The 114,012-nt window shown below is 63.7% G+C and carries 100 protein-coding genes, 2 tRNA genes and 1 other RNA gene (1 of these 103 only partly in view); 58 read left to right on the forward strand and 45 right to left on the reverse strand.

Annotated features, from left to right (window positions below):
- Positions 1-246, reverse strand: a complete 246-nt coding sequence (infA, locus tag CJO11_RS11875; protein ID WP_057883479.1) for a translation initiation factor IF-1 — start codon at positions 244-246, stop codon at positions 1-3.
- A gap of 241 nt (positions 247-487) precedes the next feature.
- On the opposite strand from infA, the gene CJO11_RS11880 reads away from it, so the two are divergent.
- A complete protein-coding gene (locus tag CJO11_RS11880) occupies positions 488-3,466 on the forward strand; it encodes a TonB-dependent receptor plug domain-containing protein (protein ID WP_240504486.1) in 2,979 nt (992 codons plus the stop codon).
- A 168-nt stretch (positions 3,467-3,634) separates the two neighbouring features.
- On the opposite strand, the gene CJO11_RS11885 is transcribed toward CJO11_RS11880, so the two are convergent.
- The 4 genes from CJO11_RS11885 to CJO11_RS11900 all read right to left on the reverse strand — a co-directional run bounded on the left by CJO11_RS11885 (position 3,635) and on the right by CJO11_RS11900 (position 8,611).
- Positions 3,635-4,639 carry a division plane positioning ATPase MipZ gene (locus CJO11_RS11885; protein WP_095012897.1) on the reverse strand — a complete coding sequence of 335 codons (1,005 nt, stop codon included), beginning with the start codon at positions 4,637-4,639 and terminating at the stop codon, positions 3,635-3,637.
- A gap of 230 nt (positions 4,640-4,869) precedes the next feature.
- Positions 4,870-5,655: an esterase/lipase family protein gene (locus CJO11_RS11890; protein ID WP_095012898.1), complete on the reverse strand. Its 786-nt coding sequence runs from the start codon at positions 5,653-5,655 to the stop codon at positions 4,870-4,872.
- Positions 5,652-7,184, reverse strand: coding sequence for a WS/DGAT/MGAT family O-acyltransferase (locus CJO11_RS11895; protein ID WP_095012899.1), 1,533 nt, complete (start codon positions 7,182-7,184; stop codon positions 5,652-5,654). The genes CJO11_RS11890 and CJO11_RS11895 overlap by 4 nt, the downstream gene beginning before the upstream one ends.
- Positions 7,185-7,348: 164 nt before the next feature.
- Positions 7,349-8,611 carry an APC family permease gene (locus CJO11_RS11900; RefSeq protein ID WP_095012900.1) on the reverse strand — a complete coding sequence of 421 codons (1,263 nt, stop codon included), beginning with the start codon at positions 8,609-8,611 and terminating at the stop codon, positions 7,349-7,351.
- A 91-nt stretch (positions 8,612-8,702) separates the two neighbouring features.
- Here CJO11_RS11900 and uvrC point away from each other — a divergent pair, with 91 nt between their 5' ends.
- From uvrC to CJO11_RS11915, 3 genes are all read left to right on the forward strand, one after another.
- Entirely contained in the window at positions 8,703-10,658 is a 1,956-nt protein-coding gene (uvrC, locus tag CJO11_RS11905; RefSeq protein WP_095012901.1) for an excinuclease ABC subunit UvrC, read from the forward strand.
- 87 nt (positions 10,659-10,745) lie between these two features.
- Positions 10,746-11,231, forward strand: coding sequence for a (2Fe-2S)-binding protein (locus CJO11_RS11910; protein WP_095012902.1), 486 nt, complete (start codon positions 10,746-10,748; stop codon positions 11,229-11,231).
- A gap of 3 nt (positions 11,232-11,234) precedes the next feature.
- Positions 11,235-13,448 (forward strand): xanthine dehydrogenase family protein molybdopterin-binding subunit, encoded by a 2,214-nt coding sequence (locus tag CJO11_RS11915; protein WP_095012903.1) that lies wholly within the window; start codon positions 11,235-11,237, stop codon positions 13,446-13,448.
- A 78-nt stretch (positions 13,449-13,526) separates the two neighbouring features.
- On the opposite strand, the gene CJO11_RS11920 is transcribed toward CJO11_RS11915, so the two are convergent.
- Together CJO11_RS11920 and CJO11_RS11925 are read right to left on the reverse strand one after the other, a co-directional pair.
- Positions 13,527-14,003 carry a hypothetical protein gene (locus CJO11_RS11920; protein WP_095012904.1) on the reverse strand — a complete coding sequence of 159 codons (477 nt, stop codon included), beginning with the start codon at positions 14,001-14,003 and terminating at the stop codon, positions 13,527-13,529.
- A 174-nt stretch (positions 14,004-14,177) separates the two neighbouring features.
- Entirely contained in the window at positions 14,178-14,870 is a 693-nt protein-coding gene (locus tag CJO11_RS11925; RefSeq protein WP_095012905.1) for a Crp/Fnr family transcriptional regulator, read from the reverse strand.
- An 86-nt stretch (positions 14,871-14,956) separates the two neighbouring features.
- Between CJO11_RS11925 and CJO11_RS11930 the strand changes: the two genes are divergently transcribed.
- A complete protein-coding gene (locus CJO11_RS11930; protein ID WP_150125024.1) occupies positions 14,957-16,324 on the forward strand; it encodes a hypothetical protein in 1,368 nt (455 codons plus the stop codon).
- Between the two features lie 148 nt (positions 16,325-16,472).
- Positions 16,473-17,765, forward strand: coding sequence for a SulP family inorganic anion transporter (locus CJO11_RS11935; protein WP_095012907.1), 1,293 nt, complete (start codon positions 16,473-16,475; stop codon positions 17,763-17,765).
- A gap of 3 nt (positions 17,766-17,768) precedes the next feature.
- On the opposite strand, the gene rimO is transcribed toward CJO11_RS11935, so the two are convergent.
- Positions 17,769-19,145: a 30S ribosomal protein S12 methylthiotransferase RimO gene (gene rimO / locus CJO11_RS11940; protein ID WP_095012908.1), complete on the reverse strand. Its 1,377-nt coding sequence runs from the start codon at positions 19,143-19,145 to the stop codon at positions 17,769-17,771.
- A gap of 81 nt (positions 19,146-19,226) precedes the next feature.
- Between rimO and CJO11_RS11945 the strand changes: the two genes are divergently transcribed.
- Positions 19,227-19,637 carry a DUF1761 domain-containing protein gene (locus tag CJO11_RS11945; RefSeq protein WP_240504487.1) on the forward strand — a complete coding sequence of 137 codons (411 nt, stop codon included), beginning with the start codon at positions 19,227-19,229 and terminating at the stop codon, positions 19,635-19,637.
- A 17-nt stretch (positions 19,638-19,654) separates the two neighbouring features.
- Here the strand turns inward: CJO11_RS11945 and CJO11_RS11950 are convergent, their stop codons facing one another.
- From CJO11_RS11950 to serS, 3 genes are all read right to left on the reverse strand, one after another.
- Positions 19,655-20,671 (reverse strand): potassium channel family protein, encoded by a 1,017-nt coding sequence (locus CJO11_RS11950; protein WP_095013391.1) that lies wholly within the window; start codon positions 20,669-20,671, stop codon positions 19,655-19,657.
- Between the two features lie 121 nt (positions 20,672-20,792).
- A complete protein-coding gene (gene surE / locus CJO11_RS11955; protein WP_095012909.1) occupies positions 20,793-21,557 on the reverse strand; it encodes a 5'/3'-nucleotidase SurE in 765 nt (254 codons plus the stop codon).
- The gene (gene serS / locus CJO11_RS11960) at positions 21,557-22,837 is read right to left on the reverse strand and encodes a serine--tRNA ligase (RefSeq protein ID WP_095012910.1); all 1,281 of its coding nucleotides are present in this window, start codon (positions 22,835-22,837) and stop codon (positions 21,557-21,559) included. Before serS ends, surE begins: the two co-directional genes overlap by 1 nt.
- A gap of 143 nt (positions 22,838-22,980) precedes the next feature.
- Between serS and CJO11_RS11965 the strand changes: the two genes are divergently transcribed.
- From CJO11_RS11965 to CJO11_RS12020, 12 genes are all read left to right on the forward strand, one after another.
- Positions 22,981-25,365, forward strand: coding sequence for a chemotaxis protein CheA (locus CJO11_RS11965; RefSeq protein WP_095012911.1), 2,385 nt, complete (start codon positions 22,981-22,983; stop codon positions 25,363-25,365).
- Positions 25,362-25,802, forward strand: coding sequence for a chemotaxis protein CheW (locus CJO11_RS11970; protein ID WP_095012912.1), 441 nt, complete (start codon positions 25,362-25,364; stop codon positions 25,800-25,802). Before CJO11_RS11965 ends, CJO11_RS11970 begins: the two co-directional genes overlap by 4 nt.
- Positions 25,803-25,845: 43 nt before the next feature.
- Positions 25,846-26,211: a response regulator gene (locus CJO11_RS11975; RefSeq protein ID WP_095012913.1), complete on the forward strand. Its 366-nt coding sequence runs from the start codon at positions 25,846-25,848 to the stop codon at positions 26,209-26,211.
- A gap of 11 nt (positions 26,212-26,222) precedes the next feature.
- A complete protein-coding gene (gene cheB, locus CJO11_RS11980) occupies positions 26,223-27,314 on the forward strand; it encodes a chemotaxis-specific protein-glutamate methyltransferase CheB (protein ID WP_240504488.1) in 1,092 nt (363 codons plus the stop codon).
- Positions 27,314-28,147, forward strand: coding sequence for a CheR family methyltransferase (locus CJO11_RS11985; protein WP_095012915.1), 834 nt, complete (start codon positions 27,314-27,316; stop codon positions 28,145-28,147). Before cheB ends, CJO11_RS11985 begins: the two co-directional genes overlap by 1 nt.
- 131 nt (positions 28,148-28,278) lie before the next feature.
- Complete coding sequence (locus CJO11_RS11990) at positions 28,279-29,808, forward strand: putative bifunctional diguanylate cyclase/phosphodiesterase (protein WP_240504489.1); 1,530 nt, start codon at positions 28,279-28,281, stop codon at positions 29,806-29,808.
- A 5-nt stretch (positions 29,809-29,813) separates the two neighbouring features.
- The gene (locus CJO11_RS11995; RefSeq protein WP_240504490.1) at positions 29,814-31,520 is read left to right on the forward strand and encodes a methyl-accepting chemotaxis protein; all 1,707 of its coding nucleotides are present in this window, start codon (positions 29,814-29,816) and stop codon (positions 31,518-31,520) included.
- Positions 31,521-32,320: 800 nt separating this feature from the next.
- Positions 32,321-32,929, forward strand: coding sequence for a tyrosine-type recombinase/integrase (locus tag CJO11_RS13495; RefSeq protein ID WP_420823154.1), 609 nt, complete (start codon positions 32,321-32,323; stop codon positions 32,927-32,929).
- A gap of 149 nt (positions 32,930-33,078) precedes the next feature.
- The gene (locus tag CJO11_RS12005; RefSeq protein ID WP_150125025.1) at positions 33,079-34,314 is read left to right on the forward strand and encodes a hypothetical protein; all 1,236 of its coding nucleotides are present in this window, start codon (positions 33,079-33,081) and stop codon (positions 34,312-34,314) included.
- A 109-nt stretch (positions 34,315-34,423) separates the two neighbouring features.
- Positions 34,424-34,591 carry a helix-turn-helix domain-containing protein gene (locus tag CJO11_RS12010; RefSeq protein WP_095013394.1) on the forward strand — a complete coding sequence of 56 codons (168 nt, stop codon included), beginning with the start codon at positions 34,424-34,426 and terminating at the stop codon, positions 34,589-34,591.
- 11 nt (positions 34,592-34,602) lie between these two features.
- On the forward strand, positions 34,603-35,076 hold the full coding sequence (locus CJO11_RS12015; RefSeq protein ID WP_095012918.1) for a helix-turn-helix domain-containing protein: 474 nt from the start codon (positions 34,603-34,605) through the stop codon (positions 35,074-35,076).
- A gap of 3 nt (positions 35,077-35,079) precedes the next feature.
- Entirely contained in the window at positions 35,080-36,186 is a 1,107-nt protein-coding gene (locus tag CJO11_RS12020) for a tyrosine-type recombinase/integrase (protein WP_095012919.1), read from the forward strand.
- Between the two features lie 9 nt (positions 36,187-36,195).
- Here the strand turns inward: CJO11_RS12020 and CJO11_RS13205 are convergent, their stop codons facing one another.
- Complete coding sequence (locus tag CJO11_RS13205; RefSeq protein WP_150125026.1) at positions 36,196-36,975, reverse strand: hypothetical protein; 780 nt, start codon at positions 36,973-36,975, stop codon at positions 36,196-36,198.
- Positions 36,976-37,139: 164 nt separating this feature from the next.
- On the opposite strand from CJO11_RS13205, the gene CJO11_RS12030 reads away from it, so the two are divergent.
- Both CJO11_RS12030 and CJO11_RS12035 read left to right on the forward strand, forming a co-directional pair.
- The gene (locus tag CJO11_RS12030) at positions 37,140-37,928 is read left to right on the forward strand and encodes a hypothetical protein (protein WP_095012920.1); all 789 of its coding nucleotides are present in this window, start codon (positions 37,140-37,142) and stop codon (positions 37,926-37,928) included.
- Positions 37,929-38,069: 141 nt separating this feature from the next.
- Positions 38,070-41,789 carry an N-6 DNA methylase gene (locus tag CJO11_RS12035; RefSeq protein ID WP_150125027.1) on the forward strand — a complete coding sequence of 1,240 codons (3,720 nt, stop codon included), beginning with the start codon at positions 38,070-38,072 and terminating at the stop codon, positions 41,787-41,789.
- A 139-nt stretch (positions 41,790-41,928) separates the two neighbouring features.
- On the opposite strand, the gene CJO11_RS12040 is transcribed toward CJO11_RS12035, so the two are convergent.
- A tRNA-Val gene (locus CJO11_RS12040) sits at positions 41,929-42,003 on the reverse strand.
- A 56-nt stretch (positions 42,004-42,059) separates the two neighbouring features.
- Entirely contained in the window at positions 42,060-43,946 is a 1,887-nt protein-coding gene (gene sppA / locus CJO11_RS12045) for a signal peptide peptidase SppA (RefSeq protein WP_095012922.1), read from the reverse strand.
- Between the two features lie 104 nt (positions 43,947-44,050).
- Between sppA and CJO11_RS12050 the strand changes: the two genes are divergently transcribed.
- Complete coding sequence (locus CJO11_RS12050; RefSeq protein WP_205651074.1) at positions 44,051-45,097, forward strand: aspartate carbamoyltransferase catalytic subunit; 1,047 nt, start codon at positions 44,051-44,053, stop codon at positions 45,095-45,097.
- Positions 45,094-46,317: a dihydroorotase gene (locus tag CJO11_RS12055; RefSeq protein WP_095012923.1), complete on the forward strand. Its 1,224-nt coding sequence runs from the start codon at positions 45,094-45,096 to the stop codon at positions 46,315-46,317. The genes CJO11_RS12050 and CJO11_RS12055 overlap by 4 nt, the downstream gene beginning before the upstream one ends.
- A 69-nt stretch (positions 46,318-46,386) precedes the next feature.
- Here CJO11_RS12055 and CJO11_RS12060 read toward each other — a convergent pair whose 3' ends face one another.
- The 3 genes from CJO11_RS12060 to CJO11_RS12070 are packed head-to-tail and all read right to left on the reverse strand — an operon-like array spanning position 46,387 to position 49,135.
- Positions 46,387-47,757: an SPOR domain-containing protein gene (locus CJO11_RS12060; RefSeq protein ID WP_095012924.1), complete on the reverse strand. Its 1,371-nt coding sequence runs from the start codon at positions 47,755-47,757 to the stop codon at positions 46,387-46,389.
- A gap of 28 nt (positions 47,758-47,785) precedes the next feature.
- Complete coding sequence (locus CJO11_RS12065; RefSeq protein WP_095012925.1) at positions 47,786-48,388, reverse strand: hypothetical protein; 603 nt, start codon at positions 48,386-48,388, stop codon at positions 47,786-47,788.
- Positions 48,389-48,412: 24 nt separating this feature from the next.
- A complete protein-coding gene (locus CJO11_RS12070; protein ID WP_095012926.1) occupies positions 48,413-49,135 on the reverse strand; it encodes a ParA family protein in 723 nt (240 codons plus the stop codon).
- A gap of 222 nt (positions 49,136-49,357) precedes the next feature.
- Between CJO11_RS12070 and CJO11_RS12075 the strand changes: the two genes are divergently transcribed.
- Together CJO11_RS12075 and CJO11_RS12080 are read left to right on the forward strand one after the other, a co-directional pair.
- Complete coding sequence (locus CJO11_RS12075) at positions 49,358-50,491, forward strand: SPOR domain-containing protein (RefSeq protein WP_095013396.1); 1,134 nt, start codon at positions 49,358-49,360, stop codon at positions 50,489-50,491.
- A gap of 59 nt (positions 50,492-50,550) precedes the next feature.
- On the forward strand, positions 50,551-51,873 hold the full coding sequence (locus CJO11_RS12080; protein ID WP_240504491.1) for a DUF418 domain-containing protein: 1,323 nt from the start codon (positions 50,551-50,553) through the stop codon (positions 51,871-51,873).
- Here the strand turns inward: CJO11_RS12080 and der are convergent.
- On the reverse strand, positions 51,858-53,246 hold the full coding sequence (gene der / locus CJO11_RS12085) for a ribosome biogenesis GTPase Der (RefSeq protein ID WP_095012927.1): 1,389 nt from the start codon (positions 53,244-53,246) through the stop codon (positions 51,858-51,860). The genes CJO11_RS12080 and der overlap by 16 nt on opposite strands.
- Positions 53,247-53,373: 127 nt before the next feature.
- On the opposite strand from der, the gene CJO11_RS12090 reads away from it, so the two are divergent.
- The gene (locus CJO11_RS12090) at positions 53,374-54,174 is read left to right on the forward strand and encodes a CHAP domain-containing protein (protein WP_095012928.1); all 801 of its coding nucleotides are present in this window, start codon (positions 53,374-53,376) and stop codon (positions 54,172-54,174) included.
- A gap of 3 nt (positions 54,175-54,177) precedes the next feature.
- Here CJO11_RS12090 and CJO11_RS12095 read toward each other — a convergent pair whose 3' ends face one another.
- Complete coding sequence (locus tag CJO11_RS12095) at positions 54,178-54,456, reverse strand: DUF3297 family protein (RefSeq protein WP_095012929.1); 279 nt, start codon at positions 54,454-54,456, stop codon at positions 54,178-54,180.
- 183 nt (positions 54,457-54,639) lie between these two features.
- On the opposite strand from CJO11_RS12095, the gene CJO11_RS12100 reads away from it, so the two are divergent.
- The 3 genes from CJO11_RS12100 to CJO11_RS12110 all read left to right on the forward strand — a co-directional run bounded on the left by CJO11_RS12100 (position 54,640) and on the right by CJO11_RS12110 (position 57,224).
- Positions 54,640-54,724, forward strand: a tRNA-Leu gene (locus tag CJO11_RS12100).
- Positions 54,725-54,785: 61 nt separating this feature from the next.
- Entirely contained in the window at positions 54,786-56,363 is a 1,578-nt protein-coding gene (gene tig, locus CJO11_RS12105) for a trigger factor (protein WP_095012930.1), read from the forward strand.
- 189 nt (positions 56,364-56,552) lie between these two features.
- Complete coding sequence (locus CJO11_RS12110) at positions 56,553-57,224, forward strand: CHAP domain-containing protein (RefSeq protein WP_420823139.1); 672 nt, start codon at positions 56,553-56,555, stop codon at positions 57,222-57,224.
- Between the two features lie 13 nt (positions 57,225-57,237).
- On the opposite strand, the gene CJO11_RS12115 is transcribed toward CJO11_RS12110, so the two are convergent.
- Entirely contained in the window at positions 57,238-58,719 is a 1,482-nt protein-coding gene (locus CJO11_RS12115) for an amidase (RefSeq protein ID WP_240504492.1), read from the reverse strand.
- A 322-nt stretch (positions 58,720-59,041) separates the two neighbouring features.
- Complete coding sequence (locus CJO11_RS12120; RefSeq protein WP_095012933.1) at positions 59,042-61,123, reverse strand: TonB-dependent receptor plug domain-containing protein; 2,082 nt, start codon at positions 61,121-61,123, stop codon at positions 59,042-59,044.
- 219 nt (positions 61,124-61,342) lie between these two features.
- On the opposite strand from CJO11_RS12120, the gene CJO11_RS12125 reads away from it, so the two are divergent.
- The 3 genes from CJO11_RS12125 (at position 61,343) to CJO11_RS12135 (ending at position 64,243) form a co-directional block, all read left to right on the forward strand.
- On the forward strand, positions 61,343-62,047 hold the full coding sequence (locus CJO11_RS12125; RefSeq protein WP_095012934.1) for an ATP-dependent Clp protease proteolytic subunit: 705 nt from the start codon (positions 61,343-61,345) through the stop codon (positions 62,045-62,047).
- Positions 62,048-62,231: 184 nt separating this feature from the next.
- Positions 62,232-63,497, forward strand: coding sequence for an ATP-dependent Clp protease ATP-binding subunit ClpX (gene clpX / locus CJO11_RS12130; protein ID WP_095012935.1), 1,266 nt, complete (start codon positions 62,232-62,234; stop codon positions 63,495-63,497).
- Positions 63,498-63,523: 26 nt separating this feature from the next.
- Positions 63,524-64,243, forward strand: coding sequence for a class I SAM-dependent methyltransferase (locus CJO11_RS12135; protein WP_095012936.1), 720 nt, complete (start codon positions 63,524-63,526; stop codon positions 64,241-64,243).
- A gap of 10 nt (positions 64,244-64,253) precedes the next feature.
- On the opposite strand, the gene CJO11_RS12140 is transcribed toward CJO11_RS12135, so the two are convergent.
- On the reverse strand, positions 64,254-65,168 hold the full coding sequence (locus tag CJO11_RS12140; protein WP_095012937.1) for a cation diffusion facilitator family transporter: 915 nt from the start codon (positions 65,166-65,168) through the stop codon (positions 64,254-64,256).
- 231 nt (positions 65,169-65,399) lie between these two features.
- The gene (mtgA, locus tag CJO11_RS12145; protein ID WP_420823155.1) at positions 65,400-66,083 is read right to left on the reverse strand and encodes a monofunctional biosynthetic peptidoglycan transglycosylase; all 684 of its coding nucleotides are present in this window, start codon (positions 66,081-66,083) and stop codon (positions 65,400-65,402) included.
- A gap of 155 nt (positions 66,084-66,238) precedes the next feature.
- Here mtgA and CJO11_RS12150 point away from each other — a divergent pair, with 155 nt between their 5' ends.
- A complete protein-coding gene (locus CJO11_RS12150) occupies positions 66,239-66,511 on the forward strand; it encodes a DUF4242 domain-containing protein (protein WP_095012939.1) in 273 nt (90 codons plus the stop codon).
- A 17-nt stretch (positions 66,512-66,528) separates the two neighbouring features.
- On the opposite strand, the gene CJO11_RS12155 is transcribed toward CJO11_RS12150, so the two are convergent.
- The 3 genes from CJO11_RS12155 to CJO11_RS12165 all read right to left on the reverse strand — a co-directional run bounded on the left by CJO11_RS12155 (position 66,529) and on the right by CJO11_RS12165 (position 69,871).
- The gene (locus CJO11_RS12155) at positions 66,529-67,800 is read right to left on the reverse strand and encodes an MFS transporter (RefSeq protein WP_095012940.1); all 1,272 of its coding nucleotides are present in this window, start codon (positions 67,798-67,800) and stop codon (positions 66,529-66,531) included.
- A gap of 87 nt (positions 67,801-67,887) precedes the next feature.
- Positions 67,888-68,802, reverse strand: a complete 915-nt coding sequence (rpoH, locus tag CJO11_RS12160; RefSeq protein WP_205651075.1) for an RNA polymerase sigma factor RpoH — start codon at positions 68,800-68,802, stop codon at positions 67,888-67,890.
- Between the two features lie 124 nt (positions 68,803-68,926).
- Complete coding sequence (locus CJO11_RS12165; RefSeq protein WP_095012941.1) at positions 68,927-69,871, reverse strand: RluA family pseudouridine synthase; 945 nt, start codon at positions 69,869-69,871, stop codon at positions 68,927-68,929.
- 16 nt (positions 69,872-69,887) lie between these two features.
- Here CJO11_RS12165 and CJO11_RS12170 point away from each other — a divergent pair, with 16 nt between their 5' ends.
- Positions 69,888-70,280, forward strand: a complete 393-nt coding sequence (locus CJO11_RS12170; RefSeq protein WP_095013399.1) for a M67 family metallopeptidase — start codon at positions 69,888-69,890, stop codon at positions 70,278-70,280.
- Positions 70,281-70,298: 18 nt separating this feature from the next.
- Here CJO11_RS12170 and purU read toward each other — a convergent pair whose 3' ends face one another.
- A complete protein-coding gene (purU, locus tag CJO11_RS12175; RefSeq protein ID WP_095012942.1) occupies positions 70,299-71,174 on the reverse strand; it encodes a formyltetrahydrofolate deformylase in 876 nt (291 codons plus the stop codon).
- A 259-nt stretch (positions 71,175-71,433) separates the two neighbouring features.
- Here purU and CJO11_RS12180 point away from each other — a divergent pair, with 259 nt between their 5' ends.
- From CJO11_RS12180 to rnpB, 4 genes are all read left to right on the forward strand, one after another.
- Complete coding sequence (locus CJO11_RS12180; RefSeq protein ID WP_095012943.1) at positions 71,434-72,078, forward strand: histidine phosphotransferase family protein; 645 nt, start codon at positions 71,434-71,436, stop codon at positions 72,076-72,078.
- The gene (locus CJO11_RS12185) at positions 72,078-72,785 is read left to right on the forward strand and encodes an N-acetylmuramoyl-L-alanine amidase (RefSeq protein WP_095012944.1); all 708 of its coding nucleotides are present in this window, start codon (positions 72,078-72,080) and stop codon (positions 72,783-72,785) included. Before CJO11_RS12180 ends, CJO11_RS12185 begins: the two co-directional genes overlap by 1 nt.
- Before the next feature lie 77 nt (positions 72,786-72,862).
- Entirely contained in the window at positions 72,863-73,228 is a 366-nt protein-coding gene (locus CJO11_RS12190; RefSeq protein WP_095012945.1) for a carboxymuconolactone decarboxylase family protein, read from the forward strand.
- Between the two features lie 50 nt (positions 73,229-73,278).
- Positions 73,279-73,700, forward strand: an RNA gene (rnpB, locus tag CJO11_RS12195) — RNase P RNA component class A.
- 9 nt (positions 73,701-73,709) lie between these two features.
- On the opposite strand, the gene CJO11_RS12200 is transcribed toward rnpB, so the two are convergent.
- The gene (locus CJO11_RS12200; RefSeq protein ID WP_338064643.1) at positions 73,710-74,465 is read right to left on the reverse strand and encodes a metallophosphoesterase family protein; all 756 of its coding nucleotides are present in this window, start codon (positions 74,463-74,465) and stop codon (positions 73,710-73,712) included.
- Positions 74,466-74,798: 333 nt separating this feature from the next.
- Here CJO11_RS12200 and CJO11_RS12205 point away from each other — a divergent pair, with 333 nt between their 5' ends.
- The 3 genes from CJO11_RS12205 to nhaD all read left to right on the forward strand — a co-directional run bounded on the left by CJO11_RS12205 (position 74,799) and on the right by nhaD (position 77,694).
- Positions 74,799-75,761: a TorF family putative porin gene (locus tag CJO11_RS12205; protein WP_240504493.1), complete on the forward strand. Its 963-nt coding sequence runs from the start codon at positions 74,799-74,801 to the stop codon at positions 75,759-75,761.
- Positions 75,762-75,881: 120 nt separating this feature from the next.
- Positions 75,882-76,319 carry a VOC family protein gene (locus CJO11_RS12210; RefSeq protein ID WP_095012947.1) on the forward strand — a complete coding sequence of 146 codons (438 nt, stop codon included), beginning with the start codon at positions 75,882-75,884 and terminating at the stop codon, positions 76,317-76,319.
- Positions 76,320-76,383: 64 nt separating this feature from the next.
- Complete coding sequence (gene nhaD, locus CJO11_RS12215; RefSeq protein ID WP_095012948.1) at positions 76,384-77,694, forward strand: sodium:proton antiporter NhaD; 1,311 nt, start codon at positions 76,384-76,386, stop codon at positions 77,692-77,694.
- A gap of 15 nt (positions 77,695-77,709) precedes the next feature.
- On the opposite strand, the gene CJO11_RS12220 is transcribed toward nhaD, so the two are convergent.
- Positions 77,710-78,984, reverse strand: a complete 1,275-nt coding sequence (locus CJO11_RS12220) for a phospholipid carrier-dependent glycosyltransferase (protein WP_095013401.1) — start codon at positions 78,982-78,984, stop codon at positions 77,710-77,712.
- A gap of 174 nt (positions 78,985-79,158) precedes the next feature.
- On the opposite strand from CJO11_RS12220, the gene CJO11_RS12225 reads away from it, so the two are divergent.
- The 4 genes from CJO11_RS12225 to apaG all read left to right on the forward strand — a co-directional run bounded on the left by CJO11_RS12225 (position 79,159) and on the right by apaG (position 81,626).
- A complete protein-coding gene (locus tag CJO11_RS12225; RefSeq protein WP_095012949.1) occupies positions 79,159-79,380 on the forward strand; it encodes a hypothetical protein in 222 nt (73 codons plus the stop codon).
- Between the two features lie 175 nt (positions 79,381-79,555).
- Positions 79,556-79,774 (forward strand): hypothetical protein, encoded by a 219-nt coding sequence (locus CJO11_RS12230; protein WP_150125029.1) that lies wholly within the window; start codon positions 79,556-79,558, stop codon positions 79,772-79,774.
- A gap of 171 nt (positions 79,775-79,945) precedes the next feature.
- Complete coding sequence (locus tag CJO11_RS12235) at positions 79,946-81,154, forward strand: trans-sulfuration enzyme family protein (RefSeq protein ID WP_095012951.1); 1,209 nt, start codon at positions 79,946-79,948, stop codon at positions 81,152-81,154.
- 73 nt (positions 81,155-81,227) lie between these two features.
- Positions 81,228-81,626 carry a Co2+/Mg2+ efflux protein ApaG gene (gene apaG / locus CJO11_RS12240; protein WP_095012952.1) on the forward strand — a complete coding sequence of 133 codons (399 nt, stop codon included), beginning with the start codon at positions 81,228-81,230 and terminating at the stop codon, positions 81,624-81,626.
- 4 nt (positions 81,627-81,630) lie between these two features.
- Here the strand turns inward: apaG and CJO11_RS12245 are convergent, their stop codons facing one another.
- Both CJO11_RS12245 and CJO11_RS12250 read right to left on the reverse strand, forming a co-directional pair.
- The gene (locus CJO11_RS12245; protein WP_169829196.1) at positions 81,631-83,124 is read right to left on the reverse strand and encodes a Ppx/GppA family phosphatase; all 1,494 of its coding nucleotides are present in this window, start codon (positions 83,122-83,124) and stop codon (positions 81,631-81,633) included.
- Positions 83,121-85,298, reverse strand: coding sequence for an RNA degradosome polyphosphate kinase (locus CJO11_RS12250; RefSeq protein ID WP_095012954.1), 2,178 nt, complete (start codon positions 85,296-85,298; stop codon positions 83,121-83,123). The genes CJO11_RS12245 and CJO11_RS12250 overlap by 4 nt, the downstream gene beginning before the upstream one ends.
- A 134-nt stretch (positions 85,299-85,432) precedes the next feature.
- Here CJO11_RS12250 and CJO11_RS12255 point away from each other — a divergent pair, with 134 nt between their 5' ends.
- Positions 85,433-86,224 carry a LysR family transcriptional regulator gene (locus CJO11_RS12255; protein WP_095012955.1) on the forward strand — a complete coding sequence of 264 codons (792 nt, stop codon included), beginning with the start codon at positions 85,433-85,435 and terminating at the stop codon, positions 86,222-86,224.
- A gap of 9 nt (positions 86,225-86,233) precedes the next feature.
- On the opposite strand, the gene CJO11_RS12260 is transcribed toward CJO11_RS12255, so the two are convergent.
- From CJO11_RS12260 to CJO11_RS12275, 4 genes are all read right to left on the reverse strand, one after another.
- Positions 86,234-89,656 (reverse strand): AAA family ATPase, encoded by a 3,423-nt coding sequence (locus CJO11_RS12260; protein WP_095012956.1) that lies wholly within the window; start codon positions 89,654-89,656, stop codon positions 86,234-86,236.
- A gap of 30 nt (positions 89,657-89,686) precedes the next feature.
- Positions 89,687-90,466: a thioredoxin domain-containing protein gene (locus CJO11_RS12265; protein WP_095012957.1), complete on the reverse strand. Its 780-nt coding sequence runs from the start codon at positions 90,464-90,466 to the stop codon at positions 89,687-89,689.
- A 125-nt stretch (positions 90,467-90,591) separates the two neighbouring features.
- Positions 90,592-91,272 carry a DsbA family protein gene (locus tag CJO11_RS12270; protein WP_095012958.1) on the reverse strand — a complete coding sequence of 227 codons (681 nt, stop codon included), beginning with the start codon at positions 91,270-91,272 and terminating at the stop codon, positions 90,592-90,594.
- Positions 91,269-91,814, reverse strand: coding sequence for a DUF721 domain-containing protein (locus CJO11_RS12275; RefSeq protein ID WP_420823140.1), 546 nt, complete (start codon positions 91,812-91,814; stop codon positions 91,269-91,271). The genes CJO11_RS12270 and CJO11_RS12275 overlap by 4 nt, the downstream gene beginning before the upstream one ends.
- Before the next feature lie 14 nt (positions 91,815-91,828).
- On the opposite strand from CJO11_RS12275, the gene CJO11_RS12280 reads away from it, so the two are divergent.
- Positions 91,829-92,860 (forward strand): A/G-specific adenine glycosylase, encoded by a 1,032-nt coding sequence (locus CJO11_RS12280; protein WP_095012959.1) that lies wholly within the window; start codon positions 91,829-91,831, stop codon positions 92,858-92,860.
- On the opposite strand, the gene CJO11_RS12285 is transcribed toward CJO11_RS12280, so the two are convergent.
- The gene (locus tag CJO11_RS12285; RefSeq protein WP_095012960.1) at positions 92,857-93,078 is read right to left on the reverse strand and encodes a hypothetical protein; all 222 of its coding nucleotides are present in this window, start codon (positions 93,076-93,078) and stop codon (positions 92,857-92,859) included. The two genes, CJO11_RS12280 and CJO11_RS12285, sit on opposite strands and share 4 nt — an antisense overlap.
- A 107-nt stretch (positions 93,079-93,185) precedes the next feature.
- Between CJO11_RS12285 and CJO11_RS12290 the strand changes: the two genes are divergently transcribed.
- The 4 genes from CJO11_RS12290 to CJO11_RS12305 are packed head-to-tail and all read left to right on the forward strand — an operon-like array spanning position 93,186 to position 96,859.
- Entirely contained in the window at positions 93,186-94,499 is a 1,314-nt protein-coding gene (locus CJO11_RS12290; protein WP_095012961.1) for a serine hydrolase domain-containing protein, read from the forward strand.
- On the forward strand, positions 94,496-95,368 hold the full coding sequence (gene nudC, locus CJO11_RS12295) for an NAD(+) diphosphatase (protein ID WP_240504494.1): 873 nt from the start codon (positions 94,496-94,498) through the stop codon (positions 95,366-95,368). Before CJO11_RS12290 ends, nudC begins: the two co-directional genes overlap by 4 nt.
- Complete coding sequence (locus CJO11_RS12300) at positions 95,365-96,045, forward strand: DsbA family oxidoreductase (RefSeq protein WP_095012962.1); 681 nt, start codon at positions 95,365-95,367, stop codon at positions 96,043-96,045. Before nudC ends, CJO11_RS12300 begins: the two co-directional genes overlap by 4 nt.
- Entirely contained in the window at positions 96,038-96,859 is an 822-nt protein-coding gene (locus tag CJO11_RS12305; protein WP_095012963.1) for an SDR family NAD(P)-dependent oxidoreductase, read from the forward strand. Before CJO11_RS12300 ends, CJO11_RS12305 begins: the two co-directional genes overlap by 8 nt.
- On the opposite strand, the gene CJO11_RS12310 is transcribed toward CJO11_RS12305, so the two are convergent.
- The 3 genes from CJO11_RS12310 to mgtE form a co-directional block, all read right to left on the reverse strand.
- Positions 96,856-98,220, reverse strand: coding sequence for an FAD-binding oxidoreductase (locus CJO11_RS12310; protein WP_169829197.1), 1,365 nt, complete (start codon positions 98,218-98,220; stop codon positions 96,856-96,858). The two genes, CJO11_RS12305 and CJO11_RS12310, sit on opposite strands and share 4 nt — an antisense overlap.
- A 126-nt stretch (positions 98,221-98,346) precedes the next feature.
- On the reverse strand, positions 98,347-98,739 hold the full coding sequence (locus CJO11_RS12315) for a DUF1489 family protein (RefSeq protein WP_095012965.1): 393 nt from the start codon (positions 98,737-98,739) through the stop codon (positions 98,347-98,349).
- A gap of 37 nt (positions 98,740-98,776) precedes the next feature.
- Positions 98,777-100,249 carry a magnesium transporter gene (gene mgtE / locus CJO11_RS12320; protein WP_095012966.1) on the reverse strand — a complete coding sequence of 491 codons (1,473 nt, stop codon included), beginning with the start codon at positions 100,247-100,249 and terminating at the stop codon, positions 98,777-98,779.
- 99 nt (positions 100,250-100,348) lie between these two features.
- Here mgtE and CJO11_RS12325 point away from each other — a divergent pair, with 99 nt between their 5' ends.
- The gene (locus CJO11_RS12325; RefSeq protein WP_095012967.1) at positions 100,349-100,813 is read left to right on the forward strand and encodes a peptidylprolyl isomerase; all 465 of its coding nucleotides are present in this window, start codon (positions 100,349-100,351) and stop codon (positions 100,811-100,813) included.
- A 26-nt stretch (positions 100,814-100,839) separates the two neighbouring features.
- Here CJO11_RS12325 and CJO11_RS12330 read toward each other — a convergent pair whose 3' ends face one another.
- The 5 genes from CJO11_RS12330 to CJO11_RS12350 all read right to left on the reverse strand — a co-directional run bounded on the left by CJO11_RS12330 (position 100,840) and on the right by CJO11_RS12350 (position 106,487).
- On the reverse strand, positions 100,840-101,721 hold the full coding sequence (locus tag CJO11_RS12330) for a LysR substrate-binding domain-containing protein (RefSeq protein ID WP_095012968.1): 882 nt from the start codon (positions 101,719-101,721) through the stop codon (positions 100,840-100,842).
- Between the two features lie 76 nt (positions 101,722-101,797).
- Positions 101,798-102,718: a hemolysin family protein gene (locus CJO11_RS12335; protein WP_095012969.1), complete on the reverse strand. Its 921-nt coding sequence runs from the start codon at positions 102,716-102,718 to the stop codon at positions 101,798-101,800.
- 5 nt (positions 102,719-102,723) lie between these two features.
- Entirely contained in the window at positions 102,724-103,227 is a 504-nt protein-coding gene (gene ybeY, locus CJO11_RS12340) for an rRNA maturation RNase YbeY (RefSeq protein WP_095012970.1), read from the reverse strand.
- Positions 103,228-103,487: 260 nt separating this feature from the next.
- The gene (locus CJO11_RS12345; protein WP_095012971.1) at positions 103,488-105,299 is read right to left on the reverse strand and encodes a GAF domain-containing protein; all 1,812 of its coding nucleotides are present in this window, start codon (positions 105,297-105,299) and stop codon (positions 103,488-103,490) included.
- Positions 105,300-105,455: 156 nt separating this feature from the next.
- Positions 105,456-106,487 carry a PhoH family protein gene (locus CJO11_RS12350; RefSeq protein ID WP_095012972.1) on the reverse strand — a complete coding sequence of 344 codons (1,032 nt, stop codon included), beginning with the start codon at positions 106,485-106,487 and terminating at the stop codon, positions 105,456-105,458.
- A 140-nt stretch (positions 106,488-106,627) separates the two neighbouring features.
- Between CJO11_RS12350 and CJO11_RS12355 the strand changes: the two genes are divergently transcribed.
- Positions 106,628-107,167: a hypothetical protein gene (locus CJO11_RS12355; RefSeq protein ID WP_095012973.1), complete on the forward strand. Its 540-nt coding sequence runs from the start codon at positions 106,628-106,630 to the stop codon at positions 107,165-107,167.
- A 21-nt stretch (positions 107,168-107,188) separates the two neighbouring features.
- Here CJO11_RS12355 and astD read toward each other — a convergent pair whose 3' ends face one another.
- Positions 107,189-108,709, reverse strand: a complete 1,521-nt coding sequence (gene astD / locus CJO11_RS12360) for a succinylglutamate-semialdehyde dehydrogenase (RefSeq protein ID WP_095012974.1) — start codon at positions 108,707-108,709, stop codon at positions 107,189-107,191.
- A 247-nt stretch (positions 108,710-108,956) separates the two neighbouring features.
- Here astD and CJO11_RS12365 point away from each other — a divergent pair, with 247 nt between their 5' ends.
- The 5 genes from CJO11_RS12365 to CJO11_RS12385 form a co-directional block, all read left to right on the forward strand.
- Positions 108,957-109,874, forward strand: coding sequence for an alpha/beta fold hydrolase (locus tag CJO11_RS12365; protein ID WP_095012975.1), 918 nt, complete (start codon positions 108,957-108,959; stop codon positions 109,872-109,874).
- Entirely contained in the window at positions 109,871-111,028 is a 1,158-nt protein-coding gene (locus tag CJO11_RS12370) for a glycosyltransferase family 4 protein (RefSeq protein ID WP_095012976.1), read from the forward strand. Before CJO11_RS12365 ends, CJO11_RS12370 begins: the two co-directional genes overlap by 4 nt.
- Positions 111,029-111,157: 129 nt before the next feature.
- Complete coding sequence (locus tag CJO11_RS12375; protein WP_095012977.1) at positions 111,158-111,943, forward strand: tetratricopeptide repeat protein; 786 nt, start codon at positions 111,158-111,160, stop codon at positions 111,941-111,943.
- A 38-nt stretch (positions 111,944-111,981) separates the two neighbouring features.
- Positions 111,982-113,325, forward strand: coding sequence for an outer membrane protein assembly factor BamB family protein (locus CJO11_RS12380; protein WP_095013404.1), 1,344 nt, complete (start codon positions 111,982-111,984; stop codon positions 113,323-113,325).
- A gap of 83 nt (positions 113,326-113,408) precedes the next feature.
- A protein-coding gene (locus CJO11_RS12385; RefSeq protein WP_095012978.1) for a methyltransferase family protein crosses the window boundary here: on the forward strand, positions 113,409-114,012 show its beginning. Its footprint extends 764 nt past the window's final position; the window shows 604 of its 1,368 coding nt (coding positions 1-604); its start codon is at positions 113,409-113,411; its stop codon lies off the right edge, out of view.

Here is a 114,012-nt window from a genome sequence, read left to right on the forward strand (position 1 = left end):
TTACTGCGGCCCCGGGCCGCCGCGTCCCGGCATGAAGCGGTAAGTGATGCGGCCCTTGGTCAGGTCGTAAGGGGTAAGCTCGACCAGCACTTCATCGCCAGTGAGCACGCGTATGCGGTTCTTTCGCATCTTGCCGGCGGTGTGGCCGAGGATCTCATGGCCATTTTCGAGCTCTACCCGGAACATCGCGTTGGGCAGCAGTTCGACCACCTTGCCGCGCATTTCGAGGAGTTCTTCTTTTGCCATCTAGCCGTACGGCTCCTTCGGTTCGCAGTTGGGGTTCGGTTTCGTATTGGTCGCGGCCCATAGCCGTGCACTGCGCAAAAGGAAAGCGTTTGCCGCTGCGGCGAAATTGGCCCTGTTCAGCGCCGGGAAACAACCATGCGACAAAAAGTTACGCTTTGACCACTTGCCTCGAAGCGCTCGGATAGCCAGTTGCGCGATCAGGCGGAGACCACGCTCTATCATCGATGGAGGCTACGGCCACTTGCGAATTCCAGCTACCTGCATTTCGCTGCTTGCGCTTGCTGCTGCCGGTGCGCCGGCTGCGGCCCAGGAAGCTGCGCCCTTGGCCGGCACCTCAGCCGCAGCTGCAGCGCCGAACCAGGCACCGGTCGATCCGGTCGATGAGATCATCGTTACTGCAACCCGAATTCCTGGCGAAGTAGTGACCGACGTTCCGCCGGTGGTCGAGCTCAACGAGCAGGATATCGCCGCCTACGGAGCTTCGTCGATCGACGACTTGATCGGCCAACTCTCCGCCGAAACCAGCTCGGGCAGGGGCCGTGGCGGGCAACCGATCATCCTCATCAATGGCCAGCGGATTGCCAATTTCCGCGAGTTTCGCCGCTATCCGCCCGAAGCAATCCGCAAGGTGCAGGTCCTGCCCGAAGAAGTCGCACTCAAGTATGGCTATCCGCCCGACGCGCGAGTGATCAACATCATCCTCAAGCCCGATTTCGCCAGCAAGGATGTCGAGCTCGAATTCGGGATGCCTCCGCGCGGCGGGACCAGCACGACCCAGCTGCAGGGATCGATGCTCAAGATCGCCGGACCGAACCGGTTCAATGCCAGCGGCGAGTACACCACCACCAGCCCGCTGACCGAGGCCGAGCGCGGAGTGGTTCAGTCGCCGGACAGCGTGCCGACCGTCGCGACCGACCCGAACCCGGCGGATTTCCGCACACTGGTGGCAAACGACAAGAAGCTCGAGGGCAACCTCACCTGGACCAAGGGCCTTGGGCAGGACGGGCTGGGCGGGCAGTTCACACTCAACGGGCAGGTCCTGCACGACATCACGCGCTCGCTGTCGGGCCTCGATACCGTCCTGCTGACCGATCCGTCAGGCAAGACCGCGCTGCGTACGCTCGATGCCAATCCGATCATGCGGCGTACCCGGTCCGATACCTATTCGCTCGGCGCATCGTTCAACAAGGCGTTTGGCGGCTGGCAGTTTCAATCGACACTCGATGCTGTCAAGGGCGTGAGCGAGAGCGCTATCGACCGGCGGCGCGACACCAGCGCACTGGTCGCCGATGCCGCTGCAGGGACGCTGGCGATCGACGGACCGCTCCCTGCCGTCGCGGGCGCAGGCATCGATACCGCGACGAGCAATACCTACAGTATCGACTCGCAAACGACATTGATCGGCCATCCCGTTTCGCTTCCGGCAGGCGATATCGGCGTGACGCTGAAGGGTGGTTACAAGCTCAACGGGATCGAAAGCAGCGATACCCGAAGCGTTGGCGCGGATGTGTCGCTCGATCGCCGCAGGACAAGCGGAGAGCTTACGTTCGCCGTCCCGATCACCAGCAGGCGCAACGGATTCGGCGATGCCATCGGCGATGTCACGCTCAATCTCGCGGGCGGGGTCGACAAGGTCTCCGACTTCGGCACGCTGTGGAATTACACGGCGGGTTTGGTGTGGAACCCGACCGATCGACTGGGGTTGCAGGCGACGCGGATCATGCAGGAAATCGCGCCCGGCCTGTCCCAGCTCGGCAATCCGGCGATCACCACCTATAACGTTCCGATCTACGATTTCACCTCCGGACAAACTGTGCTGGCGACCGTGACCAGCGGCGGCAATCCGGACCTCAAGGCCGAAACCCAGCGCGACTGGAAGCTTTCGGCCAACTACGATCTCGACATAGCCGAACGCGCAAGCTTCCGGATCGAGTACTTCCATAACCACTCGACCAATACGACCAACTCCTTCCCTTTGTTGACGCCTGCGATCGAAGCGGCGTTTCCGGGGCGTGTGACCCGGGCGAACGACGGCACATTGCTGGCGATCGACCAGCGTCCGGTGACATTTGCCGACGAGAGCAGTTCGCGGATTCGCTATGGTTTCAATATCTTCGGGCGTTTCGGCAAGGCGAACGCACAGGGGCAGGGCCGGGGCGGCTCCGATGACCGCCCGGCTCCCCCACCGCCGCCTCCTGCCGCAGCTGGCGGCCCGCCGGCGGCAGCACCTCCTGTCGGCGGCGCGTTCGATCCCGCGCGGTTCGAGGCGATGCGGGCGAAGTTCTGCGCCACTCCGGTGGGCCAGACCCCGGACATTTCGCAACTGCCCGACCGCATGCAGCAGCGCCTGAAAGGCGAGGACGGCCAGGTCGATCCGGCCAAAGTCGCTGAAATGCGCCAGCGGTTCTGTGCGGCCGATGGCGCGAACGGTCGTCCAAGGTTCGATCCCGAGCGGTTCGCCAAGGTGCGGGCAGCGCTGTGCCCCGATCCGGGCAAGGAGCCGGACCTGAGCATCCTACCGCCTGAAGCACTCGACCGGCTCAAGGGGTCCGATGGCAAGATCGATCCCGCGAGGCTCAAGGCGTTGCAGGCGCGGCTTTGCTCGATGCCGATGCCAGGCGCACAGGGCGGAGCCGGGCAGTCCGGTCCACGTAGCGAAGGCTCGGCCAATAGCGATGGGAACGGTCGCGGCGGCGGCATGCTCCCGTTCGGGCGGCGCGGGAACGGCCAGGGACGCTGGATGCTTTCGCTCTATCATACGGTGGAGCTGACCAACCGGATCCTTGTCGCGCCCGGCGGTCCGGAACTCGACCAGCTCAATGGCGATGCCACCGGCAGCGGCGGCGTGCCGCGTCACAAGATCGAACTCGAGGGCGGCTTGTTCAAGAGCGGCATCGGTGGGCGCGTATCGGCAAACTGGCAAAGTGCGACGACTGTGAACGGGAGCGGCCTTCCCGGTTCGAGCGACCTGCATTTCGGTAGCCTGGCAACCTTCAATTTGCGCATGTTCGTCGACCTCTCGCAGCAGCGCTGGCTGACCGGAGGCGGCGACGATGCAGGATTCTGGAAGGGTGCGCGGTTCTCGTTAAGGGTCAACAACCTGTTCGACGCGCGCCAACGAGTGACCGACGGCAGCGGAGCAGTTCCGCTAAGCTACCAGCCTGCCTTGATCGACCCAGTGGGCCGGTTCGTCGAGGTCGAATTCCGCAAGATGTTCTGATCCGGAGGGCGCAGTGGACCGGGCGAGGTGCCCGGTCCGTGCACTGACGGGTCTTCGATGGCCGTTGGCCCCCGTCGGCGTGTGCGGTCGTGGGTTTGCCACGCCAAGGCAATGCACGACTTGCATTGGCAGGTCCGGTCTTTGGGATGGAACGGGCAGTAAGCGCGATCAGCCGACCGCGGCCGCCTTCCTGGGAGCTTCGACCCGCTGCGGAGTGAGGAATTCCTGCAATGCCTTCACATAGTTGGCGCGGGTCCGGCCTTGTATCCGCACGCGACGCTCCGCTGCCGCCTCGACAGGGTGACCGGGCTTATGGGGGAGGTCGAAACTGTCGACCAGGCGCGCGATTTCCCTGCTGTCGCCGGTGCGCGTGTTGCTGAGCTGCGGCAAGTGCTTGAGGTCGGTCGTCGCGAGCCCGAACTGCAGCAAGCCGCGATAGGCGACTCGTTCGCGCAAGCCGTCAACCACTCGAATCCCATATGCACCTGACAATTGGGCGATTGCGGCATCGATGCGCGCGAGTTGGGCGGTCTCGGCGGTTCTGACCCGGTTCTTGGCAACGACCCAATCTGCCAGCGCAATGTCTCGGCGGGCCTGCTCTTCGCGCAAGTCGATGACCGTGCGGGTGAACGCGCTCGGTTCGCGCAAGCGGCGCGTCACCGGGTCGAAGTGACCCAATCCGTCGAGGTCGAAGTACGACGCGTTGATCGGCGTCACCAGCGTATCGGCGATAGCGATCGCGCGGCGCACGATCGGCAAGTCGCGGCCGGGGGCATCGATCACGATCACGTCGCAGCCGCTCCCGAGCCGGGCGATTTCCTGCTGGACGATCGCGCTGCAATTGCTTTCGATCCGGCACGCGCGGACTTCGGGTAACCGGGTGCCGAGGCACCGGGCAGTCGCCTGCCGTGTCTCCAGCGTCCGCGCGAGGCTGCCCTGGCGCGCGTCTAGGTCGATTGCGAGGACCGACATCCCGCGCGAGGCGAGCGCGACGCAGGTATGGAAGGCCATCGTGGTCTTGCCCACGCCGCCCTTTTCGTTGGCGAAGGTCACTACGTGGCCGTGCGGATTGCGGTGGCGATCGATCTCGTCGAGAACCCGCGAAGGGGATTCCCCGTTGGTGTACGGTTCGCGGCCAATTCCCGCGCGCTCGGCAAAATCGTCTGGTTTCATTGCGACCCACCCCGGTATGCGAATCACTTCACAATGGACACATTCTTCCGCGAAAGTGACTTATCCACAAGTTATTCACCTTGCCAAACACAGGCAACCGGACGTTAACCATACTAGGGTTTTGAATTCGTTAACGAAGAATATCGCCGCGAAGGCCCGCCGACCCGAACTGGGCACTGGAGCCTTGCGGCCAGTCCAGAGGGCTACCCGCCTTTCTTGCGCAGTGATCGCTAGTGGAGCCGTGTCTTCGGGAACGCAAAGGCGCACAGGCCTTTCGCTTCGAACGGATGCCAGTCTCCGTCAGCCTGGGCCAGCCGGTCGGCCAGCGCGAACATCACCGAGGGGTTTACGCCGAGGCCGATATGGCTTGCATAGACTTCGATATTCTCGGTCTGCGCATGATCGCCAGGATGCTGGACCGACCCGCGCCAGTGGACCACGCCATCGCCGCGAGTGAGGATCGAGGTCGTCGGTACCGGCGGCGCTTCCGCCAGTTGGCGAAAATCGCCTTTGCGGATCGGCTCGGGTTCGCGCCCATTGAGGTATTCGAATAGCCGCCGCGCGTTGGTGTGATTGCGGTCGTCGCTGATCGGACTACCGAGCGTAATCACCTGGCGGACCTTGTCGGGCATCTTCTTCGCTAATTCGCGCGCAAAGACTCCGCCAAGGCTCCAGCCGACGATCGAAACCTTGCCTCCCGTGCGATCGTAGAGCGCTTCGACGCAGCACATCATCTCTTCGACCCGCGCATCGTCGACTCGCACGTTGCGCCCGAGGTTCCAGCCTTCGACCACGTAACCGAGCTGCCCCAGCAGGCGGCGCATAGGCCCGGTCGAGGTATCGCTGGCGAGGAAACCGGGCAGCACCAGCACGCCGTGGCCATCGCCCTTGGGGAGCGCGCCCATCAGCGGGCGCATCGCGAGGAATGCGGCGAATTCGCCCATTGCGCGGCCCGGCTCGGTAATTGCCAGCAGGCGGCTGGGCGGTCGCGCAGTATCTGCAGCGGCAGTGGTCATCTCTTGTTGCTCCCGGTCTTTTTTGTGCGCGAAGTCGTGCGCTTCGCCTTGGTTGTCTTGGGCGCTGCCTTCTTCGGCGCAGCACGGCGCTTTACGGGCTTTTCAGCCGGTTTCGGTGTATCGCCTGCGGCTCGAGCGGCATCGCGCAATTCCTCGAAACTTTGCTCGATACACTGTGCGTAGAATTCTGGATCGGGCATCAATTCGCGGCAAGCGGTGAAGCTGATCGTGGCCTCGTCGGTATACGACTGGACGACGTGGGCAAGGCCCATCCCGTCGGTCAGGCAAACGAGGCCCATCATGCTTTCAAGCCTCGCCCCGGTCGAATAGATCGGAACCGGCGGGCCTGGCACATTTGTGACGACGGTCGAGAAAATCGGCCCCACGCCGCGGTTGGCGAGGCCGAGGCGGGTATAGAGCTGCGCGCCGAGGCTCATCCACAACGCCGGACTGACCTTGCTCGCTTCGGTCATGTTGCGCGCGCCGATCGCTTCGGTCATCGCCTTCGAATTGGTGGTTTTCGAATGGACGTAGGCCAGCCGCTCGACCGGATCCTCGATATGCGTCCCGAGCGGCGCGACCATCGCCGCGACCTGGTTGCCCATGTCGCCTTTTTCGGACTTCGAGCGGACCGAGATTGGTGCCATCGCGGTCAGCGTCTTGTCGGGCAGGTCGTCCTTGGCCAGCAGATACTTGCGCATCGCCCCGCCAATGATCGCGAGGAACACGTCGTTTACCTTGCATCCGGGCGCAAGCGCACGGATCGCCTTGATATCGGCCAGCGGAACGCTGCGGCCTTCGACCACCCTGTGCGCCGAGATGACCTTGTTGAACCGGGTCTTCGCGCCGAGCATCTCGCCCGAGACCTTGAATTCCTTGGCCACCAGGCCCTTCAGCGCCTTGGCAATCCCCGGCGCCGCCTTGGCCGCGACTTCGAGCTGCTTCATCGGGTTGGTGACCGCGTTGAAGTAGCTTTTGCCGAGCAGTTCGGCGGGGTTGGGCAGCTTGTCCGGCTTCCAGGTATCGGGCTCACTGGGCGGCGGCTCGTTCGGATCGAGCGTGTGCATCGCCTCCATCAGGTCGATACCGCTCATCCCGTCGATCGCCGCGTGGTGGACCTTGGTCACCATCCCGAAGCAGCCCTTTGGCAATCCCTCGATCCCGTCGAGCCCTTCGACGACGGTGAATTCCCACGGCGGGCGGGTGAGGTCGAGCGGGCGGGCGAAGATCCGCGCAGCCTGGATGCACAGCTGCCGCCAGTCGCCCGGTTGCGGCAACGCGACGTGGCGTACGTGGTATTCGAGGTCGAAGTCCGGATCCTCGATCCAGTAGGGATAATCGAGGTCGAACGGTACCCGCACCAGCCGCTGACGGATCGTCCGGCTGAGCTGCATCCGGCTTTCGAAGAAAGCGAGGATATCCTTGAAGCGGACGAAGCCGCCCGGCGCAGTTGCAGGGTTGTAAATCAGGATCGACCCGATGTGCATCGGGGAGTTCTTCGTCTCCAACGCGACGAAGCTCGCATCCATCCCTTGCAATTGGCGCAAAGGCATCCTCCTGTCCCATGTGCACGCAACCGCCGTGTTTGTACGATTGTTGCGCAGGTCGGCCCGCTTTTGCAGGTCCATGACAAGGAGGTAACGTGCGCAGCGGCAAGGTCAACCTGCCGCCTGCGTAAGCGCTTTCCTTTGCGTCAGCGCCGTTGTTGCCGCGCAGCAATAAAGAACAGCAGCGTTCCGACACCGATCAGCACCCCGAACATCGTCCACGCCTCGGCGTTCGCGTGACTGGCAATCCAACCAGAAGCGGCAAAGGCAAGGATTGCAACGAGGAAGTGAAGTGGTGTGAGCGTTCCGTCTCGGCGCTCGACCACGGGCAGCGAAGCAGCGGTTATTAGGTAGGTCAGCATTCGGGCCAGTGTGCTGGCAGCTGCCAGCGCAATGAAGCCTGCCCAAAGCGAAAACAGGATCGCTGCTACGCCATAAAAAACGATTGAATTAGCGGGCGTGAGGTATCGTGGATTGATGCGTTCGAACCACTCGGGGAGCAGGCCTTGCTGCGCCATGCCATAGGCCATGCGGGGAACGGCAATAATGTTGGCAAAGTTGTTCGCGGCGATCGAAACACCCGCACCGGCGACAATGAGCACTGTCGCCCACTGGCCCAACGCGGCCTCCCCCGCATTGGCCAGCGCATTCGGATTTGTCCCTGGGGCCGGTGCAATCGTCAGGTAGGCCCAGATCACCAGCGCATAGATCAGAGTGACCGTCGCCAGCGCCGCGATAAGGACCCGAGGGATGTCTCGCTTTGGTTCGCGCGCCTCCCCCGCAGGGACCACTACCACTTCGAAGCCGATGAATGCATAGAACAACAGCAATACGACCGACTGGACCTGGCTGAACTGAGGCAGTGCGATCGGTTGCCCCTTGAACCCGCCAAATAGCGCTGCACCGACGATCAGTGCCAGCGGCAAGAGCTTGAGTACGGTCATCCCGCCCAGCATGTTTACCGAGCCGCGCATGCTGAAGACATTCGCCAGCGTGAACAGCGCGATACAGAGCACCACCGCGCTCGTCTCTACGATGTTATTGCCGAGCCACGGGAACAATGCGGCGAAATAGGTTACCATTACGTGGGTATTGGCAGCCAGCGCGACGACCCCGGATGCATAGCGACCCCAACCGGCCTGGAAACCGGCAAATGGGCCGTAGGCGTCCATGCCGTAGAGCACAGGGCCCCCGCTGCGATCGTATCGGGCTGCAAACCAAGCGAACACCAGTGCCAGCGGCAGGAACATGATCCCGCCCAGCACCATCAGCCACGGGGCGAAGCTGCCGACGGCGGCAACGAGCACGGCGGGCAGCGCGAAAATGCCCGATCCAATCATGCCGTTGATCTGGAACAGCGAGTTGCCCCAAAAGCCCACGGTGCGCGGCGGCGCTAACTTGTGATCCATCGAATCCCCTGTTTGACCGGCACGCTGCCCGCAAACCGGCATGGGTGCAAGCGATTGAGATTGCGCACGCCGCCGCCTATCACTCGCCCCGATGGCCCGAACCCCTGCCGGATCCCCGCCCGACCCGCGTGGCGCAGAGCGCTTCAACGAGGAGCGCGCGACCTATGTCGTGAAGGGATCGAGCCAGCCCGACCTCAACGCCGGGATCGCAGCGATCCGCGAAACGGTGAAGACGTTGAAGTCGGTGCCGGGGGTCTATCGGATGCTCGATGCCCGCGGCGATGTGCTTTATGTCGGCAAGGCGCGTGCGCTGAAGAACCGGGTGGCGAACTACACGCAGGTGCAGAACCTGACCAACCGGCTGCTGCGAATGGTCAGCCAGACGCGCAGCATGGTGATCGTCACGACCAACAGCGAAGCCGAGGCGCTGCTGCTCGAAGCGCAGCTGATCAAGCGCTATCGCCCGGCCTACAACGTGCTGCTGCGCGACGACAAAAGCTTCCCGTTCATCCTGCTGCGTGCCGATCACGAGTTCCCGCGGATCATGAAGCACCGCGGCGCGCGCAAGGCGAAAGGCAATTACTACGGTCCGTTTGCCAGCGCGGGGAGCGTCAACACCACGATCAACGCGCTGCAGAAGCTGTTCCTGCTGCGCAGCTGCACCGACGGGTTCTTTTCCCGCCGCGACCGGCCGTGCCTGCTCTACCAGATCAAGCGATGCAGCGCGCCGTGCGTCGGGCGGATCGACGAAGCCGGCTATGCCCAGCTGGTGCGGCAGGCGAAGGACTTCCTCGGCGGGAAGTCGGGTGCAGTGCAGGCGCAGATGCAGGCGGAGATGGAGCGAGCTGCGTCCGACCTCGACTTCGAGCGCGCGGCGATGCTGCGCGACAGGCTGCGAGCGGCGACCGCGATCCAGGGGAGCCAGGCGATCAACGCTGCGGGTGTGGGCGATGCCGACGTGTTCTCGCTCGCCAGCAAGGGCGGCCAGATCGGGGTGCAGGCGTTTTTCATTCGCGGCGGGCAGAACTGGGGCCACCGCGCGTTCTTCCCGAGCCACACCGACGGGCTGAGCGAGGAGGAGGTGTTCGCCGCCTTCCTCGCGCAGTTCTACGAGGAAGTGCCGCCTGCGCGCACGATCCTGCTCGACCGCGCACTGCCCGACCGCGAATTGCTGCAGGAAGCGCTCGCCGAAGCGGCTGGCCACAAGGTCGAGATTTCGGTCCCCCAGCGCGGTGATCGGCGGCGGCTGATGGAGCAGGCGCGCCGCAACGCAGCCGAGGCGCTCGATCGGCGGCTCGCGGAAACCGGCACCAAGGCGAAGATCGCCCGCGAACTCGCCGAATTCCTCGAGCTGCCCGAACCGCCGCAGCGGATCGAGATTTATGACAACAGCCATATCCAGGGCGCGAAAGCGGTCGGCGCGATGGTCGTTGCCGGGCCGGACGGTTTCGTGAAGGGCCAGTATCGCAAATTCAACATCAAGACCGCACGCACCGATGACGATTTCGGGATGATGCGCGAAGTGATGCAGCGCCGCTTCGCCCGCGCGCTGGAGGACGATCCCGACCACACCACCAGCGGGGAAGACGGCACCTGGCCAGATCTCGTGCTGATAGACGGCGGCAAGGGTCAGATGAGCGCAGTGCGCGACACTCTGGAGGAAATGGGCATCGAGGACGTGCCGCTGATCGCCATCGCCAAGGGGCCGCACCACGGGCGCGAAGGGCGCGAGGTATTCCATTTCCCCGACGGGCGGGAGAAGACCCTGCCGGTCAATTCGCCGCTGCTGTTCTACCTGCAGACGCTGCGCGACGAAGTTCACCGCTTCGCGATCGGCGCGCACCGGGCAAAGCGCAGCCGTGCGATCACGGCGTCGCCGCTCGACGAGATTCCGGGCATCGGCCCGACCCGCAAGCGCGCACTGCTGCTTCACTTCGGCACCGCCGGGAAGGTGCGGGCCGCTGCGCTCGACGACCTCAAACGCGCGCCCGGCATCAGCGACAATGTGGCGCAGAAGATCTACGACTTTTACCACGCGGGCGGGTAAAAGGTATCGAATAGCCACCTGTTTCGCTTGTCAGAGGCGCTGGGTCGGCTACCCTAGCACCATCGATCAACGAGGCAGGGCGCAGCGATGCAAATCACGATCAACGGCAAAAAGCAGGCGGTCGAGGCCGATCCATCCACCCCGCTCCTGTGGGTGGTGCGCGAGCATTTGGGGATGACGGGCACCAAGTTCGGTTGCGGCGCAGGATTGTGCGGTGCCTGCACTGTGCACCTTGACGGCGAAGCGGTCCGCTCTTGCCAGACGCCGCTGGCAATGGCCGACGGTAAGCAGGTCACCACGATCGAGGGACTGGCCGAGCCTGACGGTACGCTGCACAAGTTGCAGCAAGCGTGGATTGACGCGCAGGTGCCGCAATGCGGCTATTGCCAATCGGGCCAGTTGATGAGTGCGGCGGCGCTGCTGCGCGAAACGCCCAACCCGACCGACGCGGATATTGACGCGGCGATGAGCGGGAACATCTGCCGCTGCGGCGCCTATGGCCGTATCCGCAAGGCAATCAAGGCAGCTGCGGCGGTCAAGACCGCCCCGGTCGCCGCGAAGGCGGAGGGCTGAGCGATGGGCAAGTGGACACGGCGCGGGTTCATCGGTGCGGGCGTCCTGACCGGGGGCGCACTGGTGGTCGGGGTCGCGGTGCGGCCGGACAATCCGATCGGCGAAGTGCGCGAAGATGTCGCGAGCGGGCCGGGCGAGCAGCTGGTCAACGCATGGGTCAAGGTCGACAAGGACAACACCGTCACCGCCATCGTCCCGCATTGCGAGATGGGGCAGGGCGCGCACACCGCGCTAGCGCAGATGCTGGCCGACGAAATGGACGCCGACTGGTCGAAGGTCGCGGTGATGCAGGCTCCGGCCGACGGGTTCTATGTCGTGCCCGACACTGCGCGCGAATTCGTCGCCAAATGGTCGGTCGATGCGCCGAACTGGCTCGAGCCGACCTACAACGGGCTGTTCACCAAGGTTGCGCGGCTGGCCGATGCGATGATCACTGGCGGCAGCTCTTCGGTGCGCACCACCGGGCAGCACACGATGCGGATCGCCGGTGCGGCGGCGCGGCACATGCTGGTCGCGGCGGCGGCTGACGAATGGAATGTGCCCGCAAGCGAGATTGTCGCCAGCAACTCGCTGCTGACCCACCAGCCGAGCGGCAAGACCGCAACTTATGGCGATTTTGCAGAGGCTGCGTCGAAGCAGCACATGCCGCAAACCCCGCCGCTCAAGGATGTTTCGCAGTACAAGCTGATGGGGCGTCCGCTCCAACGGCTCGACATCCCGGCCAAGGTCAACGGCAGCGCGAAGTTCGGGATTGATGCGCAGATCGCCGGGCAGGCTCTCAAGTATGCCGCGATCAGGCAACCTCCGGTTCCCGGGGCCAAGATCGCGTCGGTTAGCTCCGCGGATGCCGAGAAGATGGCGGGCGTCCACAAAGTGCTCAACCTCGACGATTTCGTCGCGGTGGTGGCGGACAGCTACTGGCAGGCGCAGCAAGCGCTCAATGCGGTCGAGACGACCTACTCCAAGACCGACGATGACGGGCTCGACAGCGCGGGGCTCTACGCGCGGTTTTCCAAGACGCTCGATGATGCCGGAGACAGCGGCGGCAAATCGCTGCGCGACGATGGCGATGCCAACGATGCTTTCGCCAAGGCTTCGAAGAAGGTCACGGCCGAGTACCGCGTTCCGTTCCTCGCCCATGCGGCGATGGAGCCGATGAATTGCACCGCCTGGGCGCAGAGTGACAAGTGCGAGGTGTGGACCAGCACGCAGGTGCCGCTGATGGCGCGCACCGCGATCGCCAAGGCGCTCGACCTTTCGAAGGAAGACGTGATCGTCAACCAGCTCTACCTCGGCGGCGCGTTCGGGCGGCGGCTCGAGTCAGACTATCCGGTGCAGGCCGCACGCGTATCCAAGGCGATCGGCGCGCCGGTCAAGCTGATCTGGTCGCGCGAGGAAGACACCCAGCACGATTTCTACCGCCCTGCCGACATCAGCCGCTTCTCTGCCGGGATCGACGCTGCGGGCAAGCCGGTCAGCTGGAACAATGCGTTCACCCAGCTCAACGACCCGCCCGGATCGTGGGACGTGGCGCACTACGACATACCCAACGTGTTGGTCCGCCATGCCAAGGCGGGCCTGCACTTGCGTTTCGGCAGCTTGCGCTCGGTCGATCACAGCCAGCAGGGCTTCTTCATCGAGAGCTTCATCGACGAGCTGGCGCACGCCGCAGGGCAGGACCCGTTCGAATACCGCCGCACTCTCCTCGCCAAGTCGCCGCGCCACAAGGCGGTGCTCGAGCGGGTTGCGCAGATGGCAGGATGGGGCACCGCTCCGGCCAAGGGTACCGCGCGCGGGATCGCGCTGGTCCCGTCATTCGGGACGATCGTGGCCGAAGTCGCCCAAGTGACGCTTGAAAACGGAGTGCCGCGCGTGACGAACGTGTGGTGCTGCGCCGATGCCGGCTACGTGATGAACCCCGACGGCTTCGCCGCGCAAATGGAGGGCGGGATCAACTACGGGCTCAGCGCCGCGCTCCACAGCCAGGTGACGCTGAAGGACGGCGCGGTCGAGCAAGCCAATTTCGATACTTTCCCGGTCCTACGGATGAACGAAGCACCCGATATCGCAGTCGATTTCATCAACGGAAACAGCAGGGTACTGGGCGGAGCGGGGGAGCCGGGCCTGCCTCCGATCGCGCCGGCGGTGACCAACGCGATCTTCGCGCTGACCGGCAAGCGTATCCGCGAGCTGCCGATACTGGCGCATTTGGCATAATCGGCTGCGCCTGATGCGCCAGCGCCGGACCTCCAACTAAGGAGGCCCGGCGGCGCTTGTTCGGTCGATCGTCCCGGCTCAGTCGCCGTCGTGGCCGTAATAGCCGCGATTGCCACGATCGCCGTCGCGCCCGCGATAGTTGCCGCGGTTCTGCCAGCCATCACGGTTCTGGTACTGCCCGCGGCGTTGCCAACTGTCGCGGTCGTAGCGGCGGTAGCCGTCACGATCGTAGAAGTAGCCGTTGTTGTAGCGATAGCCGTCGTACCACCCGCCATTGGTGTAATACCCATTGTAGGCCGGATAGTACTGCCGGTTGTAGGCGGGGTAATAGCCTTGGTCGTAGTAGCGGCGGTCGTAGCGATCGCGGTCGTGATTGTCTGACGATGCAATGATCGCGCCGATCGCCAGGCCGACGATTCCTGCCCCGACAGCGACAGCCGCGGTGTTGTCGTGATGTTCGCGATGGCGATATTCCTGTGCCGTTGCGGGCGTCGCAGTGGCAAGCGCAGTCGCGGCAGCGGCCGAACCGAGCAGGGTCTTCGTGATCAGGTTCATTGTCTGTCTCCGCTGCCCCCTTTGATTGGAGCCGGGCGACTCGATTGTCGCCATGCGGTCCGGGGCATCGCAGTCAGGTTTAGAAGCTCCAAGATGAACGGAGTGAGCACGAGCTCCGCAGATTTCGTTCATATTTGTATCGAGTGGTAACTGTGGCGGTCAGAGCATTCGCGTTCAGTCGCCGCTGCGGGCAAACGCCTGCAACGCCGCCCGATCTGGCAGTGTCACCCGGCTGTATTGCGACTTGGCCAGACCCCGCGCCGCAAGCTTGCCGAAAGTGTCGTGCAACGTCTGGCGCGAACAGCCCATCAACTGCGCGATGCGTTCGCGGGTCAGGAACACCGTCCGGCTGTCGCCGCCGCTGGTGTCTGCAAGCACCAGCAACAAGTGTGCAAGGCGACGTTCGCGATCGGCCAGCGCAGAATTTTCGACCCAGTCGAGCAGCGAGCGGAAGCGGTTGCCTACTTGCCTGATGATCTCCGGATAGCATTCGGGGGTCGTTGCAACTGCATTCCTCACTGCGCGGGTCGGCAGCGCGAACAGGCGGGTTCCGGGTGCCGCGACGATTGCATGGCTGAGCGGGCTATCGTCGTAGATCGCCAGCCAGGTTGCCCAGTTCCCCGGGCCGATCGCTGCGATAGTGACTTCCGACCCGCCAAAGGAGTGCGCGGTCAGCTCGATCTGTCCGGCAGCCACAAGGTAGAGTGAGTCGGGACTGACCTCGTAGCCCGCCAGCACGGTGCGTTCGCGGCAGTGGATGCGCGAAGCGGTTTTGCCAAACGCGGCGCGCTCCTCGGGTGGGAGAAGCCCGAAGATAGGTGACGAAGAGAGCGCGTCGTCGAGGAATTCCGATTCGGATCGAGCCATGCCAAAAGTCTACCAAATGTCCTGAATTGGACAATCTGCTTGTTCGACATCCCCTAGGTGTCCCCTCAATGATCGAGGAGAGGACCATGTTCACGAAGGCATTCATGGCGGCGACAACTGTCGCCGCATTGGCGGTTCCGGCGACCGGCGCGCTCGCGGCCCCTGACAAGGACAGTGTAGAGGCGATCACCGGCATTCCCGGCCCGCGCACATGTTTCTGGTCGCGCGGCCCGGTCAGCGCCGATCCCTATATCAATATCGCCTACCCCGACTCGAACGTGTTCTACTGGTCGGCGACCTTCACTGTACCCGAAGGCGCGAAACTCCAGCTTGAAGGCAATTTCCCGCATTCGCGCTACATGAGCTTCATCAGCTACGACGGCCGGGGAAGGCCGATCGAATCGCTCGCGGATTACCTGATCTCGCCGAACCCGGGCGCGACCAACCCGTTCCGGTCCGGTTCCGATCGCGATGCCATCAAGCGCGGCTATACCGTCGATATTTCCGATGGCGACCCGGTCAACGGGATTAGCGACGGGATCGAACAACCCGGGGCCCAACGGCAAGTGCTGCACGCCCCGAAATATGGCCCGGGACAGCAGCAGGTCCTGTATCGCATCTATGCCAATGACACCGCTCACCCGGTTACCGGCGGCGAAGCTTTGCCTGAACCGGTGCTCACGCTGAAGAACGGTAAGGTACTTCGCGGAGCGGAAGTCTGCGGCGCACTAAATGCCAGCCAGTTTCCGATGCTCGACATCGGCGCGCTGGGCATCCCGGTGGCGCAGTATCGCAAGCTGGTGAACCAGCCGGGCAAGCCCGATACCTGGCCGGCACAGCCGAAGCCCGAATGGCATATCCAGCTCGATCGCCAGAGCTTGATCGGGATCTATACCGGAGAGATCGACCCCAATGCCAAGCGGACGCAGGGCGGGTTCTATCCCAACCCTGACAACAACTACATCCGCACGATCGTCAACCTGCGGTTTGGGCCGGTGATCGTCATGCGCGGCAAGGCGCCGACGACTCCGCGTACGCAGAGTGGGGAGGCCAAGATGGCCAGGGCTCAGCTGCGTTACTGGTCGATCTGCTCGAACCAGAGCTTTGCCAACACTCGCGTTAACGGCTGCCTCGACGACGAGCAGATCCCGGTCGACAAGAACGGCTACTACACGGTCGTGATTTCCAAGGCGAAGGATCGCCCGCGCAATGCCCGCCCCGAATGCGGCATCGGCTGGTTGCCTGTTGCCGACGATGGTGACGGGGTTTCGGATTCCGATGTCGCGGTGGTGCAGATCCGCCATATGCTCGCCGATCCCGGCTTCGCGCAGGCGATCCAGCGGATCCCGACGGACGACCAGATCGACAAGGTCATGGGTCCTTATGCGCCCAAGATGCGTTACTTGATGCCCTCGGTGGTCGAAACGCTGTTTCCCTGCCTGCCTTCGAAGTGAGGGCAAGCAGGCTCAGGCCGCTGCATTCGTCCTGAATGAGCCGCGGTTGTTGGTGGCCTTTATGGCCATCCCGGCGATCGCGGCCGGGGACATCGAAGAGTAAATTCGCGTGTAGATTGTGGCTTTGAATGCCCTACAACGGCGCGCGATGAAGCCGAAGATTCTCACGACACTGCAGGACTATTCGCTCCGCCAGTTCGGTGCCGATGCTCTTGCCGGGGTAACCGTTGCGCTGGTAGCGCTGCCGCTCAGCATTGCTATCGCGATCGCTTCGGGGGCCGAACCTGCCGCAGGACTGATTACCGCGGTCGTGGCCGGGTTCACCATTTCCGCGCTCGGTGGCAGCCGGGTGCAGATCGGCGGACCGACCGGCGCGTTCATCGTCGTCGTTTACGGAGTGATCCACGATCACGGATATGCCGGTTTGTTGCTGGCGACCTTGATGGCGGGCGTGATATTGCTGGTCGCGGGCTTCATGCGCGCCGGCCGGTTGATCCGCCATGTTCCCGAAACGGTGGTTGAAGGCTTCACTATCGGGATCGCCGTGGTCATCGCGATCAGTCAGGTGAAGGACCTTGCGGGGATGACCGGGGCGGCGCTTCCGGCTGATTTCGTTCCCAAGATCGAGGGACTGTGGGCGATGCGCGGATCGATCGATCCGGCGGCGCTGGCCACGGGGGTAGGCACCGTCGCGGCGATCCTTATCCTGCGGCGGTTTGCCCCGCGTATTCCGTGGCTGGTGCTGGTAGTAGCGTTTGCAAGTGTCATTGCGGCCATCGCGCTGCCTTCGGTCGTGACGGTCGCTGGGCGCTACGGTGCGCTGCCCCACGGCTTACCGCCACCCCACCTGCCGCCCATCGGCCTCGAACTGGCGATCGACCTGCTTCCGTCTGCGCTGACGATCGCGTTCCTAGCCGGGATCGAATCCCTGCTTTCGGCGATCGTGGCTGACAGGATGTTCGGCGGTGCACACCGTTCGAACGCGGAACTGATCGCGCAGGGCGCGGCCAATATCGTGTCTCCCCTGTTCGGTGGGCTCCCGGCAACCGGCGCGATTGCCCGCACGGCGACCAACGTCAACGCGGGCGGGCGCACTCCTGTGGCAGGGATGGCACATGCCCTGGTGGTGCTTCTGGCAATGATGCTGATTGCTCCATTGGCGGGCGCGCTGGCGCTCCCCGCGCTGGCCGGCCTGCTGGTGGTCACGGCATGGACCATGAGCGAGCCTTATCGCTGGAAAGAACGCCTCAAGCTCCCGCGCGCCGATCTTGGCTTGTTGCTGCTGACAGCTGCGATGACGGTGCTTGCAAACCTCACTCTCGCGATCGCTGTCGGCACGATGCTGGGGCTTGCGCTGCGGCTGTCGCGCGGGGAGATCGAGGCTCCGCGCTGGCATACCCCGTTTCGATGGGGAGGGCGCGGAAAGTTGGACAAGGAGTAGCCGTCAGGCGATTGCCCCGAACAGGTCGTGCGCGTCGGCGTCTTCGATCGTCACATCGACGATTTCACCCGTCGCAAGCGTAGCGGGCACATTGCGCAGGAACACCTGCCCGTCGATCTCCGGCGCATCCGCCTGGCTGCGTCCGGTCGCGCCGATGTCGCCGTCCTCGTCGGGCTCGCCGACTTCGTCGATGATGACCGGCAGCGTGCGCCCGACCTTGGCGGCGAGCTTGGCAGCGCTGATCCGCTCGGTCACTTCCATCAACCGGGTGTAGCGTTCTTCCTTCACTGCTTCGGGCACCGGATCGGGCAGGGCATTGGCTGCCGCGCCTTCGACCGGTTCGAACCGGAACGCGCCCACGCGGTCGAGCCGGGCTTCCTCGAGCCAGTCGAGGAGGTAAGCGAAGTCTTCCTCGGTCTCTCCCGGAAATCCGACCACGAAGCTCGAGCGGATCGTCAGGTCGGGCGCGATCGCGCGCCATGCCTTGATCCGTTCGAGCACCTTCGCTTCGTTCGCCGGACGCTTCATTGCCTTGAGCACTTTCGGGCTGGCGTGCTGGAACGGGATGTCGAGATAGGGTGTGAGCAGCCCTTCGCCCATCAGCGGGATCACTGCATCGACGTGAGGGTAGGGATAGACGTAGTGCAGCCGCACCCACGGAGTATTACCCTCTGCGGTTCGTAGCTGGCCGAGTTCGCGCGCAAGGTCGGTCATATGGGCGCGGACCTCGCGTCCCTTCCACGTGCGGCTCTCGTGTCGGGTATCGACACCATAGGCGCTGGTATCCTGACTTATGACCAGCAGCTCCTTTGTGCCCGCGGCGACCAGCTTTTCCGCTTCGCGCAGCACCGCATCGACGCGGCGGCTCGCGAGCTTCCCGCGCAGCTGGGGGATGATGCAGAACGCGCACGAGTGGTTACAGCCCTCGCTTATCTTGAGGTAGCTGTAGTGCCTGGGTGTGAGTTTCACGTCCGGTTGAGGAACCAGGTCGACGAAGGGCCCCTGGCTGGGCGGAGCGGCTTCGTGGACGGCTTCGACGACCTGCTCGTACTGGTGTGCACCCGTCACCGCGAGCACTTGCGGGAAGCGCGCGCGGATCGTGTCGGCTTCCTCGCCCATGCATCCGGTCACGATCACGCGGCCGTTTTCGGCGATCGCTTCGCCGATGGCGGAGAGGCTTTCTTCCTTCGCACTGTCGAGGAAACCGCAGGTGTTGACCAGCACCACGTCAGCCCCGGCGTAATCGGGGCTCATCGCGTAACCGTCGGCGCGCAGCTTGGTCAGGATGCGTTCGGAATCGACCAGCGCCTTGGGGCAGCCGAGGCTGACCATGCCGACGCGCTTCTGGTCGGGGATCGATTGATTGCCGGATTCTGACATTTCGCAGCGCCCCCTACACGCGGGCCGCAGATTACGCTACTGCACAAGCCACATAACAACACATAACCCGAAAGGTCGCCCTTGGGTCCCGTCAACTGGATCGCCGTTTTCGCTGCCGCGATAGCCGCAGCCGTTATCGCCATCGCTTGGTGGGGGCCGCTGTTCGGGCTCGCCAAGGCACGGGAAATCAAGCCGGGCAAGATCACCACCAACCGCAATCGCGGGCAACGGATTGTGCTGACCTGCATCCTCCTGCTCGTCACGTCGACGATGATGGGACACATGTTCGCCCGCGTAGGCGAAGCGACACTCAGCGCCAAGCCGTGGCTGTGGTTCATGATGAGCGGTGGGCTGGCGATCGCATTCGTGATCCCGTCGCTGTGGATCAGCTACAGCCACGCGCGCGTTCCGACCCGTATCGCGATGATCGATGCCGGGTATTGGCTCGCCAGCTACCTCGGCATGGGAACGGTGTTTTTCCTGTTTAGCTGAGCACGCTTGCCGCCGCGCTAGTCGACTGTCGGCAGGATCTCGACGACCATATCGCCTTCGCGCAATGACCCGGCTTCGGATTCCCAGAATCCCGCCGCGCCGCCGTTGCGGTAGACTCTGAGGCCGCGCCCGCCAGATACGAGTTCGTTGAGGCTGCGCCCGATTTCCTCGGGCAGGACCGGGCGTTCGACCAGTTGAACCCTGCCGCCGACCGATGCGAGGTCGGCGAGGTAATCGGAGATATGGCTGCCTTGCGCGCTGCCCGCGAGCAGCAGGCCCGTAAAGCGCACCGGGTTGATGACGTTGTCGGCCCCGGCCTGCCGCGCGAGAATTTCGTTGTCCGCCGCGCGTACCACCACGCTGATTGGCACTTTGGGCGCCAAGTGCCGCACGGTCAGGACGATCAGGATCGAGGCGTCGTCGCGCCCTGCGGAAACCAGCACCGCGCTCGCCTTGTGAATCCGCACTGCCACCAGCGTTTCGTCGCGGGTCGCATCGGCGGCCATGACGTTGCAGCCCATCCGCTCGGCCACCGCGAGCCGCTCTTCGCTCGGGTCGATCACGACGATCGTGCGCGGATCCGTGCCGCGTTCGATCAGCTCGCTGACTGCCTCGGAACCGGAAATGCCGAAGCCAAGCACCACGAAGTGATCGGTCAGCTTGTCCTGGATGCGGGCCATGCGCCATTTCTCCCAACTGCGCCTGATGACGAAATCGTAGGCCGCGCCCACGAAAATGAACAGCACCGCCAGCCGGATCGGAGTGACGATGATTGCCTCCACCATCCGCGCGCGGTCTGATACCGGGGTGATGTCACCGAACCCGGTGGTGGTGATCGAGATCATCGTGAAATAGACCACATCGAGGAACGAGACGTGGCCATCGGTGTTGTCGACCAGTCCGGTGCGATCCCACCAGTGGATCATCACCACGATCCCCAGCAGGCCGAATGCCAGCGCCAGCCGGATGCCGAGGTCCGCCCACACCGGCACTTTCAGCGCGCGGCGCAGCGGCTGGAAGCGCTTGCCCTTCAGCGCGACCCGGTCGTCGGCCTCGGCGCTATCGTGGGACGCCTCGCTCACTTGGGCAGCAATGGAGCCCGATCGCCCGCACCAGTCGCCAGCAGCAACACTGCGAGGGGCAGGGCGATGCGCTTCATCCCGAGAAGCGCTCCGCCAGTGCGCCGAGCGAGGAATGGTGGGTGAGGTCGAGCTGCAACGGCGTCACTGCGATATAGCCATCGTCGATTGCCTCCAGGTCGGTCCCGTGATCGAGCGTGTGCTCCATCGCCTCCAGCCCGAACCAGTAATACGGATAGCCGCGAGGGTCACGACCCTCGACCACCGAGCCGCGCGAATAGTCGTGGAAACCCTGGCGCACCACGCGGATGCCCTTGACCTTGTCCGGGTGCAGGGCGGGAAAGTTGACGTTGACCAGCGTGCGCTTGGGCAACGGTACCTCGAGCAGCGGTGCGAGCACCCGCTTGCCCCATGCGCGGGCGGCATCGAACGGCACCGAGTCCGCCATTCCTTCGGTCGAATAGACCTGGCTCAGCGCGATCGACCGGATGCCTGCCAGCGCACCTTCGATCGCTGCCGAAACCGTGCCCGAATAGGTGATGTCGTCGCCCAGGTTGGCGCCGCGATTGACGCCCGAGAGGATCACGTCGGGCGCGCCGTCCATGACCTTGCGCAGGCCCAGCGTGACCGAATCCGTCGGCGTGCCCGAGACCGAGAAGCGCCGCTCGCCATGCTTGCGCAAGCGCACCGGGCGGGTCAGGGTAAGCGAGTGCCCTGCTCCCGATTGCTCCTCGCTCGGCGCGCAGATCCAGATATCGTCGGAGATCGCGCGGGCGATTTCCTCGAGTACGGTCAGGCCCGGGGCGTTGATGCCGTCGTCGTTAGTGAGGAGGATACGCATCAGGCGGCAGGCTCCAATTTCTCGATCCCGCCCATCCACGGCTTGAGCGCTTCGGGCACGGTCACCGAGCCATCCTCCTGTTGGTAGTTCTCCAGCACCGCTACCAGCGTGCGTCCGACCGCGAGGCCGGAGCCGTTGAGGGTATGGACGAAGGCCGGCTTGCCCTTTGGCTCGGGGCGATAGCGGGCGTTCATCCGTCGCGCCTGGAAATCGCCGCACCAGCTGACCGAGCTGATCTCGCGGTACGCGCCCTGGCCGGGCAGCCACACTTCGAGGTCGTAGGTCTTCTTCGCGCCGAAGCCCATGTCGCCGGTGCATAGCAGCATCTTGCGATAGGGCAGCTCAAGCGCTTCGAGCACCATTTCGGCGCTGCGGACCATGTGCTCGTGTTCAGCTTCCCAGTCCTCGGGGCGGCAGACGCAGACCAGCTCGACCTTGTCGAACTGGTGCTGGCGGATGTAGCCGCGGGTGTCCTTGCCTGCCGCACCGGCCTCAGAGCGGAAACACGGGGTGAGTGCGGTCATCCGCATCGGCGCGGACAAGTCCTCGACAATGCTCTCGCGCACGGCGTTGGTCAGGCTGACTTCGGCAGTGGGGATCAACCAGCGGTCATCGGTGGTCCGAAACAGGTCCTCTGCGAACTTCGGCAGCTGCCCGGTGCCGAACATCGCTTCGTCCTTCACCAGCAGCGGCGGAGCGCATTCGGTGTAGCCGCGCTCGCCGGTCTGCAAGTCGAGCATGAACTGCGCGATCGCACGCTGTAGCCGCGCCATCTGCCCGCGCAGGAACGTGAACCGCGCGCCGCTCAAGGCCGCGCCGGTCTCGAAATCCATGCCTAGCGCCGGGCCGATGTCGGCGTGTTCCTGAGGGGTGAACGCGAAGTTGCGCTGGTCGCCCCAGCGTGTGACTTCGACGTTTTCCTCTTCGCCGCCGCCTTGCGGCACATCGTCGGCCGGCAGGTTCGGGAGGCTCGCGAGCAAGTCGTTAAGCTCGCCGGCAAGTGCGCGCTCTTCGTCTTCCAGCGCAGGCAGGTCGGCCTTGATCTGCGCGACTTCGGCCTTGAGCGCTTCGGCCTTGTCCTTGTCGCCCTGGCCCATCGCTGCGCCGATCGCCTTGGAGGCTTCGTTTCGACGGCTCAGCAATTCCTGCGCCTTCGTAGCGGCCGCGCGGCGGCGTTCGTCGAGTGCAAGCAGGTTCGCGGACTGCGGCTCGGCCCCGCGGCGGGCGAGGGCGGCGTCGAAACCTTCGGGATCGTCCCGGATCAGGCGAATATCGTGCATGGGGCGGGCCTATGCCCCAGCCCCCGCGGCGGCGCAATGAGCGATCACGTGCCGAAAGGGCGCGCCCGCCATCGCCGAACATACGTAACGCGACCTTAACCCATTTCCGGCCATATCCCTTCCGGACAGCGGGGTAGGGACGCATGGACGATCTATTGGCCGATTTCGTCGCGGAATCGCGCGAAATGCTTGAAGCGCTGGCCAGCGAAATGGTCGAGTGGGAAGCCAATCCCACTGATCGCGATCGTCTCGACAATATCTTCCGCTTTTTTCATACGGTTAAGGGAAACTGCGGGTTCTTCGACTTCCCGCGCTTAGAAGCCCTGAGCCACGCCGCCGAAGATGCATTGTCCGACCTGCGAACCGGTTCACGCAAGCCCGACCGCGCACTGGTCGATGCCGTGCTGGCAGTGATCGACCGGATTGCGCTGATGGTCGACGCGATCGACGCAGGCAAGGAATTCCCCGATGGCGGTGATGAAACGCTGATCGCCGCGCTGGCCGGAAACGGTACGGCTGCCGATGGCGAGCAAGTGGTCGACCTGCCGCAGACTTCCGGTGAAGGCGCAGGGCAAGGCGGTTCCGCTGCCGAACGAACCAGCGCCAACGCCCGCTCGATCCGCCTGTCGGTCGACCTGCTCGACCGGATCATGAGCGGCATCTCCGATATGACGCTCGCGCGCAACGAACTGGTCCGCCGGCTCGACACCCGCACCGACGACGACATCAATCGCGCATTGTCGCGCCTTTCGACCCTGCTCGACGACGTTCGCGAAGCGATCACCCACACGCGCATGCAGCGGATCGAGACGCTGTTTTCTGCGTTCCCCAGGCTGGTCCGCGACCTGTCGAGCGAACTCGGCCGCCAGGTCATGGTCGAGCTCGAAAGCGGCGACGTCGAGCTCGACCGCGAAATGGTCGAGCTGATCCGCGACCCGCTGGTCCACGTGATCCGCAATGCGATCGACCACGGGATCGAAACCCCCGCCGAGCGCCGCGCGGCAGGCAAGCGCGAGATCGGCATGTTGACGATCTGGGCGCGCCAGGCAGGCAACGAAATCCGTATCGGGATCAACGATGACGGGCGCGGGATCGACACCGACCGGCTGGTGGAAAAGGCCATCGCCGCCGGGGTCGTCACCGCTGACGGGGTTGCCGACATGAGCGAGGCCGCCCGCCTCATGCTGGTGTGCGAGCCGGGTCTTTCGACCAGCGATACGATAACCTCGGTGTCGGGTCGTGGGGTCGGGATGGACGTGGTCCACGCCAACCTCGCGCGGATCGGCGGTTCGCTCGAGATCCAGTCGACCCGGGGTAGCGGCACGCGCATCGTGCTCAAGGTGCCGCTCACGCTCAGCATCGTTCCTTCGCTGACCGTACGTATCGGCGATACCCGGTTCGCGATCCCGCGTTCCTATGTCGATGAAGTCGTGCGCATCCGGAAGGACGATGCAGGTCGCGCGCAGGTTGGTGACCGCCAGCTGGTCACCGTGCGCGATCGCCGCATTCCCTGCCTGCCGCTGAGCGAGGTGCTCGACACGGTGGATACCAGCGAGCGCGTGCCCGAAATCATGATCGTGATCCGCCTCGTCGGCGGCAACAAGTTCGCGCTCGCGGTCGATTCGATCCACGATCACGAGGAACTGGTGATCAAGCCGCTTCCGCCGTTGGTGATGGACTGCGGATATTACGCCGGCACCGCCCAGCTCGACGATGGCGAGATGGTACTGATGCTCGATGTTTCGGGTGTCGCCCGCAATTCGGGGCTCGACGACGATGTCGAGCGCGTCGACGGGATTACGGTCGAGCAGACCGAGCGGGTCGAGACGGCCCGCACCGTTCCCGCGCTGCAGTTCGTGGCGATGGACGGTTGCCGCAAGGTCATGCCGATGTCCGCAGTCCGGCGGCTCGAGACCGTCGGCGAAGGCGCGATCCGCGCCAGCTCTGGCGAAGCGCAGGTCGTGCTCGACGAAAAGATCGTGCCGCTCGTTGGCCTTGCTGACGGGAAGATGCCGGCCGGCAAGGTGCAGATCCTGCGGTTGCTCGACGGCTCGGGTTCGGAAGTCGCCTACGCCTTTGCCGAGATGATCGGCATCACCAGTATCGACGGGGCGCTGGCTCACGGCGGCGATACCAAGGCCGACGTTGCCGGGGTGGCGCTGATCGACGGCAAGCCGGTCGAAGTGGTCGATTGCCACGCGGTCTTCGCGGACCATGCCCGCGATCACGCGTCCGCAACAGCGCCGGTCTGCTTGCTGCCGGGCGACGACGCTTGGTGCCAGGATTTCCTGCGCCCGCTTGTCGAAGCGGCCGGCTACCGCGTGGTCGACAAGGACGACGCGCAGAAGGTTGATCTCGCGATTGCGTTCCACGGTTCCGATACCGAGGTTCCTGCCAACGCGGGCCGCTCGGTGATCCTGCGCCACGCCCGCGAGGCAGGCGAGGACGCTGCCAACACGATCTATCGCTACGACCGCGAGGCGTTGAAGCGCGCACTGCGCGCGGTCGCGGCTGGAGAAGCCGCATGAGCGCCCTTTATCTCATCGTCGTCCTCGGCGGCGAGCAGGTCGCGATTCCCGCGGTTGCAGTGGAATCGGTGATCGAGCTGGAGCGCTTGACCGCTGTTCCCCGATCCGCCGCGCACGTCGCGGGCGTGACCGCGCTACGCAGTCGCCCGCTGACGGTGATCGACTGCGCCCGTTCGCTCGAACTCGAAGGCGTGCAAACCAACCTGAAGGAGGGGCGGGGCGTTGTCGTTACGATCGACGGCCACCTGTTCGCGCTTGCCGTCGATGACGTGCAGGACGTGGTCGATATCGCCGACGATCCGGACAACGTGCCGGTCACGCTTGGCCCGCAGTGGGACCGGGTGGCAGCCGGTATGATCGAAACCGATCGCGGCGCGATCCTGGTGGTCGATCCGCAATCTATTATCACAGGACCCGCCACAGCGCGGGCCGCATGAATTTCGGGAACGCAAACATCATGACGAAGCGGGACAACGAGCGATGAAAAGCTGCCTGATAGTGGATGATTCGCGCGTCATCCGGAAAGTGTCTCGCCACATGGTCGAGACGCTCGGCATGGCTGTCGACGAGGCCGGCAACGGCGTGGAGGCACTCGAGCGGTGCGAGCAGGCCATGCCCGACGTCATCATCCTCGATTGGAACATGCCGGTGATGAGCGGGATCGAATTCATCCAGGTCCTGCGCCAGAAGCCAGGCGGGGCACACCCAAAGGTGGTGTTCTGCACCACCGAGAACGATGTCGCACATATCCGCGAAGCGATCGAAGCCGGCGCGGACGAGTACGTCATGAAGCCGTTCGACCACGACACGCTGCAGGCCAAGCTGCAGCTGGTCGGCTGCGTCTGAGCGGTGGAGGCGTGGCTCTCGACGATCCGATAGACACCGGGCGGTTCGCCGGACCGGGCCCGCGCGGAGGTACTATCCGGGTGATGGTGGTCGACGATTCGGTCACTGCCCGGGCGGTTTTTTCGCGCGTAATCGCACCCGAACCGGACATGGACATTGTCGCCCTCGCGAGCACGGCAGAGGAAGCGTTGGCGACACTGCCGAGTATCCCGGTGGACGTTATCCTGCTCGATCTCGAGATGCCTGGGCGCGGGGGGCTGGATGCGCTGCCCGACATGCTTGCATGCGCGCGAGGGGCGCAAGTCCTGGTGGTCTCGACACTGACCAAGGCAGGCGCCGAAGCGACGCTGAGAGCGCTCTCGCTGGGTGCCGCCGACACGCTTGAAAAGCCGCATCCCGGATGCTTCGACAGCGCCTATCGTGAGGAACTGGTCAAGCGCGTTCGCACTCTCGGCGCGAAGTCGGGCAAGACCGTTCCGCCATCCTCCCTGCCGATAAGGACGGCTGGCGGCCTCGCCCGGAAAAAGCGCCCCAAGATTCTCGCGATCGGTGCATCCACCGGTGGGATCCATGCACTGCGGGCGTTCTTCGACGAGCTTCCGCGCTGCATCGGCATCCCGATCTTGATTACCCAGCACCTGCCTTCCTCGTTCATGGCGCCGTTTGCTGAACAGATCGCCAGCTTCTCGCATCGACCGGCCGCGGTCGCGCAAGATGGTGCGGTGTTGCAGCCCGATGAAGTTTTGGTCGCGCCAGGCCATGCCCACATCACCGTGGTCGAGCGCCGCTCGCGGTTTGAAGTCCGGCTCGACGAGCGCAGCGCAGCCAGCGGCTGCCGTCCATCGGTCGATCCGATGCTTGCTTCGCTGGCAGCCGTTACGGATGGCCATGCGCTGGCAGTGATCCTCTCCGGGATGGGCCGCGACGGGGCAATCGGTGCAAGCGACCTTCATGCCGCCGGCGGTACGCTGATGGTGCAGGACGAAGCCTCGAGCGCAGTCTGGGGAATGCCGGGCGCGATCGCCCGTGCAGGGCTGGCGAGCCAGGTCCTGCCACCCGAACAGCTTGCCCGACAGGTCCCGGTCAGCGTGGACGCCGCCTAATGGAGCACAGCGAATTTTCGGTCCAGGTGATCGCCGACCTGCTGTTTCGGCGCACCGGTCAATCGCTCGGCAAGAACCGTCGCTGGCGGATCGGTACGGCGCTGGCCGGTTTGACGCGCGAGCACGGATTTTCCTCGATCGACCAACTGGTGGTGCAACTTACCCGGCCCGGACAGGCCGGGCTCGAACAGCAAGTGGTCGAGGCGCTGCTCAACAACGAGACTTACTTTTTCCGCGACCGTGCGATGTTCCAGCATCTCGAACGGCAGGTGCTTCCGCAGGTCGCTCGAAATCGCGAAGCGACCCGGAAAATCTCCATCTGGTCGGCAGGTTGTTCGACCGGACAGGAGGTGCTCTCGCTGGCGATGATTTTTGCCGCCGATCCGACGCGTTGGGACGGCTGGAATATCGACATTCTCGGTACCGACGTTTCTGGCGCGGTGATCGATGCCGCGCGCGTCGGGCGCTATGCCCATTTCGAGGTCCAGCGCGGCCTCGGAGTTATGGAGATGCTCAACAACTTCGACGAGACCCAGGACGGCTGGCGGGTCAAAAGCGACCTGCTGCGGCGCGTACGGTTCGAGCGCCACAACCTGCTCGACGGGCCGCCGACAAGCTGCAGGTTCGACCTCGTGCTGTGCCGCAACGTGCTGCTCTACTTCGAAGGGGAGACGCGCAGGAAGGGCGTTTCGCAGCTGACAGCAGCGCTCGCGGACGACGGTGTGCTGATGGTCGGCGGGGGAGAGACGCTGGTCAGCCTGACCGACTTGGTCGTACCCAGCCCGGACATTTCGGGGGTGTACCGAAGGCCGCCTGCGGCGCGCGCGGCCTGATGAGAGAAACGCGACAAATAAATATCTAATTATCAGAGTATTACGATCACCAATCGTGCTCAACCAATGCTTAATCGCTTGAGTGCATAAGGATCGTTGCAATTGCGCAATTGCGTTGGGGAAGATACGGGATGATGGCTCGCTGGCCAAGCGAACAGGTGAGGACGAAGGCGCTGGTGATCGCACCGGTCGTCGTGCTGAGCCTGTTGTTTACCGGCCTCGTGGCTGGCATCCTCATAAAGACAGACGCGGTCACCCGCGTTTCGCACGGCGAGTTGCTCGCCGCCGCGATGGTCTATGCCCTGGCGGTCTATGTTGTCCTCCGCGTGGGACATGCGGCAGTCCAGAGCCTTGAAAAAATCGGCCTGACCGACAGCCTTGCCGGGGTTCCCAACCGCCGGGCGCTGCACATCGACGCAGCGCGTCCGCACGCCCAGTCGCGCGAGATGGCGCTCGCGCTGATCGACCTCGACGGCTTCAAGATGGTCAACGACCATTATGGCCACAGCGTCGGCGACCGCGTGATCAAGGAATGCGGCCGCATCCTGGCGGAACTGTGCGGCAAAGAAGCGACTTCGTATCGCCTCGGCGGCGATGAGTTTGCGGTGATGGTCAGGGGGCCGATCGCCAAGAACATCCTCGAGAGCATTTGCCGGAACCTGCTCAACCAGTTGGCATCGCCGATCATGATCGACGATCGCACGATCATTCTTGGTGCGAGCATCGGGCTGTCGCACAGCACCGGCAGCGATGGGCTGAGTTCTTCGGAGCTGCTTCGCCGCGCGGACGTGGCGATGTACGTATCCAAGACTTCCGGCAAGATGCGCTGCACCTGGTTCAGCGCCGAATTCGATTGTCGCCGCGAAGAAGCACGCCAGATCGAATCTGACCTCCGCAAGGCGCTTGATGCCGATCAGTTCCGGGTCAAGTACCAGCCACTGGTCGACGCCAAGAGCGGCGAGATCGTCGTGGTCGAGGCGCTGTTGCGCTGGGAGCGACCCGACGGGATTCCGATCGGGCCGGACGTTTTTATTCCAATCGCGGAGGAGTCGGGGCTGATCGGTGCGATCGGCCTGTGGGTCTTGCGCCAGGCGTGCATCGATGCGCTCGCATGGGAAGGCATCAAGCTTTCGGTTAACGTCTCTGCCGCCCAGCTGCGCGATCCCGATTTCCCGTTCCAGCTCGGCATGATCCTCGAGGAAACCGGATTTCCTGCGAACCGCCTCGAGCTCGAAGTGACCGAGACCTATCTCGTGGTGGATCCGAGTGTCGCGGCGCGCAGCTTCGACATGATCAAGCAGTTCGGCGTCGGCGTAGTGCTCGACGATTTCGGGACCGGCTACGCCTCGATCGGATTCCTCCGCAAGTTCCAGTTCGGCAAGCTCAAGCTCGACCGTTCGCTGATCGTCGAAGCGGCGACCGACGAAAGCTCGCGCGCGATGGTCGTTTCGAGCATCGCGGTGGCCCGGGCAATGAACATGGATGTCACTGCCGAAGGGGTGGAGACCGAAGCACAGCTGGAACTCGTTCGGGTTGCCGGCTGCGACCAGATCCAGGGCTGGTATTTCTACAAGGCGATCGACGCCGCCGAAGTCACCGAACAACTGGCATTGGCCGGGCGTCGGGACGATGACGGAACTATTGCAATTGGAGCTGCATGATGGACATGTCGGGTAAATTCGTTCCTGCTGATGGCGCAGATGCGGCCAGCATCTCGGACAAGCTGATACGGTTTTCCGGCCTTCGTGGCGGGACGATCGAGCAGCGGCTCGGGCGAATTCTCAAGCATTTCTTCATCACCGCGCTGCTGGTGGGGATTACCACCATGGGCTGGCTCGCGTTCTCCGACTACCAGTTCCGTGTCGCGACCGACCTTGCGCACACCGCCGACCAGCTGGTTCAGGTCAACAGCGACATGATGGTTGCCGATCAGCACTACCGCGATTTCGTCAAGACCGGCGACGATACGGCGCTTGCCGATATGACGAGCGCCGTTTCCGCAGCGAGCAAGGACGCGCTCGTCCTCCAGAAGGCAGTTGGTCCGGAGGGGGTCATCCCGGCCGCCGATACGGCAAACCTCGTCGCAGTGACCGGCGATTTCGCGCGCCAGTTGGCTGCCGGCAGGACCGATCCGGCGACGCTCGAAGCCGGGATCGGCAAGACCAGAGAAGCGAGCGTTGCCATCCAGGGCATCGCGCAAACGATGCTCAAGACGCAGGTTGCCAAGGGTCTCGAGGGGATCGGCGCATTCCGCTACCTCGCGATCCCGTTGATCCTGTGGGCGTTGATCGCGATCGCCTACAGCAGGGCGGCGGTCCGTGTTGTCCAGTCGGACATCGTCAAGCCGCTGGCCGAAGTCACACCGATCTGGGCGAAGCTGATCAACCGCGAGCCGGTCGATCATATCCCCTATACCGACTTCGACGACGAGATTGGCGACCAGACCCGGGCGCAGGAGTTCTTCAAGACCGGGGTCGAGGAGTACGACGACATTCGTGCCAAGCGCGGCGAGCAGCGCAAGAAGCACGACGAACAGATCAAGGACCTGTCCGACAAGTTCGAACGCACCGTCGGCGACGTAGTTAGCGGCGTGGCTGCAGCAGCAAGCCAGCTACAGACGACCGCCGCCTCGATGGCGAGCACCGCGGAACAGTCCTCGTTGCAGACCAGCGAAGTCTCGCGCAGCTTGGCCGAAGCATCGGCCGGGGTGACTGCCGCAGCTGCAGCGTGCGACGAGTTCGCGATGTCGATCGGCGAGATCAGCCGCCAGGCAGCGAATTCGGCCGAACTGGCACGCACTGCTACGTCGGCTGCAGCAGACGCCGATTCGACGATTTCGGCACTGTCTGACCTGGCCGCTCAGGTCGGGAGGATCGTCGAGCTGATTTCCACGATCGCCAAGCGTACCAACCTGCTGGCACTCAACGCCTCTATCGAAGCGGCGCGCGGCGGCGAGGCAGGGCGCGGGTTTGCGGTCGTCGCGTCCGAGGTCAAGGACCTTGCGACGCAGACCGGCAAGGCCACCGATGAGGTGTCCGCCCAGATCAAGGCGATCCAGGACACCACCGGGGCGAGCGTCGATGCACTGCGCTCGATCGCCGGACAGATCAAGCAGCTGGAAACCACTGCGGTCTCGATCGCTGCCGCGGTGGATCAGCAGTCGGTCGCCGGACAGGACCTTGCGCGCAGCATCGATCGCGCCGCGCGCAGCACCGAAGACGTATCGGCCAATATCTCGATGGTCCGCGAAACCTCGCTGGCCACCGGCAGCGCGGCGAACCAGGTGTTGACGTCTTCGACCGAGCTCGAACAGCAGGCTGGCACACTGCGCGCGCAGGTTGGCGAATTCCTCGCCCACGTGCGCACTTCCTGACGGACGACAAGCCCGAACCGGGAAACGAAAAGCCCGCCTGCTCAAATCGAGCGGGCGGGCTTTCGAGATGGTGGGCGCGACAGGGATTGAACCTGTGACCCCACCCGTGTGAAGGGTGGGAAAGCGGGCATCAGCGGCTTTACGCGGACGATAAAATCCAATAAAAACAGTTATGGGCGTTCAGACGTGTCCGTCCATGTTTTTCATGTTTTTTTCATGGATTTTGGAGTGCCCCGAAAATGCCCGATCTGAGCCGCATTGGAGAGCGCGAAAAACTGAGGCCAAAGGCGGGGGATGAGCCGCACTGGCAACGCCTGCGCCAAGGGGTCTATCTCGGCTATCGGCCATCGAAGAAGAAGGCAGGCGGCACATGGTTTGCACGCTTTTATGACGGCGAAACCAATCGCAATTCTCGCAAGCGGCTGGGCGATTATGGCACTCTAACGGGGCACGACGTTTTCAAGCAGGCCAAGGCCGACGCGGAAGGCTGGGCCGAGACTGTCGAAAGCGGGGGCGAGCGCGCCTGCGAGATGGTGACGGTCAAGGATGCCTGCGAAGCCTATCTGGAGCAAAAGCCCGGATCGATTGCCGAAGGGGTCTTTCGCCGCCACGTCTATTCCGATCCAATTTCCAAGGTGAAGCTCGACAAATTGAGGCGGCACCAATTGAAGGCGTGGCGTAAACGTCTGGAACAGGCACCGGCCATGCTCACACGGAGCAAGAATGGGGAGAAGCGCTGGAAGGAACGAGCCAAATCGACCGTCAATCGCGACATGGTGCCGCTACGCGCCGCGCTGAGCATGGTCCTAAAGTCCGGTGCGCCAAATACGGATGCGGCATGGCAAGAGGCGCTTCGCCCTTTCAAAGGAGCTGACAAGCGCCGCGAGCTGTATCTCGACCGGGATGAACGCCGCAAGTTGATCGATGCGACTTGCGAGGAAGCGCGGCCTTTTGTGAAGGCGCTCTGCCTTTTGCCGCTTCGCCCCGGCGCTCTGGCGGGTTTGACAGTGCGCGACTTCGATAAACGCACCCGCTCGCTCACAATTGGCAAGGACAAGAATGGCAATCCGCGCCAGATTTCCTTGCCGCAAGTCATTGCCGATTTCTTTGCCGATCAGGTGAAGGACAAACTGCCAGCCGCGCCGATATTCGCGCGCGCTGGCGGTGAGGCATGGAACAAAGACGCTTGGAAATACCCGATCAAGGAAGCGGTGAAGGCGGCTGGTCTGCCCGGTGCTGCGTCAGCCTATACGCTGCGCCATAGCGTTATCACGGATTTGATCCGCGCGCGTCTGCCGATCCTGACTGTGGCGCAGCTATCTGGCACGAGCGTTGCAATGATCGAAAGCCACTACGGCCACCTTGTGCGCGATGATGCAGAAGAGGCACTGGCGAGTATCGCCATCTAGCAGTGGAATACTTTTTCTCCAGTCAAGCAATGAGCTTGAACGCCTTCAGAATTTTTCCATAGTCTCTGCACGGGGATAGGCAGGCCAGCCGAAAAGCGCGTTTCCCGCGTGCTTCCCCAATTCAATCTGGGAACCGCGAGGGAAGCGGGTTGAGCGAAGACGAGCCAAATCGAAATCCGTTATTGATCCCGCGCGAAGGCTCTCTGGCGACCGTGCAGAAAACGCTTTTGCGTTTTCGCGAGCATCTAATTGAGAACGACATTCAAGCTGGGGAGCCACCGCTCCAGCACAGAGATCAAGACCTTCCGGGGCGAGACTGGCTGCCCGAACCTGAATGGATGAGCGGCTGGACAGCGTTCGAGATTTTCCAGTTGCAGGAAGAGCCATATGAGTGGCCACCTGCACTGGCTAGGCTTTGCAAAGTAATCTCGGATTACGCAGACGAAAGCGAGACTGGGCCGAATTTCGCTTTGGCGACACTGCCGCCTAGCCATCCACTGCTTGAGGATTTCCCCACAGGAACACGCGTATGGTTTCGCGCGCTCTATGAGTTGCTCGTCGTCAAGAATGGCGAAGAGATCGAAGGTTGGGAGAACCTAGTCACCGAGATTTACGAGTGGGTTGGTCCTTGGGACAATCTTCGACTTCGCGCCCGAGATGCACTCGAAGAGGCGCTCAGCCATCGTTGGAGCGTTGAGAGGTTTTCGTTACCCGAGACCAAGCAAAACCCCGTTTGGACCTTTCCAATGGCGCTCACATGGATTGCGACAAGGGACTTTCGTGCGATGGCTAGAATGCCTCTCTTCTGCCAACCAATGAATGATGCTGAAGAAGCAGTGGCAGAAGGAGGGGTGTGGCAATACGCTACGAAGTCACTTGGATGGTTGCATACCGAGATTTCGTTTGTGCACTGCAAGTGTGGCGCGCTTTCTGATTATCGATTTGAGTCTTGGCGGCATTGCACCTGCATTTCGGTCGCATGGGAGGAACTTGTCCGTCACATGGGCGGGCTGGGGAGCCACATCCCGGAACTGGTGTTCAATCTTCAAGAGGGTTGGATTTCGATGACTTGGCCAGATGAGGCGGATGACATTCGCTTTCTTCGCAGTGAGATCATGGAGAAGTGGCCAGCCGTTACGCCGCCATCAGAGGCATTGCCAACTGCGCAGCCATCCATTGCTTCCGTCGAGCGCGAGTGTGAGAGGTGGCTTTTGGAAGAGTTTGCCAATGATCCTAAAAAGAAGCGATCAAAGAGCGACTTTAGAAGCGCTGCGATGGCAAGATTTGGCTCCGGCCTTTCAGAGCGTGGCTTCAACCAAAGAGTTTGGCCAAAACTGGCTCAAAAGCATGGGCGCGATAGCGCTGGTGCGAAGCGCAAATCATGACGGCGAATTGAATCGCTGATTTTTTTGCGACCGCTATTCGTTCGATTCTTTCGGACCGATGTTTCCTGCATCCGCTGGCATTCGCTGGCACTTTGCAGGGAAATATCCGATGGAAAAGCTTCTCGTTTCGATCCTTAATGCTGCCGATGCGCTGAGTGTGGGGCGCACCACCGTTTACGAGCTTATGCGCACCGGCCAGCTCGACACCCGGAAGATGGGGCGGCGGCGGCTGATCACGGCGGAGTCGCTCCGGCGGCTGGTCGAAAAGCAGGACTGACGGGCGAAGCGATGGGCCGGATCAATCCGCGCCTTGCCAAGCTGCACCGGTCTTTCAGCGTCTTCGAGCTGGCCGATCTGCTGGGGGTGCATCGCAACACGGTGCGCCAATGGATCAGGGAAGGCCTGCCCGTGCTCGACGGGGCGAAACCCATCCTGATCATTGGCAGCGAATTTCAGGCGTGGTGGGCGAAGCGCACAAACGCCAGGAAGCGCCCGTGCCAGCCGGGGCAGATGTATTGCTTCAAATGCCGGGAGCCGAAAGCAGCTGCGCTGGGCATGGTCGAATACACCCCTGCCAATACCGTCACGGGCAACCTGAAAGCCCTATGCGAGACGTGCGGCACCCTGATGCACCAGAATGCCCGGCAGGCCGATATTGCCGCCAGAATGCCCGGACTGGCCGTGCAAATCACGCAGGCACCTTCAAGCATAGATGCGCGGGCGCATCCTTCCCCAAACTGTGACAATCCGAAGGGAGCTTGAACAATGGCAAGACACAATGCTGCGAACACCCGGATCAAGCGGGAATACTTCCACTATCTGAAGGAAGCGCGGCGGCGCGATGATGCATCGATCGATCCCATCGCAAAGGCGCTTGCCCGCTTCGAAGAGGCGACAGGGTATAAGGACTTCAGGAAGTTCCACCGGGAGCAGGGCGTTGCCTTCAAGCGGCGGCTTGACACTGAAAAGAACGTGCGCACCGGCAAGCCCCTGTCTCGCGCGACGGTTCACTCGACCCTTTCGGCTTTGCGCGAATTCTTCATCTGGCTCGCAGGCCAGCCGGGTTACAAGAGCAAGATTGCCTATGCCGACGCGGACTATTTCAACCTTTCCGACAAGGACGTGAGGATTGCCAAGGCGACTCGCGAAAAGCCGGTGCCAACGATAGAACAGGTGCATCACGTGCTGGCGACCATGCCAGCCGGGACGGATATTGAGCTGCGCAACCGGGCGCTTATGGCGCTGGCGCTGCTTACCGGCGCGCGCGCGGCCGCCTTGGCGACCCTGAAGTTCAAACATATCGAACTGGAGCAGGGCTGCATCCATCAGGACGCGCGTGACGTGCGCACGAAGGCCAGCAAGACCTTCACCACGTGGTTTTACCCCGTGGGCGGCGATGCGCTGCAAATCGTGACTGACTGGTGCGAACACCTGCACACCCGGCTGCATTGGGGCAAAGATGATCCGTTGTTTCCTAAGACCCTGGTGGGACTGGGCGAGCAACGCGGCTTTCAGGCCATCGGCCTCGCCCGCGAACACTGGAGCGGCACCGGGCCGATCCGCGCAATTTACCGGGACGCCTTCGCGGCGGCAGGCCTACCCTACTTTAACCCGCACTGTTTCCGCGACGCGCTGGTGCAGCTTGGCGAGCGACTTTGCACGACACCAGAGCAATTTAAGGCATGGTCGCAGAATATCGGGCACGAGAGGGTGCTCACGACCCTAACGAGCTATGGCAAGGTGCCAGCCGCGCGGCAGGCGGAATTGATAAGTGGGCTGGGACAAGCGCAATCCGGACCGGCTTTCGATCCCGCGCTAATCGCCCAATTGATGGCGGCCTTACAGAAGGTGAACGGAGGCAGTCTGGCCTAATCTGCCAATTCAAAGCAAACCGATCAAATGTTCGGCCCAATGCGCAAGCGTCGAACCTGCTTCTGTCAATTCGCTCCAGAATTTTTCAGGGTCCTTGGCTATTGCCTCGCCCATAACCTTCCCAGCTCCCCCGATAGCGCCGAGAGCAAGCGCGCCCAGACCGGCTTTGATCCAGCCACGGATTTTGTCTGCCAGCCGCTTAAATGCGCTTTCGGCCTTTTGGATTACTTCCGCGTCCGCAGCATTAGCCCTGTCCGGCTTAGCCAACTCACCCCGAACTTCGGCGACGCTTGCTTCTGCTGCGACTAGGTCTTCATCATCAGGATCAAGCCGAAACTCATCGGGCGGGCCGTTGTGCCCCATTTGAGGAGCGCGATCCCGCCAGTAGGCGATGTGCTGTTCTATCCGGTCCAGTTGCTCCCCAAGGGCTTCCAGCCTTTCCTCTAGCGATGGGTGTGGGGCGTCATCATCGGGCAGGTCATCCGGCTGGATTCGAATCCCAGCCGGTGCCCAATCAAACAGCCCGTCAGACTGAATTTCATCTACCGCCCGCTCAATCAGCTCTTCACTCGCATCTGGGAACGCATCCCAAAGCTCTACTTGCGCGTCATAAGGCCCGCCCCAAATGTAAATGTAGCCGCCCTCTGCACTTTCGTATGGCGTCTCCATAGCCGGGTCTTCGAAGTTGGCGAGAAACCATTCGACCATGGCTTCAACTGCCCCGTCTGCATCTTCCCAGTCGATCTCTGACGGTTCTGACGTGGGTTTCAGCTCAAGACCGGAACTCATATTGGACAGCAATCCTTTTCAAGAGTCGTGCTCTACGTGAAGATGATTGTTTTACATTTCAATCCATAACGCGGTTTCAATCATTGCTCTGATTCCCGAAAGTCCTTGTTTCCAGCCGCCCACCGGATATGCCCACAGGCTAGGAGATTGAAACGGGGGCGACCATGAAGCTCAATAGGAGCCAGATCCAAGCCAAGGCGCGAGAAATCCTTGAGGCCGAAACCGGCGGCATTAGATGGGGCGCTCTCATGTCTCGCATTCATGCCGATGCCCCCGAAACACCGCAAAATTCCATACATGGCGCGCTCCAGAACCTTTTCGTGATCTCCAATGACATCGTGAAGGTGGCGCGGGGCACCTATCAGCTCGCCAAGTATGTTGCCGCCGAAGATGCGGATGCCAGCGCGCAACAAGCGGAAGCGGACGGGGTCAAAGTCTTGGCCGCGATCCCTGGAGCGGATGCGCTCACGGAGCAGGTCTTCTACGACAGCTTCGCGGAATGGCTGGAAGAGAACGACGAGGCGACACAGGCGGCGGCGCTGGGCGGTTCAAGCCTTGGCGGCAAGTGGGGCACCCCTGACGTCATTGGCGTGCTCAAGCCCCGCGCGCAGGACATCTTCAAATTCGAACCGCAGATTGTCACCGCCGAAATCAAGGCGGTGCCCAATCAACCTGTGGTCGCCTTTGGACAGGCGGTCGCTTACAGGCTGTTTTCGCACAAGAGCTATATCGTGGTGCCCAATTCCACGAGCAGCGACGATATGAACCGCCTGAAGTCGCTTTGCAGCATCCACGGGGTGGGGCTGGTGACCTTCACCTTGAACAAGGATCAGCCGGACTACGCCGTGGTCGTGCTTCCCGTGAATGCCGCGCCCGATATGTTCTACGTCAATAATATGCTGGAGCGGCTGAAGGCCAGTGAACCGAAGTTGCTCAACAAGCTCTTCTCCTAGTCCAAGCTCACCTCTTGGCGTTGGGCGGCTGGCGCTGCTATGCCAGCCTCATGCGACTGACCACGTTGGCGAAGTCTCTGTGTCGGCGATGTTGTTGTATTAGGCGGCTCCTAGGATTTAGCTGCATCAAAAGGGGGCTAGGTGGCGCAGGCAGTTAAGCAAGCAGTAAGCGCATTTGACGAAGCAATTCGAACGATACGCGAAACTAAGAAAGGTCAGGAAGCGGCCATGTACGGCCCGCTCCGCGACATATTTTGCGATGTTTTGGGTTATCCACGTAGTTCGGTTCACATTGATATTGCCGGAGAGGCCGGAAGGCCGGACGTAACTTGCCGAGCGCCATCCGGCATCATGGACCGTAATGGCAAATCGCTTGATATCGACTGGATGGTTGTCGAGGCGAAGGACGAACACGACGCATTCTCGACGGCTGGCAAGCGAGAAGCGATCTTCGCGCAAAAGGCGAAATACATCCGCCCGGACACGGCATGGTTTGTCATGGCCGACCCGAAGGTCATCGTCGCCCGTCCGGCGATGAATTCCACCCATGACAGCGCGAACGATATCGTTTTTGCACTGGACTCAGCGGCGGACGAAGCTGGGTTCCGGACCACCTTTGCTCGGTTGTCTTATGGCGTGGCTGGCGTACCCCAGCGGTTGAAGGCGTTCCGGGAAGGCGACACCAGCCTGATAGCCACTGAAAAGCTGACGATCCCGGACAAGGCCACCAAGAGGCAGGAAAATCAGGTCACTGTTGCCCGTCGCAACTTCTATGAGACGCTGCGCAGCACCACCGGCCATTTGCAAGAGTCTACCCTTGGAACGCTTCAATCGGTCCTCAGCATGGCGACCGATGTTTCCGAGGCGTGGAAGGTGTTTGCGGGAAAATACCCCGATGCCGTGTTTGACCCCTACACGCTGACCGTGACGGCAAGGCCCGACAACTATGAGTTGGCGATGACCTATGGCGGTGACGTTGCTCGCCTCAATCGCAAGCTGAAAAGGGCTGGTAGCATCGCCCGGCTGGCGCTTGATGGTCTGCCCGAATTCAAGGCGCGGGTGAACGCCAAGGAGAACAACGCCAAGGAGGAAAGAAAGGTCTTGGAGATGTTCGCGACCGAAACCGCGAACCTCATCCTTGCCCGTATTCTGTTGATCCGGTTTTTCGAAGATCATGGATTTTTCGGAGTCAATCGCTTCCTCTGCAACGGCGGCGTGGAGGCGTTCCAGAAGCTGCGGGAGAAGTTTACCTTCGGATACACGCGCCTGCTGAAAATGGCCTATGAGAAGGCTCAGGCGTTGTATGCGGCGGCATTCGATGAAACGGAGCTGGATTGGGTCTTCGCCACCAATGACGGCAACCTTTCCAACGCAATCGAATGGGCGATGTATCAGCTATCGCGCTACGATTTCACAACGGTCAAAGGCGACATTCTGACGGGCGTTTACGACCGCTTCCTTGACCGGGAGCAGCGCAAGAAGTTCGGTGAATATTACACTCCTCCTTCAATCGCCCGCTACATCGTTGACCGGCTGGAACTGAAGCCGGAAGACCGTTTCATGGACCCGGCCTGCGGGAGCGGCACGTTCCTCATCGAACGCTATCAGCAAGTTGTCGGAGAGGATGCCGATCAGGGCCTTGCTACCTATGCCGAAGTTGTCGCCGCGCTGGATCGGCTTGCGGGCAACGACCTCAACACCTTCTCCGCCGTCTTGGCTCAAATCCAAATCCTCTGGCACGTCCTCAGCTTCAAGGATGACTTGATAGTTGCCGAGGAATTCCCGGATATTGCGATCAGCGACAAGGCGAACAGCATCATTCGTCCCGGCGTCGAATTTGCCCAGCATGGGCGCTTTGTTGAACTGGATTGTCCCGAATATGGCGGGATCGGCGGCAACCCGCCCTATGTCCGGCCTGAACGCTCCGGGCCGCTGGACGAAGCGACAACCCAATATTTCGAAAGCGATCACGACGGTTGGAAGGGCATTTCCGCCGAAGCCAATCTCTATGCTCTTTTCATCTACCGCGCTCTCGATGGCTGGTGCCGCCGCCCGAACCAGTGGGGGGAAGGGGCCGGACGGCTAGGCTTCGTGGTTCCGCTCGCCTTGTGCGGGACGAAGGAAAACGGCGAATTGCGTCGCTTGTTCGGTTCAGAAGGTCGGTGGACGATCAAGGAAATTGTCGATTTGGAAGTTATCTGGCGCAACGTGTTTGACGCCGATGTTCTCCCCATCGTCCTGATTGCCGAGGCCCGTGCGCCCAGGTTGCCGCTTGACCCCAAATTTCTGGACAAGTCGGAACCCCTGCCGGATCGGAAGGCCCTGCGTAACCAAGTCCGCGCCGCTCGTTTGCAACCGTGGATTGATGCACGTTTGGCGAAGGCCACCCCTGCCAACGCTGCGTCATGGCAAAGCCTGTCAGATAGGAACCGGACGCGGTGGGAACCGGATCAGGTCATCATCAAGCTGGCGGATAAAAGCTGCATTGATTTCGGTGATGGCACTAAACGCCCCACCTTCGATCTTGCTGGCATCCCCGGCTCGCATCTTGATTATGCCGACCTTTTCACCCCGGATGGTCGCATTGTTACCCGGATCACCCCCGAACGGCGGACGATCATAAACAAGCTGCGGGCCAATCCGCAGATGTCATCGGCCTTTCAGGAATATTGGTACAAAAAGAAGGGCGAGGGGCGCGGATCAGTCAGCCTTGATGCTCCGAAGCTGAACACAATCATGTGGGAAAAGCGGTCCATGTGCGGGGGCGGCCTAGCTTTCCGTGGAAAGAAGGCCACTGCAAAGTCCGGCAATGGGGTGGATGTTTACAAGGGCGAAAACATCATTGCCACGGCGTTGACGGGTTCGCCTCAAGATCAGGATATCGACATTTCCAAAGCCAGCGACATGGGGATTTTCCGACTAGGCAAGATACTTCCCAAACGCTGTTATGCGGTGGCGCAAATCACAACTTGCCCGAATGCTGTCCCGTTCGATCCGGCCAAGCTCGTTTTCACTAACACAGCGACGATCTTTGGCCCGCGCGACGGGTTGGTAGAGGTGCCCTTTGACCTAATGTTCGTATCGCGCATCTACCGCTATTTTTATGCGCTGAACTGCCGAATGTCGTATCTCAACATGAACCGTAGCCACGTCTATCCGACGAACTTGCGGCTGCTTCCTTGGAACGAGGCCATCGTCGGCCAGTCCGAGGCATTGGAGGCGTTGCGCGGCGATCTTGTCAGCGCCTGCGAAAATCATTTCCGCACCGAAGCCGCCATGTTTGCGGCGCTCGATCATTTGCCGCTCCAGCCATTTCGCGAGGTCGTCAAGGACGCGGTGAAAAAGACGGGCAACAAGGTCGAATGGTCCGAGAGCCTTAACAAGGGGACCGAGGCAATCGAACTTGCCCCCGGTTGCAAACCCGCCGTGGAAGGGGATGGCTGGCACCTCCAGATTTCCGAATATCTGATCGATTGGGTCAAGGTGCCGGACGAAGCGGCTGCCCTTGGTTTGGCGACCGCTCTTTCAGCCCGTGCCGGAACGTCAAAGAACATGGTGGACCGGGCAACCATTCTCGATTTGCCCATCCCGCCCGATGCCGAGACGCGTGATAAGTTCGATGCCATCGTGAAGCAATATCGCGAGTCCGATCACGCCAGCGCGATTGATGCGGTGGTGGACAATATCGACGCCCTCATTGGACCCGCCCTTGGCCTAAGTGCGGATGATATCGCCTCTATCCGGTCCGACATGACGGACGATCCTTTCCTTCGGAACATCACGCCCCGCTGGCCCTCTACCGAAACCCGCATTCACGGCTACCGGACGGGGCTGGATAGCTCTGACCGCTACAAGGCCTAGCAATTCAGAGCATCCTTGACGCAGAGACGGTTTAAAAAAGCTGGAGCACAGGGTGAGCCTATGCCCGCCTTCCTCACACCCTCTTTTTCATGTTTTTTTCATGGAAATCGACACCATCCCTTCTAAGTCATTGAAGAGATGGTGGGCGCGACAGGGATTGAACCTGTGACCCCACCCGTGTGAAGGGTGTGCTCTACCGCTGAGCTACGCGCCCATCTCGTTTGCGGAGGCGCGCCTTTGCCATCGCCTCGCCGCCTTGGCAAGCTTCGATCAGTGCACCAGCGCCATTAGCCGGACCAGCCAACCGTTGGCCTTTTGCGTCCCGCGCGACTGCACTGCCGGGACGCATTCGAGGCAATAGGCCTGCATCCCTTCGACGCGCATCATGCGGTCGAGATCGCCCGAAATCTGTCCCAGCTGCAGCTGTTGTTCGCCAGCGAGCCGGGCGAACAGGTCCGGCCCGGTCGAGATCGCCGCATCGCTGCCCGAATCCCGGCTGACAAGTCGGCGGAATATCGAATCGAAGCGGGTGGGGGTCTCACCAAGGTAATCGGCGTGCCATTCGCCGGGCTTGAGCTTGGCCTGCTTGGCGACCCAGTCGAGCGCATCGGGCAGTCCGCCGAACTGGTCGACCAGCCCGATCTGGCGTGCGGTGCCGCCATCCCACACCCGCCCTTGCGCGATCTTGTCGACCGCGTCGGGGGTCATCTTGCGCGATTTGGCGACCCGGTCGAGGAATTGGCGATAGCCTTCCTCGATCGCGGTCTGCATGACCTGTTCGGTCTCGGGAGTTAACCCGCCGAGGATGTCAGGCTGGCCGCTGAGTGGCGTGGTCCGCACGCCGTCCGAATGCACGCCGTAGTCGGCGAGGGTCTTCTCGAAAGTCGGGATGATGCCGAAAATACCGATCGATCCGGTGATCGTGTCGGGCTCAGCGAAGATCCGGTCGCCCGGGGTCGAGACCCAGTAGCCGCCGCTCGCCGCGAGGTTGCCCATCGATACCGCGACCGGAATCCCTTGCGCCTTCACCCGCAGGATCGCGCGGCGGATTTCCTCGCTCGCGAGCACTGAACCGCCCGGCGAATCGACCCGCACGACCAACCCTGCAAGGTGGTCGCCCAGCGCATCGTCGAGCAGTCCGGCGATCCGGTCGCCGCCGGCCTCGCCGGGCCCTGCGTCACCGTCGACGATCTCGCCCGCGATGGTGATTACCCCGATCGGCTTGCCGCTATCCTTCGGCTCGTTGTCGGCAAGCCAGTCGTCGAGCTTGGTGCTGGCGAACGAACCGGGGGTGTCGTCCCACGGATCGGCGCCGACGATGCCCGCAACCGCCTTGCCGAATTGCGCCTTGTCGCCGAGCTTGTCGACCAGCCCGGCGTCGAGCGCGGCCTTGGCGAAATTGCCGTTTGCTGCCTTGACCCATGCCACCGGGTCCGTGGTCACTTCAGCCAGTTTCACCTTGGGTCGTGCCTTTTCGACGCCTGCCTTCCATTCGGACCACAGCGAGCCGTAGAGCTGGGTGTAATTCTCGCGCGCAGGCTCGGACATGTCCGAGCGCGAATAGGGTTCGACCGCGCTCTTGTAGGTGCCGACCCGGAACACGTGCGCTTCGACGTTGAAGCGTTTGAGCAGGTCGCCGTAGTACAGGTGCGTTCCGCCCGGGCCGGTGACGATCGCACCGCCCATCGGATCTGCCCAGACCTGGCTGGCGTGCGATGCCAGCAGCACCGCCGGATCGGTGTAGGCGGTAGCGTAGGCCAATACCGGCTTCTTCGCCGCACGGAACCGGTCGAGCGCCGCACCGACGGTCTCGAGGTTGACCTGTCCGCCGCCGGTAAAGCGCGAGAGATCGAGCGCGATCGCCTTGATCCGGTCGTCCTTCGCGGCAGTGTCGATCGCGTGGACGAGGTCCTGCACATCGTATTCCTGTGCCGGGGCCTCGCGCGACATCAGCACCGAAAGCGGGTCGATCCGCGCCTTTTCTTCCACGATCGAGCCGTTCAGGTCGAGCAGGAGCGCACCGTTCCTGACATGGCCCGGGTTGGGGCGGGCAGAGAGCACCATATAGATCGCGCCGAAGAACAGCAGCAGGAAAACCAGCGCCAACCCGTCCTTGATAGCGACGATGAGGTGCCAGACCTTGCGGGCAAATGACATGCGGGGGAATTCTCCAGGATCGTTGTTTGCCAAGGGTCTAGAGGTTCGAACTGCGCGATGCCACCCGAATCCGCTTGACCCGCCGACGGCACTCGACCAAGGGCATGGCTTCAATGACATCGGCGGAAAAATCTTCGGCGACTGGCACTCCAGCGGGCCGTTATCCGGCGGGCGCGCGCGCCTTTCCGCACCGCGACCTGTTGGCGATCGGGCGGCTCGAACGGCACGAGATCCTGTTCTTGCTCGAAGAGGCGGAACAGTGGGTCGCAATGAACCGTGGCGCCTCGAAGCATATCGACCTGCTGTCGGGCCTGACGGTGATCAACGCGTTCTTCGAAAACTCGACCCGCACGCTGCTGAGCTTCGAGATCGCCGGCAAGCGACTGGGCGCGGACGTGGTCAATATGCACGCCGCGCAGTCGAGCGTGAAGAAGGGCGAGACGCTGATCGATACCGCGATCACGCTCAATGCCATGCGCGCCGATGCCATCGTGATCCGCCATGGCAGTTCGGGCGCGGTCGAGCTGATCGCCGAGCAGGTCGATTGTCCGGTGCTCAATGCCGGTGACGGGCAGCACGAACACCCCACGCAGGCCCTGCTCGATGCGCTCGCGCTACGCCATGCGTTGCGCGGACGGGGGCACTCCGCTGAAGACTTCACCGGGCTGACGGTGACGATTTGCGGCGATATCCTGCACAGCCGCGTGGCGCGCTCGAATATCCTTTGCCTGCAGGCACTGGGAGCCAGCGTGCGGCTGTGCGCGCCTCCGTCGCTGATGCCGGGCCATGTCGAGGCAATGGGTGTCGAGGCGTTCCACGACTTCGATGCCGCGTTGGCCGGGGCGGACGTGGCGATGATGCTCCGGCTCCAGAACGAGCGGATGAGCGGGCAATTCATTCCGTCGCCGCGCGAATACCACCACCTCTACGGGCTGACCAAGGACCGTCTCGAGCGCGCTGCGCCCGATGCGCTGGTGATGCATCCCGGACCGATGAATCGCGGAGTCGAGATCGACAGCGACGTGGCCGACATGCTCGACCGCTCGATCATCACCCGCCAGGTCGAGATGGGCGTAGCGATGCGCATGGCCTGCCTCGACGTGCTGACCCGCCGCCGACGCGGGGTCAAAGGTTGGGGAGAGGGCGCATGAAACAGGCGCGTCCGCTCGCTATCACCGGCGGCAAGCTGGTCACCCCCGCAGGAGTTCGCGAAAGCGCGATCCGGCTGGTCGACGGGGTGATTGCGGGCTTTGCCGGGCCGGAGGACGGCGACGAGATCGTCGATGCCGCCGGTGCGCTGGTCATGCCGGGGCTGGTCGACCTCGGCGTGTTCGCAATCGACAAGGGCGCATTTCACTTCGGCGGGATCACCCGTGCGGCGTTGATGCCCGACCAGAACCCGCCGCTCGACTACCCGGCGCGGATCAACTTCATCGCCAAGAGCGGCAAGCCCGACTTGTGGGTCCACCCGCTGGCTGCCGCGACCGCCGGGCTCGCGGGCACCGAACTGGCCGAGATTGCCCTGATGCGCGATGCCGGGGCGCGGGCGATCGCCACCGGGCGGCGGTGGATTGCGGATTCGGGCGTGATGCTGCGCTTGCTGCAGTATGCCGCGATGCTCGACATGGTGGTGGTCAGCCATGCCGAAGACGGCGGGCTGGCAAAGAACGCAGTGGCGACTGCGGGTGAGATCGCGACCCAGCTCGGACTGCCCGCTGCGCCTGCCGAAGCCGAAGCGCTGGCGGTGGCGCGCGATATCGCGTTGGCCGAACTGGCAGGCGCTCGCTTGCACCTGCGGCAGGTGACGACGCGCACGGCACTCGATCTCGTGCGTGCGGCGAAAGCACGCGGGGTCCAAGTGACAGCGGGCGTGACCCCTGCGCATTTCATGCTTTCCGACCTTGCGACAATGGACTTCCGCACTTTTGCCCGGTTGTCGCCCCCGCTGCGGACCGAGGAAGATCGTCAGGCGGTCGTTGCAGCGTTGGCCGACGGGACGATCGACGTGGTCTCGAGCGGGCACGATCCGCGCGGCCCGGAAGACAAGCGTCTGCCGTTTACCGATGCCGAACCCGGCATGGCGGGAGCCGAAACGCTGCTGGCTATGACGCTGACGCTGGTCCGCGACGAAGTAATCGACCTGCAACGAGCAGTCGAACTTCTCGCCACGAACCCGGCGCGGATCCTCGGGGTCGAAGCAGGTAGCTTGGCCGAGGGGCTCGAAGCGGACATAGCCATCGTCGATCCCGAACGCCCGTGGGTGGTCGATCGACGGAAAATGGAAGCGAGCGCGGGCAATACCCCGTTCGACGGACAGCCCACCCAGGGACGGGTGACCGCGTTGTTCAAGGGCGGGGTGCCGGTCGGGTAATGGGCAAAGCAAAACCCCTCCCGGCGCGAACCGGAAGGGGTCTTGGCGCTAGCGAAATTCGATTGCGGCTTAGCGGCTCGCCATCATGATGCCGCTGTCGACCGCGCCCGGTAGCGGGTGACCTTCGGCCCAGGCGATGCAGCCATAGCCGCGCGCCTTGACGCTCGAGCACATGTTGTCTGCACCGGTGCGGGCAAAGCCACCGGCCGAAACGCGGTAGTAGTGCTTGCCGCGCACGTTGGCTTCGGTGATCACCATGTCGTAGTTCGACAGTTCGGCATAACGCTTGGCGTAGATGCCCCAGGCGCGCCGTGCGCCCTGTTCGCTAAGGAACGAGCCGAGCTGCACCAGGTGGGTGCCGTTGCCCAGGTTCGCCGGACGATTGGCGACCATCGCCTGCTTGGCATCGGGTGAAACCGCGCCGAAGCGGGTCGGGGTCTGCTGGACCACCGGGTCGGACACGAACTTGATCGCCGACTGCATCATCTGCGGTGCGCTGGCACCTTCCGGAGCGGGTGCCTGGAATGCAGCGTCGAAAGTCTGCGGCGCAGCCGGGGCGGCGTCGGCAACCGCTACCGCCGGGCGGGCAGTCGAGGCATTCGGGTCGAGCGGTGCCAGTTCGCCGCTTGCATCGGCAACCTGCGGGGCAGGGCTCGCTTCGGCGTCGGGTGCGGCATAGGCGGCAGCCTGCGCGGCAAGCTGTTCTGCGGTCGGGTTGTTGGCCAGCGCGAGCTGGACCGGCTGGCCCGGATCGCTGCTGTCCACCGTGGTATTAAGCAATGACGCGACGCGCGTCCCGGTGTCTTCCGGGCGGGCCATTGCGGCCCACTTGCTCATGCGATCGCCGAGTTGGTCGCCGGGAACATCCTGCGCGGCCATGATCCGGGCAGCGGCCCAGTTGCCTGCCAGCGCATAGGCATATGCGAGGTTCTGGCGGGTCTTGGGCGTGTTGTCGCCCGAGCGGATCGCGCCTGCCAGGATCTTGACGCCCTGGCCGGTGTTGCCCGCGAGCGCATAGGCGAGGCCCAGATCGGCAGCAGGAATGTCCTTCTTCCAGTCATCGAGCACCGCGAGGGCCTTCTGCTGGTGGCCCGCAGCGGTCGCTGCGAGCGAATAGCTCAGCGCGGTCCGGGCGGAATTGTCGCCCAGCTTCATCGCATCGTCGAACGAAGTCTCGGCCGAGTCGAACCGGCCTGCATCCATATATGCGGCACCGAGCATCGCGCGATACTGCGCGTTGCGCGGATCGGCCAGCACGGCGGCCTCTGCGTGATCGACTGCCTTCGCAGCATTGCCCTTTTGCAGCGCCACTTCGGCCCGGTTGGCCGAGAGGTCGGCGCGCGGAGCCGCTTGCGTCGCGCAGCCGCCGAGTGCGATCGTGGCAAGCGCGGTGCCGGCTACGAGAGCCAGCATGCGGGTGTTGCGAGTGGTGCGGTTCATGGTCGGTTCCCCCTTGGGCAAGACGCTGTCAGCGCCGCTTGACCTGTGCGGCGAGAGTTTCGAGTTCGGGCATCTCGGCGATCAGCGCATCGAGCGCTTCGGTGACGAGTTGCTGGGCGCTGCAATCGCGGATCGTGGTCGCGAGGCGCAGCTTGATGTGGCGTTCCTGGTCGAGCCGCAGCGTAAACGCCGCGCGTTTCGACTGCTTCAACGATGCTCCCCTGGCCGGGCGTTTCGATGCGACTGGCCTGTTCGCCGGCTTGGCGACCGGTGCATCGACATCGTTGCCGGCGACCCGCCGGGCAATTTCATCCTGCTGGAACAGGATCGCCGGGCGGCGCTTCTCGGCGAGCGTTTCGGCCGTCTCACGGTCGTTGGCTTCGCTCTCGGCGTCCGCTTCCGGATTGTGCGGGGAGGGTGTCAGGTGGATCGGCTCGACGGGCGATGCATGTGATTCGTCGCCCATGTCGTTCCACCCGAGGTCCTCGAGCTTGTCGCTGTTGGCGGCAAGGTTCTGGCTGCCACCGGGCATCGCTGCCATCAGCGCATGCTGAGGGCGCATGGCCGGCTTTGCGCCACCCTTGCGGGCCAGCAAAGTCGGGCTGAGAGAGGCGAAATTCGCATCGGCCATCGACCTGGTGCCTCCCGTTCGAGTTTACTGGGCCACCCGGCGGCCGAAGCCACCCTGCGGGCGATGGATGCCGGGAGCCGGCACAGCAGTCGCAGCGCCGGGCGCGGCGAACACGGTGCGCCGGAAATTCTTCTCAAGGCGATCCGAGATGTAGTTCCAAAGTGCCGAAATTTCGGCGGCGGAACGGCCCTCGGGGTCGACTTCCATCACGGTGCGGCCATCGATCATCGAGGCCGCGAAATCGGTCCGGTGGTGAAGTGTGACCGGAGCGACAGTGCCGTGTTGGCTCAAGGCAACTGCGGCTTCGGAAGTGATCTTGGCCTTCGGCGTAGCAGCGTTGACCACGAAAATCAGCGGTTTGCCGGCGCGTTCGCACAGGTCGACCGTAGCACCCACGGCGCGCAGGTCGTGCGGGCTGGGGCGAGTCGGAACGACGATCAGTTCGGCGACCGAGATCACCGACTGGATCGCCATGGTGATCGCCGGCGGCGTATCGATAACCGCGAGCTTGAAGCCCTGCTGGCGCAGGATCTGCAAGTCGTTCGCGAGCCGCGCGACCGTGGTCTGCGCAAAGGCCGGATATTCGGCTTCACGTTCGTTCCACCAGTCGGCGAGCGAGCCTTGCGGGTCGATGTCGATAAGCACGACCGGGCCAGCGCCAGCGCGCTGTGCCTGGACAGCCATGTGTCCGGAGAGAGTGGTCTTTCCAGAGCCACCTTTTTGCGATGCCAATGCCAGAACGCGCAAGGCCGGTCCCCCTGATTCCCGTTTTCAAAGGGCGCACAACACGCCCCGTCGGGCAAAGGGATCGCACTACACCCCTAATATTGGGTTAACGCTGGGGATATTGGGCGAGTGGCCGCCGCTGCCAAAAAAGCCTGTCGCCAGAAACTCTTTGCTAACGCGCCGTTCACTATGACAGTGTTCGAACAGCGTCCGATTGCAGCGGAAGAGGGGAGCGCACCGACCATGAAGCCCTGGGGGCCACTGACGATTGCAGCGGCGTGCGGCTTGTTCGTGGCAACGCCGGCACTGGCCGACGTCAAGGCCGGGGTCGATGCGTGGACCGCGGGCGACTTCGCCAAGGCGGTGGCCGAGTGGCAGGGTCCGGCGGCGAAGGGCGATCCCGATGCGCTGTTCAACATGGCTCAGGCCTATCGCCTCGGTCGCGGGGTCCCCGTCGATATGGCCAAGGCCGAGGAATATTATGCCCGCGCCGCCGCGAAAGGGCACTTGAAGGCCGCCGACAACTATGGATTGCTGCTGTTCCAGGACGGGCGTCGCAAGGAAGCGATGCCTTATATCGAAGCGGCAGCCGGACGCGGCGATCCGCGTGCGCAGTACCTGTTGGGGATCGCCCGGTTCAACGGCGACCTGCTGCCCAAGGATTGGGTCAAGGCCTACGCGCTCCTGACCCTCGCCAACGCTGCGGGGCTCCCCCAGGCCAAGCCCGCGATCCAGCAGATGGACGACTATATCCCGCTTGCCCAGCGCCAGCAGGCGCAGTCGCTCGCCGCACAGATGCGGTCCGATGCCGACACCACACGGGCCAGCCAGATGGCTGCAGCCGACCTCGACGCGGACAGTCCGCAGGTCACCCAGGTTGCTTCAGCGAAGCCTGCCAGTGTCCTTCCACGTGCGCGGATGCCGCAACCGGTGCAGAGCGTTGCCGTGCCGCCGAGTGGACCGGCGATTGCCGACGCGCGGGCTGCGGTCGCCGAAGCGATGCGCGCGACCGGGACCGAGAGCCCGGCGCAGGCCGGGGCGGACTTCGCAACCCGCCCGGTGAACAGGCCCGTAGTCCAAGCCGCTCCGGCTCCGGTGCCGGAACGGCCAGCACGCGCAGCTCCATCGGCACCCCCGACTGCTTCTGCAGGCTGGCCGTGGAAGGTCCAGCTCGGTGCGTTCTCGGTGGCGGGCAATGCGGACAAGCTATGGTCGCAGCTGTCGGGCAAGTCGGTCCTCGCCGGCAAAACCAAGCTCACAGTTCCCGCTGGGCGGTTGACGAAGCTTCTGGCCGGGGGCTGGACGAGCCGCGATGCAGCGCAATCGGCCTGCGATGCGCTCAAGGCTGGCGGCCAGCCCTGTCTCGTTACGCGATAAAGGCTTACCCGCAACGCTTGCCGTGATATTGCTTCCCTCCGGGAGAGAGGGGGAGAGGCATGGCAAGCAGCCATACTCCGCAAAGTGAAGCGCCCGCCGAGGTGCAAACGGGAGGGATCGTGGTTCCGCCGCCTGAGCCGGTGCGGGATCGTCTCGCCAGTCTCGACTTCATCCGCGGGATTGCGGTGATGGGGATCCTGCTCGCCAATATCGTCGGCTTCGGGCAACCGTTCATGGCCTATGCCTGGCCGGACGGGTTTGCCACTGCCCACGGTCCGATCGACGGGTGGCTGTGGATTGCCCAGTTCGTGCTGGTCGACGGCAAGTTTCGCGGGCTGTTCAGTGTGCTGTTCGGGGCCGGGATGGTGCTGTTCATGGACCGGGCGTGGACGCGCGGAGATACCCGCTGGTTGCAGGTCAAGCGCCTGTTATGGCTGCTGGTGTTCGGCCTTTTGCACTATTTCCTGTTGTGGCGCGGCGACATCCTGACGCTTTATGCGGTGTGCGGCATGGTCGCGCTCGCGTGCCTGCGGTGGAAGCCCGAAACGCAGCTGGCGGTGGGCCTGACCGGATTCGTATTCGGCGGTATTCTCAATGCCGCTGGATTGTGGCTGTTCTGGGCATCCGAAGGCGGGCAGGGGGGCGGCGCATACTATCCGGCGGCGATGACAGGACAAGTCGCCCAAACGCTTGCCGAGATGAAGGCAGATGCCGCAATCGAGCTCGCGAACGCACGGCACGGTTCGTATGCCGACCTCGTGGTGCATTCGGTGATGCACCACGGCCTCGAATGGCTCCAGGCGATCGCGATGGTCTGGACCGAGACGATCCCGCTGATGCTGATCGGGATGGCGCTTTACAGGTTCGGCATATTCGATGGTGGTGTGGATCGGCGCGACCAGTTGCACTTCGGCTGGCTCGGGATCGCAGTCGGTTCGGCGCTGACCGTGCTGCTGGCGCTATGGATCAGGGCCACCGGCTTCACCTTCGCCGGGACGATGTTCGCATTCATGGGGGCGGGTGGATTGGCGCGGCTGCCGGTCGTGCTGGGAATGGTGGCGCTGTTGGCCGCGTGGGCCCCTGTGGCAAGCGGTTGGTTGGGGCAGCGGGTAGTCGCAACCGGGCGGATGGCGTTTTCCAACTACATCGGCACGTCGCTGGTCATGCTGTTCGTATTCCAGCCACCGGGGCTGCGGCTGTTCGGCCAGTTGACCCGCCCGGAGCTATATCTCGTCGCGCTGGCGGGGTGCTGCGTGATGCTCGCCTGGTCGAAGCCGTGGCTTGCGCGCTTCGGCTACGGCCCGCTCGAGTGGCTCTGGCGTTGCCTGACCTATCGGCGGCTGTTCGCAATCCGGCGGAAGCCCGCTCAGTCCTTGGCGTAAGGGTTCTTCGGAGTCTTGAGCACCACCCGCACCGGAACCGCGTCGAACCCCAATGATTTCCGGATCCCGTTGACGAGATAGCGTTCGTAACTCTTGGGCAGCATGTCGAGCCGGGTGCCGAATACCACGAACCGCGGTGGGCGGGTGCCCGCCTGGGTGATGTAGCGCAGCTTGATCCGCTTGCCCTTCGGCGCGGGCGGGGGATTGGCTTCCAGCGCATCGTCGAACCAGCGGTTGAGCGCCGATGTCGGTACGCGTTTGGACCATGCCTCGCGGATCTCGAATGCGGCGTGGAGCATCGTGTCGAGCCCCTTGCCGGTCTTCGCGCTGACAGCGAACAGCGGCAGCCCGCGAACCTGTGCCAGCCCTTCGTCTAAAGCAGCTCGGATGCCGTTGAACAGGCGACTGGCGTCTTCGGCGATGTCCCATTTGTTGATCGCGATCATCAGCGCGCGGCCTTCTTCGAGAACCTGGCTGGCAATCTTGAGGTCCTGGTGCTCGAGCCCGCGAGTGGCATCGAGCAGCAGCACGACCACTTCGGCGAAGTCGATCGCCCGGCGGGCATCGGCAACCGAGAGCTTCTCGAGCTTGTCGACTACCTGCGCGCGCTTGCGCATCCCGGCGGTGTCGATCAGGCGGATATCGCGCGTCTCGCCGTCGATCGGATCGGTCCATTGCCAGTCGATCGCGATCGAATCGCGAGTGATCCCCGCTTCCGGCCCGGTCAGCAGGCGGTCTTCGCCGAGCAGGCGGTTGATCAGGGTGGACTTGCCCGCGTTGGGCCGCCCGACGATCGCCAGCTTGAGCGGACCGGTCACGAAATCGTCCGGTTCGGCGGGTTCCCCCGCGCGATTTGCCGCAGCGCGCTCGGCCTCGCCGTCGCCGATCAGCGGCCACAGCGCCCCGAACAGGTCGGCGACGCCTTCGCCGTGTTCGGCAGACAACGCAATCGGCTCGCCGAAGCCGAGCGAGTATGCTTCGAGCACGCCTGCCTCGCCGGTCCTGCCCTCGGCCTTGTTGGCGACCGCGATCACCGGTACCTGCTGGCTGTGCAGCCAACGGGCGATCTCGTTGTCGAGCGGGGTCAGACCGGCACGCGCATCGATCACGAACAACGCCGCGTCTGCGCCTTCCAGGCTGACTTCGGTCTGCTGGCGCATCCGGCCCGGCAGGCTCTCGGCATCTTCGTCTTCCCACCCGGCGGTATCGACGATCGTGAATTCGAGCCCGGCGATCACCGCATCGCCCATCCGCCGGTCGCGCGTGACGCCGGGCTGGTCGTCGACCAGCGCCAGCTTCTTGCCGACGAGCCGGTTGAACAGCGTGGACTTGCCCACGTTGGGGCGCCCGATGATGATGACCTGCGGTTTCATGGCTGTTCGCGCAGGTGGAGCCTCGGCGCGCGATTGGCAAGCGTAGTGGTGATACCGGCAACTCCTAATTGCGCGTTAACCATAGCGGGCAGGCCCGTCCTAACCTTATTTGGGCAGTCCGGCGGGCATGAGGTTTTCCGAATCCTGCATTGTCCTTGCCGTCGCGAGCGCGCTCGCGGTGCCCGCCTTTGCGAATTCGACGGACATCGATTCGGACGGGGATTCGTCCTCCGAGCTGCCCGCCTACATGCAATGTGTGCCCTATGTGCGTGAGCGCACGGGTATCCAGATCTACGGCGATGCGCTGACCTGGTGGGACCAGGCGGAGGGGCGCTACCAGCGTGGTCACCGCCCGAAAAAAGGCGCGGTGATGGCGTTCAGCCCTTATCGCAACATGACGCTGGGCCACATCGCGGTGGTTTCCAGGGTAATCGACAGCCGCACGGTGCTGATCGATCATGCCAACTGGTCGCCGATCGACGGCCAGCGGGGTCAAGTCGAGCGCGGGGTCGAAGCGATCGACGTATCGCCGAACAACGACTGGAGCGAAGTACGGGTGTGGTACGACCCGATTCAGGCGCTCGGGCGGACCGAGTGGCCAGTGGAAGGGTTCATCTATCCCGGCAAGGCACGGGGCAGCGACGATCCTGCGTTCGGCGGACGCACGGTTATTGCGGCGGCCGCGCCTGCAACCGCCAGTCCGCAGCCCGCTCGCGCGACTTCGCGCGAGTTCCTTGCAGCGTTTGCCGATGTCGGCGCTCCGCAATCCCGGTCCGCAATGCCCCACATCGCGGCGAGAACCGCTCCGAGGCAGGCTACTGTCGCGCAATACGAAAGGGTGAGGGTGCGGATCGACCAGCACACACTGCGTACCGAAGTGGCGTCTAACGATCCGATCGACGCAGCGATCGCGCGCTACGACAACTAGCCCTCAGGCTTTCGCGACGGGCGGATTGTCGCCCAGATCCTCGAACCATGCCTCGACCGGGCCGGTGAGCTTTATCGTCAACGGCCGGCCCTTGCGGTCCATCGTCTTTCCAGCCTGCACGCGCACCCAGCCTTCGGAAATGCAGTATTCCTCGATATCGGTGCGTACCCGGTCCTTGAACCGAATGCCGATGCCGCGCTGCAGCACCTCCGCATCGAAGAAATCGCTGCGCGGGTTGACCGCGAGGCGGTCGGGCGGAGTCTGGTTCTGGTCGTCGCTCATGCGCGGCCCGTAGTGCGGCGTTGGTGCTGCTGCAAGACGCTACTTGTGCGGAATTTCACCTGTTTGTCGTATGGAATCGCCGGTCGGTGCCGCGCACGCTTGCCCTTTGCAGCGTAGCGGGCTAACGGCGCACCCCTGTTCGCGGGCAGCCTTGCGGTTGTCCGCACGGCTTCGTTCGGGTTTGCGGGCGTGGCGGAATTGGTAGACGCGCTGGTTTTAGGTACCAGTATCGCAAGATGTGGGGGTTCGAGTCCCTTCGCCCGCACCATCCGCTACGCGCAAGCGCCCGGGCAGACACACCGGAATTCTCTAGAAGGCTTTTCGTTCAGATGCAGATCAAGGAAACCACCAACGAAGGGCTCAAGCGCGCCTATGCCTTGACGATCCCTGCCAGCGAAATCGAGGCTGCGGTGACCGCGGAGATCAAGAAGATCGCCCCGCAGGTTCGCATGCCCGGCTTCCGCCCCGGCAAGGTGCCCGCCAACCTCGTGCGCAAGATGCACGGCGAGGCGCTCCACGCGCAGGTGTTCAACGACACGATCAAGGACGCGGTCGATTCGCTGATGCGCGACAAGGAACTGCGTCCGGCGATGCAGCCGCAGGTCGAGCTGGGCGAAGGCTATGAAGAAGGCAAGGACGCCGAGCTTTCGGTGAGCCTCGAGATCCTGCCCGAAGTCGAAGCGCCCGACACCAGCGGTATCAAGCTCGAGCGCCTGACGGTCGCCGTCAGCGACGACGAGGTCGAGGAATCGCTCAAGACCCTCGCCGGCCAGCAGAAGAGCTGGAAGGACGCCGCGAAGACCAAGAAAGCAGCGGACGGCGACCAGCTGATCATCGATTTCGTCGGCAAGCTCGACGGGGTCGAGTTTGAAGGCGGCACGGCGGAGAACATCCCGCTGGTGATCGGTTCTGGCCAGTTCATCCCCGGCTTCGAGGAACAGCTGGTCGGTGCCAAGACCGGCGATGCCAAGACCATCTCGGTGACTTTCCCGGCCGACTACCAGGCGGAAAACCTGGCCGGCAAGGAAGCGACCTTCGACGTCACCGTGCAGAAGGTGCAAGTGGAGAGCGAGACCAAGATCGACGAGGATTTTGCCAAGTCGCTCGGGCTCGAAAGCCTCGAACAGTTGCGCGGCCTGCTCAAGGGCCAGGTCGAGCAGGAGCTGAACGGCCTCACCCGCACCGCGATGAAGCGCCAGCTGCTCGACCAGCTCGCCGCAGGCCACGATTTCGCGGTCCCGCCGACAATGGTCGATGCCGAATTCGAACAGATCTGGCAGCAGCTCCAGCAGGAAGCTGCGCAGGAAGCCGATCCCAAGGCAGCGATGAAGGAAATCGAGTCCGAGAAGGACGACTATCGCCAGATTGCCGAGCGCCGCGTGCGGCTCGGCCTGCTGCTTTCGGAGATCGGCCAGGCCAACGGCGTGCAGGTGACGCAGCAGGAAATGTCGATGCTGGTCCAGCAGGCGGCCCAGCAGTACCGACCGGAAGACCGCGAGCGGTTCATGGAACTGGTGCAGACCAACGAGATGGCCGCCGCTCAGCTCCGCGCCCCGCTTTACGAAGACAAGGTCGTCGACTTCCTGTTCGACAAGGCCGAGATCACCGATCGTGAAGTAACCCGTGAGGAACTGCAGGCCGCGATCGAGGCCGAAGCCGACTCGAGCGCCAAGCCCGCCGCCAAGAAGAAGGCTCCGGTCAAGAAGCCGGCTGCCAAGAAGGCGCCGGCGAAGAAGGCTGACGCCGAGGCCGAGGCCAAGCCGGCAGCCAAGAAGGCACCGGCCAAGAAGGCGCCCGCGAAGAAGCCTGCTGCGAAGGCCGAAGCCAAGCCCGCTGCGGCGAAGGCTCCGGCGAAGAAGGCGCCCGCCAAGAAGCCTGCTGCGAAGAAGGCTCCGGCCAAGAAGTAATTTCGCGACAGCGCGGCGCGACACCAGATAGGGCGCATCCGGCAGCGGGTGCGCCCTTTCTGTTGTGTTTGGTGGGCGTGTCTCGCCGATCATGCGACGAGTCGTGCGCAAGACGGGACCACGCTGTCCTCGTGCCCTTCAGACTCCGGGGATGGCCCGCTAGGGCAGGTCCTTCGGGTCGGAAAAGCAATGAGGGTCGGTCAAAAGATGGGATCGCAGGTCGAGCACGGCACACGCCGCGCCCACTCCATCGCTACGCGCATTGGTACTTCGTTGATCGCTGCAACGGTGATCTTCGTGCTTCCGGCTACGGCGCAGGCGCATAGCCGCTACCGCCATCACGCCCGCTCGCACCATCTCCAGTGCGTGCCCTACGCGCGCGAGGTTTCAGGTATCGCGATCCACGGCAATGCGCGCACCTGGTGGGACCAGGCCGACGGCGTATATGCGCGTGGCGACGAGCCCCGCGTCGGCGCAGTGCTGGCATTCAAGGGCACCCGCGCGATGCCCTATGGTCACGTCGCGACGGTGAAGATGGTGATCGACGGGCGCCACGTGCTGCTCGACCATGCCAACTGGTCAGGGCCGGGGCGGATTGAGCACGGCGCGCTGGCAGTCGATGTATCCGACGCAGGCGACTGGAGCGAAGTGCGTGTGTGGTACGCGCCGAGCGATGCGCTGGGATCGCGGACCAACCCAACCTACGGCTTTATTTATGACCACGCTCCCGAAGCACCCGATGCCAGTGAGACACCGGCGACGCTTGACAGCGGGCCCGCGCATATGGCCGGCGATGGACTAGCGGACGACGCCAACGGCATTCCGGGCAAGGTCGGCCCGGTGATGCTCGCAGCGCGGTAGGTTACCCTAACTATCAGCTGTCAGGATCAGCCTTCCACGGAGCGAAGGTCGGTTCGGGCAGGACTGCGGTTCTAACCCGCTCGTAGGCCGCACCCGCTTCCAGCAATTTATGGTCGGACCACTTCGCTCCGACGAAGCTCAGCCCGACCGGCAGGCCTTTGACCGCGCCCATCGGCACGGTGAGGTGCGGGTAGCCGGAAACCGCGGGCAGGGTGCCGATGCCGATCGAACCGTTATAGTTCCCGCCGTTGACGAGATCGATCGTCCAAGCCGGACCGACGGTGGGTGCAACGAGGAACGCAACCTTGTTGTCGGCAAGCAATTTGTCGATGCCTTCCGGCCCGGTGATGCGCACGTCGTTGGCGCGAGCGGTTTCGTAAGCGGCCTTGTCGGTCGTCTCTTCGGCCTTTTCGAACAGGTCCTGCCCGAACCAGGGCATTTCCTTGTCTGCGTGCGCCTTGTTGAAGGCGATCGCATCGGCGAGCGAGCGAATCGGGATATCCGCCGGCGACGAAGTGAGATATTTTCCGAGGTCTTCGCGCAGTTCGTAGAGCAGCACGGTCATCTCGTCGAAGCCGCTCGCGTGGCTATCGTCGGGCATGTCGTAATCGATATCGACCAGCACCGCCCCGGCGGCCTTGAGGTTGTCCATCGCCTGCTGGAACAGCGCGGCCACGCGCTTGTCGTTGCCGATCTGCTTGCGCATCACGCCGATCCGCACGCCCTTCAGCGAGTAGGTGCTGAGCCCGGCGGTAAAGTCGGTCTTGTGCGCATCGGCATCGGCGGTAGCTGGATCGGCTGGGTCGGTGCCGGAGATCGCATTGAGCAGCAGGGCCGCGTCGTAGACGCTGCGCGCCATCGGCCCCGGGGTGTCCTGGGAATGGCTGATGGGCACAACGCCGGTACGCGAGACCAGCCCGACGGTGGGCTTGAGCCCGACGATCCCGTTGACCGACGACGGGCAAGTGACCGAGCCATCGGTTTCGGTCCCGATTGCCGCCCACGAAAAGTTCGCGGCCACCGCCGCGCCGCTGCCCGAGGAAGAGCCGCAGGCCGTCCGGTCGGTCGCGTGCGGGTTGCGCGTCAGGCCGCCCACTCCGCTCCACCCGCTGGTCGAATGGCTCGATCGCATGTTGGCCCATTCGGACAGGTTGGTCTTGCCCAGCACGACCCCGCCATCCTTGCGCAGCCGCGCGATCAGCGGCGCGTCACGCTTGGTGAAATTGTCCTTCAGCGCCAGGCTGCCTGCCGTCGTCGCCCATTCGCGGGTTTCGATATTGTCCTTGACTAGCACCGTCCGTCCGCCGAGCGGCAGCCTTGCCTTGGCCGCGGCATCGGCTTCGGCGGGTGCATCGGGGTTGGTCACGATGACCGAGTGTATCGTCCCGTCGAGCGCCTTGATCCGGTCAAGATACGCCTGGGCGTCGGAACCGGGTGATGCAGCAGCGGCTGCGGGGATGGCGAGTGCGGCGAGCGCGATGGGCAGGGTCCTCATGGAGGAGCATCCTGCCATCGCGTGCCGTGCTTGCCTAGGCCGCGTGGACAAATTCCGCACGAGCCACGGTTCGAGACCCATTTGGCTGCTTGCGAGGCGCAAAACCGAAGTCAGAGTGGGCCTCTTGCAAGGTTTTGCAACGAAGCAGGCGGCCAAATGGGCCGAACCCCGCGGGGGCCGGGCCGAAAAGCGCCACTTCTGCGTCGTTCGTCCTCGAATATGCCAGCATGTCCTTCGTCCTCACTCCTGGAACTGACGCTTTTCGCCTCCGGCCGTGACCGTGGGGAATCTGTCCACGCGGCCTAGTGGTTCGTAAGCGTGCTCAGAAACTTCCCCGGACATAGAAATTGAAGATGTTCGAAACGCCGTAGCGCCGGCTCTCGTGGAACAGCACTGGTGAGCGGTCGCGCAGCCCGTCGTAGACGGTCCGGTCGAGGATCGCCTTGCCGCCGGTCAGGTTGAACGCGTTGACGCCGACTGTCAGGCCGAACACGTCTTTGTTCTCGATGAACATGTTCGTGTAGATCGGTCCTTCGTAGTCGCGTCCCACTTCATAGAGCCGAACGTAGGGCTGCACGTGGTTCCACTGAAAACCGCCGCCCAATGCCCAATTGCTGCCGGGGACATCCCACCGCAGGTTGGCCTCTGCGTGCATGTCGTTGTCGTAACTGAAGGCGCGCGACACGCCCGTCAACGGATCCTTGAAGCTCGATTTCTGGGCGGTGAACTTGGCGTCTATCTTGGCACCCTTCCAGCCGATCGGATCGAAATTGATCGTGGTGTTGAATTCCGCGCCGACCAGGCTTGCATGGGGAATGTTGCCCCGCGATTCGCCGCCGGGGACCGGGACGATATCGATGTAGTCCTCGATCGACTGGGCGAACGGCGCAAGCGTAAGCGAGCCCCACTTGCCGAGATTGCGGTTGATCTCGATCCGGGCTTCCCACGCCTGCTGCGGTACCAGTAGGACGTTGCCAGCATTCTGGTTGTTCTGATCGAGGTCCACGCCGGCGAGGAAATCGCCGAACGACAGTTGGCCGACCGTACGCGCGAGCTTGAGCGACATGTCGAGCTTGTCGCTCGCCTTCCACGCCAGCGTCAGCGAGCCCTTGGGCCGCCAGAAGCTGCGAACGAGCCCGCCCGGGCTGCTCTGAGCGAGCGTGGAATATTCGCCGCCGCCGCCGATCGAAAGCGTCAGGCCCTTGGCCAGCGTATGGTTGTGGGTGAGGATCACTTCGTAGCGATCTTCGGTCACCCCGCCGGTGCCTTCGGGGAACGGGATCGGCACGAACACGCCGCTGGGATCGAGATCAGCGAGGGTCGAGACCTGACTGTAGCGGTTGAACGCGCCTTCGCCATCGAGTTCCCAGTCGCCGCCGAACATTGGCCAGCGCAGTTCGGCACGTGCGATGCGTTCACCCGAATCGCGGGTCTGGTCGAACTGCGATCCGGTCGCGGGCGAGCCGTCCGAATAACTCGAGATCGAGGTGGCCGGGCCGGCGTAATGGTCCGAACGGTCGATCCCGATCAACTTGAGCCGGCCGGGCCCGAAGGCGAAATCGATATCGGCGGTGATCTCGTGCGAGTGGCCGTCATCGATATTGTTGAACAGGCGGTGGGTATCGAGCCCACCGGCGGCGTGGCGCATTTCATCGTTGGTGAAGCGCGAAGTGGAGTACTGCAGGTTGCCGCCGAGATTAGCCACCGTCCCGCCGGGCGAAGTCCATTTGAGGCTGCCTGCCAGCGTCGGGCGATCGGCGCGATACTGGATCACGCCGTCGCGGGTTTCGAGTACGTTGCCCGCGCCGTCAGTGATGATGTCGCCTGCTATGCCGCCCGCGCCGCCGCGTCCGAGGCGGTTGGAAAGCGAGGCGTTCCATTCGAGCGAAGAGGTCGAGCCGGAGATCGAGACTTCACCGCCGATATAGCTCGGCGGGGCGTACTGCGGGCGCACGCGCGCGTCGTACTCGAACTGGCCGGAGACGCCGCCTGCCTTGGTGACGATGTTGGCGACTTGTCCCGACAGGCCGGGGATACCCAGCGTCGCACCGTCGACGATATCGATGCGGACTACCTGGTCGGCCGGGATGCGCCCCAGCCGGGTGAGAATGTCGGTCGACTTGCTGGCATAGCGTTCGCCGTTGACGACGATATTGGACTTGGCCTGGCCGAGCCCGCGCTCTTCCTGGCCGATCTGGACGGTGAAGCCGGGCACCTGCTGCAACATGTCGTAGGCGTTGCGCGGCGAATAGCGTGCGAAGAATGCCGCATCATAGGACTGGCGCGTGGCAGATTGCGCAGTCGACTCGACCGCCGCGTCCTTCGCGTCCTTGGCAAAAACAGGCGTTGCGCAGCTCACGAGCAATGTGGCTGCGATCAGGCGCAAAGCGCGCGAAGACGGCATATTTCCTCCCGATAACAATACGTATGCAGTGTATTATGGGAGTGATACGCTGGAGCAGATTGGTGCTCGACGAACGACATCGGCGAATCGATCAATGACAATTGTAGTCGATGAGCGGCTTACTGCGAGCGGTGAGCAGGAAGGTTAAGGCCCTTGAACATCGCCGCCGCACTCGCGACATAGGCTCCCGACAGACATTCCATGGAAGGCTTACCCACAATGATCGACCTGCTCGGCAACTCCGGCGAAACCTTTGGTACCCAAGGCCAGTTCACCCGCGACCCGGTGACCGGCGCGCTGGTGCCGGTGGTGGTCGAGCAGACCAGCCGGGGCGAGCGCAGCTTCGACATCTTCAGCCGACTGCTGCGCGAACGCATCGTGTTCGTGACCGGCCAGGTCGAGGACGGGATGGCCAGCCTCATCACCGCCCAGCTGCTGTTCCTCGAGAGCGAAAACCCCTCGAAGCCGATCAGCATGTACATCAACTCGCCGGGCGGAGTGGTGACCTCCGGCATGGCGATCCACGACACCATGCAGTACATCAAGCCGCGGGTTTCGACCGTCTGCATGGGGCAGGCCGCTTCGATGGGCAGCTTCCTGCTGGCGGCGGGCGAACCGGGGATGCGGATCGCGCTGCCCAACGCACGGATCATGATTCACCAGCCTTCAGGCGGGGCGCAGGGCATGGCATCCGACATCGAGATCCAGGCCAAGGAAATCCTCCGCATTAAGGCGCGGATGAACGACCTTTACGTCAAGTACACCGGTCGATCGCTCGACGAGATCGAGAAAGCGATGGATCGCGACACCTTCCTCGAAGCCGAAGAAGCGATGAAATTCGGCTTGGTCGACAAGGTTTTCGAGACCCGTCCGGAGAATGAAGAATCGTCCGACGCGGAAGGTTCGGGCGGCGCGCCCGAGTAAATCGTAAGGTTTTAGACGCGCGACTGGCCCGTTACCGGACACAAGGTGTAGGAATTGGGCAACCGTGTGCTTTCAGCATACCGCAAGGCGATTTTGCTAGGCACAATATGTTGATTATCGGACTACTGGCCGTAAGGTCGGCGAATCCCTGCGGTAAAAACGCAGGATTCGGGATGAGCAGGAAATGACGAAGTTGACCGGATCGGACTCCAAAAGCACCCTTTACTGCAGCTTCTGCGGGAAGTCGCAGCACGAGGTGCGCAAGCTCATCGCCGGGCCGACGGTGTTCATCTGCGACGAATGCGTCGAGCTGTGCAACGACATCATCCGCGAAGAAGCGAAGGCGGGCCTTTCCGGGCGCAAGGAAGGCGACGTTCCGACCCCGCACGAGATTTTCAGCACGTTGAACGATTATGTGATCGGGCAGGACCGCGCCAAGCGCGTGCTCTCGGTCGCGGTGCACAACCATTACAAGCGCCTCAAGCACAGCGGCAAGGCGGGCGAAGTCGAACTCGCCAAGTCGAACATCCTGCTGGTCGGGCCGACCGGTTCGGGCAAGACGCTGCTGGCGCAGACGCTGGCGCGCACGTTCGACGTGCCGTTCACGATGGCCGACGCGACCACGCTGACCGAAGCAGGCTATGTCGGTGAGGACGTCGAGAACATCATTCTCAAGCTGCTCCAGGCGAGCGACTACAACGTCGACAAGGCGCAGCACGGGATCGTCTATATCGACGAGATCGACAAGATCACCCGCAAGGCGGAAAATCCTTCGATCACCCGCGACGTGTCGGGCGAGGGCGTTCAGCAGGCGCTCCTGAAGCTGATGGAAGGGACCACCGCTTCGGTGCCGCCGCAGGGCGGCCGCAAGCATCCGCAGCAGGAATTCCTGCAGGTCGACACCACCAACATCCTGTTTATCTGCGGTGGCGCGTTCGCCGGGCTGGACAAGATTATCGCGGACCGGCTGCAGAAGCGCAGCATCGGGTTCGGCGCGCACGTTGCCGATCCGGACAAGCGCCGGGTGGGTGAACTGCTGCAGAAGTGCGAGCCGGAAGACCTGCTCAAATTCGGGCTGATTCCCGAATTCGTCGGCCGCCTGCCGGTGATCGCGACGCTCAACGATCTCGACGTCGGCGCGCTGGTGCAGATCCTGACCCAGCCGAAGAACGCGCTGGTCAAGCAGTACCAGAAGCTGTTCGAACTCGAAGATGTCGACCTGACCTTCACCGACGACGCGCTGCAGGCGATCGCCGAGAAGGCCATCGCCCGCAAGACCGGCGCGCGCGGCCTGCGCTCGATCGTCGAAGGCATCCTGCTCGACACCATGTTCGACCTGCCCGACATGGACGACGTGTCGGAAATCGTGATCGACAAGGACGTCGTCGAAGGCCGCAAGGACCCGGTTCGCGTGGTCGGCGGCAAGAAGGACAAGGAAGAGGCGGCCTGATTGCCGTGGCTGGCCGGTAGCACGCGATGCTCCGGCCGCCTCCTGCCATCGCTACATTGCTGAAGCGGGTTCCGGGGCTTCAAGCGCTCGTCCGGCGGATCGAGAACCCCGACCATTTCGCGCTCGAGCAGAGCATCCGCAACGGCAGCAGGCTGGCGGTGCTGCAGCCCTACACGACGAGCGCGGAGGATCGCTATCCGGCGCTGTTCGATCGGCTGGCGCGCGAACTGGGTAGCCTTTCCGAACCGCGCATCCTCTCGTTCGGTTGTGCCGGCGGCGAGGAAGTCCGCGCGCTTCGTAAGCGGTTGCCTCGCGCGCATATCACCGGGATCGACGTCAATCCGCGCGCGGTCGCCCGGGCGCGCCGCATGGACCGCAATCCGCGTTCGCGTTACCTGCTCGCCGACCGGCCGCTGCAGGGCGAGACGTTCGATTCGATCCTCGCGCTGTCGGTGTTCCGCCACGGCACGCTCGAGCGCGAGACGCCGGATAGCTGCGCCGATGTCCTGCCGTTTGCACGCGTTGCCGAAGTCCTCTCGGCGCTCGATGAGGCGCTCCGTCCGGGCGGGTGGCTCGCATTTGGACATGCGCAGTTCCGCCTCGCCGATGTGCCCGCGACAGTGCGATTTACCTGCGAGACCCGGTTTCCCGACGAGCTGGCTGTGTCGACGGTGCTCTATGGCCCGGACGATCGCTTGATCGAAGGCGCGACCGATAGCGGCGGGCTCTACCGCAAACCCGGCTAGGCCGCATGGCCTAGCAGCCGGCCCGGCAGCTCTCGCGGCTGGTTTCAATCTGCACGGTGGTGTGGACGATACGGTGGTGCGCCTCCAGTGCTGTGGCGACCTCGTGCAGGAATCCGTCGCCCGGATGCCCACCTGGCATTTCGAGATGCGCGGTGAGAGCGGTCTCGGTAGTGCTCATCGGCCAGATGTGCAGGTCATGCACTGCGCTGACGCCGGGCAGGGCAGCAAGATAGCCGCGCACCGCGTCCTGGTCGATGTGGGCCGGCACGGCGTTGAGGCCCATTTTTACGCTATCCTTCAGCAAGCCCCACGTACCCCACGCGATCACCCCAAGGATCAGCAGGCTGGTTGCCGGATCGATCCAGCTCTGGCCTGTGAGCAGGATCAGCCCGCCAGCGATCACGACGCCGAGGCTGACCAGCGCGTCGGCTGCCATGTGGAGGAATGCGCCGCGCACGTTGAGGTCGTGCTTGCTGCCGCGCATGAACAGCACGGCGGTTGCGGCGTTGATCACGATTCCGATCCCGGCGACAATCATCATGATGCGCCCTTCGACCGCTGGCGGCTGGGCCATCCGGTCGACGGTCTCGAAGGCGATCCCCGCAATTGCGACCAGCAGCAATCCGGCGTTTGCTAGCGCCGCGAGGATCGTCGAACTCTTGAAGCCGTAGGTAAAGCGCCCGCCCGGTGAACGGGTGGCGAGGACCGCCGCGATCCATGCCAGCGCCAAACTCAGGACGTCGGACAGGTTGTGGCCGGCATCGGCCACCAGCGCCATCGATCCGGCCATGAAGCCATAGGCTGCCTCGACAATGACGAAGGCGGTATTGAGCACGATGCCGATCGCGAATGCACGGCCGAAGCTGGCCGGGGCATGTGCATGGGAATGGTTGTGGGAATGATCGTGCGCGTGCTCGTGCCCCAAAATCTGCCCCTTTCGCCGAACCGTTGCGCGGACGCCCGCAAGTCCCGCCTTCTCTATTGCCCACAAGGCGCATTCTGCAAGAAAAGACTGATAATCAGTATGTTATATAATACCCTCGTCGTAGATATAGTATCTCATAACACATTCGAGTGTGACAGCAAGGAGTTGATAGGTTGGACGTTTTCGGCTGGGCCACTCCGGCGACTGTGGTTGATCGAAAGAACGAGGCGCTCAATCGTAGATACAAGCGTCGAGCGCGTCGCGCCGGACAACGCCCAAACGGCGGGCGAGGGTGTTGCCGTGACGTCGCACGAACCCGCTTGGATCGACCGCTTCGCGCTTTGCCGGGAGTGGCAGCACAGCGGCGATGCGCGCCGCTTCGATCGCGCTCAACCGCGCCGCCGAATGCCCGAAGTAACGCTGTGCTCCTGCTTGCACGCCATACGTGCCGATCCCGGTCTCGGCGACGTTGAGATAGACTTCCATGATCCGCCGCTTGCCCCAAAGGTGCTCGATCAGGAATGTGAACCAGGCTTCGAGGCCCTTCCGGAAATAACCGCCACCCTGCCACAGGAACACGTTCTTGGCGGTCTGTTGGCTGATGGTGGAGCCGCCGCGAATATGGCCGCGTCCGCGCTTGTCGACCCGCTCGTTGTGCGCGATGGCCTTCTCGATCGCATCGGTGTCGAACCCGTTGTGGCTGCAAAACTTGCTGTCTTCCCCTGCGATCGCGGCATCGACCATGCTGCGGTCGATGTTGGAGAGCGGTTCCCAGTCCTTGGTGATTCCGTGCGGGTCGGCCAGCATCGTCGCGGTCACCGGCACCGGCACGAACCGGTAGATCAAGACCCAGATGACGCTGATGGCGATGAACGCCACGATTGCCTTGGCGGTGATCCTGAGGATGCGGGTCATTCGGGTCATGCAAGGCGATTAGCGGCGGTCCCGACAAAAGAAAATGCGCTTCGCATTCGCCAGGGTGTTGGGCCGAAATTTGAAAACCGTTCGCCCGACTCGCCATGGATGGTGTATCCGGCCCGTCTTGCGGTCGCAGACCAAGGAGACTGCCAATGCCTCAGTTCGTTATCGAACGCGAAATGCCCGGTGCGGGGTCGCTCTCGCCGCAGGATCTGCAGGGTGCGTCGCAGCAATCGTGCTCGGTCCTTCGCGACCTCGGACCGGAGATCCAGTGGGTCCATTCGTATGTGACCGACGACAAGATCTACTGCGTCTATCGTGCGCCGAGTGCCGACCTGATCCAGCAACACGCCGATACCGCAGGGTTCCCGGCCAACTCGATCTCGGAAGTGCGCACGATCATCGATCCGACTACCGCCGAATAGGCGCCCCGACCGGCTGGCTAGGCGGCTGCGCGTTTCGGGCGCGTGGCCCCTACGAACGTCCAGAAAAGAACCAGCGCGATCGCCGGGAATGCCAGTTCGCCGGCCAGCATCGCGTTGGTGCCGAAGCTGTCGTGGATCTGCCCGTCGATCATCGACATCATCGCGATCGGGATGTTCGAAAGTGCCGCCATCAGGTTCCAGTTGGTCGCGGCCGACTTCTTGCCGATCGCCTCTAGCACGATCGCGGCGTAGCCGGTGTAGGCCATCCCGACCATCGCCGAATAGGCGAGTACACCGACGGTGAAGACCAGCGGTGTGCGGGGCAGGGCGATCATCGCGACCGCCACCAACCCTACAAAGATACCATACATCGAATAGGCGCGTTTCAGGTCCATCCGGTCGCAGATGAACCCCGCCGCCATAGCCCCGACGATCGAAGCGATGCCGCCCGATACGCCGTTGACCAGCGCGACGGTGTTTGCCCCGGCGTTCCACTCGCCGGCGATCGCAGACCACGGCACGCCGCCAGAGCCGATCGGCAGCAGCATGATGATCAACGCGAGGTATCCCGGCCGCGACTTGGCGACACCCCAGACATTGACTGCCACTTCCTTGAGCTCGGCAAAGTAATTGCGCGCAGCGCTTGCGGTTCGTTCAAGCTTGGGCAGCAGCAGCGTTGCACCCCAGCAGGCGATGCAGATAGCGGCCAGCAGTGCGCCGGAGACCCACGGCTGGGTGAAGTTTTCCGCCACCAGAAGACCGATCCCGCCGCCGATCCCGGCACCGCCGAGGTTGCCGGCTTGCGACCAGCCGCTCGCCCTTCCGCGCGTTTCGGGGGGCACGAAGTTGACCATGAAGATCTCGGTCGCCATCGAAACGAAGGTCGACGTGACCGACGATCCGACGATCAGTGCGATATACAGCGGCACCTCGGCCTGCGTCTTGGGAAGGACGCTCATCGCCAGGATGCTGAGACCCACGGTGAACGTGCCGACGGCGTACCACACCTTGGGATTGCCGATCGTGTCGACGAACGGCGCCCACAGCATCTTGACCGTCTGCGGCCAGACCGACAGCGCGATCAGTGTCGCGATCAGCGCGGTCGAAAGCCCTGCGCGGGAAAGCAGGAAGCCCAACGTGACGGTGACATAGCCGCTCGATATCCCGAACGGAGCGAATAGCGGGGCGAATACCCACGGAGAAACGCTGGCGCCCCCTCCCGTGTGAATCGGATCGGCTGGTGCGTCGGCTTCGATGTGGACGGACAGAACCGGTCTCCCGCGAGCGATAAAAGCTGCGCGAGGCTTAACGGCAAACGAAGGCCGGGCAAGCGGTTTGTCGCTGGCCCGGCCTGCGGATCGTTGTTCTGGAGACGCCTAGGCGGCGGCCATCGGCGCCGGCAGCAGTCGCTCGGTAGCGATGCGCTGCATCGCCTTCTGCAACTTCTCGAACGCGCGCACTTCGATCTGGCGAATGCGCTCGCGGCTGACGTCGTAGACCTGGCTCAATTCCTCCAGCGTCTGCGGGTTGTCCGTCAGGCGCCGTTCGGTGAGGATGTGCTTCTCGCGGTCGTTGAGGCTGTCCATAGCTTCCACCAGCATTTCGTGGCGGACGTGGGCTTCCTCGGCCTCTGCGGTGGTCTCGTCCTGCAGCGGGCGCTCGTCGGCCAGCCAGTCGAGCCATTCGCCCGAACCTTCCTCGCCATTACGCATCGCGACGTTGAGCGAACCGTCGCCGCCCATCATCATCCGCCGGTTCATATTGACCACTTCCTGCTCGGGCACGCCGAGATCGGTCGCGATCTTCGTCACGTCGTCGGGATGCAGGTCGCTGTCCTCGTAAGCGTCGAGGTTCTTCTTCATCCGGCGCAGGTTGAAGAACAGCTTCTTCTGTGCAGCGGTGGTGCCCATCTTCACGAGGCTCCAGCTGCGCAGGATGTATTCCTGGATGCTCGCCTTGATCCACCACATCGCGTAAGTCGCGAGGCGGAAACCGCGATCGGGCTCGAACTTCTTCACGCCCTGCATCAGGCCCACGTTGCCTTCGGAAATGAGGTCGCTCACCGGCAGGCCATAACCGCGATAGCCCATTGCGATCTTCGCCACGAGCCGCAGGTGCGAGGTCACAAGCTGCGCAGCAGCTTCGGGATCCTGGTGCTCCTCGTACCGCTTGGCGAGCATGTATTCCTGCTCGGCGGTGAGGATCGGATATTTCTTGATCTCGGAGAGATAGCGATTGAGGCTCTGCTCACCGCCCAGTGCCGGGACCGTCAATGGTTTGGTCTTGCTCACTCTTTACCCTGACCTTTCTTGCGTCGCCCTCTGGTGTCGGACCCCTGATGGGCATCCGGCGGATGGGGCACACTCTCATCTATATAGGGACGTGCGCCTTGTTTTGCAGCGCATTTCGTCGATTTTAACGACCGAGTTCGTCGATCAGTTCCTGCATATCGGCCGGTAATTCGGCCTCGAACGCGATCCGGTTACTGCTGACCGGGTGGATAAATCCCAGATTCGCCGCGTGGAGTGCCTGGCGCTGGAAGCCCAACTTCTTGAGAACAGGGCGAATCTGCGTTGGTGTCCGGCCATATACAGGATCCCCCAATAGCGCATGGCCGATTGACGCAAGGTGAACCCGCACCTGGTGTGTACGCCCGGTTTCGAGCTTGCATTCGATCAGGGCGCTATTATTCATTTTTTTCAATGTTTTATAGTGCGTTATCGCGTGCTTCCCGCGCGAGGATTCCTTTGGGAGCACGGACATTTTCTTGCGATTGGTGTCCGATCGGCCGAGCCGCCCGGAAATCGTGCCTTCGGCGGGGTTCGGGTGACCCCCGGCGACCGCAAGATAACGCCGTTCGATCGAATGATCGGCGAACTGCTTTGCCAGTCCTTCGTGGGCGATGTCGCTCTTGGCGACAACCAGTAGGCCCGAGGTCTCCTTGTCGATTCTGTGGACGATTCCCGGCCGCGCGACCCCGCCGATGCCCGAAAGTTGCCCCGCACAGTGGTGCAGCAGCGCATTCACCAGCGTCCCGTCGGGATTGCCAGCCGCGGGGTGGACCACCATCCCGGCAGCTTTGTTGACCACCACGAGGTGTTCGTCTTCGAATACGATATCGAGCGGGATATCCTGCGGCTGCGCAGCGAGCGGGGCGGGCGGAGGAACCGCGATCGAGAAATTTGCGCCTGCTGGGACCTTGGCCGAGGCGCTGGCTGCCGGCTGCCCATCGACCACAACTGCGCCGTCGGCGATAAGCGCCTTAACCCGCTCGCGCGAAAGCCCGCTCGATTCGGCCAGCACCTTATCTAGCCGGCCAGCCGAGGCGGTTTTGCCGGAGATGGAATTCGCGTCCCCCATGCTATGGACATGGGCGATGCAGGTGGAACTCTCAAGTGCACTGATCGAAAGCTTGCTGGCCAAAGCCGCCGCGGCGCATCCGCGCGAATGCTGCGGGCTGCTGCTGGGTGAGGGCGAGCGGATCAAGCAGGTGGTGCCTGCCCCCAATGTCCACCCACATCCGGAAAGACATTTCGAGATCGATCCGCAGGCGCTGATCGATGCGCATCGCGCCGAACGCACAGGCGGCGCGAAGGTGATCGGATATTACCACTCGCATCCTTCGGGCCCGCCCGAGCCGTCTGCCACCGATAGCGCGATGGCGGCGCACGACGGGCGGGTGTGGGCGATCGTGGGCGAGGGGCGGGTCGGGTGGTGGCGCGACGAGCCGGATGGTTTCGAACCGATCGACTTTCGCAACGCCGACTGACGCGATCAGACCTGCGGTTTAGCGGAACACGACCGTCCGCACGCCATTAAGGAATACCCGTCGCTCCGCAGTCCAGCTGACCGCACGTGCGAGCACGCGGGCTTCGATATCGCGGCCGATCCGCACGAGATCGCGTTCGGTCGCGCGGTGATCGACCCTTTCGACATCCTGTTCGATAATCGGACCTTCGTCGAGGTCGCTGGTGACGAAGTGCGCGGTCGCGCCGATCAGCTTTACCCCCTGCCGGTGCGCCTGGTGATACGGCTTGGCGCCTTTGAAGCTGGGCAGGAAGCTGTGGTGGATGTTGATGCACCTGCCTGCGAGCTGGTCGACCGTGGCGGGCGACAGCACCTGCATGTAACGGGCGAGCACGAGGTAATCCGCCTTGCATTCGCGGAAGAGCGACAGGACCTGCGCCTCTTGCGCTTCTCTACCTTCCGGGCCGATCGGCAGGTGGTGGAAGGCAATACCGTGCCATTCGGTAAGGTCGCGCAGGTCGGGATGGTTCGACACCACGCCGACGATCTCGACCGGCAGGTTGCCGGTGCGCCAGCGGTGCAGCAGGTCGTTGAGGCAATGGCTGCCCCTCGAAACCGCGATCAGCAGCCGCGGTTTGTCCGCCGCCGGGACAAGCTCCCACGCCATGTCATATTGCTTCGCGACCGGTGCAAAGCCACTGCGCAGGTCTTCGATCGATCCGGGGAAAGCAGCGCCTGCACCGGAAAATTCGACCCGCATGAAGAACCGGCCAAGCGCCAGGTCGGCATATTGCTGGCTGTCGAGGATGAAACCGTCGATGCCCGCCAGGTGCGCGGTCACGGCGGCAACGATGCCTACCTTGTCGCGGCACGACAGCGCGAGGATGTGCGAGGATTCAGCGTGCGGATTGCTCATGGTGGCGGCCTAGTCGCGGTCCGACCCGTCCGCCGCAACCAAGAAATTCTTCGCTGCGGTCTTTTCGCCGCCTCGACTGCCGGGGAGCGACGAGGTTCAGCGCATTTCCTACCTCGCTTCATCGCGCTAGGTTCACCCGCATGACCCCCTTCAGCGCCCGCTCTGTCGTGCTCCAAGCAAACCGCAGGTGGAACCGCTCGTTTTTTGGGCTAAGGACTGTGTTCCATGTGTTCCATCTTTCAGGAAACAGCGGCCTTTCATGAACGATACTGATGCTCTCGACCTTGCCAGCTTGCTTTGTTCACGCCTGTGTCATGACCTGCTTTCGCCGGTCGGGGCGCTGACCAACGGGCTCGAGCTGCTGGCCGACGAGAAAGATCCCGAGATGCGCCAGCGCTGCCTCGAACTGCTCGAGCAGAGCGCGAAGACCAGCGCGGACAAGCTCAAGTTCTTCCGTCTGGCGTTCGGCGCTGCCGGGGGGTTCGGCGAATCGGTCCCGGTCGATGAAGCGAAGGCAGTGATCGATGCGCTGGTGAGCGGCGGCAAGGCGATCGAGGTCCGCTGGGCGCTGGCCGAAAAGGAAATGCCAAAAGGCGCGGTGAAGGTGCTGCTCAATTTCGCGCAGATCGGGATCGATGCGCTGGTGCGCGGAGGAACGCTCGATATCGGGGCGGAAAGTCGCGATGGCGCGAGCGAAATCGTCGTGCGCGCGGCCGGCCAGCGGGTCGCGTTCGACGAAGCGATCGGCAAGGCGTTGTCGGGAGAGCTCGATGGCGGCGAGATCACCAGCCGCACTGCCGCGGCGCATATGCTCGCGCTGCTTGCCGACAAGGCCGGGGGTGGTTTGCAGTACGCACTGCACGACGACGCGCTGGTGCTCGGGGCGGTCCTGCCGGAAGGCTGATGGCCGACGAGCTGGTCCATCGCGAAGAGCCTTCGCCTAACCGCAATCCGCGCAAGGCTCCGATCTCGATGGTCGTGCTGCATTATACCGAGATGGAAAGCGCCGACGCAGCGATGGCGCGGCTATGCGATCCGGCTGCCGAGGTCAGCGCACATTACCTGATCAGCGAAGCGGGCGAAGTGACCCGGCTGGTCCCCGAAGCCGAGCGCGCGTGGCACGCCGGACTTTCCTACTGGCGCGGAGTGCGCGACGTGAATTCCGCGAGCGTCGGCATCGAGCTCGACCATCCGGGGCATGGGCTGGGCTATCGCGACTTCAGCGATGCGCAGATCGATGCGCTGATCCCGCTGCTGGCGCGGATAACCGGGACATACGATATCCCGCGCGCCAATGTCGTCGGCCATTCGGACGTTGCCCCGGCGCGCAAGACCGATCCGGGCGAACTGTTCCCGTGGGATCGCCTCGCCGAATACGGACTTTGCCTGCCGCGCCCCGCAAAGCTCGAAACCGGCGATCCATTCGACAACGATGCCGCGTTCTACCTCGCGCTCGAGCGGTTCGGGTACGACATCACCGATGGGCACAAGGCGGTCGAGGCGTTCCAGCGCCGCTGGCGGCCCGAGCGGATCGACGGGATCGTCGATGGCCAGCTCCGCGCGATCCTGTTCCAGTTGTTGCTTGATCGCGATCGCGGGCTGGCCCGGTAGCAAACCTGACGCAGGTCAATGCCACGGGTCGGCCCGCACGATAGGGCTGGCAAAATATAGAATGCAGAGGTGAACGAATGTCGCATACCGAATTCAAGGATTGGCCCGCGATGGCCGCTAACCTGATCCCCGCGATCAAGGAGCTGCACAAGGGTGCACCGGGGGTGATGAAGGCGTTCCGCGAAATGGGGGCTGCAGCCCACGAAGGCGGTGCTCTCGACGCCAAGACGAAGGAACTGATGGCGCTGGCGATCGCGGTTGCGACCCGCTGCGACCCGTGCATCACCTATCACGTCGAGGGCGCACGCAAGCACGGCGCGAACCGGGCCGAGATCGCCGAAACGATGGGGATGGCGGTCTACATGGGGGCCGGCCCCAGCGCGATGTATGCAGCGCAAGCGCTGGAGGCATACGACCAGTATGCCGACAAGGCCGCTGGCTGAATCGCGCCTATGCTTTCCTAACCGTCGATCAATCCCTATATGCGCCCATGCCAGGGGGCCGGGCAGCCGCGTGCGAGGTAACTCGTTCGAGGAAAGTCCGGGCTCCACGAAGCAAGGGTGGCGGGTAACGCCCGCCGCGCCCCGGACTCGATCCGGGGGCAGGGAAAGTGCCACAGAGAGTATACCGCCGATGGCGCCTAAAGCGCACAGGCAAGGGTGAAAGGGTGCGGTAAAAGCGCACCGGGGGGCCGGTAACGGTCTCCGCATGGCAAACCCCACCCGGAGCAAGGCCGAATAGGGGCGGCGCGCTCCCGCGAAAGCGGGGGCAGGTCTGTTTCGGACCCGACCGCCCGGGTTGGCTGCTTGAGCGCACGGAGCAATCCGTCGCCGAGATGAATGGCTGCCCCCGCGGCGCAGGTCGGCAACGAAACCGGCTGCGGGACAGAACCCGGCTTACAGGCCCCCTGGCACTTTGAACGGATCAGGCAAGCGCGGCAGTCTCGATCGTGATCGCCCCGTCATCACCGGCGACCGCCTGGATCGTGTGGCGGTTCTCGCCTTCGAGAACGAGCGCGGTCAGACGTCCATAGCGGTATGCCCCGGTGTCGACCCCGATCCGGTTGCTGCGCGCATCGACGTCGGGGCTGATCGTGTGGCCGTGAACGACGACGTGTTCGTGTGGAGCATCGTATTCGATGAACTGCTCGCGGATCCACAGCAGGTGGTGACGTTGCTGCTCTTCGAGCGGCACGTTCGGAGCGACCCCTGCGTGGACGAACAGGTAGTCGCCGGCGATGTGGTAGTCCTGGAAGCTTTCGAGGAACGCGCGATCTTCTGCCGGGACCACTTGGTTCATGATTGCTTGCAGTTCGTCCAGCGTCGCTTCGTCGTAAGTCGATCGTTCGACCCCGTAGCTCAGCACCGTGTCGCGCCCGCCGTGTCGCAGGAAATGGCGGAGCATCCCGGTATCCTCGAACGCAGCGAGGAACATCTCCTCGTGGTTGCCCGCGAGAATGGTCGTCTTGCGCTCGGCCTGGAGCTTGCGTGCTCGCGCAACGACTCCGGCGCTGTCCGGGCCGCGGTCGACCAGGTCGCCGAGCAGCACGACCTGGGAGTGCGCCGGCTCGCGCGCCGCATCGTCGGCAGCAATCGCCTCAAGCAGTGCGTCGAACAGCGCCAGTTCGCCGTGGACATCGCCGATCGCATAATAGCGCTCGCCCGCCGGTACCCGCGCCAACGGAGCAGGCGGCGGCTCGGAGCGGAACAGTCGGCGAAGGGGTGCAAGCATTCCAGTCGGCCCAAGATTGATGGCTGCGCAATTTCGCGCGTGGAGCGCGGCATAGGGGACAGGATATTGGCCCGCAATGCCTGAACCCCGGTTGAGCGGACCAACTGATGCTCAAAATCAACACCTATGCCAGCTTTATGACGCAGTATGACATTTATCTTGTGCAATGCAGCACGCGGCGGCACATTCATTGCGCATTTGCCGTAGCGCCGCGCACACAAACGACGCGGAGCACGGTGGATACGCAGGCAGGGACGAGGCACAAACTTAAAGGAGTTTGCCATGCTCACGTCCATTCGCGGCCTAGCCGCAGCTACTATTCTTTCCACTTCCGCATTCCTCGCCACGCCCGCCTTGGCGAACGATGGCGGCCAAGCACTGGTCGACACGACGTCGGCTGATGCCGCGCCGCAAACCGAGGCTTCAATCGTCCCGGTGACCGTTGCGGGCAACACGATCGACATCGCAGCGCTCGATTCGACTCCTGCCGTCGAAGCTCCGGCTGCAACCAGCGGCCCGATCATGCGCACCAGCCAACCGGTCGATGAAGCCAACCTCGCCGGTGGCAGCGGCCTGACCGTGTCGGGCAGCGTTACCCTGGTGACCGACTATCGCTTCCGCGGTGTGTCGCTTTCGGGCGGCGATCCGGCGATCCAGGGCGGCATCACCATCACCCATGACAGCGGCCTGTACATCGGCACGTGGTCGTCCTCGATCGCTGGCGGCGCGGCCTACGGCGAGCAGGAGCTCGACCTGTTCGGCGGTTGGAGCGGCGGCATCACCGATGGCTTCAGCCTCGATGTCGGTCTGCTCTACTACGTCTACCCGACTAACGACACCGGGTTCGACGTCGACTACTGGGAGCCTTATGCGACGGTCAGCACCACGCTTGGTCCGGTCGATTTCTCGCTCGGCGTGAACTACGCGTGGGATCAGAGCTCGCTTGGTAACGACAACAACTTCTACGTCCACGGCGAACTGGGAACTTCGATCCCGAACACACCGATCTCGCTCTCGGCGCACCTCGGTTATACCGACGGCGCGCTGGCTGCCGACTTTGTCAGCGGATTGAGCACCAGTCGCAGCTCGTGGGACTGGTCGGTGGGCGCAAGCGCCACCGTCCTCAGCAAGCTCGAAATCGGTGTGTCGTACATTGGCGTCGAAGCGCCGGCGGTGAAAGCCGCAGGTCTCGACAACGGCTTCACCAACGGAACAGTGGTCGGAACTCTCGGCCTCAGTTTCTGAGTCCGGCCGCACCGTTACAACGGGGGGAACGGGGGGCCATTGCGCCCCCCGTATTTTGTTTGGGGTCTTGTGTTTGACCGCCTCCCGCTGCGATGAGGGCGGCTAATACGGAGACAACCGATGGTCAAATACCTGCATTCGATGATTCGCGTGACCGATCCCGACGCGACGGTGGCGTTCTTCAACCTGATCGGCTTGCAGGAAGTGCGCCGGTTCGAGGTCGAGGCCGGGCGTTTTACCCTCATCTTCCTTGCCGCTCCCGGGCAGGAAGGGGTGGCCGAGGTCGAGTTGACCTACAACTGGCCCCCGGAAGACGGGTCGGGCGGCGAAGACTACGATGGTGGGCGCAACTTCGGGCACCTCGCCTACCGCGTCGATGACATTTACGAGACCTGCCAGCGGCTTGCCGATGCAGGCCACACCATTCACCGGCCGCCGCGTGACGGGCACATGGCGTTCGTGAAATCGCCTGACGGCATTTCGATCGAGCTCCTCCAGGAAGGCAACCTGCCGCCGAAGGAGCCATGGGCGAGCATGGAAAACACCGGAAGCTGGTGACGAAGCGCCGGACGCGCTCCGGTTCCGCTGGCCAAGATCGGGCGAATTTGCGAAGGGCGCGGCCATGATTACCGCGCTCGTCCTGATCTTCATCGTCGCTTACGTGTTCATCGCACTCGAAGAGCCGACCGGCATCAACAAGTCGGCCGCCGCCCTGATCGGGGCAGGGCTACTTTGGACGGTCTACGCCCTCTCGTCGGGCCATCCGGCGCTGGTCGACGAAGAACTGTCCGAATCGCTGGTCAACACCGCACAGATCGCATTCTTCCTGCTCGGGGCGATGACGGTGGTCGAAGTGGTCGATGCACACGACGGATTCACCGTCATTACCTCGCGGCTGAAAGCGCAATCGCTGGCCTCGCTGGTGTGGTTCGTTTCGCTGGTGACGTTCTTCCTCTCGGCTGCGCTCGACAATCTCACGACGACGATCGTGATGGTCTCGCTCGTTCGCAAACTGCTGAGGGAGCGCAACGATCGGTTGATCGTGATCGGGATGGTGGTGATTGCGGCCAACGCCGGCGGAGCATGGTCGCCGATCGGCGATGTAACCACCACGATGCTGTGGATCGGCGGGCAGGTGACCACCACCGCGATCGTGACCAAGCTGATCCTGCCGAGCCTTGCCAACATGCTCGTGCCGCTGGCTATCGTGGGTTATTCGCTCCGCGGCAAGCCGGTGCTCGCGCCCGAAGCGGCACCTGCCGATGCTACGTTCGAGCAGGCGCCTGAGACACCGGCGTTCGAGCGCAATGTGATGTTCGCGCTCGGGCTTGGCACGCTTCTCGCAGTCCCGGTGTTCAAGGCGGTGACCCACCTGCCGCCGTTCCTGGGCATCCTTTTCGGCCTTGGCATTGTGTGGACGGTGGGCGACCTGCTCCATCGCGACAAGCCGTGGCGCGAGAAACAGCACGTCACGATTGCCCACGCGCTGACCCGGATCGACATGAGCGCGATCACCTTCTTCATCGGCATCCTGCTCGCGGTGGCTACGCTCGAACATGCTGGCGTTCTAGCCGACGTGGCGATGTGGCTCGATGCCAAGATCGGTCGACTCGATGTGATCGTGATGGTGTTCGGTGCAGTCAGCGCGATCGTCGACAACGTGCCGATGGTGGCGGCCGCAATGGGCATGTATCCGATGGCGAGCTATCCGCAGGACAGCTTCCTGTGGGAATTCATGGCCTATTGCGCGGGCACTGGCGGCTCGATCCTGATCATCGGTTCGGCGGCTGGCGTCGCGGCGATGGGCATGGAGCGGATCGATTTCATCTGGTACCTGCGCAAGTTCAGCTTGCTGGCGATTGTCGGCTATCTCGCGGGGGCCGCGATCTATCTCGTCGAGACGGAGATGCTCTCGCGGATCTTTGGTGCCTAACGCGCGTCGGAGAGGCTAGCGCCAGCTGTAGAGCCACATCCAGTGAATGTATGACGGGCGCCCATCGTGGAGCCCGGCAGCGCTGATGATCGGGTAGAACCACACGAAAATACCGCACGAAGCTGCAAGGAACAGCACCGGTACCCAACGCCAACCGCGCCGCCACAATTCGTCGAGCGCCAGCGCCAGTCCGGCAAACAGCGCCAGCGACGGTGCGAGGTAGTGGTAGAAGAACTGGATCGGCTTGGGTGCGATGACCCAGAACCCGATCGCGAAAATGTAGAGGATTGCTGCCGCCAGCGCGTCCCATCGCCCGCGTACGCCGGCCCAAAGGCACCAGAAGAAAGCCACCAGGCCTGTGATCATCGTCAGCGGGTTGCCGATCATGATCACGCCGCGCTGCACGCCGTCAATCGGGCGATAGAGATACCAGATCCCGCGCAGGTCGAGCGCCCACTGCCACCAGCGCGTGTTATACGGATGCGGCTTGATGACGCTTTCCTGCAGCGCCAGCATGGTGTGCTGGTAGGCGAAAAAGCCGCCCGGCTTGAGCGGGTTCACGCTGAAGAAATAGGCAGGAGCGAAGGTCGCCCAATAGACCAGCAACGGCAACACGCCGAGCCACAACGCGGCTTCGAGCAGGGTCACTCCGGGCACCGGCGGTCCTCTCCTGCTCCACACGAAACGCCACCCGGTCGCGCGCAGGCGCCAGGCGAAAAACGTGAGGCCAGGCACCAGCGCCAGCGGCACCGCGTTCCACTTGGTGCCCATCGCCACCCCGATGGCGATGCCTCCCGCGATCATGTATCGGCGGCCGTGTTCGGGCTCGCGCACGGCCTTTGCGAACATCCAGAACGATGTCGCCAGCGCGGCGAGCATGTAAGCGTCGAGCATCGCGATCTGCGATTGGACGAACAGCATGAAGCCACTTGCCAGCAGAACGCCATAGGAGATCGTCGCGAAGCGGCTGAGCGAAGCAAACCACAGCGCGCGCATACAGGCGAAGAATGTCAGGGTTCCCGCCAGCGCCGACCCGATTCGCCAGCCAAGCGGGTTGTCGCCCAGCGCCCACATGCCCAGCGCGATCATTTCCTTGCCGAACATCGGGTGCTCGCGATTGATCCATTTGTGCATCGCAAGCAGCTCGCGTGCAGCGGGCAGGTAGTGGATTTCGTCGAAGTAGGTCGTGCTCGGCACCGTCAGTCGGACGAGGCATAACCCGAGGAACGCCGCAGTCATGGCCACGCACCAGGCGATCGGATCGCGGGGCTGCGGTGGCGGATGGTTCATCGGCGCGGCCATTACGTTCGAGCGACAAAACGCGCAAGATGTGGCGGGAATGCGACAGCGCGATTGATGCAGCCATTTTCGGTGGTTGCGATGGCCGGGCAGTTCGCATACCGCAAGCCACAGCTCCGGTGGGTGGCAAGACGCCGCCCGACCATGACCTGAGGGAACAACTGCATGAATTTCCGCAAACTGGCCCTTGCGACTGCTGCGATGACGCTGGTGGTAGCTCCCATTTCGGCACAGGCGGCTTCGCCGCAACGCGCCAGCGCTCCGGCCCCGAAGCCGACCAAGCTGCTCGGCAACAATTCGATGATGCTTGTCTTCCTTACGATCGCGGTCACCGCTGGAGCGATCGTGCTTGCGACAAGCAACAATCTCGATCCTGCCAGCCCTTAGGCGGCAAATCGTTGCGTGATTGCGACAGGTTGGCTGGTTCGCGCGACAAGCGGAGGGTGCGTGGTTGCGCCCCAATTCGCGATATACTACGGCCAATTGGAAACATTATTGTGATTCGTGCATTGTTTACCGGAAGGGCATTTTGTACGAAGCCAATTCGAAAGGGGAATTTTGCATGATCATTCGTAAGCTTGGCCTCGCGTCTGCCGCCGCAGCGCTCGCCATGGTCCCTGTCGCCGCACAGGCTGCCGACACTTCACGCGCTTCGGCTCCGGCCAAGGCCAGCAACAAGATGGCTGGTACGCCTACGGTTGCTCTGGGCGTTGCTTTGGCAATCGCGATCGGCGCTATCGTCATTGCGACGGCCGGTAGCAGCCAGCCGACCAGCCCGTAGTTGCGCCGGTCCGTCAGGACCGCCGATATTGATCACTCGAACGGGGTCCCTCTCGGGGCCCCGTTTGCGTGTGCAAGGTGTAAATTCGCGTATCATCCCGCTTGAGCTTTGCCGATGCAAAGTCCTTTTTGATTGCGCGAACTGCCTGGCTGCGCAATGCGCTGGTCCGCTATGAAGAAGACTACCGGGACCGACCGTTCGATAACCTCCCGCTGGCGCCCGGCGACGCGCGCGGTTCGCGGCGGAACCTGGCGTAGCGAGCACGGCGAGACCAGCGAGTCGTTGTTCCTGACCAGCGGGTATACCTACGACGATGCTGCGACCGTCGCCGCGCGCTTCGCCGGCGAAGCCGACGGAATGACCTATTCACGGCTTCAGAACCCGACCGTGGCGATGCTGGAAGAGCGGATCGCGCTGATGGAGGGGGCTGAAGCGTGCCGTGCGCAGGCCAGCGGGATGGCGGCGATGACGGCTGCCCTGCTGTGCCAGCTTTCGACAGGTGACCATATCGTTGCCGCGCGCGCTGCGTTCGGATCGTGCCGCTGGCTGGTCGATAGCCTGCTGCCGCGTTTCGGGATCGAAGCTACCGTGATCGACAGCGCGGTCGATGATGAGTGGGAGCAGGCGATCCGGCCGAACACCAAGGTGTTTTTCTTCGAGACCCCTGCGAACCCGACGCTCGACGTGGTCAACCTGCAGCACGTCTGCGATCTCGCGCGTTCGCACGGGATCGTCACCGTGGTCGACAACGCGTTTGCGACAAGCGCGCTCCAGCGACCGCTCGATTTCGGTGCCGACGTTGTCGCTTACAGCGCGACAAAGATGATGGATGGGCAGGGACGTGTCCTCGCCGGGGCGGTATGCGGCTCGCAGCAGTGGATTGACGAGGTGCTGCTGCCGTTCCAACGCAACACCGGGCCGAACCTGTCGCCGTTCAGCGCTTGGGTGGTGCTCAAGGGTCTCGAGACGCTCGAGCTTCGCGCGATGCGCCAGAGCGAGAATGCTCTCGAATTGGGCCGTTTCATCGAGCCGCGGGTTGCGGGAATGCGCCACCCCGGACTGCCAAGCCATCCACGCCATGACTTGGCGATGCAGCAGATGACCGCGGCCGGTCCGATTTTTGCGTTCGAGGTGCCCGGTGGACGGGCGCAGGCCTTCGCCTTGCTCGATGCGCTCGAGCTGGTGGATATTTCGAACAATATCGGCGATTCGCGCAGCCTGATGTGTCACCCGGCCAGCACGACCCATGCCAGTATGACCGAAGAGGCCCGTGCAGAGATGGGCGTGACAGAGGGTTTGCTGCGGATCAACGTCGGCCTCGAGGATATCGAGGACGTCAAGGAAGACCTCGACCGGGCACTGACTGCCGCCGGACTTTGATCCCGACCATCCGGCAAACGACCGGGATCGCGGATTGCGCCCGCGCCGTCCGCTCGCTAGGTTAACGCTTGCAATGAAACAGCTGTTCCAGCACGCCGCAAACACCGATGGCATCGCCGTCAGGGTCGCCGTCAACTTCCTTCCCGAGCAATCCCGCCCGCAAGACGGTAAGTGGTTCTGGGTCTATCATATCCGGATCGAGAACCATCGGCACGAGCGGGTGCAGCTGATTTCGCGGCATTGGCGGATCACCGACGCGCGCGGGATGGTCAACATCGTCGACGGTGAGGGCGTGGTTGGGGAAAAGCCGGTTCTCGAACCGGGCCAGAGCCACGACTATGTGTCGGGCTGCCCGCTAACCACTCCGCATGGATCGATGGAAGGATTCTACACCTTCCACCGTGAAGGCGGCGAACCGCTCGAAGTGCGCATTCCGTTCTTCCCGCTTGCAGCCCCCGCGACAGCGGGCTGACCTCTCAGCCGGGCATACGCTCGCTGATTTCCAGCTTCGTCGGACAATCGAACCAGCTGCCGAGCAGTGCCAGGTCCTTGCGCACCGCTTCGCCGGCAATCGGGGCCCGCTCGGGCGTGACGGTGAGCGCGATTCCCTTCTTGCCCCGTTCTACCGAACTGCCGAGCGCTGAACTTGCGTTGCCGATATCCATCCGCCGGGCCAGCCGGATGGCGATGCCCCAGCCGAGTGCTTCGCGCAGTTCAGTTTCGCTCGCGAGGCTCAACAAGTCGTCGGGATAGTCCTTGCGCCCGCAGCTGCCGAGCAGTGCGGCGGCGAGCATCGCCCGTCCTGCCGGATCGACCCCGACCCAGCGCTTGTCGAGTGCCCATTCTCGGGCTTGGTCTTGCCGGCGATTGGGTTCGAGCCGTGCCAGCGCCAGTGCCAACATCGCTGCGGTGAGCCTCAACCGTTCGCTTCCCTTGCCGTTGCCGTTGGCCAGCGGGGCGGTCCATGCAGCGATCCTCGCCGCCTCGGTTATCGTTCCCTCGCGCGGATCGGCAAAAGCGATTGCCCCGGCGATCAACGGGTCCTTTTCTCGCTCGACATCGGACAGGGTGTCGAACAGCAGGCCCTCGCGTAAGCCCCAGCTGGAGAATACCAGCCCGTCGGGCTTGAGCGTTGCCAGCATGATCTTGAGCAAGGCAGCTGCGTCGGGCAGCGCGGCAGCGCGCGTCGAAGCTATCCCCGGGATCGCGGCAAGCTTGTCCGGTGCAGTGCGTGAAACTTTCTTGGCCAGCAGCATGGCCTCGTCTGCGGGCAGCGAAAAGCCGTGCGGGTCGGTCAGTGGGATGCGCGCAGTTCGCATCGCGTAGGCCGCAAAGGCTCGCCAAGTCCCGCCGACGCAATAGAGCGGCCCTTCGTGCTCGGTTGCCCAGTCGGCTTTCTTCAGTGCCTGGCCAACCGCGCGTTTGAACGCGTCTGGCCCCTTTGCGCGCAGATCTGGCAGGCGCAAGGTTCCGAACGGCAGGCTCACGCCGTGGTGGCTCTTGTCGCCCTCGATCGAGATCAGTTCGAGACTACCGCCGCCGAGGTCGGCGACGACGCCATGCGCTCCGGGAAATGCCCCGATCACGCCGTTGGCCGAAATGCGCGCCTCTTCCTCTCCCGATAACAGGCGTGGTTCGAGCCCGATCGCTGCAACCTTCTTGAGGAAATCGCTGCCGTTGCTGGCATCGCGCACTGCCGCGGTCGCAACCGTCTGGACGTCGGTCACTCCGCGGTCGTCGAGCAGCAGGCGAAACCGCTCGAGTGCTGCCAGCGCCTGGTCCATCGACTTGGCGGGCATCGCGCCGGTCTCGCCGATATCGCGGCCGAGCCTTGCGGTTACCTTTTCGTTGTGAAGCACGACCGGGACGCGCGGCGGAGCGCCGTAAATCACCAGTCGGACGGTGTTCGAACCGATATCGATGACCGCGCGTATTTGCGCGCGTTCGCGGTCGCGGCGCTTCCTGCTCACCCGCCACCCCGGCGCAGGCTGAGCTTGGGTACCGAGCCGATGCCCGCTCCACCACGTCCGGAAAGCGACGGATTGCGCATGAAATAGTGGTGCAAGTTGAATCCTTCGTCGCCGCGGCTCGCCACTCGCGTGTAATCGCCCGAAGCATCGAGAGTCCAGCTACGCTCGGTGTCGAGCAGGTTGGCAAGCAGCACCTGGTCGAGCACCTGGCTGTGAACCGTGCGATTGCGCAGCGGAACCATCGCTTCGACGCGGCGATTGAGGTTGCGACTCATCGCGTCGGCGGAAGAAATCCACACCTTCGCGCGCGTGCTCGGAAGGCCATAGCCGTTGGCAAATGCCCAGATGCGCGAGTGTTCGAGAAATCGCCCGATGATCGATTTCACATGGATGTTTTCCGACAGGCCCGGCACACCTGGTTTGAGGCAGCAGATGCCGCGCACAACCAGCTCGATCTCCACCCCGGCCTGGCTGGCGGCGTAGAGCCGGTCGATCACACCCTTCTCGGTAATCGCATTGAGCTTTGCCCAGATCCCGCTCGGGCGACCTGCTTGCGCGTTGGCGATTTCCTTGTCGATCGCTTCGTAGAGCGTTTCACGCATGTCGATCGGCGAAATTGCCAGCGCTTCGGTCTTGCGCGGTTCGACATAGCCGGTGACGAAGTTGAACAGCTTGCCTGCATCGCGCGCGAGCTTGGGATCGGCGGTAAAATACGAAAGGTCGGTGTAGATGTTGGCAGTCACCGGGTGATAGTTGCCGGTCCCGAAATGGCAGTACGTGCGGATTCCGTCGTCTTCGCGGCGCACCACCATCGATACTTTGGCGTGGGTCTTCCATTCGGTGAAGCCATAGATCACCTGCACGCCCGCGCGCTCGAGTTCGGCGGCCCACTTGAGGTTCTGTTCCTCGTCGAAACGCGCCTTGAGTTCGACTACCGCAGTAACCGACTTGCCGTTTTCCGCCGCTGCGATCAGCGCGTTGATCACCGGGCTCTGGTTGCCCGCACGGTAGAGCGTTTGCTTGATCGACACGACCGCCGGATCGCGTGCGGCCTGGCGCAGAAAATCGACCACCACCTCGAAACTCTCGTAGGGGTGCTGGATGATGATGTCCTTCTCGCGGATCGCGGCGAAGCAATCGCCGTCATGCTCGAGAATCCGCTCGGGATAGCGAGGGCTGAAGGCCGCAAACTTGAGGTCCGGCCGGTCTTCCTCGACCACTTGGTCGAGGCCGCGCAAGCCGAGCATCCCGTCGGTCTTGATGACCATCGCTCCGTCGGCCGCCAGTTGCTCGCGCAGCAGGGCCTCGGCCTCCGCATCGCATTGCTGGTCGAGCTCAAGCAGCACCACGCGCCCGCGTCGCCGTCGCTGGATCGCAGTGCGGAAGTATCGGACGAGGTCTTCGGCCTCTTCCTCGATCTCGATGTCCGAATCGCGGATCACCCGGAACACCCCGTCGCCGACGATATCGAACCCGGGGAACAGCAACGTTGCAAAGCGACACACCAGGCTTTCGACCGCCACCCAGGTTGCCTCGTCTTCGCCCGGCAAGCGGACGAACCGGGGTACGCCCGCCGGTATCAGCACCATCTCGACCAGGCCTTCGCCATCGGACTTGCGCGTGAGGTGGAAAATCACCCCGATCCCGAGATTGGCAACGAACGGGAACGGGTGCGCGGGGTCGATCGCCTGCGGGGTCAGCACCGGCAGCAGGTGGTCTGCGAACCACTCGCGCAGCCATTTGATCTGGCTCGCCGCGATGCGTGCTTCATCGGCAATTCGGATACCTTGCGCGGCGAGGCGCGGGCGCAGGTCGGCGAGCGCGGCTTGCTGGCCGGCTTCCAGCTCAAGCACGACTTCGCGGATCGCAGCGAGCTGCTGAAGCGGTGTCTTGCCGTCGATCGAGGTTTTTGTGATGCCGCGCCGCGCTTGTCCCTCGAGCCCGGCAACGCGAATCATCATGAATTCGTCGAGGTTGGACCCGGAGATCGAGAGGAACCGCAAGCGTTCGAGCAGCGGGTAATCGGGATTGCGCGCTTCGGCGAGCACACGGCGATTGAATTCGAGCCAGCTCAGCTCCCGATTGAAGTATCGCGTAGCAGGGTCCACCTCGTCGACCGAATGAGCCTCATCGAACGGCGCTGATTGCAAGGGTGTGTCGGCCGGGCCGTCCATGGGGGTTTCGCAAAGGGTTGGAAATCAGGGTCTGCGCGGATCATGTTGCAACTGCGTTACGCTTAACGCAACCTCCAAGCGCACCGTTGAGATTGCCGGAATGGGCGCGATTGGCTATCGGGCCTCTTCCGACCATGAAGCGCACCCATTTGCCCTTGAACGCCTTGCGCGTATTCGATGCCGCTGCGCGTCACCTTTCGTTTACCCGTGCGGCGGACGAATTGGCGGTGACCCCGGCTGCCGTCGGTCAACAGATTCGTGCGCTCGAAGACCATCTCGGCACGGTTCTATTCCGCCGGACGAGCAAGGGCCTGGAGCTAACGGACGAGGGCGGTGCAGGGCTTGATGCCCTGCGCGAAGGGTTCCTCAAATTCGAGGAATCGGTCCAGGCGATGCAGGCGGGGCAAGCGAGCGATCGGTTCACGATTGCCTGTCCGCGCGAATTCTATGCGACGTGGCTCGCTCCGCGCCTGGCTTCGTATCGAGCGCAGAACGAAGGCGTTCGCTTCCAGCTGATCGCGGACGAAAACGCCGATTTCACCGAGACCAACCTCGATTTCGCGATCCGGCTGGTCGACGGGCCGGGCGATCTCGAAGGGATCGAACTGGCACCGGCGCGGCGCGTGATCGTAGCTGCTCCCGGCGCGCCCGACGAATGGATCGACTGGCCCGGCGCGCCGCTTCCCGATGGGGCAGATGCCAAGGTGCAGGCGGGCAATGCCGGCCAGGCGCTGTCGAGCGCGACTGCGGGGCTGGGCAAGGCGATGCTGCCATTCCTGCTGGTCGAGGAGGCGATTGAAGCGGGTCGATTGGAAGTACTCGAAGGCCCGGACCAGGGGCGACGTGCCTACTGGCTGGTCGCACCGACGCCGCAGTGGCGGCAGAAGAAGGTCAAGGCGCTGATCGCGTTCCTCAGCGGGGAGTAGCTTCAGGGCCTATTCGGCGGCCATCAGTTCGGCTTGCCCGAGATCGACGCTGACCAGGCGGCTGATACCCTTCTCGACCATCGTTACTCCGAACAACCGGTGCATCCGGCTCATCGTCACTGCGTTATGTGTCACGATCAGGTAGCGGGTCTGGGTCTCGGCAACCATCGAATCGAGCAGGTCGCAGAAGCGATCGATGTTGGCATCGTCGAGCGGCGCGTCGACTTCGTCGAGCACGCAGATCGGCGCGGGGTTGGTCAGGAACAGCGCGAAGATCAGCGCAGTTGCCGTCAGGGCCTGTTCGCCGCCCGAGAGCAAAGTGAGCGATTGCAGGCGCTTGCCAGGCGGTTGTGCGAAGATTTCGAGGCCGGCTTCGAGTGGATCGTCGCTGTCGATCAGCGCGAGGTGGGCTTCGCCGCCTTCGAACAGGCGGGTGAACAGGCGGCGGAAGTGGGTGTTCACTTCCTCGAACGCGGCACGCAGCCGCTCGCGCCCTTCGCGATTGAGGCTGCCGATCGATCCGCGCAGGCGAGCGACTGCTTCGGTCAGTTCGGCTTGCTCTTCGGCACTGGCACCATGTTCGGCCTCAATCCGTTCGAGCTCCTCCGCGGCGACGAGATTGACCGGCCCGATCCGTTCGCGGCTGGCGATCATCCGGTCGAGTTCTTCGGATTCGACGGGCGACTGCTTGACCGTTTCGTCATCGAACCCGAGCCGTTCGCCAAGCAGTTGCGGTGGGCACTGGAACCGTTCGCCGGAAACGCGCGCCATTTCCTCGCGGCGTTGCTCTTCGTTCTCGGCCCGGGCGGCGAGCCCGGCGCGGCCTTCACGGGCGGCGGCAAGCGCTTCGGTCGCGTCGGCCAGCGCACGATCAGCGGCTTGCGCGGTCTCGTTCGCTTTCGCGACCGCCTGTTCGGCTTCGGCAAGGTCTTCGGTCAGCCGCGCGCGAACGGTATCGCCTTGTTCGATCTCGCGCATCAACCCTTCGGGCTTGGCAGCAACGACCGCGCGCTCTTCTTCGATCTCTTCAAACCGGCGTGCCATTTCGCTCAGTCGGCGGGCGGCATCGCCCGAACGCGCTTTCCAGCTGGCGATATCGCTGCGCTGCGCGGCGGTGCGTTCGCGCGCGACTGCCAGCGCCTGATCGTGAGCGGCGAGCTCCGCCGTAGCCGCTTGCAGGGTCTCGCGCGCGGCCTCGCTCTTGGCTTGCGCCGCATCGCGCGCTGCCCGTCCGACATCGGGCGAAGGGAGCGCGGCGCGCTTGTCTTGCGCGGTGGCGAGTTCTGCTGCGGCGGTTTCGCGCTGTTCGGCAAGGTCAGTCGCGGCGGCTTCGAGCTCGCTGAGCCGCGCTGCGTGGCGTTCGCATGCCGCTTCTGCCTGGTCGAGCGCACGCAGCGCGTGGCGTTCCGCCTCGGCGGCATCCTGCATTGAACGCTCGTCGGCGACCAGTTCACGCTGGAGCGCGGCGAGTTCGTCTTGCGCGGTAGCGTGCGCCTTCTCCGCCTCCGCCGCGGCTTCACGGCGAGGCGACAGCTGGGCGGACAGCTCGACCAGTCGGTTTTCGGCTTCGAGGCGCGCTGCCTCCGCCGCCCCTTCGCCGCGCGCGACGAATCCGTCCCACCTGCGCAACGCACCGTTGCGTGTGACGAGCCATTCGCCCGGATCGAGCGCACGACCGTCGTCGCTCTCGGCAAAATGGACCAGCGCCAGTCGGGCTGCGAGTTGCGGGGGGCAATCGGTGACGTGTGCTGCAAGGCTGCCCGCAACCGGCGGCGGCGCGTCGGAACCGGTCCAGTAGCGGCCTTCGGCATCGTTCGAGGGAGCGCCGAGCGGAGCCCTCGCATCGCGCCCCAGCACGGCGGCGAGTGCGCGTTCATAGCCTGCCTCTGCGCGAACTTTGTCGAGCGCGGCGGGTAGGCCCTGACGGTTCGCCGCCTGCTTCGCGCGGGCTTGCCGGTCGCGTTCGAGTGCAGTGTGTTCGCGTTCCAGTCCGGCGAGTTCGGCGCGCGCGGAAGATAAAGCGTTTGCGGCCTCGTCGCGAGCGGCCTGTAGCGCTTCCTTGCGGGAGCGCTTGGTATCGAGCGCTTCCCTGAGGCTCTCGAGCCGCTCGCTCGCTTCGGTAGACGCGCGCTGTGCGGCTTCCACCGATGCGGCGGGATCGCCCGACGCGGTGAGCGAGGCACGCATTTCCACCTGTCGCCGCGCTTCGCTGTCGAGGCGCGCGAGACGGCTTTCCGCCTGAGCCACTTCGGCTTCGGCCACCCGCCACTCGGCTTCGACCCCGGCGTGTTGCGCGGTCGCGTTGGCAAGCGCCAGTTCGGCAGCGCGCGCGGCGCGGTCGGTATCTTCCAGCCTTGCGGCAAGCGCCGGGCGACGTTCCTGGTCGACGGCGAGTTTCGCCTCGCTTTCGGCCAGCTCCTTCTCCAACCGTGCGAGCGCTTCCGCGGCATCGCTGGTCAGCCGGTCGGCATCGCCGCGATCGGCCTCGAGCTGGGCCTTCTGCCGGTCGAGATCGGCAAGGCGCTGTTCGGCGGCTTCGAGCTGGCCGGTCAGCGCTGCCATCCGGTGTCCGTGCGCGCTGGCATCGTCGCGCCGGTCGGCGAGTTCATCGCGCACTTCTGCCAGCACACCGGCTGCTGCTGCCTGGGCCCTTTGTGCGGCGGTAACCCCGTCCTGCGCGGTGGCAACCCTGTCGTTGGCTCCTTGTGCTTCCTTGCGGGCGACTTCGGCGGCAGCGGCAGCGTCGCGCCAGCGGGCAAACAGCAGCCGCCCCTCGGCGACGCGAATCTGGTCCGAGAGCAGCTTGTAGCGTTCGGCCTGCTTGGCCTGGCGGCGCAGCGAAGCGATTTGGCTATCGAGCCCCGCCAACAAGTCTTCGAGCCGGGCGAGGTTGGCTTCGGTTTGGCGCAGCTTGCTCTCGGCATCGCGGCGGCGGACGTGAAGCCCAGCGATGCCGGCTGCTTCTTCAAGCATCATCCGCCGTTCGGTCGGCTTGGCGGCGATGACCTGCGCGATCTTGCCCTGGCTTACTAGCGCCGGGCTGTGCGCGCCGGTAGCCGCGTCGGCGAAGGTAAGCGAAACGTCTTTCGCGCGCACATCGCGTCCGTTGACGCGGTAGGCACTGCCCGCGCCGCGTTCGATCCGGCGGACAACCTCGAGTTCCTCGCCTTTGTCATCGAGCGCATCGAGTACGACTTCGGCGAAATCACGGGGCGGACGTTGCGCAGTCCCGGCGAAGATGACGTCGTCCATCCCGCCCGAACGCAAAGATTTGGGCGAATTTTCGCCCATCACCCAGCGGATGGCTTCGAGCAAGTTGGACTTGCCGCAACCGTTGGGGCCGACAACCCCGGTCAGGCCCGGCTCGATACGCAGCTCCGACGGCTCGACAAAGCTCTTGAAACCACTGAGCTTGAGCCGCCTGAACTGCATCGCCGCGTTATCCCCCCTTCAGACGCGCCGTTACCGGGCGCCGGCGCGTTGCAGCGCCGCTTCCAGTTCGGTCCATGGTTCCGCGCCGACGGTCAGCTCGAGATTTGCGCCATTGATCAGCAGCGTCGGTGTCGAATTGACTCCGTCGCTGCTGTACTTGTTCGAATTGTCGGCAACCTTCTGCGCGCGGTCGGTGTCGGCGAGGCACGAATTGGCCTGGTCGACCGAGAGACCGCGCTTGGCGAAGAAGTCGGTGTAGCCGAGCGCCTGGGAGATCGCGACAAACCGCTGTTTGGGCGGCAGGCTGCCCGCCGCCTGTGCCCGGTCTAGCGCGGCCTTGTCGTTGAGCACTTCGTTCATCTTGTCGAAGTTGGCGTAGATCTGCAGCATCAGCGGGAAGAACCGGTCCTTGCCGCCGCATTCTGCCAGAACGGTCAATGGAATGTCCTGCGGGTGGATCGCGAAACTGCGGAATTCCCAGCTGACCCGACCGCTATCGACGTATTTGTGGAGCAACGGATCGTCGCCTTCCTGAGCCAGTCGTGCGCAGTGCGGGCACGACAGCGAGCCGTATTCGACCAGCTTGATCGGCGCGTTCGGATTGCCGATTACGTAACCGCCCTGCGCGGTTTCGGCCACGGTGTCCGACCATTGCTGCCCGGCCGGCGGAGCGATCGGAGCGATCGCGCTCGCGCTCGACGGCGTGGTGGCAGCGGTCGTATCGTCCTTCTTTCCGCATCCAGCGACCGCCAGGGCTAGTGAGGCGGCAGCAAGCGTCAGGGCGGGGCGGCGAAGTGAAGTCAGAATCATACAGGTACTCTCGCGAATCTGCGGGTGGGCCAGGCTAAACCAGCCGTGCGGGACTGCGAAATTGCCGCCTCCGGGTATCCACAGTTGCGGACGGGACCGGAGAAAGCATTTCAGGGACGAAAATCCTAAAGGCGTGCGTCGAGCTGCGGCTGGAGTGTCTCCCAGGTGAAGGTCCCCGTCAGCAGGAGGCCGTCGAGCACGAAGCCCGGCGTTCCAGGAATGCCCAATTTGTCTTCGGCGGCCTGGGTTTGATCGGTCAGCTTCTTCGCTAGCACATCGTCGGACAGGCAGCGATCGACCTGTGCAGGGGTGTAACCGCGTGAATCCATCATGTCGTAGAACCCCATGTCGCTGGCAATCGCCCTCCGGCGCGCAGCATAGTCGCCCGAAAACCAGCGGTTCTGCTGCGCCTTGGTGGCATTGATCGCCTTGGGCAGCCATTTGTCCTGCTCGAGCATGAACATCATGTGGTTGCGCATGAATTTGTCCCTCGGTCCGCAGGCGGCGAGCATCGCGGCAGTCAGGTCGATCGGGTCGCGGATGAAGCTGTGAATCGTCACCTGCACCTTGCCCGAGCCGATATAGGCGAGATCGAGCGCACCTTCGCCGTCTCGGGCGAAGTGCGCGCAGTGCGGGCAGGTGTAGCTGACGTACTCGTCGAGCTTGAGCTTGGCGTCGGGATTGCCGATCGCATGGGCACCCTCGGGAGTCACCGTCACGACGGTGTTCCAGTTGCCGGTTGCGGCAATGGCAAAGGCGGCGGCAAGCGTCACGGCGGCCAGCTTGGCCAAACGGGGCAATTTCATTCGTCCTCCTGCGCCGCAATTGTCCGCGCCAGCGATTCGAGCACTGTTCGCAGCTCCGGATCGCCGATGTCGCGCAGGCTTTCGCCCAGTTCCATCGGGATCGGCTTGAGCGACGGCGGCGCCTTGGGTCGTTCTTCTGCACGCGGTGGATTAACCGCTCCTTGCCGCAGCTTGATCCGGGCCACCGCCTTGTATCCGAAAAAACGGTTCACCCGCTCGATGATTTCCGGGATCACATGCTGGATCAACGGTGCGTGCGCAGGGGTGACGACCAGTTGCAGGATCCCGTCGGCCTTCTCGCCGGGCGGAAAACGGATCGCTTCGGGCGAGCAGACCTTTGCATGAGTGGCGCCGACGATCTCGGGCCAGCGCGTGACGATGCTCGACTGGATGAACCCGAACCGGCGAAATGCCGCCCGCCCGACCTGCGGCGTAAGGTCGGAAATCGCCTTCGCCGGTCCGCCGCGGGGTCGTTCGTACCGGCGCGACCCCGCTTTGCCCGATTTCGGTTTATCGTCGCGTTCCATCGTCGCTGCGGCCATGCCATAGCGCGGGCATGACTGCCAGCGCGCAAACCATCTCCCCCGATCTGCTCGACTGGTACGACAGGAATGCGCGGGCGTTGCCGTGGCGCAGCCCACCGGGAGCGCCGCCTCCCGAACCATATCGCGTGTGGTTGTCCGAAGTGATGTTGCAGCAGACCACGACGGCTGCTGTGGCTCCGTATTTCGCGGAATTCACGCGCCGCTGGCCGAGCGTCGAAGCGTTGGCCGCTGCGCCCGAGGCGGACGTGATGGCTGCGTGGGCGGGGCTGGGATACTATTCGCGGGCGCGCAACCTGGTGGCGACAGCGAGGATAATCGCCGAGCGGGAAGCGTTTCCCGATACTGAGGAGGCTCTGCGCGAGCTTCCCGGCGTGGGGGCCTATATCGCCGCAGCTGTGGCGGCGATCGCCTTCGGGCAGCGGGCGGTCGTGGTCGATGCCAATGTCGAACGGGTGGTTTCGCGGCTGTTTGCGCTTGGCTATCCGCTGCCCGGGGTGCGCAAGGCGATCCGCGAGAAGGCCGACGCGATCACACCGCACGCGCGGGCCGGCGATTTCGCGCAGGCGATGATGGACCTCGGTGCAACGATCTGCACGCCGCGCGAACCGCGCTGCTTGCTCTGTCCGCTCGCCGAAGACTGCGATGCGCGCGCGGGAGGCGATCCGGCACGCTATCCGGTCAAGGCGCCGAAGAAAGCCAAACCGCAACGCACCGGTACAGCGTGGTGGATCGAACGGGAGGGCGCAGTGTGGCTCGTGTGTCGACCTGCCAAGGGGATGCTCGGCGGGATGCGCGCGCTGCCTGACGATGGCTGGTCCGCTCGGGTAGACGGCTCGCGAAAGCCGCCGCTAGCGGGGGATTGGGAACGCGCCGGTACAGTGCGGCATTCGTTCACGCACTTCGACCTCGATTTGGAGGTGCAGGTGTTTCGCGCAGCGGAACCGCAAATGGCGGGCGACGGTGAATGGTGGCCGCTCGACGAAATCGATTCCGCCGGCCTCCCGACAGTGTTCGCCAAGGCGGCGCAGCGCGCGCAGGCCTAGAAAATCCCGCCGCCGAGCGACAGGCGGACAACTGCGATCGCCAGCACCACGAGGCAGAAGTTGCGCCCCTTGTCGCTGCTCGACAGTGCGCCAATGCCAGCGCCGAGCACGGCGATCGGCAGGACCAGCCAGTTGCCCCAGCCAAGCAGCGGGATAGTCGAAGGGATCGCCAGGATAAGCGCGACGAGGCCGATGAGAATCGATATGAGGTTCAGCATGTGTGTTATATGGGTAACGCACCGGCTCGACGCAAGTCCCGTTGACCCGCGCCGGTCGATGCCGCACATCGCGTTGCGAAGAAGAACCGAACTGGAGCTGAGGGTCGATGGCATTCCGCGAGTTTGAAGTGATGCAGGTTTCGCGCCGGACCCTGCTGCGAACGGGTGCGCTTGCTGGCATTGGTGCAGCCGCTGCGACAGTTCCGTTGGGGCGTTTCGCCTTTGCGGCGGACCTGGATCCCTGGACGAATGTGGCGCAGCTCGAGCGGAACTATGTCGACAAGAAAGAGGTCGCGAATATGGTCGCGGCCCTGGGTTGGAGCCAGCAGACTCCCGATTTCCTCTCGCGCGGTACTCTGGCTTTCGGTGCGAGCGCGCCTGCGGGGCCGGACAGCCTCTATCGCATCTATTCGATGACCAAGCCGATCACCGGAATGGCGGCGATGCAGCTGATCGATGCGGGCAAGCTCGGGCTCGACCAGCCAGTCTATGACATTCTGCCCGCCTACAAGTCGATGACGGTCCAGAAGACCTACGACGGTTCATTGACCGACGTCGAACCGGCCACGCGCCCGATCACGATCCGCAACCTGCTGACCCACACCGCGGGATTGGGCTATGCGATCATCCAGAAGGGACCGATCCGTTCCGCCTATATTGCCGACGGGCTGGCTGCCGGGCAGCTTGCCAAGCTGCCCATTCCGGGAGTGAGCACCAATATCCAGGCACCGAGCCTGAAGGCGTTCGCCGACCGGCTTGCAAAGCTGCCGCTGGTATACCAGCCAGGCACCCACTGGTCGTATTCGGTCGGGCTCGACCTGCTCGGGCGGGTTATTGAAGTCGCCAGCGGCCAGCCGTTCGACCGCTACCTCGAAGAGCATATTTTTGAACCATGCGGGATGCACTCGACCTTTTTCGAAGTGCCATCGAATGACGTTTCGCGGCTGACCACCAACTACCTCGTGGCCAATGGCACTTTGATCGCGGGCGACCCTGGGACGGACTCGGTTTATGCGGAGCCGCCACCCTATCCGATGGGCGGGTCCGGGTTGGTCAGTTCCGCGCGTGACTATGACCGGTTCCTTCAGATGCTGCTCGGTTACGGAACGATCGGCGGAAGGCGAGTGATGAGCGAACTTGCGGTGCGCGTTGGGACTTCCAATCTCCTCCCGGACGGTGCCAGCGTTAAGGGCACATGGATCGAAGGCTCGGGTTTTGGCGCGGGCGGTCGGGTCGGACTAGGGGCGAGTGCTAGAACGTTTGGGTGGTCCGGCGCCGCAGGTACGGTCGGATTTGTCGATTTTCGCCATCGGCTTCGTGCTAATCTGATGACGCAATATATGCCATCCAACAGCTATCCGATCTATTCCGATTTCCATGCTGCGGTGGCAAACGATCTCAACGATACGAGCAAGACATGACGCCGCCGGTCGCCTTTGCCGGATCGCCGCTCGACCGGGCCGACCAGGTTCGCGCCGACCCGGAACGGCTGGCGGGCTTGATGAACTGGAAGGCGCGGCTGTTGCGGCTCGACGGGCTTCTTCCCGCGATTGCGGACGACGGCGGTCTGCTCTGGGGTACGCTGGCAGATGCCGCTCCCGAAGTGGAACTGGTGTTCCTCGGCCTCGACGATGGCAAGGCGTGTTTCGCTGCGGTGCCGCTGGAAGGCGACAACCTGCCGGCTTACGCGATCCGCGACATCTGGAACCTGCTCGGCGCGCTCTCGCCACCGGACCTGGCGACGTATGGCGGTGCGCGCAGCCTGGTCGACTGGCATGCGCGGCACCGTTTTTGCGCCAAATGCGGGCAACCGACGGCGCTCGCCAAGGGCGGCTGGCAACGCAATTGCGGGTCGTGCGGCGCGCAACATTTCCCGCGCACCGATCCGGTGACGATCATGCTGGTCGAGCACGACGGAAAACTGATGCTCGGGCGCGGGCTCGGCTGGCCCGAGGGCCGCTATTCGGCGCTGGCCGGCTTTGTCGAACCCGGAGAAACGATCGAGGAAGCTGTCGCGCGTGAAGTGCTCGAGGAGACGGGCGTGATCGCGCACAGCGTGCGCTACGTCGCCAGCCAGCCGTGGCCGTTCCCGAGCCAGCTTATGATGGGCTGTCACGCGATGGCCGATGGCGAGGATATCCAGCTCGACACAACCGAGCTTTCCGAAGCGCGCTGGTTCACTCGCGACGAAGTGGCGCATGCGATGGCGGGAGGGGCCGATCCGGCATTCCTGCCGCCGCCGCCGACCGCGATTGCTCACACCCTGCTAGCATGGTGGCTTGCCCAATGACCGAAATCGTCCCGATCGCCATCTGGTCCGATGTGATGTGCCCGTGGTGCATCATCGGTTACCGCAACCTGCAGCAAGGCCTCGCGATGCTCGAGGGGGAGATTGAGGCGCAGGTCAGCTGGTTGCCGTTCGAACTCAACCCGGACATGCCGCCCCAGGGCGAGGAAAGCCGCGCGCATATCGCCCGCAAGTACGGTCGCACCGGGGAACAGGCGAAGCAGGCTTCCGACATGATGGCCGAGCGTGCGCGGGCGGCAGGCTTCCCGTTCGATTATACCGGCGAAGGCGAGGCGCCGCCGTCGATGTTGTGGAACACCTTTGATGCGCACAAGCTCCTTCGCTGGGCGCTTGCGACTGAAGGTCCGGAGGCGCAGACGCGGCTCAAGCTGGCGCTGTTCGCCGCCCATTTCCAGCAGCGCCGCCGCATTGGCGAACGCGATGTGCTGCTCGACGTAGCTGCTGAACAAGGGTTCGACCGGGAGGCAGTTGCTGCCGCGCTCGACGATGAGCGTCTTGCGCAGGAGGTGCGTGCGGAAGAACGCCATGCGTGGGACATGAACGTTACCGGGGTTCCGGCGATGGTGATCGACGGCAAGTTCCTGGTTCCCGGAGCGCAGGAGCCGGAGACCTACGCCAATGTGCTGCGCCGGATTGTGGAGCGCAGGAACGATGGCTGATTTCTCGGGCAAGGTCGCGGTGATCACCGGCGGGGCCAGCGGAATCGGGCTCGCGATCGCGCGCTATCTGGTGGATGCGGGCGGGGCTGTCGTCCTCGCGGACCTTCCGGGCGAGCGGCTCGATGAGGCGGCGTCCGCGCTGGGCGATGCCGCGCTGGCTGTGCCGACTGACGTGACAAAACCCGAACAGATCGAGTCTCTGGCGGATGTAGCGTTCGGTTGGCGTGGGCGGGTCGACCTGTTGCTCAACAACGCCGGAGTTGGCGGTCCGCGCGGCAAGCAGTGGGAAGTCGATCCCGACGTGGCCCGCCGTCATTTCGACGTCAACTTCTGGAGCGTGTGGGAGGGGTGCCGGGTGTTCGCTCCGCGCATGGCGGCGCAGGATCATCCCTCGGCGATCTACAACACCGCGTCGGAAAACGCGTTCTTTTGCGCCGTGCCGCAGTCCGGAGCCTACATCGCCGCCAAGCACGCCGTGCTGGGGATGACCGAGAGCCTGCGCGAGGACGTGCCCGACCATGTCAGTGTCGGCACGCTAATCCCCGGTTGGGTGGCCACGGCCATCGGGCCGGAGCAGGTGATGAAATACGGCATGGATGCCGACCGGTTCGCGTCGATCGTGGTGCCGCAAATGCTTGCGGGGGAACGGTTCTCGGTCGGCCATGCCTACAACGTTGTCCCCGTCCATGAACGGATCGACGCGCTCGACGCGGCGTTCGCCAAGTTCGCGCCGCGCTACGAAGGCGACGACGAGTATGATGTCCGCACGGTGATCGCCCGTGCAAATGCTGGTCGCGGCGGCGGCGGCAGCTAGCCTGCGCCGCCCAACGCGCCGCCGAACAGGTTGCCCGGATCGTACTTGGCCTTGATCTTGGCCAAGCGAGCGTAGTTCGGCCCGAAGCCTGCCTTAGTGCGCGCCAATTCGTCGCGATCGAGGTAGTTGAGGTAAACCGTCCCGTCGGAAAATGGTTTGAGCTTCTCGTAGCAGGAGCGGGCGACAGCGGTCGCTTCGGCATCGAGCGCCGGATCTTCCCATCCAGCGGAAATGCCGAGATTGTAGCGCGCCGCACGATTGGCGAACGCGGTGTCTTCCGCTCCAACCCGGCCGACCGCACCGCCGAGCGATTCCATGAAGACCAGAGAATATTCCCCTGGTATCGTCCGTACTCCGTCGATCATCACATCGACCAGCTCGTCGCTCAGGTCGTCGACGAAGATCGATTTCCAATAGAACCGCCCGCCGTGGGGTGATGCGCCTGCGAAGGATTGCTGGAATTCGACATAGGGCTGCGTGGCGATGAACCCGGTGATCATGTCGCCAAGTTCGAGCAGCGGCTGCAGTTCTGCGCTCGCAACTTCCTCGCTCCCGACATGACACGCGACCACGGCGGCGCATGGCTGCCCATGCCATTCGGGCGGGAAAGTCTCGTCGGCAGGAATCTTCATGAACACCGGGACCAGCGTCACATCGTCCGAGGCACCGTGCATGAATTCGCGGACATAGCGCATGACCTTGTGGGCGCTTTCGAGAGGGTAGAACGCCCATGCCGTGACGATTTCGGTACCGATCGAATGCAGACGGAAATCGAACCGTGTAACGATCCCGAACTGGCCGCCCCCGCCGCGCAGAGCCCAGAACAGGTCGGGGTGTTCGGCCGTGCTCGCCTCGACGATTTTGCCGTCGGCCAGCACGACTTGCGCGCCGATCAGGTTGTCGATCGTGAGACCAGCCTTGCGCGCGAGGAAACCGATCCCTCCGCCCAGCGTCAGCCCGCCGACGCCCGTGCTCGGCTCGATCCCTGCCGTCACTGCCAGCCCGTGTTCCTGAGTCGCTGCATCGAGCCCGCCCAGCAGGGCACCTCCGCCGACATGGGCGATCTTTGCTTCGGGATCGACAGAGATCGAATCCAGCGACGAAAGATCGATGACCATGCCGCCTTCAGGGAGCGAAGCCCCGGAAACCGAGTGGCCACCGCAGCGGGCGACCGCTTGCATCCCGGCATCCCGCGCCGCTTTCACGGCCAGCGCCACATCGGCTGCAGAACCGCATTGCGCGATCACCGCTGGTCTCGATTCGATCATCCCGTTCCAGATCGCACGGGCCTGTTCATAGCCTTCGTCGACCGGCGTCAGGATCGATCCGCCAAAGCCATCTATCTGGAATTCCGCGCTCATTGCAAAGCCCCCTCGAGTTTTGGGGAGCTGCGAACCTCGTGCATCATGCGCGTTCGCTCTTCCCCCAACCATTGGTTTCGCGACCGCGTCCGTTTGAGGATCAGCCTAGCGAAAAGGCTCGTGGGGTCAAATCAGCCCCAGCTTGCTCAGCTTCCCGGCAAGCCGCCCAGGCATCGCGTCGCCGACCACTTCGCCCTCGGCCAGATCGCGCGGGGCATTCTCTTCCGCAAGGTAGCGCCAACCCTGGTGGGCGCGCTTGGGTGTCGGATAGACGAGGATAAGCTTCGGCTCGAGCCAGATTGTCCAGCGCCCGTCAGGTCGCTGTTCGAACTCGCTGATCGGGCTCCGTGCCTTGATGGTGTGATCGAGGATCCAGTAGAGCGACCCGCCGATCATCTCTTCGTGCCGTTTGGGCAGGTAGCGGGTGGTCATTTCCGCGCGATCGCCGCGTTCGACCCACGCGCGCAGGTTCTCAAGCGAGCCTGAGCGGTAGGCGATCTTGGTCATTGAAAGCGGCATGGATAGCCACATAGCCCTTGCTCGGGCGAGTGCAACGTCAGGCGAGGCCCACCAGCACCGCCAGCCCGAGGAAAGAGAAGAAACCCATCACGTCGGTCGCGGTGGTCACGAACACCGCCGATGACACCGCCGGGTCGACGCGCAGCCGCTCCAGAGTGACCGGAACCACGATCCCGGCAATCCCTGCCGTGAGGTTGTTGATTACCATCGCGGAGCCGATCACCGCGCCCAGCAGGGGGTTGTGGAACAGCAGGAACGTGCCGCCCCCGATCAGCGTGCCGAGTGCGATCCCGTTGGCGCATGCGATCGTCAGCTCGCGACCAATCGCGCGCCACGTGTTGGCGCTGGTCAGCTGGTTGGTAGCAAGCGCGCGGACGGTTACTGCCAACGTCTGCGTACCGGCGTTGCCGCCCATACCCGAGACGATCGGCATCAGCACCGCAAGCAGCGCGAACTTGGCGATTGCGCCCTGGAACAGCCCGACCACCATCGACGCGAGTATTGCGGTGCCGAGGTTGATCACCAGCCAACTGAGCCGCGCGCGCACGGTCAGCGCGATCGGCTCGTTGATGTCGCCGTCGCCGGCACCCGAAAGCAACAGTGCGTCCTCGCCAGCCTCTTCGGAGATAATGTGCACCACGTCGTCGACCGTCATCTGACCGACCAGCCGCCCAGCCTCGTCGACCACGGCGGCCGAGATCAGCGCGTATTTCTGGAACATCAGCGCGACTTCTTCCTGGTCCATCGTCACCGGGATCAGCGTCTGGTCGCGCTTCATCACGTCGCTCAGGCGGATATGGCGCGGCGTCCGCAGCACCCAGCTAAGCTGGCAAGTGCCGACCGGCTTGTGTGCCAGGTCGACTACAAACACTTCCCAGAAATCTGTTGGCAGTGCGTCAGGGTCACCCGCTTCGTCGCGCAGATAATCGATCAGGTCGCCCACGCTGATGTGTTCGGGCACTGCCACGAACTCGCGCTGCATCAGGCGACCGGCGGTTTCCTCCGGATACGACAGCGCGCTTTCGATCGCGGCGCGGTCTTCCGGCTCCATTTCCGCCAGGACTGCCGCCTGTTCGTGCGGATCGAGGTCCTCGATCAGCTGCACCGCGTCGTCGGTTTCGAGCTGTTCGGCGATTTCCGCCACTGCGTGGGCGGGTAGCGCGTCGATCATGTCCTCGCGGACGTAATCGTTCAGCTCGGAGATCACTTCGCTCGAGAGCAGGTCGGATACCGCTTCGGCGAGAGCCGGGCGATCCTCGCGCCCGACAAGCTCGAACAGGTCGGCAACGTCGGCCGGGTGGAGCGGCTCGACGAGGTCGTAGACTTCGCCCTTGTCGCCGGCATCGAGCGCCTCGACTACGCGGCGGACAAATTCCGACTTCAGGCGGTTTTCCTCGTCGTGGCGCTCATCATCGACGCGATCGTCGGGCTTGCCGCCCTCGTCGGGGCGCTCGCTCGCGCCCGCTGCGTCTTCGCGCAGGTCTTCGTCGATGAGTTCATCGCTCGCCATGTCGCCTGCTCTAGGGAGGCGGGGGCGAAACGCAAGCAGCGGGTGACATTGACGCACAGCGCCCTATATCGGCGGCGAACCAACCAGCAGGAGTTCCAGATGGCCGCCGAAAAGCTCACTTTCACTCTCGACACCGGCAACGGGGAAGGCGGCGACGTCGTGATCAAGCTGCGCCCGGACCTTGCCCCCAACCACGTCGCGCGGATCGCCGAGCTGGCGAGCGAGGGCTTTTATGACGGCGTGGTGTTCCACCGCGTGATCCCCGGTTTCATGGCGCAGGGCGGTGATCCGACCGGGACCGGCATGAGCGGTAGCGACAAGCCCAACCTCGCGCAGGAATTCAATGCAGAGCCGCACGTGCGAGGCACTTGCTCGATGGCCCGCACGCAGGACCCGAACAGCGCCAACAGCCAGTTCTTCATTTGCTTCGACGACGCCCGGTTCCTCGACCGGCAGTACACCGTATGGGGCCAGGTCGAGAGCGGGATGGAACACATCGACGCGCTGCCCAAGGGCGAACCGCCGCGCGAACCTGGCAAGATCGTGAAGGCGACCGCCAGCTGACGAAACTACGGCTGGGGCGCGGCGGCCTAGAGCCCTGCGCCAACCAGCCAGTCATGGAATAGCCGCACCGGCCGCTGCTCCAGGTCGCGCGGGCGGCACACGAACCAGTACGAATACGGGCTCTCGACGTCGACGTCGAACAGGCGCGCCAGGCGGCGGTCGCCCGAGCGCTTGAAGTGATCGTCGTGCATGATCGCGATGCCGAGACCTTGCGCGGCCGCTTCGAGCAACAACTGGCCCGAATCGTAGTGATCCACCGCCGCGGGCTCGAAATTCTTCAGCCCCAAAGCGTCGCGCCAGGCCTTGAAGCTGTCGGGCAATTCGTTGTGGATCAGGAACGTGTGCCGCGAGAGCTTCTCTGCGTCCGGCTTCCCGCCCAGTTCTGCGGCGATGTCTTCCGACGCGATCGCATAGACCCGGTTGTGGTCGAGCCGAACCGCGTGGAGCGAAGGATCGGGTTCCTCAAGCAGCACGATCGCAGCATCGAGGGTATCGCCCACCCGGTCGAGCAGGTGCGGGCCGGTATCGATATCGATGTGCAGCCGGGGATGGAGCTTGCGCAGCTCGGCGAGGCGCGGGAACAGCCGCTGCCCGCCGAACAGCGGCAGCACGCCCAGGTGCAGGCGCATCACGCCAAGGTTGTCGGACTGGTTCTCCACCGCAGAAGCGAGCGCCTCGATATGCGGCGCGACCGCATCGAAAAACATCTTGCCATCGTCGGTCAGCTGCATCGCCTGGTGCGCGCGTGTGAACAGCTTCTTGCCGACAAACTCCTCCAGCGTGCCGATCCGCCGCGACAGCGCCGACGGGCTGAGGTTGAGCTCGGCCGCCGCAGCGCGCGCCGAACCGAGGCGCACGACGCGCAGGAAGGCCTCGAGGGCACGCAGGGGCGGAAGACGTCGGGTCACGGGGCGATGATGGGGGTGGGCAAGCCTGTTGTCGAGATGATTGTGAGCAAGCGCAGCATACGGTCACAAAAGCCGGTCAGTCGTCGGCATCTTCCTCCTTGGGCGGGGGATGCAACCGCAGGCGCTTCACATGGGTTTCGTCGCCGTCGGTGACTTCGATCCGCCACCCGCTGGGGTGCTCGACGATCGTCCCGACCGGCGGGACCTGCTCGGCGAGTACGAAGGTCAGCCCGCCCAGCGTGTCGACCGCTTCCTCGACCTCGGCGAGGCGCGGATCGATCGTCTCGGCGACATCGTCGAGCTCGGCGCGGGCGTCACAGTCCCATATCCCGCCTTCGAGCGGCACGATCATCGCTTCGGGCTCGTCGTCGTGCTCGTCCTCGATCTCGCCGACGATCTCCTCGACGAGGTCTTCGATCGTGATGATCCCGTCGGTGCCCGAGTATTCGTCGAGCACGACCGCGAGGTGGGTACGCTGCTGGCGCATGTCGGCGAGCACGTCGAGCGCGTTGCGCGTTTGCGGCACGAACAGCGGCTGGCGCATCAGCGTGGTCCAGTCGAGCGGCGGGTCACGCTTTTCCGCGAGGTAGGGAAACACGTCCTTGATGTGGATCATCCCGATCACGGTATCGAGCGAATCGCGATAGACCGGCAGCCGCGAATGGCCGTGCTCGGCGAAAGCGGCAACCACCTCGTTCCAGCTGCTCGCTGCATCGATCGCGACGATTTCGCCGCGCGGGATCGCCACATCGTCGGCGTCGTGTTCGGAAAAGTGCAGCAGGTTGCGCAGCATCTGCCGCTCGACTTGCGACAGGTCTCCGGTGGCAGAGGCTTCGCCTGCCTCTTCGCCGTGCGCCGCGTCGTGCTCGTCGATCGCTTCCTCGAGCTGTTCGCGCAGCGAACGCTCGTTGTCGTCGAGGTCGAACAGCTTGCGGATCGCGGGCCACAGCCCGCGGCTACTTTCCGCTTCTCCCGGTTGGGAATCGGTATCGGACATGGCCCCTAGTCGTTGCCCTCTTGCAGGTCTCTATCCTCATATGGGTTGCGGATGCCGATCATGGCAAGCGCCTTTGTCTCCAGCGCCTCCATCGCTTCGGCCTGTTCGTCGCTGTCGACATGGTCGTGCCCGGCGAGGTGGAGCAGCCCGTGGACGATCAGGTGCGCGGCGTGATCGTCCAGCGAAATGCCCTTTTCCTCCGCTTCGCGCGCGCAAGTCTCGAAGGCGAGGGCGAGGTCGCCGAGCATTTCCGGCGGGCCTTGGGGGTCGAGATGGACGAGGTCGGCCCGCTCCAGCATCGGGAAGCTGAGCACGTTGGTCGGCTTGTCCTTGCCGCGCCATTCGCGGTTGAGCGCGTGGACTTCGGCGTCGCTGGTGAACAGCAGGCTGGTGGCGAGGCGCGGATTGGCGAGGGCGGGCTCTACCTGCGCCGCAGCACCCGCTGCACGCTCGGCCAGTGCGTCCCAATCGCCCGCAGGCCAGCTTTCGATGTCGATTTCGAGCTCCATCAATCCACTCGGTTCGTCGCAGCTGGGGCACGGATGGAACACATGGAACACGGTCCTAAAGGAGAAAACGCGTTGGAGGGCGCGCCTATTGTTTCGAGCGGGAACGTGGGTGGGAAGGGGACGATTGTCATTGCGCCCCTATAGTGCGGATGCGCCGACGTAGGAAAGTTTGCGGGCGTCGGGATGACCGTTTTGAGGCGAGAAGTCGCTGAGGGATAACGTCCGCAATGGGGCGGAAAGGCGATATCCCAGCCCACCTGTCAGGTTTGAAGAGACAGGCGATCTAACAATCGATCTCTCTCCTCCGAGACAGAGGTTACCGCGCGCCTGAGTTCGGCATTTTCTTTTTCGAGCTCGCGCGCGTGGAGTGCCTGCAGGTCGAGCCCGACCTGGTGCGCGGCCCATTCCAGATTTTCCAGTTCGTCGGGGCGGAAGTGCGAGCCGTCAGGCTTCCCCGCAAGCAAAGCGAAACCGATAAGCACCCCCTGGTCCAGCATTGGCAAGGCAAGAGCTCCCGGGAGCGCCACCTCACCATGTAACAGCTCGATCGGCTCGCGCTCGGACCGCATCAGGGCAAAGGCGGTATTGTCCTCGTACTGCTCGTCTGCACCCGAAAGGCTACCTGCGGTCAGCTGATAGGCGCCGTCTGATTGCCCCATGTAGAGCGCCGCCTCGGCCCCTTCGGTATAATGCGACAGCTCTCGAACAAAGGCTTCGCACAGCACCTGCGCGCTGTTGAAATGCCCGGCGCTGGTAACAAAGCGCTTGAGCTGCATTTCCGCCTGCTGCCAGCTGGAGAAGAACCAGCGCTCGACATAATGCTCGACGAAGTCGCGCACCGGATGGAAGGCGAGGAAGATCGACACGGCCAGGCCGGCGTCGATCAGCGGGCTGCTTTCCTTGCCCTCGATCTCCAGCAGGTGGTGAAGGCCCCATTCGAGCAGGCCGAAGGTCGCCAGCAGGATCAGGCTGACGCTGCCGTATACCAGCGTTCGGTTGACGGTGAAGCCGATGTCGATGACCCGGTGGCGCAGGATCGCATAGGTGAACAGCATGATGCCGATTGCGCGGGTTGCACTGGAAGTGTTGGTGATGAAGCTCGGGTTGGCTTGGCTCTGGACCAATTGGTTATTGAAAGAAAATAGCATATTGCCGATCACGAGCATCCCGACAGCCAGCACAAGCAATGCGGTCCGATGGCGGCTTTGCACGGTGCCGTGCCTCCAGCCGTACATTAGAGTCAGGAGGCTAAGCGTGAATGCGATTGGCCCGCTGAAGTTATGAATCGCCGTGACAAGAGGAGACAGCAACCACGCAGGTGTGAGATCCGGGATCACCGTGAAGAACAGCCATGTGAGGAGCAGATCGGAAAGGCCGATGAGCATCGCTACCTTCAGCCAGCGCGGGACGGATACGCCCATCTCCCTAATGTAGGCCATCGCGAAGCCCAGCAGGATATATGACGATATGCTGCCGCCCATTGTACTCGAAGCAACGTACCAGAAGTGGTAGGCCCCCCGGCTCATCTCGACCCAACCGGTTGGAAACGTCGTCATCCCCATCAGTGCTGTGCCAAGCAGGAAGGAGCTGCGCCGGTTCCAGCCGCGCCAAAGGATCACAATTCCGCCCAGTAGCATGAGGACGCGCACCGAATCGTCGATGGCTCTGTTGATCGGGTCCGGCACTGCCATCGGAGCGGGGTCGGCCCGTGTTGCAACGAGAGTGAAATCCTTGCTCGGGGGTGGGGTCAGGCGGATCAGGCGGATCTTTTCGCCCACCAGCGGCACGTTGCCGGGACCGTTGTGGTAATTTGAAACCAGTCGGTCGCCTGGCCTGATGCCCCGCGCGGCGGCTGCCGAGCCGGCCTCGACCGAAGTCACTACCATGACCTGGTTCGTCTGGTTCTCGAACACATAGCTAATGCCCCACGTGCCCGCCCGGTCATGCGAAATATTGGAGTAATTGATCTCCAGCAGGTTGGTGCCGAATGCTACAAAGGCCGTTAGCGCGGCAACGATCAGCCAGAAGGCCGGCGGCCGCCAACGCTGCTCTACCGCTTCCGCCTGTTGCATCGCTTGCCCCCAAATGCCTGCCAAAAGCCCTGTGAGCGTTCACTTTCATCTAATGCGCAAGCTATTTCAAGTCGCGAAGTCCCTCACGCCGCATCGGTTACCGCTCTGATTCAGATATGTACGCAATCGGGCCGTTAGAGGGCATCTGCGCCGCGGCTACTCTCCCTTGCCCTCATACGCCTCGACGATCCGGCCCACGATCGGGTGGCGCACCACGTCGCTCGCGGTGAAGCGGCTCACGGCGATGCCTTCGATACCTTCGAGCTTGCCGACCGCGTCGGCGAGGCCGCTCATCGCGTCGCCGCCGGGAATGTCGACCTGTTTCGGGTCGCCGCACACCACCATCCGGCTGTTCTGGCCGAAGCGGGTGAGGAACATCTTCATCTGCTCGCGCGTGGTGTTCTGCGCTTCGTCGAGGATCACGAAAGCATCGGCCAGCGTGCGCCCGCGCATGAACGCGATCGGGGCGACTTCGATCACCCCGCTTTCGATGTGCCGTTCGACCTGTTCGGGTGGCATGCAGTCGTAGAGCGCGTCGTAAAGCGGGCGCAGGTAGGGATCGACCTTCTCCTTCATGTCGCCGGGCAGGAAGCCGAGCTTTTCGCCCGCTTCCACCGCCGGGCGCGAGAGGATCATCCGCTGAACGCTGCCGCTGATCAGCTGGCTGACCGCCTGCGCCACCGCGAGGTAAGTCTTGCCGGTCCCCGCCGGGCCCAATGCGAACACGATGTCCTTGCTCGCCAGGTTCTGCATGTAGGGGATCTGCCCCGCGCTGCGCGGGACGATCGTCTTGCGGCGGGTGCGGATCATGATCGGCGGCGCATTGTCCCCGCCGCGCACGATCCCTTCGAGCGTCGGCTCGCTCGACATCGCGATCAGCGATTCGATCGCGCCAGCGTCGAGGTCTTCGCCGGTCGCCAGCCGGTCGTACATCGCGTTGATCGTGTCGCGCGCGCGGGCCACCGCATCGGGGCTGCCTTCGATCTGCACCTTGTCGCCGCGCGCCGAAATGAACACGCCCAAGCGGTTTTCGACCTGCACCAGGTTGGCGTCGAACTGGCCGAACAGCGGGCCGAGCAGCGACTGGTCCTCGAAGGCGAGTTCGGCGCGGGCGCGGCGCGGCGCGTGCAGCGGAGTGGGGGAAGGCGACATCACCGGATTGCCGGTGCGGGCAGGTTTGCGAGCCATGCGCTCCTTTCGGTCTTGCGAGTCGCAATCTAGGCGCGCTGCGCGATACGGCAAGGCGGAGCGACGAAGCGGGCGGTGGAAAAGACGAGCCGTTCCCGCATGGTGCGACAGGCGCGTCATTTCCGCTATGGCCCGCGCCCATGAAGCTAAGGACGATCCTCCCGCTCGCCGCTGCAATTGGCGTTGCAGCATGTTCCCCATCCGCCGACGACAATCCGCCCCCGGCCAAGGCAGCGTTGCCTGCCAGTGAGGACGCGCGGCTCGAATCGTTCCTCATCCAGCAGTTCGTCGCCGATGCACCGGTGAGCTACCGTGCGGGGCGGGTCGATCTCGACGGCGACGGAACCGACGAAGTGCTGGCCTATGTCGGCGGGCCGATGGTGTGTGGATCGGGCGGGTGCCCGTTGCTGGTGCTCAAGGACGACGGCAAGGACTTCAAGGTGCTGACCCAGACCAGCGTGACCCAGCTTCCCGTCGGGGTGCTCGACAGCAGGACCAATGGCATGCGTGACCTGTGGGTGACGATTGGGGGTGGCGGGGCCGAAGGCGGCACCGTCAAGCTGGCGTGGGACGGCAAGAGCTATCCCACAAACCCGACCGTCGATCCGGCCACCAAGATCGCCAAGCCGGGGATCGAAGTGATCGGCAAGGGCGACTTGCGCAAGCTGAGCACCAGCTAGATCCGCACAAGCGAGGGCGAATCAGTCAGACTTCTTGGCGACGGCGGTCTGTTCGTCGTCCTTGGCGGTGCGGCGTTTCCTGCGCCGCTCGGCCCTCAGGCCGACACCGACGCTCGCGCGCGGCTGGTCCATTTCGGTGCTGGCAACCGGGTAGGCGCAATAGTCGGCGGCATAGAATGCGGCCGGGCGGTGGTTGCCCGATAGCCCGATCCCGCCGAACGGTGCCTTGGAACTGGCCCCGTTGGTCGGCCGGTTCCAGTTGACGATACCGGCGCGGATACCGGCCCAGAACTTGTTGTAATCCTGCGGGGTTCCGCCGATCAGCGAAGCCGAGAGGCCGAACCGGGTGTTGTTCGCTTCGGCCAGCGCGGCGTCGAAATCGTCGACCTTCACGACCTGCAGCAGCGGGCCGAACAGTTCGACGTCCGGCTTCTCGTCCAGCGCGGTTACGTCGATCAGGGCAGGACTGACGAACGGCTTGCCCTCGTCCGGCCGGCTCATGTGCTTGATCGCCTTGCCGCCGTGCGACAGCAGGTAAAGGAAGCTTTCGCCCAGCTGGTCGGCGGCTTCGTTGTCGATCACGCAGCCCATGAACGGGGCGGGATCGGCAAACGGTTCGTCGAAGATGATCCGGTCGGCAATGTTTTTCACTTCGTCGACCACGGCATCGTACATGCTGGCCTTGACGATCAGCCGCCGCGCCGCGGTGCAGCGCTGGCCGGCCGAAGTGAACGCGCTTTGCACGATCAGCGCGGCTGCGTCGGTGACCTTGGGGGTGTCGAGCACGATGATCGGGTTGTTGCCGCCCATTTCGAGCGCAACGATCTTGCCCGGGTTGCTCGCCAGCTTGCGGTTGATCGCGATACCCGCCCGCGCGCTGCCGGTGAACAGCACGCCGTCGACGTCTGCATGGGCCACAAGCGCCTGGCCTTCGGTCGGCCCGCCGATCAGCAGCTGGACCACCGCTGCAGGGATCCCGGCGCGGTGGAAGCAACCGACCAGGAACTCGCCCACGGCAGGCGTTTTTTCGCTCGGCTTGAACACGACTGTGTTGCCCGCGATCAGCGCAGGGACGATGTGGCCGTTGGGCAGGTGGGCGGGGAAATTGTACGGCCCGAGCACGACCATGACGCCGTGCGGCTTGTGGCGCACCGCGGCGGTACCCTGGAGAGCGCTGTCGAGCTTCTTCTGCCCGGTCCGCTCGGCATAGGCGGTGACCGAGATATCGACCTTGGCGATCACCGATTCGACTTCGGTACGGGCTTCCCACAGTGGCTTGCCGGTTTCGCGCGCGATCAGTTCGGCCAGCTTGTCCTGGCCCTTGCGCACTTCATTGGCGAAGCGGCGGCACAGCTCGATACGGGTCGCCAGCGGCTGGCTCGCCCAGGCCGGGAACGCACGGCGCGCACGGTCGACCGTGGCATCGACATCGCCGGCCTTGCCGCGCCAGAGTTCGACACCGGTGGCCGGTTCGTATGAAATGAATTCGGCTTGCGACAAGCGATCAGTTCTCCCGTTCCTGCCGTCCCGCGGCAGGCCCATTTGCAGCGACCCGTTTGAGTGCGCAGGCAGCGCGCATCCCGAGGACGCGATCCTGCGCAACCATGATGAACATTTCCGAAACCGGGCCTTACGTCGAGTACGAAGACCGTTCAAGCCAAGTTGGCGTGCGGTTCGCTCTCGCGGCTTGCAGACGGGCGCACAGCGCGCGATAGGAGGGGCAGCAGGCGCCGACGCGGCGTTCGCGCTTCGCACGATTTGTACCTAGCCATGGATACCCGGCCCGCAGATGGACAGCGTCAAGGCATCAGCAGACATCGCGCAGCCCTACCCGGCGAACGGCGACCGGTCGTGGGCCGACCGCACCTGGCCGACTCAGGATCGACTCGATCTGCATTTCCGCGACTATCCCGGCAGCAGCGATCGCCCGCCGGTGATCTGCCTGCACGGGCTGACCCGGAACGCGCGCGATTTCGCTGTGCTGGCGGATTCGATCGCGGAGGAGTGGCGGGTGCTCGTTCCCGAGATGCGCGGGCGTGGCCAGTCGGACTATGCGAAGGATCCGGCGAGCTACAACCCGCTGCAGTATGCCGCGGACCTCAAGGAGCTGCTGGCGCAAGAGGGCATCGACCGGTTCGTGGCGATCGGCACTTCGCTCGGCGGGCTGATGACGATGCTGCTGGCCTTGACCGAGCCCGAGCGGATCGCCGGGGCGCTGCTCAACGACGTCGGTCCGGTGCTGTCACCCGAGGGTATTGCGCAAATTTCCGAATATGTCGGGCAGGGGCGCAGCTTTCCCACGTGGATGCACGCCGCGCGCGCGCTCGAAGCGCAGCACAACGGTGCGCATCCCGACTTCACGATCGACGACTGGCTGGCGATGGCCAAGCGCGTAATGCAGCTCGGTGCGGGCGGGCGGATTGCGTTCGATTACGACATGGCAATCGGTGACGCCTTTGTCGCGGGCAATGCCGAGCAGAGCGACGCCCCCGATATGTGGCCGGCTTTCGAAGCGCTCGCGGGGCGGCCGCTGGCACTGGTGCGCGGCGAGTTGTCGCAATTGCTGTCCACCGAAACCGCCGCTGAAATGAAGCGGCGGGTCCCCGAGCTCGATGTGGTCGTGATACCGCGCACCGGCCACGCGCCGCTGCTGACCGAGCCGCAGGCGCAAGCGGCTGTCGAATCGCTGCTCGCAAAGATCGCATGACCGACCGGGCCGACGACTGCGGGCCGCCGCGCATCCTGCACTTGCACTCGACCTTCGCGGCGGGCGGCAAGGAGCGGCGCGCAGTGCGGCTGATGAACGCATTCGGCGAACATGTCTCGCACGCGGTGGTGTCCGGCGTTCCCGGCGAACTGTCCGCTGCGAACGAGATCGATTCGGGCGTCGATGTCGATTATCCCGACGAATTCCCGGCGCTGAGCGGCAAGCCGACCCCGTGGCGCTTGCAGGCGATGGCGCAAGCGATGGCGGGATACGACCTCGTGCTGACCTACAACTGGGGTGCGATGGACGCGGTGATGGCGCATACGCTGTTCGGCAAGGCGATAGCGTTGCCGCCGCTGATCCACCACGAAGACGGGTTCAATGCCGACGAGCAATTGAAGCTCAAACGTGGGCGCAACTGGTACCGGCGGATCGCGTTGGGACGGGCGAGCGGGCTGGTGGTGCCCTCCGAGACGCTCGAGGGAATTGCGCTTACCACCTGGTCGCAACCGTTCGGACGGGTCCGGCGGATACCCAACGGGATCGACACCGCAGCATTCGCGGCGAAACCCAAGCCCGATGCCTTGCGCGGCGTGATCAAGCACGAGGGAGAGCTGTGGGTCGGTACGGTGGCCGGGCTGCGTTCGGTCAAGGCGCTGCCTCGGCTGGTGCGCGCGTTCGCCGCCTTGCCCGAGCCGTGGCAGCTTGTGATCGTCGGCGAGGGCAATGAACTCGATGCCATCCGCGCGGAAGCATCGCATCTCGGGGTCGATCACCGGCTGCATTTGCCCGGATTCGTGCCCGATCCGGCAAACTATATAGGGCTGTTCGATATCTTCGCGCTCTCGTCGCTGAGCGAACAGTTCCCGATCTCGCTGGTCGAAGCGATGGCCGCCGGATTGCCCGCAGCGGCCCCCGCGGTCGGTGACATCAGGGAGATGGTTGCCGAGGAGAACGAACCCTTCATCGTCGAGCCGGGAGACATCGCAGCGCTTTCGATGGCGCTGGTGTCACTGGCGGCCGATGGCGACCTGCGCCGTTCCGTAGGAGAAGCCAACCGGGCCAAGGCGCGCGCAGAGTTTGACGAAGCCAAGATGATCGCAGCCTATCGCCGGCTCTATTCGAGCGCGCTCGGCCGCGAGATTCCTGCCTAAAACGGCGCGTACCGCCTTCACCTGCAGTTCACACGGGCGGGGACAGTCTGGCTTTGCGATTGAATTGACCCGGCTATCGTCTAAAGACCCCTCCACCCATTACCGGCAACCAACGGAGCGAGCCCCCAAGTGGCCCTGACACCCGGCAAATCCCTTTCTCGAGAAGAAAAGCGCGCCCAGCAGCGCGCCGCCGAAGACGAGGTCCTGCTGCGCGAGGTCGACGATGCCGTCCGGCAAGACCAGTATGCGGATTTCTACCGCCGCTACGGGAAGGCGATCATCGGCCTGGTGATTCTCGGCCTTGCCGCATTCGGCGGTTACCTGTGGTATCAGGAGCACCTCAACGCGCAGCGCGAGACGGCGTCCGAAACACTGGTCACCGCGCTCGACCAGGTCCAGGCGCGCAACCTTGCGACCGGCGACAAGGACCTTGCTCCGATTCTCGAAGGCAATGACGAGGGCGCGAAAACGGCTGCGCAGATGCTCAAGGCGGGCATCGCGATGGAGCAGAAGAAGCCGGCCGACGCGGCCAAGCTGTTCGAAGCGGTGGCTGCCGACCCCAAGGCACCCAAGCCGATGCGCGATGCCGCCACGGTGCGCGCGGTTGCAGCCAGTTACGATACGATGAAGCCGGCCGACGTGATCGCCCGGCTCCAGCCGCTGGCAGTGCCCGGATCGCCGTGGTTCGGCAGCGCCGGGGAAATGGTCGCGATGGCCTATCTCGACCAGGGCAAGAATGCCGAAGCGGGCAAGCTGTTTTCCAGCATTGCGGAAGACAAGGACACCCCCGACACTCTGAAGAGCAGGGCGCGCCAGATGGCCGGACTGCTGGGGGTCGATTCGATCAAGGATGTCGACACCGTGATCAAGCAGCCGGGGATCAATTCCGAAGTAGCAGGCGGCCCGGCACAATGACGGCGCGCGCGACACCGATGACAGGGAATACACGAGCGATGACGGCGAGGGTTTTATCGACGACTGGGCGGGTAGTGCTGATCCTGGCGCTCGCGACCAGCGTTGCGGGCTGCAAGGTGTTTGGCGGCAAGGGACCGCGCACGACACCGACGATCGGCAACCGCCTTCCGATCCTGTCACAGATCGAAAACGGGGCCAAGGTCGATCCGGGGCTGGCCGGGATTTCGGTCGTGCTGCCGCCGCCGACTGACAATCCCGACTGGGCGCAGGCCGGCGGCACCGCGAACAAGGGGCCGGGCAACCTCGCGCTGGCCGACAACCCGCAACGGATCTGGACCGCGCAGGTCGCCGGTTCGACCGATCGCCGCCGCCTCGCCGCCGCACCGGTGGTCGGGGGCGGCAAGCTGTTCGTGTCCGACACCGACGGGGTAGTGAGCGCGTTCGATGCCAACACCGGGGCGAAGGTGTGGTCCGACAAGACCGAGCTCGATGGCGCACCTGCGGCGGCCAACTTCGGCGGCGGCGTCAGCTACGCCAACGGCCATGTCTATGCCACCAACGGGGTTGGCGAAGTGGTCGCGCTGGACGCCAATACCGGCAACGAGATCTGGCGTGTCCACCCGGCGGGCCCGCTGCGCGGGGCGCCGACGATCGCATTCGGTTCGGTCTACGTGATGACGCAGGACAACCAGATCTTCGCGCTCGCTGAAACCGATGGGTCGGTGCAGTGGCAGGAATCGGGATCGAGCGCGCAGACCGGCGTGTTCGGCGTGGCAGCTCCGGCTGCCGGCCAGGGCACGGTGGTTGCCGGATACTCGACTGGCGAACTGGTCGCCTATCGCTACGAAAACGGCCGGGTACTGTGGTCCGATGCACTCGCGCGGACGTCAATTTCGACCGAGGTCGGTGCGCTGACCGACATCGATGCCGATCCGATCATCGACCGTGGCCGGGTCTACGCACTGGGCCAGGGCGGCCGCATGGCGGCTTACGAGCTGGTCACCGGCCAACGCATCTGGGAACTCAACCTCGCAGGCATTTCTACACCGGCGGTTTCGGGCGAGTGGATCTTCACGCTGACCGACCAGGGCAAACTTCTGGCGATCTCGCGCAACACAGGAAAGGTGCGGTGGATCGCCGACCTGCCGCGCTACAAGAACGAAAAGAAGAAGAAGGACGCGATCTTCTGGCGCGGACCGGTGCTGGCGGGCAACCAGCTGTGGGTCGTCAACACACTGGGGCAAGTCTGGACCGTGAGCGTAGGCGAAGGCTCCGCCGCAAGCTGGCAGCGGCTCAATGGGCCGGTATCGCTGCCGCCGATCGTGGCCAATAAAACGCTCTATATCCTCGACGACAGCGGACGGATCTACGCCTTCCGCTGATCCTTCGGCAGGCGCGGGATAAAGTGTTCGGGCGGAACAGGTTTCCGGCCTCTTAACCCTTTTGCCTTACGGGTTGCCCGCACATGAGCGAGCAATCCGCCTCCCTTCCGGCGCAGCGCCCCGCGAGCGACGTTTCGGCAGCTGTCGGCCTGGCCGGCCTGGCCGGGCTGTTCGTGTGGGTGATGTTCTGCCGTCATTGGCCGTATCTCGTCGACACCTTCGGCCTGCCGGGGCCCCACGCACGGCTCGACGGGCCGTATGCCGCGCTCACCTCGCTGGTGTTCGTGGCGCTGCCGATGGTCGCGGTCTCGCTGATCAAGGACAAGGTCCACTTGCGTCCGTCGACCGGGATCGACTGGGCCCGCCCGCATTCGCTGGCCGAAGTCGCCGAGGTCTCGATCATCAAGCTCGGCGGGCTGTGGGCGACGTGGGCCGGAATCGGCCTGATGTACGGCCTCGCAAGGTGGTACTGGAGCGGCGACTACCTGTTCGCAATGGAAGTGATCGGGTATGCGGCCGCTCCGCTTTTCGTGCTCTCGATCCCTTATGTGCTGTGGCTCGACCGCTACCTCGTCAATCCGCGCGACCATGCGTGGCACTTCGGAGCCATGCTGCTTCGCCACGGCAATTACGACATCGCCGAAGTGAAGAAGCACTGGCGTGCGTGGATCATCAAGGGGTTCTTCG

Origin of the sequence: Tsuneonella mangrovi, assembly GCF_002269345.1 — a bacterium.
Taxonomy (GTDB): domain Bacteria; phylum Pseudomonadota; class Alphaproteobacteria; order Sphingomonadales; family Sphingomonadaceae; genus Tsuneonella; species Tsuneonella mangrovi.

What these genes read in the sequence shown, in the direction of transcription:
- infA (WP_057883479.1), bottom strand. Translation starts at nt 246, where the DNA reads ATGGCAAAAGAAGAACTCCTCGAAATGCGCGGCAAGGTGGTCGAACTG.
- CJO11_RS11885 (WP_095012897.1), bottom strand. Translation starts at nt 4,639, where the DNA reads ATGAAACCAGACGATTTTGCCGAGCGCGCGGGAATTGGCCGCGAACCG.
- CJO11_RS11890 (WP_095012898.1), bottom strand. Translation starts at nt 5,655, where the DNA reads ATGACCACTGCCGCTGCAGATACTGCGCGACCGCCCAGCCGCCTGCTG.
- CJO11_RS11895 (WP_095012899.1), bottom strand. Translation starts at nt 7,184, where the DNA reads ATGGATGCGAGCTTCGTCGCGTTGGAGACGAAGAACTCCCCGATGCAC.
- CJO11_RS11900 (WP_095012900.1), bottom strand. Translation starts at nt 8,611, where the DNA reads ATGGATCACAAGTTAGCGCCGCCGCGCACCGTGGGCTTTTGGGGCAAC.
- uvrC (WP_095012901.1), top strand. Translation starts at nt 8,703, where the DNA reads ATGGCCCGAACCCCTGCCGGATCCCCGCCCGACCCGCGTGGCGCAGAG.
- CJO11_RS11910 (WP_095012902.1), top strand. Translation starts at nt 10,746, where the DNA reads ATGCAAATCACGATCAACGGCAAAAAGCAGGCGGTCGAGGCCGATCCA.
- CJO11_RS11915 (WP_095012903.1), top strand. Translation starts at nt 11,235, where the DNA reads ATGGGCAAGTGGACACGGCGCGGGTTCATCGGTGCGGGCGTCCTGACC.
- CJO11_RS11920 (WP_095012904.1), bottom strand. Translation starts at nt 14,003, where the DNA reads ATGAACCTGATCACGAAGACCCTGCTCGGTTCGGCCGCTGCCGCGACT.
- CJO11_RS11925 (WP_095012905.1), bottom strand. Translation starts at nt 14,870, where the DNA reads ATGGCTCGATCCGAATCGGAATTCCTCGACGACGCGCTCTCTTCGTCA.
- CJO11_RS11930 (WP_150125024.1), top strand. Translation starts at nt 14,957, where the DNA reads ATGTTCACGAAGGCATTCATGGCGGCGACAACTGTCGCCGCATTGGCG.
- CJO11_RS11935 (WP_095012907.1), top strand. Translation starts at nt 16,473, where the DNA reads ATGAAGCCGAAGATTCTCACGACACTGCAGGACTATTCGCTCCGCCAG.
- rimO (WP_095012908.1), bottom strand. Translation starts at nt 19,145, where the DNA reads ATGTCAGAATCCGGCAATCAATCGATCCCCGACCAGAAGCGCGTCGGC.
- surE (WP_095012909.1), bottom strand. Translation starts at nt 21,557, where the DNA reads ATGCGTATCCTCCTCACTAACGACGACGGCATCAACGCCCCGGGCCTG.
- serS (WP_095012910.1), bottom strand. Translation starts at nt 22,837, where the DNA reads ATGCACGATATTCGCCTGATCCGGGACGATCCCGAAGGTTTCGACGCC.
- CJO11_RS11965 (WP_095012911.1), top strand. Translation starts at nt 22,981, where the DNA reads ATGGACGATCTATTGGCCGATTTCGTCGCGGAATCGCGCGAAATGCTT.
- CJO11_RS11970 (WP_095012912.1), top strand. Translation starts at nt 25,362, where the DNA reads ATGAGCGCCCTTTATCTCATCGTCGTCCTCGGCGGCGAGCAGGTCGCG.
- CJO11_RS11975 (WP_095012913.1), top strand. Translation starts at nt 25,846, where the DNA reads ATGAAAAGCTGCCTGATAGTGGATGATTCGCGCGTCATCCGGAAAGTG.
- CJO11_RS11985 (WP_095012915.1), top strand. Translation starts at nt 27,314, where the DNA reads ATGGAGCACAGCGAATTTTCGGTCCAGGTGATCGCCGACCTGCTGTTT.
- CJO11_RS11990 (WP_240504489.1), top strand. Translation starts at nt 28,279, where the DNA reads ATGATGGCTCGCTGGCCAAGCGAACAGGTGAGGACGAAGGCGCTGGTG.
- CJO11_RS11995 (WP_240504490.1), top strand. Translation starts at nt 29,814, where the DNA reads ATGTCGGGTAAATTCGTTCCTGCTGATGGCGCAGATGCGGCCAGCATC.
- CJO11_RS13495 (WP_420823154.1), top strand. Translation starts at nt 32,321, where the DNA reads ATGGTCCTAAAGTCCGGTGCGCCAAATACGGATGCGGCATGGCAAGAG.
- CJO11_RS12010 (WP_095013394.1), top strand. Translation starts at nt 34,424, where the DNA reads ATGGAAAAGCTTCTCGTTTCGATCCTTAATGCTGCCGATGCGCTGAGT.
- CJO11_RS12015 (WP_095012918.1), top strand. Translation starts at nt 34,603, where the DNA reads ATGGGCCGGATCAATCCGCGCCTTGCCAAGCTGCACCGGTCTTTCAGC.
- CJO11_RS12020 (WP_095012919.1), top strand. Translation starts at nt 35,080, where the DNA reads ATGGCAAGACACAATGCTGCGAACACCCGGATCAAGCGGGAATACTTC.
- CJO11_RS13205 (WP_150125026.1), bottom strand. Translation starts at nt 36,975, where the DNA reads ATGAGTTCCGGTCTTGAGCTGAAACCCACGTCAGAACCGTCAGAGATC.
- CJO11_RS12030 (WP_095012920.1), top strand. Translation starts at nt 37,140, where the DNA reads ATGAAGCTCAATAGGAGCCAGATCCAAGCCAAGGCGCGAGAAATCCTT.
- sppA (WP_095012922.1), bottom strand. Translation starts at nt 43,946, where the DNA reads ATGTCATTTGCCCGCAAGGTCTGGCACCTCATCGTCGCTATCAAGGAC.
- CJO11_RS12050 (WP_205651074.1), top strand. Translation starts at nt 44,051, where the DNA reads ATGGCTTCAATGACATCGGCGGAAAAATCTTCGGCGACTGGCACTCCA.
- CJO11_RS12055 (WP_095012923.1), top strand. Translation starts at nt 45,094, where the DNA reads ATGAAACAGGCGCGTCCGCTCGCTATCACCGGCGGCAAGCTGGTCACC.
- CJO11_RS12060 (WP_095012924.1), bottom strand. Translation starts at nt 47,757, where the DNA reads ATGAACCGCACCACTCGCAACACCCGCATGCTGGCTCTCGTAGCCGGC.
- CJO11_RS12065 (WP_095012925.1), bottom strand. Translation starts at nt 48,388, where the DNA reads ATGGCCGATGCGAATTTCGCCTCTCTCAGCCCGACTTTGCTGGCCCGC.
- CJO11_RS12075 (WP_095013396.1), top strand. Translation starts at nt 49,358, where the DNA reads ATGAAGCCCTGGGGGCCACTGACGATTGCAGCGGCGTGCGGCTTGTTC.
- CJO11_RS12080 (WP_240504491.1), top strand. Translation starts at nt 50,551, where the DNA reads ATGGCAAGCAGCCATACTCCGCAAAGTGAAGCGCCCGCCGAGGTGCAA.
- der (WP_095012927.1), bottom strand. Translation starts at nt 53,246, where the DNA reads ATGAAACCGCAGGTCATCATCATCGGGCGCCCCAACGTGGGCAAGTCC.
- CJO11_RS12090 (WP_095012928.1), top strand. Translation starts at nt 53,374, where the DNA reads ATGAGGTTTTCCGAATCCTGCATTGTCCTTGCCGTCGCGAGCGCGCTC.
- CJO11_RS12095 (WP_095012929.1), bottom strand. Translation starts at nt 54,456, where the DNA reads ATGAGCGACGACCAGAACCAGACTCCGCCCGACCGCCTCGCGGTCAAC.
- tig (WP_095012930.1), top strand. Translation starts at nt 54,786, where the DNA reads ATGCAGATCAAGGAAACCACCAACGAAGGGCTCAAGCGCGCCTATGCC.
- CJO11_RS12110 (WP_420823139.1), top strand. Translation starts at nt 56,553, where the DNA reads ATGAGGGTCGGTCAAAAGATGGGATCGCAGGTCGAGCACGGCACACGC.
- CJO11_RS12115 (WP_240504492.1), bottom strand. Translation starts at nt 58,719, where the DNA reads ATGAGGACCCTGCCCATCGCGCTCGCCGCACTCGCCATCCCCGCAGCC.
- CJO11_RS12120 (WP_095012933.1), bottom strand. Translation starts at nt 61,123, where the DNA reads ATGCCGTCTTCGCGCGCTTTGCGCCTGATCGCAGCCACATTGCTCGTG.
- CJO11_RS12125 (WP_095012934.1), top strand. Translation starts at nt 61,343, where the DNA reads ATGATCGACCTGCTCGGCAACTCCGGCGAAACCTTTGGTACCCAAGGC.
- clpX (WP_095012935.1), top strand. Translation starts at nt 62,232, where the DNA reads ATGACGAAGTTGACCGGATCGGACTCCAAAAGCACCCTTTACTGCAGC.
- CJO11_RS12135 (WP_095012936.1), top strand. Translation starts at nt 63,524, where the DNA reads ATGCTCCGGCCGCCTCCTGCCATCGCTACATTGCTGAAGCGGGTTCCG.
- mtgA (WP_420823155.1), bottom strand. Translation starts at nt 66,083, where the DNA reads ATGACCCGCATCCTCAGGATCACCGCCAAGGCAATCGTGGCGTTCATC.
- CJO11_RS12150 (WP_095012939.1), top strand. Translation starts at nt 66,239, where the DNA reads ATGCCTCAGTTCGTTATCGAACGCGAAATGCCCGGTGCGGGGTCGCTC.
- CJO11_RS12165 (WP_095012941.1), bottom strand. Translation starts at nt 69,871, where the DNA reads ATGGGGGACGCGAATTCCATCTCCGGCAAAACCGCCTCGGCTGGCCGG.
- CJO11_RS12170 (WP_095013399.1), top strand. Translation starts at nt 69,888, where the DNA reads ATGCAGGTGGAACTCTCAAGTGCACTGATCGAAAGCTTGCTGGCCAAA.
- purU (WP_095012942.1), bottom strand. Translation starts at nt 71,174, where the DNA reads ATGAGCAATCCGCACGCTGAATCCTCGCACATCCTCGCGCTGTCGTGC.
- CJO11_RS12180 (WP_095012943.1), top strand. Translation starts at nt 71,434, where the DNA reads ATGAACGATACTGATGCTCTCGACCTTGCCAGCTTGCTTTGTTCACGC.
- CJO11_RS12185 (WP_095012944.1), top strand. Translation starts at nt 72,078, where the DNA reads ATGGCCGACGAGCTGGTCCATCGCGAAGAGCCTTCGCCTAACCGCAAT.
- CJO11_RS12190 (WP_095012945.1), top strand. Translation starts at nt 72,863, where the DNA reads ATGTCGCATACCGAATTCAAGGATTGGCCCGCGATGGCCGCTAACCTG.
- CJO11_RS12205 (WP_240504493.1), top strand. Translation starts at nt 74,799, where the DNA reads ATGCTCACGTCCATTCGCGGCCTAGCCGCAGCTACTATTCTTTCCACT.
- CJO11_RS12210 (WP_095012947.1), top strand. Translation starts at nt 75,882, where the DNA reads ATGGTCAAATACCTGCATTCGATGATTCGCGTGACCGATCCCGACGCG.
- nhaD (WP_095012948.1), top strand. Translation starts at nt 76,384, where the DNA reads ATGATTACCGCGCTCGTCCTGATCTTCATCGTCGCTTACGTGTTCATC.
- CJO11_RS12220 (WP_095013401.1), bottom strand. Translation starts at nt 78,984, where the DNA reads ATGAACCATCCGCCACCGCAGCCCCGCGATCCGATCGCCTGGTGCGTG.
- CJO11_RS12225 (WP_095012949.1), top strand. Translation starts at nt 79,159, where the DNA reads ATGAATTTCCGCAAACTGGCCCTTGCGACTGCTGCGATGACGCTGGTG.
- CJO11_RS12230 (WP_150125029.1), top strand. Translation starts at nt 79,556, where the DNA reads ATGATCATTCGTAAGCTTGGCCTCGCGTCTGCCGCCGCAGCGCTCGCC.
- CJO11_RS12235 (WP_095012951.1), top strand. Translation starts at nt 79,946, where the DNA reads ATGAAGAAGACTACCGGGACCGACCGTTCGATAACCTCCCGCTGGCGC.
- apaG (WP_095012952.1), top strand. Translation starts at nt 81,228, where the DNA reads ATGAAACAGCTGTTCCAGCACGCCGCAAACACCGATGGCATCGCCGTC.
- CJO11_RS12250 (WP_095012954.1), bottom strand. Translation starts at nt 85,298, where the DNA reads ATGGACGGCCCGGCCGACACACCCTTGCAATCAGCGCCGTTCGATGAG.
- CJO11_RS12255 (WP_095012955.1), top strand. Translation starts at nt 85,433, where the DNA reads ATGAAGCGCACCCATTTGCCCTTGAACGCCTTGCGCGTATTCGATGCC.
- CJO11_RS12260 (WP_095012956.1), bottom strand. Translation starts at nt 89,656, where the DNA reads ATGCAGTTCAGGCGGCTCAAGCTCAGTGGTTTCAAGAGCTTTGTCGAG.
- CJO11_RS12265 (WP_095012957.1), bottom strand. Translation starts at nt 90,466, where the DNA reads ATGATTCTGACTTCACTTCGCCGCCCCGCCCTGACGCTTGCTGCCGCC.
- CJO11_RS12270 (WP_095012958.1), bottom strand. Translation starts at nt 91,272, where the DNA reads ATGAAATTGCCCCGTTTGGCCAAGCTGGCCGCCGTGACGCTTGCCGCC.
- CJO11_RS12275 (WP_420823140.1), bottom strand. Translation starts at nt 91,814, where the DNA reads ATGGCCGCAGCGACGATGGAACGCGACGATAAACCGAAATCGGGCAAA.
- CJO11_RS12280 (WP_095012959.1), top strand. Translation starts at nt 91,829, where the DNA reads ATGACTGCCAGCGCGCAAACCATCTCCCCCGATCTGCTCGACTGGTAC.
- CJO11_RS12285 (WP_095012960.1), bottom strand. Translation starts at nt 93,078, where the DNA reads ATGCTGAACCTCATATCGATTCTCATCGGCCTCGTCGCGCTTATCCTG.
- CJO11_RS12290 (WP_095012961.1), top strand. Translation starts at nt 93,186, where the DNA reads ATGGCATTCCGCGAGTTTGAAGTGATGCAGGTTTCGCGCCGGACCCTG.
- nudC (WP_240504494.1), top strand. Translation starts at nt 94,496, where the DNA reads ATGACGCCGCCGGTCGCCTTTGCCGGATCGCCGCTCGACCGGGCCGAC.
- CJO11_RS12300 (WP_095012962.1), top strand. Translation starts at nt 95,365, where the DNA reads ATGACCGAAATCGTCCCGATCGCCATCTGGTCCGATGTGATGTGCCCG.
- CJO11_RS12305 (WP_095012963.1), top strand. Translation starts at nt 96,038, where the DNA reads ATGGCTGATTTCTCGGGCAAGGTCGCGGTGATCACCGGCGGGGCCAGC.
- CJO11_RS12310 (WP_169829197.1), bottom strand. Translation starts at nt 98,220, where the DNA reads ATGAGCGCGGAATTCCAGATAGATGGCTTTGGCGGATCGATCCTGACG.
- CJO11_RS12315 (WP_095012965.1), bottom strand. Translation starts at nt 98,739, where the DNA reads ATGCCGCTTTCAATGACCAAGATCGCCTACCGCTCAGGCTCGCTTGAG.
- mgtE (WP_095012966.1), bottom strand. Translation starts at nt 100,249, where the DNA reads ATGGCGAGCGATGAACTCATCGACGAAGACCTGCGCGAAGACGCAGCG.
- CJO11_RS12325 (WP_095012967.1), top strand. Translation starts at nt 100,349, where the DNA reads ATGGCCGCCGAAAAGCTCACTTTCACTCTCGACACCGGCAACGGGGAA.
- CJO11_RS12335 (WP_095012969.1), bottom strand. Translation starts at nt 102,718, where the DNA reads ATGTCCGATACCGATTCCCAACCGGGAGAAGCGGAAAGTAGCCGCGGG.
- ybeY (WP_095012970.1), bottom strand. Translation starts at nt 103,227, where the DNA reads ATGGAGCTCGAAATCGACATCGAAAGCTGGCCTGCGGGCGATTGGGAC.
- CJO11_RS12345 (WP_095012971.1), bottom strand. Translation starts at nt 105,299, where the DNA reads ATGCAACAGGCGGAAGCGGTAGAGCAGCGTTGGCGGCCGCCGGCCTTC.
- CJO11_RS12350 (WP_095012972.1), bottom strand. Translation starts at nt 106,487, where the DNA reads ATGGCTCGCAAACCTGCCCGCACCGGCAATCCGGTGATGTCGCCTTCC.
- CJO11_RS12355 (WP_095012973.1), top strand. Translation starts at nt 106,628, where the DNA reads ATGAAGCTAAGGACGATCCTCCCGCTCGCCGCTGCAATTGGCGTTGCA.
- astD (WP_095012974.1), bottom strand. Translation starts at nt 108,709, where the DNA reads ATGGGCCTGCCGCGGGACGGCAGGAACGGGAGAACTGATCGCTTGTCG.
- CJO11_RS12365 (WP_095012975.1), top strand. Translation starts at nt 108,957, where the DNA reads ATGGACAGCGTCAAGGCATCAGCAGACATCGCGCAGCCCTACCCGGCG.
- CJO11_RS12370 (WP_095012976.1), top strand. Translation starts at nt 109,871, where the DNA reads ATGACCGACCGGGCCGACGACTGCGGGCCGCCGCGCATCCTGCACTTG.
- CJO11_RS12380 (WP_095013404.1), top strand. Translation starts at nt 111,982, where the DNA reads ATGACGGCGAGGGTTTTATCGACGACTGGGCGGGTAGTGCTGATCCTG.